General features: G+C 60.6%; 111 protein-coding genes, 1 other RNA gene and 1 pseudogene (1 of these 113 running past the window's edge). 71 read left to right on the top strand and 42 right to left on the bottom strand.

Annotation, left to right across the window (positions count from 1 at the left end; all coding sequences use genetic code 11):
* Positions 1-137: 137 nt before the first annotated feature.
* Positions 138-2,033, top strand: a complete 1,896-nt coding sequence (locus JJN09_RS18845; protein ID WP_249483024.1) for an FTR1 family protein — start codon at positions 138-140, stop codon at positions 2,031-2,033.
* Between the two features lie 109 nt (positions 2,034-2,142).
* Entirely contained in the window at positions 2,143-2,598 is a 456-nt protein-coding gene (locus tag JJN09_RS18840; protein WP_085746828.1) for a YaiI/YqxD family protein, read from the top strand.
* A gap of 48 nt (positions 2,599-2,646) precedes the next feature.
* On the opposite strand, the gene elbB is transcribed toward JJN09_RS18840, so the two are convergent.
* A complete protein-coding gene (gene elbB / locus JJN09_RS18835) occupies positions 2,647-3,315 on the bottom strand; it encodes an isoprenoid biosynthesis glyoxalase ElbB (protein WP_249483023.1) in 669 nt (222 codons plus the stop codon).
* A gap of 116 nt (positions 3,316-3,431) precedes the next feature.
* Between elbB and JJN09_RS18830 the strand changes: the two genes are divergently transcribed.
* The gene (locus tag JJN09_RS18830) at positions 3,432-4,667 is read left to right on the top strand and encodes a sterol desaturase family protein (RefSeq protein ID WP_249483022.1); all 1,236 of its coding nucleotides are present in this window, start codon (positions 3,432-3,434) and stop codon (positions 4,665-4,667) included.
* Here JJN09_RS18830 and JJN09_RS18825 read toward each other — a convergent pair.
* Complete coding sequence (locus tag JJN09_RS18825; RefSeq protein ID WP_179693321.1) at positions 4,648-5,304, bottom strand: DedA family protein; 657 nt, start codon at positions 5,302-5,304, stop codon at positions 4,648-4,650. The genes JJN09_RS18830 and JJN09_RS18825 overlap by 20 nt on opposite strands.
* A 208-nt stretch (positions 5,305-5,512) precedes the next feature.
* On the opposite strand from JJN09_RS18825, the gene hemB reads away from it, so the two are divergent.
* Together hemB and ppk1 are read left to right on the top strand one after the other, a co-directional pair.
* Positions 5,513-6,526: a porphobilinogen synthase gene (hemB, locus tag JJN09_RS18820; protein ID WP_249483021.1), complete on the top strand. Its 1,014-nt coding sequence runs from the start codon at positions 5,513-5,515 to the stop codon at positions 6,524-6,526.
* An 18-nt stretch (positions 6,527-6,544) separates the two neighbouring features.
* The gene (ppk1, locus tag JJN09_RS18815; RefSeq protein ID WP_249483020.1) at positions 6,545-8,770 is read left to right on the top strand and encodes a polyphosphate kinase 1; all 2,226 of its coding nucleotides are present in this window, start codon (positions 6,545-6,547) and stop codon (positions 8,768-8,770) included.
* 265 nt (positions 8,771-9,035) lie between these two features.
* On the opposite strand, the gene ppx is transcribed toward ppk1, so the two are convergent.
* The 5 genes from ppx to JJN09_RS18790 form a co-directional block, all read right to left on the bottom strand.
* Positions 9,036-10,538, bottom strand: coding sequence for an exopolyphosphatase (ppx, locus tag JJN09_RS18810; RefSeq protein WP_249483019.1), 1,503 nt, complete (start codon positions 10,536-10,538; stop codon positions 9,036-9,038).
* A 104-nt stretch (positions 10,539-10,642) separates the two neighbouring features.
* On the bottom strand, positions 10,643-11,380 hold the full coding sequence (locus JJN09_RS18805) for an amino acid ABC transporter ATP-binding protein (RefSeq protein WP_249483018.1): 738 nt from the start codon (positions 11,378-11,380) through the stop codon (positions 10,643-10,645).
* Positions 11,367-12,017 carry an amino acid ABC transporter permease gene (locus tag JJN09_RS18800; RefSeq protein ID WP_249483017.1) on the bottom strand — a complete coding sequence of 217 codons (651 nt, stop codon included), beginning with the start codon at positions 12,015-12,017 and terminating at the stop codon, positions 11,367-11,369. Before JJN09_RS18800 ends, JJN09_RS18805 begins: the two co-directional genes overlap by 14 nt.
* Complete coding sequence (locus tag JJN09_RS18795) at positions 12,014-12,694, bottom strand: amino acid ABC transporter permease (RefSeq protein WP_085606035.1); 681 nt, start codon at positions 12,692-12,694, stop codon at positions 12,014-12,016. The genes JJN09_RS18800 and JJN09_RS18795 overlap by 4 nt, the downstream gene beginning before the upstream one ends.
* A gap of 21 nt (positions 12,695-12,715) precedes the next feature.
* Positions 12,716-13,501: a transporter substrate-binding domain-containing protein gene (locus JJN09_RS18790; protein ID WP_249483016.1), complete on the bottom strand. Its 786-nt coding sequence runs from the start codon at positions 13,499-13,501 to the stop codon at positions 12,716-12,718.
* A gap of 256 nt (positions 13,502-13,757) precedes the next feature.
* Here JJN09_RS18790 and JJN09_RS18785 point away from each other — a divergent pair, with 256 nt between their 5' ends.
* The 6 genes from JJN09_RS18785 to JJN09_RS18760 all read left to right on the top strand — a co-directional run bounded on the left by JJN09_RS18785 (position 13,758) and on the right by JJN09_RS18760 (position 21,100).
* Positions 13,758-14,465: a FadR/GntR family transcriptional regulator gene (locus JJN09_RS18785; RefSeq protein ID WP_096817395.1), complete on the top strand. Its 708-nt coding sequence runs from the start codon at positions 13,758-13,760 to the stop codon at positions 14,463-14,465.
* Between the two features lie 120 nt (positions 14,466-14,585).
* A complete protein-coding gene (gene trxA, locus JJN09_RS18780) occupies positions 14,586-14,915 on the top strand; it encodes a thioredoxin TrxA (RefSeq protein WP_003206727.1) in 330 nt (109 codons plus the stop codon).
* Between the two features lie 250 nt (positions 14,916-15,165).
* The gene (rho, locus tag JJN09_RS18775; protein WP_003229334.1) at positions 15,166-16,425 is read left to right on the top strand and encodes a transcription termination factor Rho; all 1,260 of its coding nucleotides are present in this window, start codon (positions 15,166-15,168) and stop codon (positions 16,423-16,425) included.
* A 173-nt stretch (positions 16,426-16,598) separates the two neighbouring features.
* Positions 16,599-18,596, top strand: coding sequence for an acyltransferase family protein (locus JJN09_RS18770; protein WP_249483015.1), 1,998 nt, complete (start codon positions 16,599-16,601; stop codon positions 18,594-18,596).
* A 69-nt stretch (positions 18,597-18,665) separates the two neighbouring features.
* The gene (gene ubiD / locus JJN09_RS18765) at positions 18,666-20,132 is read left to right on the top strand and encodes a 4-hydroxy-3-polyprenylbenzoate decarboxylase (RefSeq protein WP_249483014.1); all 1,467 of its coding nucleotides are present in this window, start codon (positions 18,666-18,668) and stop codon (positions 20,130-20,132) included.
* Complete coding sequence (locus JJN09_RS18760; RefSeq protein WP_249483013.1) at positions 20,132-21,100, top strand: CDP-6-deoxy-delta-3,4-glucoseen reductase; 969 nt, start codon at positions 20,132-20,134, stop codon at positions 21,098-21,100. Before ubiD ends, JJN09_RS18760 begins: the two co-directional genes overlap by 1 nt.
* A 44-nt stretch (positions 21,101-21,144) precedes the next feature.
* Here the strand turns inward: JJN09_RS18760 and JJN09_RS18755 are convergent, their stop codons facing one another.
* The gene (locus JJN09_RS18755; RefSeq protein ID WP_249483012.1) at positions 21,145-21,621 is read right to left on the bottom strand and encodes a sn-glycerol-3-phosphate transporter; all 477 of its coding nucleotides are present in this window, start codon (positions 21,619-21,621) and stop codon (positions 21,145-21,147) included.
* A 354-nt stretch (positions 21,622-21,975) separates the two neighbouring features.
* Here JJN09_RS18755 and JJN09_RS18750 point away from each other — a divergent pair, with 354 nt between their 5' ends.
* The gene (locus JJN09_RS18750; protein WP_085708964.1) at positions 21,976-22,644 is read left to right on the top strand and encodes a gamma-glutamylcyclotransferase; all 669 of its coding nucleotides are present in this window, start codon (positions 21,976-21,978) and stop codon (positions 22,642-22,644) included.
* Here the strand turns inward: JJN09_RS18750 and glpT are convergent.
* Positions 22,620-23,969 (bottom strand): glycerol-3-phosphate transporter, encoded by a 1,350-nt coding sequence (glpT, locus tag JJN09_RS18745; RefSeq protein ID WP_249483011.1) that lies wholly within the window; start codon positions 23,967-23,969, stop codon positions 22,620-22,622. The two genes, JJN09_RS18750 and glpT, sit on opposite strands and share 25 nt — an antisense overlap.
* Before the next feature lie 225 nt (positions 23,970-24,194).
* Between glpT and JJN09_RS18740 the strand changes: the two genes are divergently transcribed.
* The gene (locus tag JJN09_RS18740) at positions 24,195-24,827 is read left to right on the top strand and encodes a flagellar basal body-associated protein FliL (protein ID WP_249483010.1); all 633 of its coding nucleotides are present in this window, start codon (positions 24,195-24,197) and stop codon (positions 24,825-24,827) included.
* 173 nt (positions 24,828-25,000) lie between these two features.
* Positions 25,001-25,615 (top strand): energy transducer TonB, encoded by a 615-nt coding sequence (locus JJN09_RS18735; RefSeq protein WP_249483009.1) that lies wholly within the window; start codon positions 25,001-25,003, stop codon positions 25,613-25,615.
* 50 nt (positions 25,616-25,665) lie between these two features.
* Here the strand turns inward: JJN09_RS18735 and JJN09_RS18730 are convergent, their stop codons facing one another.
* The 3 genes from JJN09_RS18730 to JJN09_RS18720 all read right to left on the bottom strand — a co-directional run bounded on the left by JJN09_RS18730 (position 25,666) and on the right by JJN09_RS18720 (position 29,269).
* Positions 25,666-25,941 carry a bacteriocin immunity protein gene (locus tag JJN09_RS18730; RefSeq protein ID WP_249483008.1) on the bottom strand — a complete coding sequence of 92 codons (276 nt, stop codon included), beginning with the start codon at positions 25,939-25,941 and terminating at the stop codon, positions 25,666-25,668.
* On the bottom strand, positions 25,938-28,124 hold the full coding sequence (locus JJN09_RS18725) for an S-type pyocin domain-containing protein (protein ID WP_249483007.1): 2,187 nt from the start codon (positions 28,122-28,124) through the stop codon (positions 25,938-25,940). The genes JJN09_RS18730 and JJN09_RS18725 overlap by 4 nt, the downstream gene beginning before the upstream one ends.
* Before the next feature lie 167 nt (positions 28,125-28,291).
* Positions 28,292-29,269, bottom strand: a complete 978-nt coding sequence (locus tag JJN09_RS18720; RefSeq protein WP_249483006.1) for an NADPH:quinone oxidoreductase family protein — start codon at positions 29,267-29,269, stop codon at positions 28,292-28,294.
* Between the two features lie 150 nt (positions 29,270-29,419).
* On the opposite strand from JJN09_RS18720, the gene JJN09_RS18715 reads away from it, so the two are divergent.
* The gene (locus JJN09_RS18715) at positions 29,420-29,827 is read left to right on the top strand and encodes a flagellar basal body-associated protein FliL (protein ID WP_065259922.1); all 408 of its coding nucleotides are present in this window, start codon (positions 29,420-29,422) and stop codon (positions 29,825-29,827) included.
* A gap of 156 nt (positions 29,828-29,983) precedes the next feature.
* Here JJN09_RS18715 and JJN09_RS18710 read toward each other — a convergent pair whose 3' ends face one another.
* Positions 29,984-30,436, bottom strand: coding sequence for an EVE domain-containing protein (locus tag JJN09_RS18710; protein WP_249483005.1), 453 nt, complete (start codon positions 30,434-30,436; stop codon positions 29,984-29,986).
* A 197-nt stretch (positions 30,437-30,633) separates the two neighbouring features.
* Between JJN09_RS18710 and JJN09_RS18705 the strand changes: the two genes are divergently transcribed.
* Positions 30,634-30,789, top strand: coding sequence for a hypothetical protein (locus tag JJN09_RS18705; RefSeq protein WP_007911192.1), 156 nt, complete (start codon positions 30,634-30,636; stop codon positions 30,787-30,789).
* Between the two features lie 37 nt (positions 30,790-30,826).
* Here JJN09_RS18705 and JJN09_RS18700 read toward each other — a convergent pair whose 3' ends face one another.
* From JJN09_RS18700 to JJN09_RS18685, 4 genes are all read right to left on the bottom strand, one after another.
* On the bottom strand, positions 30,827-31,432 hold the full coding sequence (locus JJN09_RS18700) for a 5-formyltetrahydrofolate cyclo-ligase (protein ID WP_249483004.1): 606 nt from the start codon (positions 31,430-31,432) through the stop codon (positions 30,827-30,829).
* Between the two features lie 81 nt (positions 31,433-31,513).
* Positions 31,514-31,692, bottom strand: a non-coding RNA gene (ssrS, locus tag JJN09_RS18695) — 6S RNA.
* Between the two features lie 30 nt (positions 31,693-31,722).
* Positions 31,723-32,040, bottom strand: coding sequence for a cell division protein ZapA (locus JJN09_RS18690; RefSeq protein ID WP_007967943.1), 318 nt, complete (start codon positions 32,038-32,040; stop codon positions 31,723-31,725).
* Positions 32,037-32,246 carry a TIGR02449 family protein gene (locus JJN09_RS18685; RefSeq protein WP_007940359.1) on the bottom strand — a complete coding sequence of 70 codons (210 nt, stop codon included), beginning with the start codon at positions 32,244-32,246 and terminating at the stop codon, positions 32,037-32,039. Before JJN09_RS18685 ends, JJN09_RS18690 begins: the two co-directional genes overlap by 4 nt.
* 125 nt (positions 32,247-32,371) lie before the next feature.
* Between JJN09_RS18685 and JJN09_RS18680 the strand changes: the two genes are divergently transcribed.
* The 9 genes from JJN09_RS18680 (at position 32,372) to gcvH (ending at position 41,742) form a co-directional block, all read left to right on the top strand.
* The gene (locus JJN09_RS18680; protein WP_249483003.1) at positions 32,372-32,932 is read left to right on the top strand and encodes a YecA family protein; all 561 of its coding nucleotides are present in this window, start codon (positions 32,372-32,374) and stop codon (positions 32,930-32,932) included.
* 27 nt (positions 32,933-32,959) lie between these two features.
* Positions 32,960-34,294 carry a Xaa-Pro aminopeptidase gene (pepP, locus tag JJN09_RS18675; RefSeq protein ID WP_249483002.1) on the top strand — a complete coding sequence of 445 codons (1,335 nt, stop codon included), beginning with the start codon at positions 32,960-32,962 and terminating at the stop codon, positions 34,292-34,294.
* The gene (gene ubiH, locus JJN09_RS18670; protein ID WP_007951808.1) at positions 34,291-35,478 is read left to right on the top strand and encodes a 2-octaprenyl-6-methoxyphenyl hydroxylase; all 1,188 of its coding nucleotides are present in this window, start codon (positions 34,291-34,293) and stop codon (positions 35,476-35,478) included. The genes pepP and ubiH overlap by 4 nt, the downstream gene beginning before the upstream one ends.
* Entirely contained in the window at positions 35,471-35,956 is a 486-nt protein-coding gene (locus tag JJN09_RS18665) for a DUF4442 domain-containing protein (RefSeq protein ID WP_249483001.1), read from the top strand. The genes ubiH and JJN09_RS18665 overlap by 8 nt, the downstream gene beginning before the upstream one ends.
* Before the next feature lie 9 nt (positions 35,957-35,965).
* Positions 35,966-37,183, top strand: coding sequence for a 2-octaprenyl-3-methyl-6-methoxy-1,4-benzoquinol hydroxylase (locus tag JJN09_RS18660; protein WP_249490825.1), 1,218 nt, complete (start codon positions 35,966-35,968; stop codon positions 37,181-37,183).
* Between the two features lie 170 nt (positions 37,184-37,353).
* Entirely contained in the window at positions 37,354-38,358 is a 1,005-nt protein-coding gene (locus tag JJN09_RS18655) for an extracellular solute-binding protein (protein ID WP_249483000.1), read from the top strand.
* A 95-nt stretch (positions 38,359-38,453) separates the two neighbouring features.
* Positions 38,454-40,070, top strand: coding sequence for an iron ABC transporter permease (locus tag JJN09_RS18650; RefSeq protein ID WP_249482999.1), 1,617 nt, complete (start codon positions 38,454-38,456; stop codon positions 40,068-40,070).
* 156 nt (positions 40,071-40,226) lie between these two features.
* A complete protein-coding gene (gene gcvT / locus JJN09_RS18645) occupies positions 40,227-41,309 on the top strand; it encodes a glycine cleavage system aminomethyltransferase GcvT (RefSeq protein ID WP_249482998.1) in 1,083 nt (360 codons plus the stop codon).
* 49 nt (positions 41,310-41,358) lie between these two features.
* Positions 41,359-41,742: a glycine cleavage system protein GcvH gene (gene gcvH, locus JJN09_RS18640; RefSeq protein WP_249482997.1), complete on the top strand. Its 384-nt coding sequence runs from the start codon at positions 41,359-41,361 to the stop codon at positions 41,740-41,742.
* 72 nt (positions 41,743-41,814) lie between these two features.
* Here gcvH and JJN09_RS18635 read toward each other — a convergent pair whose 3' ends face one another.
* Positions 41,815-42,957, bottom strand: coding sequence for a DegT/DnrJ/EryC1/StrS aminotransferase family protein (locus tag JJN09_RS18635; RefSeq protein ID WP_249482996.1), 1,143 nt, complete (start codon positions 42,955-42,957; stop codon positions 41,815-41,817).
* A 156-nt stretch (positions 42,958-43,113) separates the two neighbouring features.
* On the opposite strand from JJN09_RS18635, the gene gcvP reads away from it, so the two are divergent.
* On the top strand, positions 43,114-45,987 hold the full coding sequence (gcvP, locus tag JJN09_RS18630) for an aminomethyl-transferring glycine dehydrogenase (RefSeq protein WP_249482995.1): 2,874 nt from the start codon (positions 43,114-43,116) through the stop codon (positions 45,985-45,987).
* Positions 45,988-46,041: 54 nt separating this feature from the next.
* Here the strand turns inward: gcvP and JJN09_RS18625 are convergent, their stop codons facing one another.
* The 3 genes from JJN09_RS18625 to JJN09_RS18615 form a co-directional block, all read right to left on the bottom strand.
* A complete protein-coding gene (locus JJN09_RS18625; RefSeq protein ID WP_169843014.1) occupies positions 46,042-46,362 on the bottom strand; it encodes a DUF2388 domain-containing protein in 321 nt (106 codons plus the stop codon).
* 66 nt (positions 46,363-46,428) lie between these two features.
* Positions 46,429-48,213 carry a GspE/PulE family protein gene (locus tag JJN09_RS18620; protein ID WP_249482994.1) on the bottom strand — a complete coding sequence of 595 codons (1,785 nt, stop codon included), beginning with the start codon at positions 48,211-48,213 and terminating at the stop codon, positions 46,429-46,431.
* Positions 48,214-48,303: 90 nt separating this feature from the next.
* Entirely contained in the window at positions 48,304-48,642 is a 339-nt protein-coding gene (locus JJN09_RS18615) for a hypothetical protein (protein WP_249482993.1), read from the bottom strand.
* Positions 48,643-48,768: 126 nt separating this feature from the next.
* Here JJN09_RS18615 and JJN09_RS18610 point away from each other — a divergent pair, with 126 nt between their 5' ends.
* On the top strand, positions 48,769-49,239 hold the full coding sequence (locus tag JJN09_RS18610) for an Lrp/AsnC family transcriptional regulator (RefSeq protein ID WP_007951785.1): 471 nt from the start codon (positions 48,769-48,771) through the stop codon (positions 49,237-49,239).
* A gap of 39 nt (positions 49,240-49,278) precedes the next feature.
* Here JJN09_RS18610 and JJN09_RS18605 read toward each other — a convergent pair whose 3' ends face one another.
* Positions 49,279-50,649, bottom strand: a complete 1,371-nt coding sequence (locus JJN09_RS18605) for an inorganic triphosphatase (protein WP_249482992.1) — start codon at positions 50,647-50,649, stop codon at positions 49,279-49,281.
* A gap of 156 nt (positions 50,650-50,805) precedes the next feature.
* Here JJN09_RS18605 and argE point away from each other — a divergent pair, with 156 nt between their 5' ends.
* Together argE and argA are read left to right on the top strand one after the other, a co-directional pair.
* On the top strand, positions 50,806-51,954 hold the full coding sequence (gene argE, locus JJN09_RS18600; protein ID WP_249482991.1) for an acetylornithine deacetylase: 1,149 nt from the start codon (positions 50,806-50,808) through the stop codon (positions 51,952-51,954).
* 135 nt (positions 51,955-52,089) lie between these two features.
* Positions 52,090-53,388 carry an amino-acid N-acetyltransferase gene (gene argA, locus JJN09_RS18595; protein WP_249482990.1) on the top strand — a complete coding sequence of 433 codons (1,299 nt, stop codon included), beginning with the start codon at positions 52,090-52,092 and terminating at the stop codon, positions 53,386-53,388.
* Positions 53,389-53,469: 81 nt separating this feature from the next.
* Here argA and tauA read toward each other — a convergent pair whose 3' ends face one another.
* Positions 53,470-54,456 carry a taurine ABC transporter substrate-binding protein gene (gene tauA, locus JJN09_RS18590; protein ID WP_249482989.1) on the bottom strand — a complete coding sequence of 329 codons (987 nt, stop codon included), beginning with the start codon at positions 54,454-54,456 and terminating at the stop codon, positions 53,470-53,472.
* A gap of 368 nt (positions 54,457-54,824) precedes the next feature.
* On the opposite strand from tauA, the gene JJN09_RS18585 reads away from it, so the two are divergent.
* The 9 genes from JJN09_RS18585 to coaA all read left to right on the top strand — a co-directional run bounded on the left by JJN09_RS18585 (position 54,825) and on the right by coaA (position 63,115).
* The gene (locus tag JJN09_RS18585; protein WP_102619649.1) at positions 54,825-56,150 is read left to right on the top strand and encodes an OprD family porin; all 1,326 of its coding nucleotides are present in this window, start codon (positions 54,825-54,827) and stop codon (positions 56,148-56,150) included.
* A gap of 307 nt (positions 56,151-56,457) precedes the next feature.
* Positions 56,458-57,096, top strand: coding sequence for a peroxiredoxin (locus JJN09_RS18580; RefSeq protein WP_249482988.1), 639 nt, complete (start codon positions 56,458-56,460; stop codon positions 57,094-57,096).
* Positions 57,097-57,339: 243 nt separating this feature from the next.
* Positions 57,340-57,933 (top strand): NADPH-dependent FMN reductase, encoded by a 594-nt coding sequence (gene ssuE, locus JJN09_RS18575; RefSeq protein WP_011336454.1) that lies wholly within the window; start codon positions 57,340-57,342, stop codon positions 57,931-57,933.
* Positions 57,934-58,022: 89 nt separating this feature from the next.
* Positions 58,023-58,988, top strand: coding sequence for a sulfonate ABC transporter substrate-binding protein (locus tag JJN09_RS18570; RefSeq protein WP_249482987.1), 966 nt, complete (start codon positions 58,023-58,025; stop codon positions 58,986-58,988).
* A gap of 25 nt (positions 58,989-59,013) precedes the next feature.
* Positions 59,014-60,162: an FMNH2-dependent alkanesulfonate monooxygenase gene (gene ssuD, locus JJN09_RS18565; RefSeq protein ID WP_179693344.1), complete on the top strand. Its 1,149-nt coding sequence runs from the start codon at positions 59,014-59,016 to the stop codon at positions 60,160-60,162.
* 9 nt (positions 60,163-60,171) lie between these two features.
* Complete coding sequence (gene ssuC / locus JJN09_RS18560) at positions 60,172-60,954, top strand: aliphatic sulfonate ABC transporter permease SsuC (protein WP_011336451.1); 783 nt, start codon at positions 60,172-60,174, stop codon at positions 60,952-60,954.
* The gene (ssuB, locus tag JJN09_RS18555) at positions 60,951-61,757 is read left to right on the top strand and encodes an aliphatic sulfonates ABC transporter ATP-binding protein (protein ID WP_249482986.1); all 807 of its coding nucleotides are present in this window, start codon (positions 60,951-60,953) and stop codon (positions 61,755-61,757) included. Before ssuC ends, ssuB begins: the two co-directional genes overlap by 4 nt.
* A gap of 27 nt (positions 61,758-61,784) precedes the next feature.
* Positions 61,785-62,000 (top strand): molybdopterin-binding protein, encoded by a 216-nt coding sequence (locus JJN09_RS18550; protein ID WP_007942473.1) that lies wholly within the window; start codon positions 61,785-61,787, stop codon positions 61,998-62,000.
* 155 nt (positions 62,001-62,155) lie between these two features.
* Complete coding sequence (gene coaA / locus JJN09_RS18545; protein ID WP_368388962.1) at positions 62,156-63,115, top strand: type I pantothenate kinase; 960 nt, start codon at positions 62,156-62,158, stop codon at positions 63,113-63,115.
* An 8-nt stretch (positions 63,116-63,123) separates the two neighbouring features.
* Here coaA and JJN09_RS18540 read toward each other — a convergent pair whose 3' ends face one another.
* Entirely contained in the window at positions 63,124-63,750 is a 627-nt protein-coding gene (locus JJN09_RS18540; RefSeq protein WP_249482984.1) for a TetR/AcrR family transcriptional regulator, read from the bottom strand.
* Positions 63,751-63,867: 117 nt separating this feature from the next.
* Positions 63,868-65,244: a glutamine synthetase family protein gene (locus JJN09_RS18535; protein WP_249482983.1), complete on the bottom strand. Its 1,377-nt coding sequence runs from the start codon at positions 65,242-65,244 to the stop codon at positions 63,868-63,870.
* 278 nt (positions 65,245-65,522) lie between these two features.
* Between JJN09_RS18535 and JJN09_RS29730 the strand changes: the two are divergent.
* The 8 genes and pseudogenes from JJN09_RS29730 to JJN09_RS18495 form a co-directional block, all read left to right on the top strand.
* A pseudogene (locus JJN09_RS29730) lies at positions 65,523-65,744 on the top strand (gamma-glutamyl-gamma-aminobutyrate hydrolase family protein); the annotation flags it as partial.
* A 229-nt stretch (positions 65,745-65,973) separates the two neighbouring features.
* Positions 65,974-67,332 (top strand): glutamine synthetase family protein, encoded by a 1,359-nt coding sequence (locus JJN09_RS18525; protein WP_096817456.1) that lies wholly within the window; start codon positions 65,974-65,976, stop codon positions 67,330-67,332.
* Positions 67,333-67,388: 56 nt separating this feature from the next.
* Positions 67,389-68,753 (top strand): aspartate aminotransferase family protein, encoded by a 1,365-nt coding sequence (locus JJN09_RS18520; protein WP_249482981.1) that lies wholly within the window; start codon positions 67,389-67,391, stop codon positions 68,751-68,753.
* 171 nt (positions 68,754-68,924) lie between these two features.
* On the top strand, positions 68,925-70,034 hold the full coding sequence (locus JJN09_RS18515) for a polyamine ABC transporter substrate-binding protein (protein ID WP_249482980.1): 1,110 nt from the start codon (positions 68,925-68,927) through the stop codon (positions 70,032-70,034).
* A gap of 187 nt (positions 70,035-70,221) precedes the next feature.
* Entirely contained in the window at positions 70,222-71,319 is a 1,098-nt protein-coding gene (locus JJN09_RS18510) for a polyamine ABC transporter substrate-binding protein (RefSeq protein ID WP_302851896.1), read from the top strand.
* A gap of 72 nt (positions 71,320-71,391) precedes the next feature.
* Complete coding sequence (potA, locus tag JJN09_RS18505) at positions 71,392-72,534, top strand: ABC transporter ATP-binding protein (protein ID WP_249482979.1); 1,143 nt, start codon at positions 71,392-71,394, stop codon at positions 72,532-72,534.
* A 35-nt stretch (positions 72,535-72,569) separates the two neighbouring features.
* Positions 72,570-73,451, top strand: coding sequence for an ABC transporter permease subunit (locus JJN09_RS18500; RefSeq protein ID WP_249490823.1), 882 nt, complete (start codon positions 72,570-72,572; stop codon positions 73,449-73,451).
* A complete protein-coding gene (locus JJN09_RS18495) occupies positions 73,448-74,338 on the top strand; it encodes an ABC transporter permease subunit (RefSeq protein ID WP_249482978.1) in 891 nt (296 codons plus the stop codon). Before JJN09_RS18500 ends, JJN09_RS18495 begins: the two co-directional genes overlap by 4 nt.
* A 139-nt stretch (positions 74,339-74,477) precedes the next feature.
* Here JJN09_RS18495 and JJN09_RS18490 read toward each other — a convergent pair whose 3' ends face one another.
* Positions 74,478-75,119 carry an HD domain-containing protein gene (locus JJN09_RS18490; protein ID WP_249482977.1) on the bottom strand — a complete coding sequence of 214 codons (642 nt, stop codon included), beginning with the start codon at positions 75,117-75,119 and terminating at the stop codon, positions 74,478-74,480.
* Positions 75,120-75,309: 190 nt separating this feature from the next.
* On the opposite strand from JJN09_RS18490, the gene JJN09_RS18485 reads away from it, so the two are divergent.
* The 3 genes from JJN09_RS18485 to JJN09_RS18475 all read left to right on the top strand — a co-directional run bounded on the left by JJN09_RS18485 (position 75,310) and on the right by JJN09_RS18475 (position 77,937).
* On the top strand, positions 75,310-76,275 hold the full coding sequence (locus JJN09_RS18485) for a GlxA family transcriptional regulator (protein ID WP_249482976.1): 966 nt from the start codon (positions 75,310-75,312) through the stop codon (positions 76,273-76,275).
* Positions 76,276-76,599: 324 nt separating this feature from the next.
* A complete protein-coding gene (gene rhtA / locus JJN09_RS18480; protein ID WP_249482975.1) occupies positions 76,600-77,487 on the top strand; it encodes a threonine/homoserine exporter RhtA in 888 nt (295 codons plus the stop codon).
* 168 nt (positions 77,488-77,655) lie between these two features.
* Positions 77,656-77,937, top strand: coding sequence for a hypothetical protein (locus tag JJN09_RS18475; protein WP_041069802.1), 282 nt, complete (start codon positions 77,656-77,658; stop codon positions 77,935-77,937).
* 10 nt (positions 77,938-77,947) lie between these two features.
* On the opposite strand, the gene JJN09_RS18470 is transcribed toward JJN09_RS18475, so the two are convergent.
* Entirely contained in the window at positions 77,948-78,517 is a 570-nt protein-coding gene (locus JJN09_RS18470) for a TetR/AcrR family transcriptional regulator (protein ID WP_249490822.1), read from the bottom strand.
* A gap of 92 nt (positions 78,518-78,609) precedes the next feature.
* Between JJN09_RS18470 and JJN09_RS18465 the strand changes: the two genes are divergently transcribed.
* Positions 78,610-79,338: an SDR family oxidoreductase gene (locus JJN09_RS18465; protein WP_249482974.1), complete on the top strand. Its 729-nt coding sequence runs from the start codon at positions 78,610-78,612 to the stop codon at positions 79,336-79,338.
* Between the two features lie 33 nt (positions 79,339-79,371).
* Complete coding sequence (locus JJN09_RS18460) at positions 79,372-79,962, top strand: 2-hydroxychromene-2-carboxylate isomerase (RefSeq protein WP_249482973.1); 591 nt, start codon at positions 79,372-79,374, stop codon at positions 79,960-79,962.
* On the opposite strand, the gene JJN09_RS18455 is transcribed toward JJN09_RS18460, so the two are convergent.
* Positions 79,959-80,957 carry a zinc-dependent alcohol dehydrogenase family protein gene (locus JJN09_RS18455; protein ID WP_249482972.1) on the bottom strand — a complete coding sequence of 333 codons (999 nt, stop codon included), beginning with the start codon at positions 80,955-80,957 and terminating at the stop codon, positions 79,959-79,961. The two genes, JJN09_RS18460 and JJN09_RS18455, sit on opposite strands and share 4 nt — an antisense overlap.
* A gap of 112 nt (positions 80,958-81,069) precedes the next feature.
* On the opposite strand from JJN09_RS18455, the gene JJN09_RS18450 reads away from it, so the two are divergent.
* Positions 81,070-81,978 carry a LysR family transcriptional regulator gene (locus tag JJN09_RS18450; protein ID WP_249482971.1) on the top strand — a complete coding sequence of 303 codons (909 nt, stop codon included), beginning with the start codon at positions 81,070-81,072 and terminating at the stop codon, positions 81,976-81,978.
* Here JJN09_RS18450 and JJN09_RS18445 read toward each other — a convergent pair.
* The 4 genes from JJN09_RS18445 to JJN09_RS18430 form a co-directional block, all read right to left on the bottom strand.
* On the bottom strand, positions 81,971-83,779 hold the full coding sequence (locus JJN09_RS18445) for an aminopeptidase P family protein (protein ID WP_249482970.1): 1,809 nt from the start codon (positions 83,777-83,779) through the stop codon (positions 81,971-81,973). The genes JJN09_RS18450 and JJN09_RS18445 overlap by 8 nt on opposite strands.
* Positions 83,780-83,836: 57 nt before the next feature.
* The gene (locus JJN09_RS18440) at positions 83,837-85,003 is read right to left on the bottom strand and encodes an aminotransferase class V-fold PLP-dependent enzyme (protein WP_249482969.1); all 1,167 of its coding nucleotides are present in this window, start codon (positions 85,001-85,003) and stop codon (positions 83,837-83,839) included.
* 206 nt (positions 85,004-85,209) lie between these two features.
* Positions 85,210-85,824, bottom strand: coding sequence for a LysE family translocator (locus tag JJN09_RS18435; RefSeq protein WP_249482968.1), 615 nt, complete (start codon positions 85,822-85,824; stop codon positions 85,210-85,212).
* 101 nt (positions 85,825-85,925) lie between these two features.
* Complete coding sequence (locus JJN09_RS18430; RefSeq protein ID WP_249482967.1) at positions 85,926-86,195, bottom strand: hypothetical protein; 270 nt, start codon at positions 86,193-86,195, stop codon at positions 85,926-85,928.
* Between the two features lie 388 nt (positions 86,196-86,583).
* Between JJN09_RS18430 and msuE the strand changes: the two genes are divergently transcribed.
* Genes msuE through JJN09_RS18410 form a run of 4 tightly spaced genes read left to right on the top strand, consistent with a single transcriptional unit; the run spans position 86,584 to position 90,628 of the window.
* Positions 86,584-87,147 carry an FMN reductase gene (gene msuE, locus JJN09_RS18425; protein ID WP_119429794.1) on the top strand — a complete coding sequence of 188 codons (564 nt, stop codon included), beginning with the start codon at positions 86,584-86,586 and terminating at the stop codon, positions 87,145-87,147.
* A 10-nt stretch (positions 87,148-87,157) separates the two neighbouring features.
* Positions 87,158-88,303 carry an FMNH2-dependent alkanesulfonate monooxygenase gene (gene ssuD, locus JJN09_RS18420; protein ID WP_007955828.1) on the top strand — a complete coding sequence of 382 codons (1,146 nt, stop codon included), beginning with the start codon at positions 87,158-87,160 and terminating at the stop codon, positions 88,301-88,303.
* Positions 88,304-88,313: 10 nt separating this feature from the next.
* Entirely contained in the window at positions 88,314-89,501 is a 1,188-nt protein-coding gene (locus JJN09_RS18415) for an acyl-CoA dehydrogenase family protein (protein WP_249482966.1), read from the top strand.
* A gap of 23 nt (positions 89,502-89,524) precedes the next feature.
* Entirely contained in the window at positions 89,525-90,628 is a 1,104-nt protein-coding gene (locus tag JJN09_RS18410; RefSeq protein WP_249482965.1) for a sigma-54-dependent Fis family transcriptional regulator, read from the top strand.
* Here JJN09_RS18410 and JJN09_RS18405 read toward each other — a convergent pair.
* On the bottom strand, positions 90,625-90,990 hold the full coding sequence (locus JJN09_RS18405) for an antibiotic biosynthesis monooxygenase (RefSeq protein ID WP_096821135.1): 366 nt from the start codon (positions 90,988-90,990) through the stop codon (positions 90,625-90,627). The genes JJN09_RS18410 and JJN09_RS18405 overlap by 4 nt on opposite strands.
* Before the next feature lie 90 nt (positions 90,991-91,080).
* On the opposite strand from JJN09_RS18405, the gene soxR reads away from it, so the two are divergent.
* On the top strand, positions 91,081-91,539 hold the full coding sequence (gene soxR, locus JJN09_RS18400; RefSeq protein ID WP_249482964.1) for a redox-sensitive transcriptional activator SoxR: 459 nt from the start codon (positions 91,081-91,083) through the stop codon (positions 91,537-91,539).
* A gap of 36 nt (positions 91,540-91,575) precedes the next feature.
* Here soxR and JJN09_RS18395 read toward each other — a convergent pair whose 3' ends face one another.
* The 3 genes from JJN09_RS18395 to JJN09_RS18385 all read right to left on the bottom strand — a co-directional run bounded on the left by JJN09_RS18395 (position 91,576) and on the right by JJN09_RS18385 (position 94,302).
* Positions 91,576-92,346 (bottom strand): MetQ/NlpA family ABC transporter substrate-binding protein, encoded by a 771-nt coding sequence (locus JJN09_RS18395; protein ID WP_085710692.1) that lies wholly within the window; start codon positions 92,344-92,346, stop codon positions 91,576-91,578.
* A 73-nt stretch (positions 92,347-92,419) separates the two neighbouring features.
* Positions 92,420-93,085, bottom strand: a complete 666-nt coding sequence (locus JJN09_RS18390; protein WP_102620407.1) for a methionine ABC transporter permease — start codon at positions 93,083-93,085, stop codon at positions 92,420-92,422.
* A 2-nt stretch (positions 93,086-93,087) separates the two neighbouring features.
* A complete protein-coding gene (locus tag JJN09_RS18385; RefSeq protein ID WP_249482963.1) occupies positions 93,088-94,302 on the bottom strand; it encodes an SfnB family sulfur acquisition oxidoreductase in 1,215 nt (404 codons plus the stop codon).
* A 272-nt stretch (positions 94,303-94,574) separates the two neighbouring features.
* On the opposite strand from JJN09_RS18385, the gene JJN09_RS18380 reads away from it, so the two are divergent.
* The 10 genes from JJN09_RS18380 to JJN09_RS18335 all read left to right on the top strand — a co-directional run bounded on the left by JJN09_RS18380 (position 94,575) and on the right by JJN09_RS18335 (position 102,415).
* Positions 94,575-95,033 (top strand): VOC family protein, encoded by a 459-nt coding sequence (locus JJN09_RS18380; protein ID WP_249482962.1) that lies wholly within the window; start codon positions 94,575-94,577, stop codon positions 95,031-95,033.
* 142 nt (positions 95,034-95,175) lie between these two features.
* Complete coding sequence (locus tag JJN09_RS18375) at positions 95,176-96,051, top strand: alpha/beta fold hydrolase (protein WP_249482961.1); 876 nt, start codon at positions 95,176-95,178, stop codon at positions 96,049-96,051.
* Positions 96,052-96,274: 223 nt separating this feature from the next.
* Positions 96,275-97,477 (top strand): PepSY domain-containing protein, encoded by a 1,203-nt coding sequence (locus tag JJN09_RS18370; protein WP_249482960.1) that lies wholly within the window; start codon positions 96,275-96,277, stop codon positions 97,475-97,477.
* Complete coding sequence (locus JJN09_RS18365; RefSeq protein ID WP_249482959.1) at positions 97,474-98,010, top strand: thiamine pyrophosphate-binding protein; 537 nt, start codon at positions 97,474-97,476, stop codon at positions 98,008-98,010. Before JJN09_RS18370 ends, JJN09_RS18365 begins: the two co-directional genes overlap by 4 nt.
* Positions 98,007-98,339 (top strand): hypothetical protein, encoded by a 333-nt coding sequence (locus tag JJN09_RS18360; protein WP_249482958.1) that lies wholly within the window; start codon positions 98,007-98,009, stop codon positions 98,337-98,339. Before JJN09_RS18365 ends, JJN09_RS18360 begins: the two co-directional genes overlap by 4 nt.
* Positions 98,336-98,911, top strand: a complete 576-nt coding sequence (locus tag JJN09_RS18355) for a DUF6162 family protein (protein WP_249482957.1) — start codon at positions 98,336-98,338, stop codon at positions 98,909-98,911. Before JJN09_RS18360 ends, JJN09_RS18355 begins: the two co-directional genes overlap by 4 nt.
* 35 nt (positions 98,912-98,946) lie before the next feature.
* On the top strand, positions 98,947-99,876 hold the full coding sequence (locus JJN09_RS18350; protein ID WP_102620413.1) for a metal ABC transporter substrate-binding protein: 930 nt from the start codon (positions 98,947-98,949) through the stop codon (positions 99,874-99,876).
* Positions 99,873-100,616 (top strand): metal ABC transporter ATP-binding protein, encoded by a 744-nt coding sequence (locus JJN09_RS18345; protein WP_249482956.1) that lies wholly within the window; start codon positions 99,873-99,875, stop codon positions 100,614-100,616. Before JJN09_RS18350 ends, JJN09_RS18345 begins: the two co-directional genes overlap by 4 nt.
* Positions 100,616-101,515: a metal ABC transporter permease gene (locus tag JJN09_RS18340; protein ID WP_249482955.1), complete on the top strand. Its 900-nt coding sequence runs from the start codon at positions 100,616-100,618 to the stop codon at positions 101,513-101,515. Before JJN09_RS18345 ends, JJN09_RS18340 begins: the two co-directional genes overlap by 1 nt.
* The gene (locus JJN09_RS18335) at positions 101,516-102,415 is read left to right on the top strand and encodes a metal ABC transporter solute-binding protein, Zn/Mn family (protein ID WP_249482954.1); all 900 of its coding nucleotides are present in this window, start codon (positions 101,516-101,518) and stop codon (positions 102,413-102,415) included. It begins immediately after the preceding gene.
* 134 nt (positions 102,416-102,549) lie between these two features.
* On the opposite strand, the gene JJN09_RS18330 is transcribed toward JJN09_RS18335, so the two are convergent.
* The 5 genes from JJN09_RS18330 to JJN09_RS18310 form a co-directional block, all read right to left on the bottom strand.
* Positions 102,550-102,774, bottom strand: coding sequence for an MbtH family protein (locus JJN09_RS18330; RefSeq protein WP_085730638.1), 225 nt, complete (start codon positions 102,772-102,774; stop codon positions 102,550-102,552).
* A gap of 83 nt (positions 102,775-102,857) precedes the next feature.
* The gene (locus JJN09_RS18325; protein WP_249482953.1) at positions 102,858-104,270 is read right to left on the bottom strand and encodes an aspartate aminotransferase family protein; all 1,413 of its coding nucleotides are present in this window, start codon (positions 104,268-104,270) and stop codon (positions 102,858-102,860) included.
* Positions 104,271-104,413: 143 nt separating this feature from the next.
* On the bottom strand, positions 104,414-104,899 hold the full coding sequence (locus tag JJN09_RS18320; RefSeq protein WP_249482952.1) for a GNAT family N-acetyltransferase: 486 nt from the start codon (positions 104,897-104,899) through the stop codon (positions 104,414-104,416).
* 101 nt (positions 104,900-105,000) lie between these two features.
* Positions 105,001-106,323 carry an ATP-binding protein gene (locus JJN09_RS18315; protein WP_249482951.1) on the bottom strand — a complete coding sequence of 441 codons (1,323 nt, stop codon included), beginning with the start codon at positions 106,321-106,323 and terminating at the stop codon, positions 105,001-105,003.
* Positions 106,323-107,003: a response regulator gene (locus JJN09_RS18310; RefSeq protein WP_249482950.1), complete on the bottom strand. Its 681-nt coding sequence runs from the start codon at positions 107,001-107,003 to the stop codon at positions 106,323-106,325. Before JJN09_RS18310 ends, JJN09_RS18315 begins: the two co-directional genes overlap by 1 nt.
* 321 nt (positions 107,004-107,324) lie before the next feature.
* Between JJN09_RS18310 and JJN09_RS18305 the strand changes: the two genes are divergently transcribed.
* The 4 genes from JJN09_RS18305 to dsbG all read left to right on the top strand — a co-directional run bounded on the left by JJN09_RS18305 (position 107,325) and on the right by dsbG (position 111,640).
* Positions 107,325-108,008: a hypothetical protein gene (locus JJN09_RS18305; protein ID WP_249482949.1), complete on the top strand. Its 684-nt coding sequence runs from the start codon at positions 107,325-107,327 to the stop codon at positions 108,006-108,008.
* Positions 108,009-108,285: 277 nt separating this feature from the next.
* Positions 108,286-110,019, top strand: coding sequence for a protein-disulfide reductase DsbD (gene dsbD, locus JJN09_RS18300; RefSeq protein ID WP_249482948.1), 1,734 nt, complete (start codon positions 108,286-108,288; stop codon positions 110,017-110,019).
* The gene (locus tag JJN09_RS18295) at positions 110,019-110,894 is read left to right on the top strand and encodes a TlpA disulfide reductase family protein (protein WP_249482947.1); all 876 of its coding nucleotides are present in this window, start codon (positions 110,019-110,021) and stop codon (positions 110,892-110,894) included. The genes dsbD and JJN09_RS18295 overlap by 1 nt, the downstream gene beginning before the upstream one ends.
* Positions 110,870-111,640, top strand: a complete 771-nt coding sequence (gene dsbG, locus JJN09_RS18290; protein ID WP_249482946.1) for a thiol:disulfide interchange protein DsbG — start codon at positions 110,870-110,872, stop codon at positions 111,638-111,640. Before JJN09_RS18295 ends, dsbG begins: the two co-directional genes overlap by 25 nt.
* 31 nt (positions 111,641-111,671) lie before the next feature.
* Here the strand turns inward: dsbG and JJN09_RS18285 are convergent, their stop codons facing one another.
* Positions 111,672-111,958, bottom strand: partial view of an alpha/beta fold hydrolase gene (locus JJN09_RS18285; RefSeq protein WP_249482945.1) — the 3' portion only. Its footprint extends 526 nt past the window's final position; 287 of the gene's 813 nt are visible here — the last part of the coding sequence; its start codon lies beyond the right edge, outside the window — the gene reads right to left on this strand; it ends in the stop codon at positions 111,672-111,674.

The raw sequence follows: 111,958 nt of genomic DNA, 5'->3' as shown, positions 1-111,958 counted from the left end.
ACGCAGTATAGAGGCGAGTGATGGCTATGTGCTGCAGCACAATGTGCGTAATCCGGGTGCGGCCAACGAGAAAGCTTGAGTCAGGCTTCATCGACGTGAACAATGTGTTACTTCGCATTTCCAATTGAGACCCCTTCATGACTGCCTCGTCCCGATTTCTGGCCTGGCTGGTGTTCCCGTTGTTTGCCCTGAGCAGCTTCAATCTGCTGGCCGATACCGTGGAAGGCGCGCCGCAAGCGCTGCACCTGCTCGATTACATCAGTGCCGATTACCCGCCAACGGTGGAGGCAGGCAAGGTCATCGACGATGCCGAATACCGTGAACAACTGGAATTCACTCAGGCGTTGCAAGGGCTGATTGCCGGCATGCCGGCCAAACCGGAGAAGGCTGCGCTGGAGCAGGGCGTCGAAGCGCTGTTCGCCGCCATCACCGCGAAGCAGGATGGCGCGGACGTCGCCCGTCAGGCCCGGCAACTGGGGGCGAAACTGGCGGTGGCCTATGAAGTCAGCCAGGCGCCGATCATCACCCCGGATCCGACCCGTGGCGCGCCGCTCTACGCTCAACATTGCTCCGTTTGCCACGGTGAAACCGGTGCGGGCGACGGCCCGGCGGGTCTCGGCATGACGCCGGCGCCGGCCAATCTACGCGATGCTGTGCGGATGGATCACCTGAGCCTGTACGCGATCTACAGCACCCTCGGCCAGGGCGTCGAAGGCACCGACATGCCGGCGTTCGCCGATCAACTGGACGATCGTCAGCGCTGGGATCTGGCGACCTACATCGCCCAGTTCAGTGCCGATCCGGCCACGGCCAAAACCGACAAGACTTACAACATCGCCGACCTGGCCCGTCAGACGCCGGCCGAAGTGCAGGCATCCGAAGGCCCTGAAACCGCTGCGATCTTCCGTGCTCAACGGGCGCAACCGCCGCAGGTCAAGCGAGGCCCGGCGCAGTTGCTCGACTATACCGCCGCGACGCTGGACAAGAGTCTTGCGGCTTACCGCGCCGGCGAGCGTGATCAGGCTTATGACTTGTCCGTTGCCGCGTATCTGGAAGGCTTCGAACTGGTCGAAAGCTCGCTGGATAACGTCGACGCCAACGTGCGCAAGGACACCGAAAAATCCCTGATGGCCTACCGGCAATCGCTGCAGGACGGCTTGTCGGTCGAGCAGGTCGAGCAGCGTCTCGACGCGGCCAAGGTCAAACTCAAGGAATCTGCCGGCCTGCTGGGCAGTGACGGACTGAGCTGGTCGCTGAGCTACATCTCCGGACTGCTGATTCTGCTGCGCGAAGGCCTGGAAGCGATTCTGGTGCTGGCAGCGATCCTCGCGTTCCTGCGCAATACCGGCCAGCAATCGGCGGTGCGCAGCGTCAACGTCGGCTGGGGTCTGGCGCTGCTGGCCGGTCTCGGGACCTGGGCGCTGGCGGCGTACGTGATCGATGTCAGTGGCTCCCAGCGGGAATTGCTGGAAGGCGCCACAGCGCTGTTCGCCAGTGTCATGGTGTTGTGGCTCGGGGTGTGGATGCACGACCGTCGCCACGCAGCGGCCTGGCAGGACTACATCAAGCAGAGTCTGGTTGGCGGCGGTGGCCGGTTCGGCTTCGCGATCCTGGCGTTCTTCTCGGTGTATCGCGAGCTGTTCGAAGTGATCCTGTTTTACGAAACCCTGTGGTTGCAGGCCGGCCCTGCCGGGCACAACGCGGTGTTGGCGGGCGGCGCGACAGCGCTGGTGCTGCTGTTCGGTCTGGCGTGGGTGATCCTGCGCGGCTCGGCGAAACTGCCGCTGACGCTGTTCTTCAGCATCAACGCAGCGCTGCTGTGCGCGTTGTCGGTGGTGTTTGCCGGTCATGGTGTGAAGGCATTGCAGGAAGCCGGGATCTTCGGCACGCGTCCGGTGGCGTTCTTCGATTTCGAGTGGCTGGGGATTCATGCTGACGCCTACTCGCTGACCGCACAGGTCGTGGCGATTGCGGCGATCATCGTGCTGTATGGCCGCAGTTGGGTGGCGGAAAAGCGCCGGGTGACTGCTTAAACAGCATTCGCTGCGCTCACTTCGCGGGCAAGCCCGCTCCCACAGGGATTGTGTATAACCTTGTGCGAGCATGGCTTGCCCGCGATGTTTTTGGATTGAGGAAATAATGATGCGCGTATGGATCGATGCCGACGCCTGCCCGAAGATGGCCAAGGAGTTGGTGGTGAAGTTCGCCCTCAAACGCCGCTTCGAGGTGGTGCTGGTGGCGGGGCAGCCGCAAAGCAAACCGGCGCTGGCCATCGTCAAGCTGATCGTGGTGCCGAGCGGCCCCGATGCGGCGGATGATTATCTGGTGGAACATGCGGTGCCGGGCGAACTGGTGATCTGCAGCGACATCCCGCTGGCCGACCGGCTGGTGAAGAAGGGCGTTGCAGCGCTGGACCCGCGAGGCAAGGAGTTCGACGCGCAGAACATGGGGGAGCGGCTGGCGACACGCAATTTGTTCACCGATCTGCGTGAGCAGGGCCAGGTCAGTGGCGGCCCGGCGCCGTTCGGCGACCGGGAGAAACAGGCGTTCGCCAATGCGCTGGACCGGATCCTGACGCGGCTGGCGCGTCAATCCTGAGTCTTTGATCGTTCCCACGCTCTACGTGGGAACGATCACAGTCGCCAATCAGGCGTCGTTTTCGTGGGTCAGTTCAAGCACGCGATCCACTAACTTGTTGATCCCCGAAGCCGCTTCACTGATCGATTGCGCCAGCATGTAAGCCGGGGTGGTCACCAGTTTGCGCGCCTTGTCTTCGATGATGTCGGTCACGGCGCAGTCTTCGTGGGTGGCGCCCATCTTGCCGATCGCCGTGGCGGTGTCGGCATCGTTGCCGATGGTGCAGGTCACGCCCGGGCCGTAGATCTTGGCGGCCAGCGCCGGCGAAATGCACATCAGGCCCACCGGTTTACCCGCTTCGGCAAAAGCCTCGGTCAGCGCCAGTACGTCTGGCTGTACGCAGCAGCCCGCGCCTTCGACGGCAAAGTTCGACAGGTTCTTCGCTGCGCCAAAACCGCCAGGCACGATCAGCGCGTCAAAGTCATCGACATCGGCTTCACGGACGTCCTTGACGTTGCCCCGGGCGATGCGTGCCGACTCCACCAGCACGTTGCGCGACTCGGGCATTTCTTTGCCGGTGAGGTGATTGATCACATGCAATTGCGCGACGTCCGGGGCGAAGCACTGCACCTGGGCGCCACGCTGGTCGAGGCGCAACAGGGTGATGACGCTTTCGTGGATCTCGGCGCCGTCGTACACGCCGCAACCGGACAGGATCACTGCAACTTTTTTGCTCATGGGTTTCTCTCCAGATTCATGGCGCTAAATGTCCACTAATTTGTCGTTCGTTGCCATAGGGTCTAGTCGCGGCTACACCTAGGATCTATGCACACGGATCTCGATCAGGGCGCGTCATGAACTTCATTCTGTATGCGGTGCCGTTTTTCTTCGTATTGATCGTGGCCGAACTCATCGCCGACCGTTGGCGCGGGGTGAGCAACTATCGTCTGGCCGATGCGGTGAACAGCATCAGCACCGGGGTGCTGTCGACCACTACCGGCCTGTTGACCAAGGCTGTGGGTTTGGTGACCTATGCGTTTGCCCTGGAACATCTGGCGCTGCTCAGGTTGCCTGCGGACAGCATCTGGGTCTGGGTGTTTGCCTTTGTCTTCTATGACTTCTGCTACTACTGGCTGCACCGCATGGGCCATGAGCGGAACATTCTCTGGGCCGCTCATTCGGTGCATCACCAGAGTGAGGACTACAACCTTTCCACCGCCTTGCGTCAGACCAGCACCGGGTTTCTGCTGGGCTGGATCTTCTACCTGCCGATGGCCGTGCTCGGCGTACCGCTGCTGGTGTTTGTCAGTGTCGCGGCGTTGAATCTGCTGTACCAGTTCTGGGTTCACACCAAACACATTCCCAAACTCGGCTGGTTCGAGTGGTACTTCGTTACGCCGTCCAATCATCGGGCCCACCATGCACAGAACGCTCTCTACATGGATCGCAACTACGGCGGGGTGTTCATTATTTGGGATCGTCTGTTCGGTTCGTTCCAGGAAGAGGACGACAACGAACCGGTAATTTTCGGCGTGACCACGCCGCTGGCGAGCTGGAATCCGCTGTGGGCCAATATGCAGTTTTACGCGCAGCTGTGGGACGACGCGCGCCGTGCCGAGAGCAAATGGGACAAGCTGCGGATCTGGTTCATGCGCACGGGGTGGCGTCCAGCGGACGTGGCGGCGAAATACCCGATGAGCAAGCCGGACCTGAGCCGGTTCCGCAAATTCGAAGTGCCGCTGGGTGCCCGACAGCAGTGGTACGTGGTGCTGCAATTCGGTGTTTACGTGGCGCTGGGCAGTTATCTGATGAATCTGGAACGCAGCCTGTCGACCGGCGCCCTGGTTCTGGGCTGGAGTGCGGTGGCATTCGGTTTGTTTGTATTGGGCGTGGCCCTGGAGAATCGCCCGTGGGCGCTGAGGCTGGAACTGCTGCGGTTGGCGGCGAACCTGCCGCTGGTGTGGCTGGCGCTGCAGGTCGGGCTATGGCCGGCCGGCCCGCAAGTGTGGGTCGGCCTGCTCAGTTACTGCCTGCTCAGCGGCATCGGGCTGTATTGCTGTCGCCAGCGGTTTACTCGGCTGGCGTCTTAGGGTCGGCAGCCTTGGCCAGTTCGGCTTTATGCCGTTCGGCTTTGGCCAGTTGCTCGGCCTGTTCGTCCTCGTAGACCTTTTTCGCCAGCCGGGCATTCTTGAACCGGCGGCGCAGCCAAAGGCCGACGCCCAGCACCAGCAGTGCGCCGAGTACCCACAGCTCATATTTCTTGATGCTGCCGAGCATGCCTTCCAGGACCGCGCCGAAGTGGTATGCCGCCGCAGCCAAGGCAGTGGCCCAGATCGCTGCGCCAATCCCGTTCAGCAGCAGATAGCGTCCCGGCGGGTAGCCCGACAGGCCGATCGCCACCGGCATCACCGTGCGCAGGCCGTAAACGAAGCGGAAGCTCAGGACCCAGATGTCCGGGTGCTTGCGGATGTGCTCCAGCGCGCGGTCGCCCATCATTTGCCAGCGCGGTTTGCGCGCCAGCAACTTGCGCCCATGCTTGCGGCCCAGGAAGTACCACAGCTGATCGCCGGCATAGCTGCCGAAGAACGCCACGACCACCACCAGATTGATGTCCATGTATCCACGGAACGCGAGGAAGCCCGCGAGCACCAGGATGGTTTCGCCTTCGAAGAACGTGCCGAGAAACAGGGCAAAGTAGCCGAAGTCATGCAGAAATTGTTGGAGCATTGTCTGGGTGCTGGCGAAATGAACGCGCAGCCTAACCCTTCAGACACATTCAGGAAAGTGTCGAAATGTGTCTCGACGTGAACATTTCCTACAACGACAATGGAATGCGACTACCTGCCACAGGGGTGCACATAACTGTAATACGTTGGTCATAATGGCCATCTATAACTGTCACGCTCGCCCGTTTGCGCGGGCTCAGGAGTCTGCCGTGAGCTTTACCCCAGCCAACCGTCTGTTCCCTGCTACCCGCCTGCGTCGCAATCGCCGAGATGATTTTTCCCGGCGGCTGGTGCGTGAGAACGTGTTGACGGTCGATGACCTGATCCTGCCGGTGTTCGTGCTCGACGGTGAAAACCGCCGCGAAGCCGTGGCCTCGATGCCGGGTGTCGAGCGCCTGACCATCGACCTGCTGCTTGAAGAAGCCGCCAAATGGGTCGAGTTGGGGATTCCGGCGCTGGCGCTGTTCCCGGTCACGCCACCTGAACTCAAATCCCTCGATGCCGCCGAAGCGTGGAATCCCGAAGGTATCGCCCAGCGCGCCACCCGCGCCCTGCGTGATCGATTCCCCGAGCTTGGCGTGATCACCGACGTCGCCCTGGACCCGTTCACCACTCACGGTCAGGACGGCATTCTCGACGAAGACGGCTACGTGCAGAACGACATCACTGTCGATGCACTGGTCAAACAGGCGTTGTCTCATGCCGCCGCCGGTGCCCAGGTGGTTGCTCCGTCGGACATGATGGACGGTCGCATCCAGGCGATCCGTGAGGCGCTGGAGCTGGCCGGTCACGTCAACGTGCGGATCATGGCCTACTCGGCCAAGTACGCCAGCGCCTATTACGGCCCGTTCCGCGATGCCGTGGGGTCGGCCGCGAACCTGGGCAAGGCGAACAAGGCTTCCTATCAAATGGACCCGGCCAACAGCGACGAAGCGCTGCACGAAGTGGGCGCGGACTTGTCTGAAGGCGCGGACATGGTCATGGTCAAGCCCGGCATGCCGTACCTGGATATTTTGTTCCGGGTAAAAGATGCCTTCAAAGTGCCGACCTTCGTCTATCAGGTTAGCGGCGAATACGCCATGCACATGGCGGCGATCCAGAATGGCTGGTTGAGCGAAGGCGTGATCCTCGAATCCCTGACCGCCTTTAAACGTGCCGGCGCTGATGGCATCCTGACTTACTTTGCTGTCCGTGCCGCTCAATTGTTACGAGAGCAGAAATAGCCCTCCCAGGAACATTCGATGAATACCGAAGGACTCACTGAAGTTGCCGTAAAAGAAGCTCAACCCGTGGTCGAGCAGATTACCGAAACCCCGCCGGAACTGGAGCCTGCGCCACCCGCGCCGGCCACTGAACCCGCTGCGGCGGCCCCGGCGATCGCGATTCCCGGCCTGGATGACAGCAGCCTGTATATCCACCGGGAATTGTCGCAACTGCAGTTCAACATCCGCGTGCTGGAACAGGCGCTGGACGAGTCCTATCCATTGCTGGAGCGGCTGAAGTTCCTGCTGATCTTCTCCAGCAACCTCGACGAATTCTTCGAAATCCGCGTCGCCGGCCTCAAGAAGCAGATCACCTTCGCCCGTGAACAGGCCGGCGCCGACGGCCTGCAACCGCATCAGGCACTGGCCCGCATCAGCGAGCTGGTGCACGGCCATGTCGACCGCCAGTACGCGATCCTCAACGACATCCTGCTGCCGGAGCTGGAAAAGCATCAGGTCCGTTTCATCCGCCGGCGCAACTGGACGACCAAGCTCAAGACCTGGGTGCGCCGCTATTTCCGCGACGAGATCGCGCCGATCATCACCCCGATCGGCCTCGACCCGACGCACCCGTTCCCGTTGCTGGTGAACAAGAGTCTGAACTTCATCGTCGAGCTCGAAGGCATCGACGCCTTCGGTCGTGACTCCGGTCTGGCGATCATCCCGGCGCCGCGCCTGCTGCCACGGATCATCAAGGTGCCGGAAGAAGTCGGCGGGCCTGGCGACAACTATGTGTTCCTGTCGTCGATGATTCACGCTCACGCCGATGACCTGTTCCAGGGCATGAAGGTAAAAGGCTGCTACCAGTTCCGTCTGACCCGAAACGCTGACCTGGCGCTCGATTCCGAAGACGTCGAAGACCTGGCCCGCGCCCTGCGTGGCGAGTTGTTCTCGCGTCGTTACGGTGACGCCGTGCGCCTGGAAGTCGCCGACACCTGCCCGAAACACCTGTCGGACTACCTGCTCAAGCAGTTCAACCTGAGCGAGACCGAGCTGTATCAGGTCAACGGTCCGGTCAACCTGACGCGTCTGTTCAGCATCACCGGTCTGGACAGCCATCCGGAGCTGCAATACACGCCGTTCACGCCGCAGATCCCGAAACTGCTGCAAAACAGCGAGAACATTTTCAGCGTGATCAGCAAGCAGGACATCCTGCTGCTGCACCCGTTCGAGTCGTTCACCCCGGTGGTCGACCTGCTTCGCCAGGCCGCCAAAGACCCGCATGTTCTGGCCGTGCGCCAGACCCTGTACCGCTCCGGCGCCAACTCGGAAATCGTCGATGCGCTGGTGGACGCCGCGCGTAACGGCAAGGAAGTAACGGCGGTCATCGAGCTGCGTGCGCGCTTCGACGAAGAGTCCAACCTGCAACTGGCCAGCCGCCTGCAAGCGGCCGGTGCGGTAGTGATCTACGGCGTGGTCGGCTTCAAGACCCACGCCAAGATGATGCTGATCCTGCGCCGCGAGGCCGGCGAGATCGTGCGTTACGCGCACCTCGGCACCGGTAACTACCACGCCGGCAACGCCCGTCTGTACACCGACTACAGCCTCCTGACCTCCGACGACGCCTTGTGCGAAGACGTCGGCAAACTGTTCAGCCAGTTGATTGGCATGGGCAAGACGCTGCGCATGAAGAAACTGCTGCACGCGCCGTTCACCCTGAAGAAGGGCATGCTCGACATGATCCTGCGCGAGACGCAGTTCGCGCTCGACGGCAAGCCTGCGCACATCATCGCCAAGTTCAACTCGCTGACCGATCCGAAGATCATCCGCGCGCTGTACAAGGCCAGCCAGTCCGGCGTGCGCATCGATCTGGTGGTGCGCGGCATGTGCTGCCTGCGTCCGGGCATTGCCGGGGTTTCGCACAACATTCACGTGCGCTCGATCATCGGTCGCTTCCTTGAACACACCCGGGTGTTCTACTTCCTCAACGGTGGCGAGGAGCAGATGTTCCTCTCCAGCGCCGACTGGATGGAGCGCAACCTCGACAAACGCGTCGAGACTTGCTTCCCGGTGGAAGGCAAGAAGCTGCTGACCCGGGTCAAGAAAGAGCTGGAGTTGTACCTGACCGACAACACCCACAGCTGGAGCCTGCAGTCGGATGGTCGTTACATCCGCAACACGCCGACCGGCAACCAGAACCCGCGCAGTGCGCAGGCGACGTTGCTGGAGCGGTTGGGTAGCCCGATTTTGCCGGTCAGCAGCTAAGCGCTTAAAAGCACCCCCTCACCCTAACCCTCTCCCGGAGGGAGAGGGGACTGACCGAGGTGTCTCGCGCTATACATCGACCTGAGAAATCGAGTCGAACTCAGGTCTAGAAAAGCATGAAGGTCGGCTCCCTTTCCCCCTCGCCCCCCCTTGGGGGAGAGGGTTGGGGTGAGGGGGATCGATGTAAGTACACCACCTGAATCCAGCCGAGCACCCAATAAAAAGGCGATCCCGAAGGATCGCCTTTTTTGCACCTGCCCGTTACTCAACGCACGGTCAGAACAACCCCCACCCGCGTCAGCCACTCGGCCTCAAGGCCAAAGTCGGCTTGGGTCAGCTGATTCTCATCCAGCCAGTTCTCCGGGAATTCCACATCGAGGTTGTCGCCATTGGCATGCAACGCCACCTGCGGCATGGTCTGGGTGCCGCGAATGTGGTGGAACAGGATCGCAAAGCGCAGCAGCACGCACAGGCGGATCAGCTTGTCGCCGTCGTCGCCGAACTCGGCAAACTTGTCCTTGGGGATGTTGCGGCGGTGGCCGCGCACCAGCAGGGCGAGCATTTGCTGGTCTTCGCGGGAGAACCCGGCGAGGTCCGAGTGCTCGATCAGGTAGGCGCCGTGCTTGTGGTAGTGATAGTGCGCGATGTCGAGCCCGACTTCGTGCACTTTCGCCGCCCAGCCCAGTAGTTCGCGCCAGATGCCGTCGTCCAGTTCCCAGTCCTCGGCGATCTGATCGAAAGCATGCAGGGCTTTGCGCTCCACGCGTGCGGCCTGTTCCAGGTCTACGTGGTAGCGCTCCATCAGCGAGGTCAGGGTGCGTTCGCGCACGTCTTCGTGATGATGGCGGCCGAGCAGGTCGTAGAGCACGCCCTCACGCAGCGCGCCTTCGCAGTGATCCATGCGCTGCAGTTCGAGGGCGTCGAAAATCGCTTCGAGAATCGCCAGACCGGCCGGGAAGATCGCCCGGCGGTCAGGCTTGATGCCTTCGAAATCGATCTTGTCGACATCGCCGAGCTTGAACAGGCGACGCTTGAGCCACGCCAGGCCTTCAGCGTTCACTTCACCGGTGCCGTGTCCGCCGGCCTTCAGCGCCAGGCCGATGGCACGGATGGTGCCCGAGGAGCCGATGGCTTCATCCCAGGTCAGGCGATGCAGGGCGTGTTCGATGCTCATGATTTCCAGCCGCGCCGCCGTGTAGGCCTGGGCGTAGCGGGCCGGGGTGATCTTGCCGTCCTTGAAATAGCGCTGGGTGAAACTCACGCAGCCCATTTGCAGGCTTTCACGCAACAGCGGCTCGAAGCGTTGCCCGATGATGAACTCGGTACTGCCGCCGCCGATGTCGGCGACCAGACGTTTGCCCGGGGTGTCGGCGAGGGTGTGGGACACACCGAGGTAGATCAGTCGCGCTTCTTCACGGCCGGAGATGACTTCCACTGGGTGGCCGAGGATTTCTTCGGCGCGGCGGATGAATTCGCCACGGTTGCGCGCCTCACGCAGAGCGTTGGTGCCGACGATCCGCACGGCGCCCAGCGGCATACCGTTGATCAGTTGGGCAAAACGCTTCAGGCAATCGAGCCCGCGTTGCATGGATTCTTCGTTGAGATGGCGCTCATCGTCGATGCCGGCGGCCAGTTGGACCTTCTCTCCGAGACGTTCGAGAATACGGATTTCGCCGTTCTGGGCCTTGGCCACGACCATGTGGAAGCTGTTGGAGCCCAGGTCGATCGCGGCGATCAGGGACAGATTCTTGGCTTGGGATTGCGGCATGGTCTGGGGGTCTCGGTCGATAACCTCGACATCGTGCCACGATCAAACGCTGCCGCCAACGCGCACGGTTCAAACCCTTGATTTAGCGCACTGACGGCCTGCTTTCAGCCTGCGACTTCCACGGTTCCGATGAAATTCGCCAGCTCCGGCGTCTGCGGATCGGCAAACAGCACCTTCGGATCCCCCACTTCGTGCACCTTGCCCTGGTGCATGAACACCAGTTTGTCCCCGACTTCCCGGGCGAAGCGCATTTCGTGGGTGACCATGATCAGCGTCATGCCTTCTTTGGCCAGTTGCCGGACCACGCTGAGCACTTCGTTGACCAACTCCGGGTCCAGCGCCGAGGTGATCTCGTCGCACAGCAGCACCTTGGGCGACATCGCCAGCGCCCGGGCAATCGCCACGCGTTGCTGCTGGCCGCCCGAGAGGCGCTCCGGGAAGGCGTCGAACTTTTCACCCAGACCCACACGTTCCAGCATCTGCCGCGCCAGTTCTGCAGCCTTGGCCTTGGGCACTTTCTGCACAACCTGCGGCGCGAGCATCACGTTTTCACCGACCGTCAGGTGTGGAAACAGGTTGAATTGCTGGAACACCATCCCGACTTTCTGCCGCAGGCTGCGCAGGTCGGCGCGGGCGGCGTCGAGGTATTCGCCGTCGACTTCAATCACGCCGTCGTTGATCGATTCCAGGCCGTTGAGGGTGCGCAGCAGGGTGGATTTGCCCGAGCCGCTGCGGCCGATGATCGCCACCACCTGGCCTTCCTCGACGCTCAGGTCGATGCCTTTGAGCACGTGGTGATCGCCGTAGTATTTATGCAGGGCGGAAATTCTAAGCAGAGGCATGCAGTCTCCTTTCCAGGTAGCGCGCACTGAGGGACAAAGGGAAACACAGGAGGAAATAGCCGGCGGCGACGAGGCCGTAGACCATGAACGGTTCGAAGGTGGCGTTGGCGAGCATGCCGCCGGTCTTGGTCAGCTCGGTGAAGCCGATGATCGAGGTCACGGCGGTGCCTTTGACCACTTGCACCGAGAAGCCCACGGTCGGCGCCACAGCAATGCGCAGCGCTTGCGGCAGGATCACGTAGCGCAGTTGCTCCAGCGGGTTGAGCGCCAGGCTTGACGAAGCTTCCCACTGACCATTGGGAATCGCCTCGACGCAACCGCGCCAGATCTCCGCCAGATAAGCGCTGGTGAATAGCGTCAGGGCAATCGCCGCCGCCATCCACGGCGAGATTTCGATCCCGGCCAGCGCCACGCCGAAGAACACCAGAAACAGCTGCATCAGCAGCGGTGTGCCCTGGAACAGTTCGATCCAGGTACGGGCGATGCTGCTGGGTAGCGGGTTTTTCGAGATGCGCATGATCAGGATCAGCAACCCGACGATCCCGCCGCCAATGAACGCCACCAGCGACAGCGCCAGTGTCCATTGCAGGCCGGTGAGCAGGTTGCGCAGGATGTCCCAGAAGGAGAAGTCACTCATTGGCTGCTCCTCGCACTGCTTTTCGACAGGTAGCGCCGACCGAGCCAGTTCAATAACTGTCGGATCAGCAGCGCCATGCACAGATAAATGAGGGTGGTCAGGGCGTAGGTTTCAAAGGCGCGGAAGTTGCGCGACTGAATAAAGTTGGCGGCGAAACTCAACTCTTCGGTGGCGATCTGCGAACACACTGCCGACCCGAGCATGACGATGATGATCTGGCTGCTCAGCGCCGGCCAGACCTTGCCCAGCGCCGGCAGCAGCACCACGTGGCGGAACGCTTCGAAGCGGCTCATTGCCAATGCCGCTGCGGCTTCCAGCTGCCCGCGCGGAATCGCCTGGATGCCGGCGCGGATGATCTCGGTCGAGTACGCGCCGAGGTTGATCACCATCGCCAGCACCGCCGCCTGCCATTCGGAAATCTGCACGCCGAGGGACGGCAGGCCGAAGAAGATGAAGAACAGCTGCACCAGAAACGGCGTGTTGCGGATCAACTCCACATAAACGCCGAAGATCGTCGAGAACGGGCGGATGTTCCACGCCCGCACCAGCGCCCCGACGATGCCCACGCCAACCCCGAGCAGCGCGCCGATGGCCGTCAGCTCAAGGGTGAACAGCGCTCCGCGCAGCAGCAGGTCGGTGTTTTCCACCACCGGCAAGAAATCGAACTGATAGGCCATGAAAATCTCCCGCGTCGCCGGTCAGAGATCGGCCGGCAGCGGCTCTTTGAGCCAGGTCTGCGCATTCTTTTCCAGCGCGCCGTCAGCCTTGGCGGTGGCCAGGATCTCGTTGACCTTGCCCAGCAGCGCCGGCTCGTTCTTGTTTACGCCGACGTAGACCGGCGAATCCTTGAGCTTCACCTTCAGCGCCGGCACTCGCTTCGGGCTCTTTTCGCTGATTGCGACCATCACCACGTTGCCGCTGGCGATCAGATCGACTTGGCCTGCGAGGTAGGCGGCGATGGTCGAGTTATTGTCTTCGAAGCGCTTGATGGTCACGCCTTCGGGGGCGACTTTGGTCAGTTCGATATCTTCGATGGCGCCACGGGTGACGCTGATGGTTTTGCCCTTGAGGTCGTCCAAGCTGCTGACGGTCGCGTCTGGCGGGCCGAATACGGCGAGGTAGAACGGTGCGTAGGCACGGGAGAAATCGATGACTTTCTCGCGTTCGGGATTTTTGCCGAGGCTGGAAATCACCAGGTCGACCTTGCCGGTGGTCAGGAACGGGATGCGGTTGGTGCTGTTGACCGGGGTCAGTTCAAGTTTGACCTTGAGCTGGTCGGCCAGCAGTTTCGCAGTGTCGATGTCCAGGCCGCGCGGCTTCATGTCCGGTCCGACCGAGCCAAATGGCGGGAAGTCCTGAGGCACGGCGACTTTCAAGGTGCCGCGTTTGACTACGTCGTCCAGACCGTCGGCATGGGCGGGGGCCTGGCTCAGCATCAGACCGGCAAACAGGGCGGCGAGGAGGGCGCTGTAACGCTTCGTCATGGACAATCTCCGGATCGGCGGGAAATGAATTCTGCGATCGGACAGAGCATGGGCCGTGCCAAGACAGCGGTTTAGCCCTGCAAAGCCACAGGTTTAGCGGGTTTTCTCGGTCTTACTGGTCTGAACAGTCAGGTTGCATTTCGCACTGCGATAGCGCATCGACGCGCGCCGCCGAACCCCGCTGGGGCATGACTTGCCTGACGCCTCGAATAGCTTTACAACTGGCCGCACCTTGGCCTGGTCCGACTGGAAAACCATGAACTCGATCTCCCGCGCCGTACCCGAAGTGGCGCTGCAAGCGATCCGCAAACTGATTACCGAGCAGGGTTTCGGCCCCGGTGATGCGCTGCCCTCGCAGCGGGATCTGGCGGTGCAGCTGGGGGTCAGCCGGGCATCGTTGCGCGAAGCGTTGTCGTCATTGAGTGCGCTGGGGGTGGTCAGCATCCAGCCGGGCAAGGGTGTATTCGTGCAGTCGCCGGTGGAGCTGCCGCGGGGGGAGGGTGCGCCGGCCTGGCCGTTTGCAGCCCAGGCCTCGCCGCTGGAGATCTTTCAGTTGCGCTATGCGCTGGAAGGGTTCGCTGCCGGATTGGCGGCGGTGACGCTGAGCACGTTCGATCTGGACGAACTGGAAGACAACGTCGCCGCCATGCGCGAACAGCTGCGTGCCGGCGACTTCGAGGCCGCGGCGAAACTGGATTTCGAATTCCACCGGCGAATCCTGCGGGCCAGTGGCAATCAGGCGATGCTGAGCATCCTCACCGCCAGCGCCGACATCTTTCTGGAGAGTCAGAAGCTACCGTTCATCCGCGCCGAGCGGGCCATGGAAACCTGGCAGGAACACCGCAAGATCCTCCGCGCCCTGGCGCGCCGGGCCTCCGCTGCCGCCCAGAAAGCCATGCAGGAGCACGTGCGCAACGCGGCGCTGCGCACCGGAATTGCCTTCATCGCCCCCGCCAGCGCGTGACTTGAGCTATACCCAAACTCATCGAGTGCCATAGCAAGACTCAATCATCTGCGGCTTCCTGAACAAGGGAAGGGCGGCTATGATGGGCCACGTTTTTTTGCTTACAACCTGGAGAATTCCATGAGCAGCGATCTGATCAAACACGTTAGCGACGCTAGCTTCGAAGCCGACGTACTCAAGGCCGAAGGCGCTGTCCTGGTCGACTACTGGGCTGAATGGTGCGGCCCTTGCAAAATGATCGCTCCGGTTCTGGACGAGATTGCAGAGACTTACAAAGGCAAGCTGACCGTTGCCAAGCTGAACATCGACGAAAACCAGGAAACCCCGGCCAAGCACGGCGTACGTGGTATCCCGACCCTGATGCTGTTCAAGAACGGCAACGTGGAAGCGACCAAGGTCGGCGCTCTGTCGAAGTCGCAACTGGCTGCTTTCCTCGACGCCAACATCTAAGCGTCGCGGTAAAGACTGTCCTCAAAAAGCCCCGCAAATCGCGGGGCTTTTTGCGTATTCAGGGCTAGACGCTCCGAAACTCAGGTGGTACATTCGGCCCCGCACTGGTTTCTCCACTGCCCCCTGCTAGCCGTCGCCGACGCACTCCTTTTCGAACAAGTACGCGATCCTGTCGCCTTCTCTGCGGCGCGGCCTCATTAAGCCAAAAGCTTAATTTCCCCCCCTCCATAAATGATTACGTCATTCCTATATGAATCTGACTGAACTCAAGCAAAAGCCGATTACCGAACTGCTCGAATTGGCCGAACAGATGGGCATAGAAAATATGGCCCGTTCGCGCAAGCAGGACGTGATTTTCTCCCTGCTGAAAAAGCACGCGAAAAGCGGTGAGGAAATCTCCGGTGATGGCGTGCTGGAGATTCTCCAGGACGGCTTCGGCTTCCTGCGCTCCGCTGACGCTTCCTACCTCGCCGGCCCTGACGACATCTACGTCTCGCCGAGCCAGATCCGCCGTTTCAACCTGCGCACCGGTGACACCATCGTTGGCAAGATCCGGCCACCGAAGGAAGGCGAGCGTTATTTCGCCCTGCTCAAGGTCGACACGATCAACTTCGATCGCCCGGAGAACGCGAAAAACAAGATTCTCTTCGAGAATCTGACCCCGCTGTTCCCGACCGTGCGCATGAAGATGGAAGCCGGCAACGGTTCCACCGAAGACCTGACCGGTCGTGTGATCGACCTGTGCGCCCCGATCGGCAAAGGCCAGCGCGGTCTGATCGTTGCACCGCCGAAAGCCGGTAAAACGATCATGCTGCAGAACATCGCAGCCAACATCGCTCGTAACAACCCTGAAGTTCACCTGATCGTGCTGTTGATCGACGAGCGTCCGGAAGAAGTGACCGAAATGCAGCGCACCGTGCGCGGCGAAGTGGTTGCCTCGACCTTCGACGAGCCGCCGACCCGTCACGTACAAGTGGCTGAAATGGTGATCGAGAAGGCCAAGCGCCTAGTCGAGCACAAGAAGGACGTGGTGATCCTGCTCGACTCCATCACCCGTCTGGCCCGTGCCTACAACACCGTGATCCCGAGCTCCGGCAAGGTGCTGACCGGTGGTGTCGATGCCCACGCCCTGGAGAAACCGAAGCGTTTCTTCGGTGCCGCGCGGAACATCGAAGAAGGCGGCTCGCTGACCATTATCGCCACCGCGCTGGTTGAAACCGGCTCGAAGATGGACGAAGTGATCTACGAAGAGTTCAAGGGTACCGGCAACATGGAACTGCCTCTGGATCGCAAGATCGCCGAGAAGCGTGTGTTCCCGGCCATCAACATCAACCGCTCCGGCACCCGCCGCGAAGAGTTGCTGACCGCCGACGACGAACTGCAGCGCATGTGGATCCTGCGCAAGCTGCTGCACCCGATGGACGAAGTGGCTGCCATCGAGTTCCTGGTCGACAAGCTGAAAACGACCAAGACCAACGACGAGTTCTTCCTGTCGATGAAGCGCAAGTAACATCGTCGGATGAGTCCGAAAAATGGCGTCCCTCAGGGGGCGCCATTTTTTTTGCCTGTTTTTTGTCTGAACGATGGGAGGTTTGCGATCTGGTAAGGTCAGTGAGTTGGCAAAACAATAAGCAGCGATTGAGGCTGTACAAAAAACAACCACATGATTGGCATTAAAGATTTATGAGCACACTCGCTTATCGAAGGGATATCGACGGCTTGCGCGCAGTCGCGGTGATTGCCGTGGTGCTGTTCCATTTCGGCGTCCCGGGGTTCACCGGCGGATTTGTCGGCGTGGACGTGTTTTTCGTGATTTCCGGTTACCTGATCACCTCGATCATCTGGAACCAGCGCCAGGCCGGGCGTTTCAGTTTCATCGATTTCTGGGCCCGACGTGCCCGGCGGATCCTGCCCGCGCTTTTCGCGATGATCGTTGCGGTGCTGGCGGTTGGCTGGTTCCTGCTGGCGCCCAAGGATTACGAAGAGCTGGGACGCTCGGTGCGCTACCAGGTGACCTTTGTCTCGAACATCCTGTTCATGCGCCAGGATGGCTATTTCGACGTCGCCTCTGATCTCAAACCACTGCTGCACACTTGGTCGCTGGCGGTGGAGGAGCAGTTCTACATTCTCTTCCCGCTGGTGCTGACCTTGCTGTCGAGCCGTCTGAAACACTGGCGGCTGGCGTTGTTCGGCGTGTTGCTGCTGTCCTTCGGGCTGAGCGTGTGGGCAGTCAATCATCACCCGGAAAAAGCTTTCTTCCTGTTGCCGATGCGGGCGTGGGAGCTGCTGGCCGGTGCGATGCTCGCCGTGGCGCCCCGGCATTCGTGGCGGCTCAAGCCGACGGCGGCGCAGTGGCTGAGCATTTTCGGCATGGCGCTGATCCTGCTGGCGGTGTTCTGCTATGACAAAAGCACGCCATTCCCCGGTGTTGCTGCGCTGCTGCCGGTGTTGGGTGTGGTGGCGCTGATCCTGGCCAACGGTCATAGAGAGACGCTGATTGGTCAATTCTTGAGCAGTCGGGTGATGGTCGGCCTCGGCCTGATTTCCTATTCCTGGTACTTGTGGCATTGGCCGGTGTTTGTGTTTTCCAGCTATGCCAGTGTCGAAGAGCCGGGGGCGCTGGATATCGCGGGTCTGATCCTGCTGACGCTGGTGCTGGGTTATCTGTCGTGGAAGTTCGTCGAGACGCCATTTCGTGAGCGTCGTGTGCTCGCCGGACGCCGGCAGGTTCTGTTGGCCGGTTTCTGCGGCATTCTGGTGCTCGGTTTGGCGGGCCAATCCCTGCGCTGGACTGACGGGTTGCCGTGGCGCCTGTCCGAGCAGGCGCTGCAATATGCCAAGGGCCGCGAATGGCGCCCGGAACTGATGGCGTGCCTGGCGGATGACAAGACGCCGGACGACAAACTGTTCTGTCATTACGGCGTGGCAAACCTGCCAAGTCAGGCGATGGTCTGGGGTGACAGCCACGCCACAGCGTTGATCCCGGTGTTCGATGATGGCGCGAAAGCGCACAACGTCAGCGTAATCCTCGCCAGCTCTCCCGGTTGCATCCCGGTTGACGGGCTGGAGCATGACGGCGTCTGTGCGCGTTTCAATCGGCGGGTCGAGCAGGGCTTGAATGCGCAGCGCGTCAGCGATGTGGTGCTGGTCGCGCGCTGGAGCCTTTATCTGTATGGCGATGCCAAAGGTGACCTCGGCCATGTGCTTAGAACCCCCGACGGGAAATATGACCGCGCCGAAGCCGAACAGCGTCTATCGGATGGCTTGCGCGCACGGGTTGCACAGTTGCGCGCCGGCGGGCATCGGGTCTGGCTGGTGAAAGAGGCGCCGTTGCAGCCATTCAGTCCGCCGTACCGCCTCACGCGTCTGGCGATGCTCGATCATCCGGTGGAAGGTGTCGGTCTGGCCGTTGGCGAGCATCACAAGCGCCAGGCATTCATCAGCCAGTTGTTCGCTCAATTGGCAAAAGACCCGGCGGTGCGGGTAGTCGACCCGGCGCCACGGCTGTGTGATGAAAGTGGTCTGTGCCGCACGGAGCTTGATGGCTATTCCCTTTACACCGATGACAATCACCTTTCAGAAGTCGGCGCCCGTTTCGTGGCACCGATCCTTGAACCGTTGTTTGTCGGTCTGCAAGCCGGGAAAAAACTCGCGAAAGGTCAGGTGAATGCAGCCAAGTAAGCAGTGACGGGCTGCCAGCGACCGGCATAGCAGGTAGGATGTACGCCTATTTTGAGGGTGCCATCGTCAATGAAATTCAAGGATCTTCGGGATTTCGTGCAGCAGCTTGAGCAGCGCGGAGAGTTGAAACGCATCCAGATTCCCGTCTCGCCGGTGCTGGAAATGACCGAAGTGTGCGACCGCACACTGCGGGCCAAAGGCCCGGCGCTGCTGTTCGAGAAACCGACCGGTTACGACATTCCGGTGCTCGGCAACCTGTTCGGCACGCCCGAGCGGGTGGCCATGGGCATGGGCGCCGAGTCGGTCAGCGAGCTGCGCGAAATCGGCAAGCTGCTGGCGTTCCTCAAGGAGCCGGAGCCGCCGAAGGGCTTGAAAGATGCGTGGTCGAAGCTGCCGATCTTTCGCAAGATCATCGCGATGGCACCGAAAGTCGTCAAAGACGCGCCGTGTCAGGAAGTGGTCATCGAAGGCGATGACGTTGATCTGGCAATGCTGCCGGTGCAGACCTGCTGGCCGGGCGACGTGGCGCCGCTGATCACCTGGGGCCTGACCGTCACCAAAGGCCCGAACAAGGATCGGCAGAACCTCGGCATCTACCGTCAGCAAGTGATCGGCCGCAACAAAGTCATCATGCGCTGGCTCAGTCACCGTGGCGGCGCGCTGGATTTCCGTGAGTGGTGCGAGAAGCATCCGGGCCAGCCGTTCCCGGTGTCCGTGGCCCTCGGTGCGGACCCGGCGACCATTCTCGGCGCTGTCACCCCGGTGCCGGACAGCCTCTCCGAATACGCTTTCGCCGGCCTGCTGCGCGACAGCCGCACGGAGCTGGTGAAGTGCCGTGGCAACGACCTGCAAGTGCCGGCCACGGCCGAAATCATCCTTGAAGGCGTGATTCATCCGGGTGAGATGGCCGACGAAGGCCCGTACGGCGACCACACCGGTTACTACAACGAAGTCGACAGCTTCCCGGTGTTCACCGTCGAACGCATCACCCACCGGATCAAACCGATCTACCACAGCACTTACACTGGTCGTCCACCGGATGAACCGGCGATTCTCGGTGTTGCGTTGAACGAAGTGTTCGTGCCGATCCTGCAGAAGCAGTTCCCGGAGATCACCGACTTCTACCTGCCGCCGGAAGGCTGCTCGTACCGCATGGCCATTGTGACCATGAAGAAGTCGTATCCGGGCCATGCCAAGCGCGTGATGCTGGGTGTCTGGTCGTTTTTGCGACAGTTCATGTACACCAAGTTCGTTATCGTCACCGACGACGATATCAACGCGCGGGACTGGAACGACGTGATCTGGGCCATCACCACGCGCATGGACCCCAAGCGCGACACGGTGATGATCGACAACACGCCGATCGACTACCTCGACTTCGCCTCGCCGGTATCGGGGCTCGGCTCGAAGATGGGCCTGGACGCCACCCACAAGTGGCCGGGCGAAACCACTCGCGAGTGGGGCCGCGTCATCGTCAAGGATGATGCCGTCACCCAACGGATCGATGCCATCTGGAATCAGTTAGGAATAGATTGATGCGTGTAACCCTGCAGCCCTCCGGAGCGGTGCTTGAGATACGGCCCGGAGAGCGGATTCTCGATGGTGCGCGGCGCCTGGGCTACGAATGCCCGCAAAGCTGCCGCAACGGCAATTGTCACGTGTGCGCAGCGCTGCTGGTGGAAGGCCGGGTCGAACAGGCCGGCAAGGTGCATGACCACGGCGAGTTCTACACTTGTATAGCGCAGCCGCTGGAAGACTGCATCCTGCTGTGGGATGGCGTGCTCGCGTTGGGAGAACTGCCGGTGCGCAGCCTGTCGTGTCAGGTCATCGAATGCCGGGACGTCGGTGGCGATACCTGGCGCGTTCGTCTGCGTGCTCCGGCGGGCAAGCCACCGCGTTATCACGCCGGTCAGTACCTGATGATCGAGCGCGAGAGCGGCGAGAAATCAGCCTTTTCCATGGCCTCGGCGCCCCACGGCGGGCGAGACCTGGAAATCCATGTTCTGGCGCGCGAAGCCAGTGCCCTGAGCTTGATCGAACAATTGCAGCGCAATTCGCTGGTACGGGTCGAACTGCCGTTCGGCGACACCCATCTCGCAGAATTGCCGGACGGGCCGCTGGTGCTGATTGCCGCCGGCACCGGCATGGGCCAGATTCACAGCCTGATCGAACATTGCCGGGCCAACGGCTTCAAGCATCCGGTGCATTTGTACTGGGGCGTGCGTCGTCCGGAAGATTTCTACGAAATCGAGCATTGGGACGAATGGCTGAAGCTGCCCAACCTGTTCCTGCACAAAGTCGTCAGCGACCAGTGCGGTTGGGAAGGACGCTGCGGGATGTTGCATGAGGCGGTGTGCGAGGATTTCCCGGATCTGAAACCCTTGCACGTCTATGCCAGTGGTTCGCCGGCGATGGTCTACGGCACGCTGGATGCGCTGGTGGAAGCCGGGATGGATGCCCACCAGATGCGCGCCGATGTGTTTGCATACGCGCCGCGCTCTTGAGCCGCGCGACTGAGTCGAGTGATCGGGCCCTCGGCTGAGCCGTCCTAGAACCGCACGCCCGTCGTGACCATGGCCGCGTTGGCGCCGAGAAAGACCAGCTCGGCGGCCAGCGGGCCATAATGGGTGCCGACCGACGGGATGATCACCGGTGCAACGCCGAAGTGATTGAGCGGAATCTTGTCCTTGTAGTCACCCCGATAACCCTGCAGCAATCCGCCCGTGAGTTTCACATACACCGGATAATCGGCACTGTCGAAGCGTTTGCCGGCATAGGCGTAATTGGAGCGCTGGCGAAACGAGTTACGGAAAGTTGCCCCGCCGAATACCCAGCCGGAAGCCTGATTGCGTTCGATGCCGATCAAGTCCTGATGATTATTGTGTTCGGGGTCGGGTGAGTAATGTTTGGTATAGACACTGGTTTGTGCATACCAGAAACCCTTGTCCTCTTGCGAATCAACGGCGGCCAGTGCCTGGCCGGTCTGAATCAATAACAATGCGGCCAAAAGTCTTGGTGTGTTCATCGTGCAGCCTCGGTTGAACGGGTTGGCTTGCGCCAGAGGAAAGCCGTTGTACGTAGGCGTTCAGCGACGGTAAATATGGAAAGTCCGAAATTTTAGTAGGAAAAATCCCGAGACTTCATGAACGAAACCTGAACGAAGCGAAGGCTTATCGTTATTTCATTCGGGTATTTAAGATATCTGCGCAATGGTATTAGGCTATATAAAACAGATAGGGCTGGCGGATAACCCCGAATTAGCGCTATCGAAGGTGTCATACATCCTTTAGCACTTTTCGTTTTACAGTTACTGCTATATGTTCTATCAAGCGAATAGTGCTTACATCTTGTAATACTTGCGGGGCCGAATACTTCCGTCATGACAGCCATTGAATCTGCTTTTCTGAATCTGGCTTACCCTCCGCGGCTCGACCTGGGGCCGCAGCTGACTCACGAACAACTTCTCGCTTCCATGCAATCGACCATGGCACGCCACAAGGGTGGGCCGGTGTGGTTGTTCGCGTACGGTTCGCTGATCTGGCGGCCGGAATGTTCGGCAGTGGAGCGGGTGCGCGGGCGAGTGCATGGCTACCATCGCGGTTTGTACTTGTGGTCCCACGAACATCGCGGCACACCGGAAATGCCGGGGCTGGTGTTCGGTCTGGATCGCGGCGGCTCGTGCAGCGGCTTCGCCTATCGGTTGCCGGAAGACAACCTCGACAGTGCGCTGTATGCGCTGTGGAAACGCGAGATGCCGTTCCCGTCCTATCGGCCACACTGGCTCAACTGCCGTCTTGAAGATGGCAGTCAGGTACAGGCGCTGGGATTTGTATTGGAGCGACACCTGCCCAGCTATGCCGGCAATCTGCCGGATCATGTGCTGAGCCAGGTGTTCGAAAGCGCTTGCGGGCGTTACGGCACGACTCGCGATTATGTCGAGCAGACCGCTCACGCCCTGCGCAGCCACGCCATGCCAGACCGGAATCTGGAGGCGCGGCTCAAGCGCTGCAAGTCAAAAGCCGATCAGGCGACTGCTTCGCGGCTCTGACTGGCGACTTGCTTGTGCCACAGGGTCGGTGCCAGGAAGGCCATCGACAGCAGGCAAGCGCCCACCAGCAGCACGAAACCGCCATCCCAGCCGAAGTGGTCCACGGTGTAGCCCATCGCAGCACTGGCCGCGACCGAACCACCCAGATAGCCGAACAGGCCGGTGAAGCCCGCAGCAGTGCCGGCGGCTTTCTTCGGCGCCAGCTCCAGCGCCTGCAGACCGATCAGCATCACCGGGCCGTAGATCAGGAAACCGATCGAGAACAGCGCGATCATGTCGACGGTCGGGTTGCCGGCCGGGTTCAGCCAGTAAACCAGCGTTGCGACGGTCACCAATGCCATGAACACCATGCCGGTCAGGCCACGGTTGCCACGGAAGATCTTGTCCGACATCCAGCCGCACAGCAGCGTGCCCGGGATACCCGCCCACTCGTAGAAGAAGTAGGCCCACGAAGTCTTGTCGACGTCGAAGTGCTTGGCTTCCTTGAGGTAAGTCGGCGCCCAGTCCAGCACGCCGTAGCGCAGCAGGTAGACGAAGACGTTGGCCAGGGCGATGTACCAGAGCATTTTGTTGCGCAGCACGTACTTGACGAAGATTTCCTTGGCGCTGAATTCGTCTTCGTGGCTGGCGTCGTAGCCTTCCGGGTAATCGTTCTTGTACTGCTCGATCGGCGGCAGGCCGACCGATTGCGGGGTGTCGCGCATGGTGATGAAGGCAAACGCCGCCACTGCCAGGGCTACCGCCGCCGGCACATAGAATGCCGCGTGCCAGTCATTGAACAGGCCCATGCCGAGCAGGAACAGCGGGCCGATCAGACCTCCGCCGACGTTGTGCGCCACGTTCCACACGGACACCACGCCGCCACGCTCCTTCTGGGACCACCAGTGCACCATGGTCCGTCCGCTCGGCGGCCAGCCCATGCCCTGGGCCCAGCCGTTGATGAACAGCAGGATGAACATCATGGTCACGCTGGACGTTGCCCATGGCGCGAAACCGAAAATGAACATCACCCCCGCCGAGACCAGCAGGCCGAAGGTCAGGAAGTAGCGCGGGTTGGAGCGGTCCGAGACCAGGCCCATGAGGAACTTGGACAAGCCGTAGGCGATTGCGATGGCCGACATCGCCAGACCCAGTTCGCCACGGGTGTAACCCTCGTCGATCAGGTACGGCATGGCCAGGGAGAAGTTTTTGCGCAGCAGGTAGTAACCCGCGTAACCAAAGAAGATACCGGCGAAGATCTGCCAACGCAGGCGTCGGTAGGTACTGTCTATTTTTTCTTCAGGCAATGGAGCCTGATGTGCGGCAGGTCGAAAGAAAGCAAACATTCAAGAGCTCCAAATTTCTTGTTTTGACTGCGGATGCGAATGTTACAGTTTCGTTACCGAAAATAGCACCGGTTCGCATCGGCAAAACAGCGGAAAATGTTGGAAGTCGCACGTTCTTTTACGAACCTGTCGCTCTGCTGTAAGAACAGGGCGTTTTCACCACTTCTGAACATGGGGTGGCTTAGACTCGCGATCCGTCGACCGACTGTTCTGCAGAGATGAATGATGGCTTTGAAGGTTCGCATGCTGATGCGCCGATTATTGGCGGCGGGGGTGATCACCGTTGCGGTGCTGACATTGATATACGCTGATCATCCTGCGCAATCCGGTTTGCGCAATGCCACGGTATTGATCATCCGACATGCGGAAAAGCCGACTGAGGGAACGGTACTCAATGCCCGGGGTGAAGAAAGGGCCCGCGCCTACGTCGATTATTTCAATCCGCTGCAACTGGATGGCCAGACCCTGACCCCCGAACGGCTGATTGCGGCTGGTGACAGCCCGGTGAGCTCCCGCTCGCGTCTGACCCTGACTCCGCTAGCCGAACGTCTGAATTTGTCTGTCGAACAGCCTTACATCAATGGCGATGCCCACGAACTGGTCAAGTTGCTGCGCAAAAGCAATCAGGCGCGGACGATCCTGATCGCCTGGCATCACGGCCATATCAACCACCTGATACAAGCGTTCGGCGGCGACAGCACGGCCCTGATGGGCCAGAAAAAATGGCCGGACGAAGTTTATGACTGGCTGATCGTTCTGCGCTTTGACGACAAGGGCCAGATCATCAAGGCCAGTAGCCGGAAGGTTCAGGAACATCTGTTGCCGGGCGATGCTGTGGACGACAGTCGGAGAGAGTAGTCCGTCAGAAAAGTTACCTGCGAACGTTCACGCAGTGTTTTCGTCCGATTTCCCGTCGTAGCTTAGGCAATGTCCTGCATCCAAAACAGACGTTGCGCCATTCAGTTGAAAGCCATTGCTCCGTAGTCTTTGTGCTGTTGCCGATTCGGCATTTCAGCTTGAAGGGGTGGGTCATGCGGTGGTTTTTTGCTCTGTTTCTACTGGCGTTCGTTGGTGCTGTAGAAGCAGCAGAGGTGTTGTTGATCCCCGACAATAATCCAGGACCTGTTTATCCTCGAGAACTTGCCAAGGCGGGGGTTATGGGTGAGGTGCGCGTCCGCTTCACCGCCAATGCAGATGGCTCGGTGAGTGACATCGGCATTCTGGAAAGTGAGCATCCTGATTTTTCCGCAGCGGTCACTGATGCCCTGCGGCAATGGCGATTCAGGCCATGGACGGTAGAGGACGGCAAGCCCGCAGAACTGGAAGTGATCGCCCCCATGGTTTTTCGACTGGATATTGATTCACCGATCCACGCAAACCAATGGCTGCGCAGAGTGCGATGTGTCGATCTCCACCAATACGCCATTCGCCGTCCGGTTTCTTCTTGGGTTCACTTGCCGGTCTTTCATTACACGCGGGCGTATTTATCCAGCGTGGTTTATACAGCTCAGCTTTCGGACGAGCGTCGACTGGGCTTGATTGCCAAACTCAATGAGCGTGCCCGTTACATTATTGATCGCTGTGGAAAAAGCCCGAATAGTCGGTATGTGAATTTGTTGCCGGAGGATATTCGCGAATTGCTTTAGTAAAAAGCCAGACAGTGTCGCTGTAGGTGTGACACTGTCTGGCTGATGAATTATTCAGCTTTGAACCCAGGCTTGCCGTTTGCTTGGCGCCACTCTTTGATTTCTTCTAAAACTCCTTCTGGACTGTCCTCTCTACCATTGATCGGGCGAGTAAGCACGAGTCGTTTTCGAGGGTGCTCTGTAATCTCTTCAAAGTGTCGCATTAGATTGCTCGTGTAATTTCCTAATGCGTCTCCGGTTAAACCGTTCGTATCCTCAAAAAACTCTGTTATGAATAGTAGAAATTCAGCTTCCGTATAGTCTTCCAGTCGCGCTTTGAGTTTCATTGTTGATTGCCTTTTTTATGTAATTCTATATGCGCTTGGGGAGTCAGAATTGACAGGTTTTCAACATCGTACACAGCGCCCCCGTCCGCTATTCTTTGTTTATGATGAATTTCGTATTTATCTCTTCTACCGACATTGTCACTAGGATCAGAATTAGGGGCTGAACCTCCACGCATTTGCTTTAAGTCAACTCTACCAAACTGTTCGCTTAATAACTCATCAGATGCGACGGCCTTCCAGAATTTTTCGCGAAATCTATCAAAATTTCTGAAGTCCTGATTTCTTAGTTGATCCGCAATCTGTGCAGGGACTGGTGCGCCACTTGATTCTCTCGCGCCACCCAACCAATTTTCGCCGACCTCTTGCCCCTTGCCTTTAGCCGTCCCCGGCTCATACCGAGGGCCGCCACGCGTGGCCATCATGTAAATGGATTCGATTCCCGACTCGATGGGAAACGTCAGGATGTAGTCATCAGGGTCGTCTATTTCACAGGCAGGGTGCTCGTCTAGCCGGCCTTCAATCTGGGTAACGCGGGCTCCGGGATAAATTCTGGTTCCAGAATCGGTTGCGGGCAATTCAGTGGTGTCGGGAATGTCGTCTCCAGGAGGCGTCTTGGGCGTCCAGGTCAACGTGATCGGGAACAATCCCTCGGTCGTGAAGGTGTAGAGATTGTCCGAGCGATTAAACTTTGCTTGCCTGACTCTGACCGTTTGACCTGGATCGGCTGAACGTAAATAGAGCTGCGTGTGCTCTCCCTTAACCGACGATACCGCGCGGGCAGGGAGCCAGTTGGCCTCGGCCGATCCAGGAAGTGCTACATGCTCATCGTTCTGGGCGAGTTGTGATAACGGGATCGTAAGAATCAACGGGCTGCGCTGCAGTTCGCCATTGCCGAGTGTCGGCGTATAAAAAACTGAAGCTAGAAACGTACTGACTGGCCCGGCGGATATTGCGCCGCGTAGGGCGCCGAGAGTGTCGAGCGCCTTGCCTAACGTAAGAGGCGAGCCTTCGAACCCCGCGATTAGTCCGTCAGAACTGACTACCAAGGGCCGAGCGGAGGTCATTACGCCGTCGAGGGTGGGCAGCTCGAGTTTTGTTATCGTGTTTTTCTGGCGTATTAACGTGCTGATTTCGTTTTGTAGGTTTTTTATCGTGCTCCAGCGTTTGCTCCGCCTTCGAAAATTGTAGAAGTCTTTGAATTCGCGCTCGGCTTTGGATGCTTCGACGTGTGCTAGATACAGTTTTCGATGCTTGTTCTTCATCCACCGAATTCTTTCGTCTATCGATTCCAGTTGGTTTGGTGTTAGCTCGCTTAGCAGCGTGTCAAACCGATTCGCAGCGTCAGACGCGGCTGTGTGCTTTCTCTTATGCTCAGCTTGTTTTTCTACTTCTCGTTGTCTCGCGAGCTCAGCTTCCGCTTCTGCTAGAGCGGCTCTATGTGCTGCGTCCCTGGCTGATTGCTCCGCAGCTGCTTTTGCGTGGGCAGCCCTGGCAATAGCCTCGGCTTGTAATTCGGCAAGCCGCTGGGCTGAGGCCTGTGCATAGGCCTGAGCTATTTGGAAGGACAGTGTATGGAGTCTGTCAGTGAGTTGCCTGATCTCCTCTGTATTTCTGTTTAGTGCATAAGCTGATGTGTATGAGTCTCTCCACCTATGCGGCACCTCTGCTGCAGGTACTCGCAAGTAGGCTTCGACAAGGTCCTGCTGAGTTCTTATTAGCGGGTCACCTCCATAAAAGGCATTGGCCCGCGTTTGATGCATGTTCCGCTCGGCAGACTTTTTATGTATCAAATGATTGATGGCAGCCTGTTGCCGAGTCAGTGTTTGTACAGGTGAAAGACCATGTGTACCGCCCATGCTCGAAGTCGCTGAGGTTATTTCCGATTGAAGGGTGTTAGGAAGTTGACCAAGCTTTACTTGGTGGTCATGTGCAATCTCTTGTTTACTCGCTTCGATATTTTGTACCGTATCTGAAATGAAGAGAGCTTCGTTGATTTCGGCAATGTCTTGCCGAGATAATTGAGTGAATAAGTCTGTGCCGGTTCGGCTTCTGTTTCTTGTTCTGCCAGTGCGGTCGTATCCACCACCTTCGGAGATTGGTGAGGAGGTAGGTGTCTTGTATGGATTAACTTCGGTTAAGCCTAAAGGTAATGGCTGGCCGGGGCGCCAGTCTTGATTGCTCATACAGTTACTCCTTGTGTCTGTATGGCAGAAAACTATCGTAGTTTTATAGAGTGATTGCGGTACATGTTTACCGCCGAGTTATCCAATATATGTGCGGCTACTTTTCGTTGATATAAAAAAGGCCAGAGCCGCTAAGTCTGCGGTTCTGGCCTTGGGAGGCTTCAGGCTCAGCGAACCTGCACCACAACCTTACCCACAGCCTTGCGCTGCCCAAGATCATTGATTGCCTGCGCCGCCTCGCTCAGTGGATACACCTGCGACACCAGCGGTTTCAACTTACCCTCGGCAAACCAGCCGAACAGTTGCTGGAAGTTCGCCGCGTTGTCCTGTGGCTGGCGTTGGGCGAAGGAGCCCCAGAACACGCCGAGCACGGCTGCGCCCTTGAGTAGCGCAAGGTTGACCGGCAGTTCGGGAATGCGGCCGCTGGCGAAACCGACCACCAGCAGGCGGCCGTTCCAGGCGATGGCACGGATGGCCTGGTCGAACAGGTCGCCGCCGACCGGGTCGTAGATCACGTCGGCGCCCTGGCCGTCGGTCAGGCGTTTGATTTCGTCCTTGAGGCTGGTTTCGCTGTAGTTGATCAGTTCGTCGGCACCGGCAGCCTTGGCCACGGCGAGTTTTTCGGCGCTGCTGGCGGCGGCGATCACCCGGGCGCCCAGGGCTTTGCCGATCTCCACGGCGGCCAGGCCAACGCCGCCGGAAGCACCGAGCACCAGCAGGGTTTCGCCCGGTTGCAGGTTGCCGCGCTGCTTGAGCGCGTGCATCGACGTGCCGTAAGTCATGCTGAAGGCGGCGGCGGTGTTGAAGTCCATCGACGGTGGAATCGGCAGCACGTTATAGCCCGGCACCGCCACCTGCTCGGCGAAGCTGCCCCAGCCGGTCAGAGCCATGACCCGGTCGCCGACTTTCAGGTGGCTGACCTTTTCACCTACCGCGCTGACTACGCCGGAGGCTTCGCCACCGGGCGAGAACGGGAAGGGCGGCTTGAATTGGTATTTGCCCTCGATGATCAGCGTGTCCGGGAAGTTGACCCCGGCGGCGTGCACGTCCAGCAGGATTTCATTCTTCTTGGCGACAGGACTGGCGACGTCTTCCAGCACCAGCGATTCGGCAGGGCCGAAGGCTTTGCACAGCACGGCTTTCATCAGGGCTATTCCTTTGGGAGTGATGGCCGATAAGTGTAGGTGTGGCAGTCAACGGGTCAACGAGCATGCCCGACCCTGATAGTCCGCCATAAGCTTGTGCTTGCGCGGCGGGTCGTTATGCTAGGCCGCAAACCGGATAAGGAGCGAATTGTGAAAGCGTGGATCATGTTGTTGCTGGCCCTGTCTCTGCCTGTGGCAGCGCTGGCCGAAGAAGCCAAAGAAGGCGAGGCGCCAAAGGTCAACTACATCACCCTGAGCCCGCCGTTCGTGGGCAACTATGGGCTGGACGGCACGCCGAAGCTCAAGGTCTACAAGGCCGACGTGGCGTTGCGGGTGACCGGTGACGAGGCGACCAAACTGGTCAAGGCCAACGAGCCGCTGATCCGCAATCAGCTGGTGGCGCTGTTCACCCAGCAGACCACCGATGCGATGGGCAGCATCGAAGGCAAGGAAAAACTGCGTCAGGAAGCCTTGAAGCAGACTCAACAAGTGATGAATGACGAGACCGGCAAGCCGGTGGTCGAGGATCTGTTGTTCAACAACCTGATCATTCAGTAAGGCATTCGTTGTCCGGGCGGCCCCCATCGCTGGCAAGTCGAATCGTCGCAACGCAGCTCCCACAGGGATTTTTAGTGAACACATAATTTGTGACCACCAGAAATACCTGTGGGAGCTGGCTTGCCAGCGAAGGCATTTTGTCAGGCGAAGGATGATTCAGGGTTTTAGCGCGATCACCGCCGCCCACTGCTCGGCCGTCACCGGCATCACCGACAGCCGCGAGCCTTTCTGTACCAGTGGCATTTCGGCCAGCGCGGTCTGCTGCTTCAGGTAATCCAGCTTCAACACCCGGGCAAACGTCTCGACATGGGCGACATCGATCGCACTCCAGGCGTTTTTCTCCGGTGTGGCTTTCGGATCGTAGTAGTGGCTCTCGGGCTCGAGTGCCGTCGGGTCGGGGTAGGCCGCCTCGATAATTTTGCCGATTCCGGCAATGCCCGGCTCCGGGCAGCTGGAGTGATAGAAAAAGAACTCATCCACCACCGCCATGGCCCGCAGGAAATTGCGCGCCTGATAGTTGCGCACCCCGTCCCAGCGCGCTTTGCCGAGTTTTTCCAGGCCTTTGATCGAAAGTTCGTCGGGCTCGGATTTCATCAGCCAATAGGCCATGGTGTGTGCTCCTGAAACGGTCATTGGGCAGGTTGTCGGGCAATTTTATGACAAACCGACAGTCGGTTGACGCCAGCATTTGCGCAGAGGTTCACGTTGTCGCAAAATGCCGGCCTTTAAAGCTTGACGCTGCTGCACGGCCTACGAATGGAAACCGCTGCTGTCATCGTGATGATGTGCCTTGAGGGGGGCAATCGATGAAACGCAAACCGGATTTGCTGTGGACTTTGGTGATTTTGTTCGGCCTGGGCGTCGTGACCACGGGTTATGCGCAAAGTCTGTGGGCCAACAAGGCCGATGCTCCGATTGAAGTGGCGCAACAAGTACAGCAGTCGACAGCGTTCAAGCGCTGACACCGTCTTCCCGACGCCGCTGAATCCCTCGCGGCGTCTACCCTGCGAAATACCACGCCTTGTCGGTCACCGTTCCCTGCAACGGTACATCCCAGCTGGCCTGCGCCAGTCGTTCGACTTTCTGACATTCATGGGCCAGGCCCAACAGCGTCGGCTTGCGCCAGTTCTGGCGTCGGGCCAGGTACGCCAGGCTGCGATCATAGAATCCGCCGCCCATCCCCAGACGTCCGCCGACATCGTCAAACCCCACCAATGGCAACAACACCAGATCCAGTGCCCAGATCTTGCGCTGGCGGGCCACGTTGACCCGGGGCTCAAGGATGCGGAAGCGGTTGGGCCGCAGCTTTTCGCCGGGCCGAATCTGTTGAAAGACCATTTTCGTCCGCGGCCAGGCGCTCAGCACCGGCAGGTAGGTTTTCTTGCCTCGACGCTGGGCGGCGCGCAGCAACAGACGCGGGTCGATTTCACCGTCGGTGGGCAAGTACAGGGAAATGTGTTTCGCCCGGCGAAATTGCGGGTCCTGCGCGAGTTGCTTATACAGGCCTTCGGCGGCCTGGCGTTGCTGGCTCGGCGTCAGTGAACGACGGGCCTTGCGCAGGAGGCGGCGCAGTTGGGGGCGGGGCAGCGGCGCGGAATCGGTCATGGTTCGGCTTCGGCAGGATGAGGACGAAAACGTACGCATAAAAAATCCGATGTCGGCATGCACCGACATCGGATTCGAATAAGGCTCCCCGGATGAACCGCTGTCAACTTAGCCCTTGAACCCGAAAGTTCAAGGTGGAGGAAGCAGTAGACTTTAAGGCTTTCCGTCTGGCGGACATGCACACCAGCCCAACGTGCAACCTCCAGGGTATAGCAAATCGGCTCAGGGACATCGTCAACTGGCAAGCACCCCAGGGAGTGCGGCGAGTATACCTCAAGCCGTCTGGCGAATCAGCCCTTGCTGATGTCCGGATCGTCGGCCAGTACCAGATCGACACGATCGAGCAAGTCACGCACCTGTTCACGGGTCGAACCGCTGGCCTGGATGTCCGGGCGCTCTTCTTTGTGCAAGAGGTCGTGAGTGATGTTCAGCGCGGCCATCACGGCGATGCGGTCGGCGCCGATGACTTTGCCGCTGCTGCGAATCTCGCGCATCTTGCCGTCCAGGTAACGCGCGGCACTGACCAGATTGCTGCGTTCTTCCTGCGGGCAGATGATCGAATACTCTTTGTCGAGGATCTGCACGGTAACGCTATTGCTTGAACTCATGAGTCTTGCTCCAGGGCCTTGAGGCGCGAAATCATCGATTCGACCTTACGCCGGGCGATTTCGTTTTTTTCAATGAGGTGAGCGCGTTCCTCGCGCCAAGTCTTTTCCTGAGCTAGTAAGAGTGCGTTTTGACTCTTTAGTTGCTCGACCCGAGTAATCAGCAGTTCGAGTCTGGCCATCAGCGCTTGCAGGTCGGTGTCTTCCATTGTGTCCACTGATTCGGTCTGATGGGTTTGGCTGGCGGACAGCCTTTAATGGTCTTGGCGAGTCTGTCGATGTAGGATACAAGGCCTTCATTCTAGACATAGCGCCGTCTGGCGCCTAGCTGCCCATGCCCATTCAGAATTCCCCGTACCAAGGCTTTGCCACCCTGCTGAATTCCAGCGGTCACTCCGTTTCGCCTGCTGAACTGCACGGCCTGTTGCTTGGCCGCAGTTGCGCCGGCGCCGGCTTCAATGCAGACGAATGGCTGATCGATGCCGCCGAGCTGCTCGAAAGCGAGCCGCAGGACAACGTCCGCAACGCGCTGATCGGCCTGCAGGAAATGGTCAAGAGCGAACTCACCGGCGACGACGTCACCGTGGTTCTGCTGCTTCCGAACGATGACGCGCCACTGGCCGAGCGCGCTGCCGCGCTGGGTGAATGGTGCCAGGGCTTCCTCACCGGTTTCGGCCTGAACTGCCGCGACAGCAGCATGCTGAGCACCGAGGCCACCGAAGTGTTGCAGGATCTGGCGGCAATCTCTCAGGTGCAAGATGCACTGGAAGAGTCCGAAGACGGCGAAAGCGATTACATGGAAGTCATGGAGTACCTGCGTGTAGCGCCGCTGCTGCTGTTCTCCGAAACCAAGAAAGCCGACGTGCCGCCAGCCGCCAAGCCGTCGCTGCACTGATCGCGTGCCAGGGAAAGCCATCTGCCCATGATCCATATCCCGAAAGCGGAATACAGCCGTCGCCGCAAGGCGCTAATGGCGCAGATGGAACCCAACAGCATCGCCATCCTGCCCGCCGCCGCGGTTGCCATTCGCAACCGTGACGTCGAGCACGTCTACCGCCAGGACAGCGACTTCCAGTACCTGAGTGGTTTCCCCGAGCCACAGGCGGTCATCGTCCTGATGCCCGGCCGCGAACATGGCGAATACGTGCTGTTCTGCCGTGAACGCAATGCCGAACGGGAACTCTGGGATGGCCTGCGCGCCGGCCAGGAAGGCGCGATTCGCGATTTTGGCGCCGACGACGCCTTCCCCATCACTGACATCGACGACATCCTGCCGGGCCTGATCGAAGGCCGCGACCGGGTGTATTCGGCCATGGGCAGCAACCCGGAATTCGACCGCCACCTGATGGACTGGATCAACGTGATCCGTTCCAAGGCGCACCTCGGTGCCCAGCCGCCGAACGAATTCGTTGCCCTGGATCACCTGCTGCACGACATGCGTCTGTATAAATCGGCGGCAGAAGTGAAGGTGATGCGCGAAGCGGCGCGGATTTCCGCCCAGGCCCACATCCGGGCGATGCAGGCCAGCCGTGCCGGGCTGTACGAGTACAGCCTCGAAGCCGAACTCGATTACGAGTTCCGCAAGGGCGGGGCGAAAATGCCCGCCTACGGCTCGATCGTCGCCGCCGGGCGCAACAGCTGCATCCTGCATTACCAGCAGAATGACGCGTTGCTCAAGGACGGTGATCTGGTGCTGATCGACGCTGGTTGCGAAATCGACTGCTACGCCAGCGACATCACGCGGACGTGGCCGGTCAACGGCAAATTCTCGGCCGAGCAGAAAGCGATCTACGAATTGGTGTTGGCCTCACAGGAAGCCGCGTTCGCCGAAATCGCCCCGAACAAGCACTGGAACCAGGCACACGAAGCTACAGTTCGGGTGATCACCGCGGGGCTGGTGAAGCTGGGATTGTTGCAGGGCGAAGTGGACGAGTTGATCGGCAGCGAGGCCTACAAGGCGTTTTACATGCACCGCGCCGGCCACTGGCTGGGCATGGATGTACATGACGTCGGCGAATACAAGGTCGGCGGCGAATGGCGGGTGCTGGAAGTCGGCATGGCGCTGACCGTGGAGCCGGGCATCTACATCGCCCCGGACAATCAGAACGTAGCGAAGAAATGGCGCGGCATTGGCGTGCGCATCGAGGATGACGTGGTAGTGACCAAGAGCGGTTGTGAAATTTTGACCCACGGCGTGCCGAAAACCGTCGCCGAGATCGAAGCCCTGATGGCACAAGCACGGACATGCGCGGCATGAGTCGGGTCAATCTGGCAATCATCGGTGGCGGTCTGGTCGGCGCCAGTCTGGCGTTGGCCTTGCAGGCCGGGGCCAAGGCCCGTGGCTGGAAGATCGTGCTGATCGAACCGTTCGCTCCCGGTGACACCTGGCAGCCAAGCTACGACGCGCGTTCCTCGGCGCTATCCTTCGGTTCGCGGCAGATTTATCAGCGGCTGGGCGTGTGGCAGGAAATCTCCCGCCGCGCCGAGCCGATCAAACAAATTCATGTGTCCGACCGTGGACGTTTTTCCACCGCCCGACTGTCAGCGATGGAAGAGGGCGTCCCGGCGCTCGGCTATGTGGTGGAAAACGCCTGGCTCGGCCAGTGCCTGTGGCAGCACCTCGACAAAGAGGTGATCAGTTGGCGTTGCCCGGCCGAAGTCACCCGCATGGAGCCGCTGCCCGACGGCTATCGCCTGACCCTCAACGATGAAACCACGGTCGAGTGCGATCTGGCGGTGCTCGCCGATGGCGGCCGTTCCGGTCTGCGCGAGCAACTGGGCATCAACGTGCGTAAGCGCCCGTACAACCAGAGCGCGTTGATCGCCAACATTACCCCGAGCGAAGCGCACAACGGTATGGCCTTCGAGCGTTTCACCGACGAAGGCCCGATGGCGCTGCTGCCACTGCCGGAAAACCGCTGCGCGCTGGTCTGGACCCGTCTGGGCATGGACGCGCAACGTCTGGCAGACCTGAGCGAACGGGATTTCCTCAGCGAACTGCAAGGCGTGTTCGGTTACCGCCTCGGCACTTTGAAACAGGTCGGTGCGCGGCATCTGTATCCGCTGTCGCTGGTGGAAGCCGAAGAGCAGGTGCGTTCGCATCTGGCCGTACTCGGCAACGCCGCCCACAGCCTGCACCCCATTGCCGGGCAGGGTTTCAACCTGTCCCTGCGCGATGCCGATGCCTTGGCCGCCGCACTGCTGGCCAGCGACAAACCGCTGGGGGACTTCGCTACGTTGCAGGCTTATCGCGAACGTCAGCGCCTCGATCAGGACCTCACCGTGGGCTTCTCCGATCAGGTCACGCGCCTGTTCGGCAGCACCCAGCCACTGGTGTCGCTGGGGCGCAACATCGGCCTGCTCGGCCTCGATCTGCTGCCGCCGGCCAAACGCTGGTTCGCCCGTCAGGCCATGGGGCTGGGGACGCGGCCGGATGCGTGAGTGGCTGATCAAACAGTTTGGCAAGGCGCGGTTGATGCGCTGGATCATGACGTTCTACCCGCCATACCTCGGCGCCGGTGTCCGGGTGAAGTACATCAGCGATGACTTTCGTGACATCCAGGTTTCGATGGGTCTGGGCTGGTACAACCGCAATTACGTCGGCACCCAGTTCGGCGGCAGTCTGTATTCGATGGTCGACCCGTTCTTCATGTTGATGCTCATGGAGAACCTCGGCTCGCGGTACATCGTCTGGGACAAGGCCGCTGACATTGATTTCATATCGCCGGGCAAAGGCCCGGTGTTCGCCCGGTTCAACATCGACGACACCCTGCTCGACGAGATCCGTCGGCAGACCGCCAGTGGCGAGAAATACCTGCCGCAGTTGCAGGTCGACATTCATGACGGCGCCGGCAACCTGGTGGCGCGGGTCGGTAAAACCCTTTACGTGCGGCTCAAGCCGCAAGCGAGACAGGCTTAAAGCATGGAAATGCGCGCAGATCTGCTGATTGTCGGAGCCGGAATGGTCGGCAGCGCCCTGGCGCTGGCGTTGCAGGACAGTGGGCTGGAAGTCCTGCTGCTCGATGGCAGTCCGTTGAGCGTCAAACCCTTCAATGGCGACGCCCCGTTCGAGCCACGGGTGAGCGCGTTGTCGGCAGCCAGCCAGCGCATTCTCGATCGCCTCGGCGTGTGGGACGGCATCGTCAACCGACGCAGCAGTCCGTACACCGACATGCATGTCTGGGACGGCAGCGGCACCGGGCAGATTCACTTCTCGGCCAGTAGCGTGCATGCCGATGTGCTCGGCCACATTGTCGAAAACCGCGTGGTGCAGGATGCCTTGCTCGACCGTTTGCACGATTGCGATCTGGGCCTGCTGCCCAATGCGCGGCTGGAGCAGATGCGCCGCTCCGGTGACGACTGGCTGCTGACCCTGGCCGACGGCCGCACCCTGCGCGCGCCGCTGGTGATCGCGGCGGATGGTGCCAACTCCGCCGTGCGCCGTCTGACCGGTGTCGCCACTCGCGAGTGGGATTATCTGCATCACGCCATCGTCACCAGCGTGCGCAGCAGCAAACCGCACCGCATGACCGCGTGGCAGCGCTTCACCGATCACGGGCCGCTGGCGTTTCTGCCGCTGGAGCGAGATGGTCAGCAGGACTGGTGCTCGATCGTCTGGTCGACCACGCCAAGCGAAGCCGAGCGGTTGATGGCGCTGGATGAAGCGGATTTCTGCCGTGAGCTGGAGCGCGCCTTCGAAGGCTGCCTCGGCGAAGTCATCAATGCCGACCCGCGTCTGTGCGTGCCGCTGCGTCAACGCCATGCCAAGCGCTACGTGGCCGAAGGCCTGGCAATGATCGGTGATGCCGCGCACACCATTCACCCGTTGGCGGGGCAGGGCGTGAACCTCGGTTTCCTCGACGCCGCTGTACTGGCCGAAGTGCTGTTGCAAGCCCACGAACGCGGCGAACGCCTTGCGGATGTGAAAGTGCTGAGCCGCTACGAGCGTCGGCGCATGCCGCATAACCTGGCGCTGATGGCCGCAATGGAGGGCTTCGAGCGGTTGTTCCAGGCCGATCCGCTGCCGCTGCGCTGGTTGCGCAACACCGGACTGAAAATCGTCGAGCAGATGCCAGAGGCCAAGGCGTTGTTCGTGCGTGAAGCGTTGGGGCTGACCGGGGACCTTCCCGTCCTGGCTAAACCTTAATTCTCCGTTGAGACTGAGGGCCCTTTCGCGGGCTTGCCCGCGAAGGCGTCAGATCAGGCACCGCCTATGTCGTGCAACATCTGGTAACTCCTTGGGAAAGTGATCGATTGAGCTGGTAAATGTGAGTCCTTATCATTTGGGCCACTTTTCCCGACCGAGAGATCACTCCCATGTTGGCATCCAAGCGTGTTCTGACCGCACTGGCCCTGACCCTGATTGGCAGCACCGCCGCCCAGGCCGCCGATGAGGTGGTGGTCTACTCGTCGCGTATCGATGAACTGATCAAACCGGTGTTCGACGCCTACACCGCCAAGACCGGGGTGAAGATCAAGTTCATCACCGACAAGGAAGCGCCGCTGATGCAGCGGATCAAGGCCGAAGGCGAGAACGCCACCGCCGACCTGCTGCTGACCGTCGATGCCGGCAACCTCTGGCAGGCCGAACAGATGGGCATTCTCCAGCCGTTCACCTCGAAAACCATCGACGCCAACATTCCCCTGCAATACCGCTCGTCCACCCACGCCTGGACAGGTCTGAGCCTGCGCGCGCGGACCATCGCCTATTCCACCGCACGGGTAAAGCCGGGTGAGCTGACCACCTACGAAGCGCTGGCCGACAAGAACTGGGAAGGCCGCCTGTGCCTGCGCACGGCGAAGAAGGTCTACAACCAGTCGCTGACCGCCACCATGATCGAAGTCCACGGCGCCGAGAAAACCGAGAAGATCCTCAAGGGCTGGGTCAACAACCTGTCCACCGACGTGTTCTCCGATGACGTCGCGGTGCTGGAAGCGATCAACGCCGGCCAGTGCGACGTCGGCATCGTCAACACCTACTACTACGGTCGCCTGCACAAGCAGAAGCCGGATCTGCCGGTGAAACTGTTCTGGCCGAACCAGGCGGATCGCGGAGTGCACGTCAACCTGTCGGGCATCGGCCTGACCAAACATGCACCGCACCCGGAAGCGGCCAAGGCGCTGGTCGAGTGGATGACCACGCCTGAGGCGCAGAAGATCTTTGCCGACGTGAACCAGGAGTTCCCGGCGAATCCGGCGGTGAAGCCTTCGGAAGAAGTGGCGGCGTGGGGGCAGTTTGTGGCTGATACGTTGCCGGTTGAAGTGGCGGGCAAGCGTCAGGCTGAAGCGATTCGGATGATGGATCGGGCGGGTTGGAACTGACGCTGCGCGTCGAATCGCCGCAAGCGTGACGCGCAGCGTCACAGGATGTGTGCCCACGCAGAGCGTGGGCACATTCATTTAACGAGAGTCTTTCCTTGGCCCACCCCGCCCAACGCCGCTGGTACCCCATCGTCTTCACCATCGCCGCGTTGGTGCTGCTCCCCCTCAGCGTCCTCCTGCTGTCGTGGCAGACCATCGACCAACAGATCTGGTCGCACCTGTGGGAAACCCAGATGCCGCGTCTGCTGGGCAACACCCTGACGCTGGTGCTCGGTGTCGGCATCGGCGTGACCCTGCTGGGCGTAAGCCTTGCGTGGCTCACCAGCCTCTGCGAATTCCCCGGTCGGCGCTGGCTCGACTGGGCGTTGATGCTGCCCTTCGCGATCCCGGCCTATGTGCTGGCATTCGTGTTCGTCGGCCTGCTGGACTTCGCCGGTCCCGTGCAAAGCCTGCTGCGGGAGTGGTTCGGAACCGGTCTGCGTCTGCCACGGGTGCGTTCCACCGGCGGAGTGATTCTGGTGCTGGTGCTGGTGTTCTATCCCTACGTTTACTTGCTGGCGCGCACCGCGTTTCTCGCTCAGGGCAAAGGCCTGATGGAAGCGGCGCGGGTGCTAGGGCAGTCGCCGTGGCAGGCGTTCTGGCGGGTGGCATTGCCGATGGCGCGGCCGGCCATCGGCGCTGGCGTGGCGCTGGCACTGATGGAAACCCTGGCAGATTTCGGCGCGGTGTCGGTGTTCAACTTCGACACCTTCACCACGGCGATCTACAAGACCTGGTATGGCTTCTTCAGCCTGTCGAGCGCTGCGCAACTGGCCAGTCTGTTGCTGCTGGTAGTGATGCTGGTGTTGTACGGCGAGCGTCGCGCCCGTGGCGCGAACCGGGCAAGCAACGAACGACCACGGGTAAAAGCGCTGTATCACCTGCGCGGGCCGAAGGCCTGGGCGGCGACTGGCTGGTGTGGTCTGGTGTTCGCCTGTGCGTTTGTCATCCCGGTGCTGCAACTGGTGGTGTGGTTCTGGCAGCGCGGGCGTTTTGATCTGGATGAGCGTTACGCCGGGCTGATTCTGCACACCCTGTATCTGGGCGGCATGGCGGCGTTGATCACGGTCAGCGTGGCGATGTTGCTGGCGTTCGCCCGACGTCTGGCACCGACCCGGGCGATCCGTTCCGGGGTCAGTCTGGCCAACCTCGGCTACGCGTTGCCGGGTTCGGTGCTGGCGGTGTCGATCATGCTGGCGTTCAGTTATCTGGATCGTGAGCTGGTGATTCCGCTGTCCGGCTGGCTCGGCGGTGCGGGCAAACCGTTGTTGCTGGGCAGTCTGGCGGCGTTGCTGATGGCCTATCTGGTGCGGTTCGTGGCGGTGGCCTACGGGCCGCTGGAAAGCAGTCTGGCGCGTATACGGCCCTCTTTGCCTGAAGCGGCACGTAGCCTGGGTGTCAGTGGGCCGCGACTGTTTTTCAAAGTGTATCTGCCGTTGTTGCTCCCCGGCACGCTCAGCGCCGCGCTGCTGGTGTTCGTCGATGTGCTCAAGGAAATGCCCGCCACCCTGCTGATGCGCCCGTTTGGCTGGGACACGCTGGCCGTGCGCATCTTTGAAATGACCAGTGAAGGCGAATGGGCGAGGGCGTCGTTGCCGGCGCTGACCCTCGTGCTGGTCGGTTTGTTGCCGGTCATCGGACTTATTCGCCGCTCGGCGCATCGAAACACTTAGTCGTCAGTCCTGAATCATGCGGCTACAATGCGCGGCATTCGGTGCGGTCCGTCTGACAGACCCTGTCGCTGAAATCGGCTGAAAGCCTTCTTCCACGGGGCTTTCAAACCGTGCAGCAGCGCTCCGCACCTTCGCCACGCCCGGAAGGAGAAACCCATGGGACAGCGTACGCCTCTGTATGACCTGCATCTCGCCCTCGGCGCGAAGATGGTCGATTTTGGCGGTTGGGACATGCCACTGCATTACGGCTCGCAGGTCGAGGAGCACCACGAGGTGCGTCGCGATTGCGGGGTCTTCGATGTATCCCACATGACCGTGATCGATGTCGCCGGCCAGCAGGCCAAGGCCTGGCTCCAGCATCTGCTGGCCAACGACGTCGAACGTCTGCACAGCCCCGGCCGTGCGTTGTACAGCACCATGCTCAACGAGCGCGGCGGCATCGTCGACGACATGATCGTCTACCGCCTCGAAGACGGTTACCGACTGGTGGTCAACGCTTCGACCCGCGATCAGGACCTGGCGTGGATGCAGGCGCAACTCGCCGGCTTCGACGTGCAGCTGCATGAGCGCACGGATCTGGCGATGCTCGCCATTCAAGGCCCCCATGCCCGGCACAAGATTGCCGAACTGGTGACCCAGTCCCGCGCCAACCTGATCCAGATGCTCAAGCCTTTCGAAGGCCACGTCGACGGCGACTGGTTCATTGCGCGGACCGGCTACACCGGTGAGGACGGTCTGGAAATCGCCCTGCCGGCCGATCAGGCCCCCGGATTCTTCAACGATCTGGTGGGCGCCGGCATTTCTCCCATTGGCCTCGGCGCTCGCGACACCTTGCGGGTGGAGGCCGGGATGAACCTCTACGGTCAGGACATCCATCAGGACGTTTCGCCACTGGCCTCGAACATGGCCTGGAGCATCGCCTGGGAGCCGGCCACGCGTCGGTTCATCGGTCGCGATGCGCTGGAAGCGGAAAAAAACGCCGGCGTGCAGCACAAACTGGTGGGTCTGGTGCTCGAGGAACGCGGGGTTTTGCGTGCGCATCAGGTGGTTCGTATCGCTGATGTTGGCGAAGGGGAGATCACCAGTGGTAGTTTCTCTCCTACGCTTAGCAAGTCGATTGCCCTGGCGCGTGTACCGATGGCGACTGCCGACCGCGCCGAAGTGGAAATCCGTGGCAAGTGGTATCCGGTACGAGTGGTCAAACCGACCTTCGTCCGTCACGGCAAAACCTTGATCTAACCTTTTCCGGCGGGCACGACCGCTGACCTATTTCCTGAGGACACAGAACATGAGCAATATCCCCGCCGACCTGCGTTTTGCCGAAAGTCATGAATGGGCACGCCTGGAAGCCGACGGCACCGTCACCGTGGGCATCAGCGATCACGCCCAGGAAGCGTTGGGTGATGTGGTGTTCGTTGAACTGGCCGAAGTCGGCAAGGTGTTTGCTGCCGGTGATGCTGCCGGTGTTGTCGAGTCGGTGAAGGCCGCTTCCGACATCTACTCCCCGGTCGGCGGCGAAGTGATAGCGGTCAACGAAGAGCTGGCCGACTCGCCGGAAGAACTGAACAACGATCCGTACGCCGCGTGGATCTTCAAGCTCAAGCCAAGCGACAAGGCCGAGCTGGACAAGCTGCTCGACGCTGCCGCCTACAAGGCCGCCATCGGCGAATAAGCTTCACGCAACACCGCAAAGCCCCGATCCGTCGGGGCTTTTTTGTGCGTGCAGCTTTTTATCGGGGATGGGTCAGGCGTTGCCCAACACTGCTTTGACCGCTGCCACCGAGCGCTCGACATCTGCTTTGGTCATGGTCGTGAACATCGGCAACGACACAATCAGTCGTCCGACGCGCTCGGCCACCGGCAACATCCCTTCCTTGAAGCCGCGCTCGCGGTACAGGCTCAGCAGGTGGATCGGCGGGTAGTGATAACCGATGCCGATGCCCAGCGCCTGCATCTGTTCCATGAACGTGGCCCGCGCCGGCAAGCCGTCCTGGCGCTCCGGTAACACCAGCTGGAACAGGTGCCAGTTGCTGTTGGTGAAGTCCGCTGGCGGCAGTTGCGCACCGTACGTGGCTTCGAAGTCGTCGCCAAAGCATTTGAAGTAATGGCGAGCCAGTTCCTGACGATGGGCGGTCAGGGTTTCGATGTGAGCGAACTGGCCGAGGCCGATGGTCGCTGCGACGTCGGTCATGTTGAACTTGCCGCCCAGCACATCGACATCCAGCCCGTCGAACCCGGTACGGGTGACGCCTTGCAGGCGATATTTCTCTGCCAGACGCGCCTCCTCGGGCGTGTTCAGCACCAGGCATCCGCCTTCGGAACAGGTCACGTTTTTGTTGGCCTGGAAGCTGAACGACACGAAATCGCCGGTGGCGCCGATGCGCTGGCCGTTCCAGCTCGAACCGAGTGCTTGGGCGGCATCTTCGACGATGCGCAGGTTGTGTTTTTTGGCGATGGCGTACAGGCGCTCCATGTCCACCGGCAGCCCGGCGAGGTAGACCGGAATGACGGCTTTGGTGCGCGGGGTGATGGCCGCTTCCAGTCGGTCCAGGTCGATGTTGCGGGTGACCGGATCGATGTCGGCGAACACCGGAGTGGCCCCCACCTCAAGAATCACGTTGGCCGTGGCCACCCAGGAAATCGGCGTGGTGATCACTTCTTCCCCCGGGCCGATGCCGGCGATGCGCAGGGCGATTTCCATGGTGCAGGTGCCGGAGTTGAACGTGCGTACCGGGCGCCCGCCGAAATATTCCGACAGTTGCGCCTCGAAGGCCTGGACCTTCGGCCCGCTGGTGATCCAGCCGGAACGCAGGACATCACCGACGGCGGCAATGGTGGCTTCATCGATGACAGGTTTGGAAAACGGTAGAAACGGCAGTTGGCTCATGAGGATTCGATCATCCGAGGGTTGGGCGCGTGTTGCAGGTGCCACAGCATGCCCCGTCTGGCCACCCGCCGCCAAGCCGTCCGCGATGGTATCCACTGCTATGCTGGTTTGACCGTGTTGCATTGACGCCGAGCGCCAGCCAAGAGAGAGCCCGTCATGTCCCAGTTGCCATCCTTGAGCCAGTTACGCGACCCCCATGCCTTCCTGCGCCGTCACCTCGGGCCCGATGCCGCCGAGCAGCAGGCGATGCTCGACAGCCTGGGTCTGGGCAGCCGGATCGAACTGATCGAGCAGACCGTCCCGCCCGCCATCCGCCTCAACCGCGAACTGGACCTGCCGCCCGCGCTGGACGAGCAGGCGGCCTTGGCGAAACTGCGCGGGTACGCCGCACAGAACCAGGTCTGGACCAGCCTGATCGGCATGGGTTACCACGGCACCCTCACACCGACGGTCATTTTGCGCAACGTGCTGGAAAATCCCGGCTGGTACACCGCTTACACGCCGTATCAACCGGAGATCGCACAGGGCCGGCTCGAAGCGTTGCTCAACTTTCAGCAACTGACAATCGACCTGACCGGTCTTGAGCTGGCCAACGCCTCGTTGCTCGACGAAGCCACTGCGGCCGCCGAGGCCATGGCGCTGGCCAAACGCGTGGCGAAGTCAAAGAGCAATCTGTTTTTCGTCGACGAAAACTGTCATCCCCAGACTATTTCCGTGGTGCAGACCCGCGCCGAAGGCTTCGGCTTCGAGCTGATCATCGACGCTGTGGATAACTTGAAGCAGCACCAGGTGTTCGGCGCATTGCTGCAATACCCCGACACCCACGGCGAGGTCCGCGACCTGCGTCCGTTGATCGATCACCTGCATGCGCAACAGGCGCTGGCCTGTGTGGCGGCTGATCTGCTGAGTCTGTTGTTGCTGACGCCACCGGGTGAACTGGGCGCCGATGTGGTGTTCGGCTCTTCACAGCGCTTCGGTGTGCCGATGGGTTACGGCGGGCCGCACGCGGCGTTTTTCGCCAGTCGCGAAGAGTACAAACGGGCGATTCCCGGGCGGATCATCGGCGTCTCGAAAGACGCGCGCGGCAATGTTGCGCTGCGCATGGCCCTGCAAACCCGCGAGCAGCACATTCGCCGGGAGAAGGCCAATTCGAACATCTGCACCGCCCAGGTGTTGTTGGCCAACATTGCCAGTTTTTATGCGGTCTATCATGGGCCGCAAGGGCTGAAACGAATTGCCCAGCGAGTCCATCGGCTGACCTGCATCCTCGCTGCCGGCCTCGAGCGTCACGGTATCAAGCGCATCAACCAGCACTTTTTCGACACGCTGACCCTGGACGTGGGCGGCGCACAAACGGCGATCATCGAAAGCGCTCAGGCTGCGCAGATCAACCTGCGCATTCTCGGTCGCGGCCACTTGGGCCTGAGCCTCGATGAAACCTGTGACGAGAGCACCGTCGGCAAACTGTTCGACGTGTTGCTGGGCGTCGATCATGGACTGAACGTCGAAGAACTCGACGCTGAAGCGCTTGCATCCGGAATCCCGGACACGCTGCTGCGCAGCTCACCCTATCTGCGACACCCGGTGTTCAACGCCCATCACAGCGAAACCGAGATGCTGCGCTACCTCAAGCAGCTGGAGAACAAGGATCTGGCGCTCAACCAGTCGATGATTCCGCTGGGTTCCTGCACCATGAAACTTAATGCCACCAGCGAAATGATCCCGATTACCTGGCCGCAATTCGCCAACCTGCACCCCTTCGTGCCTCGGGAACAGGCCGTTGGTTACACGCTGATGATCGAAGAGCTGGAACGCTGGCTGTGCGCGATCACCGGATTCGATGCGATCTGCATGCAGCCCAATTCAGGTGCCCAGGGCGAATACGCTGGGTTGCTGGCGATCCGCAAATATCACGAGAGTCGCCATCAGGGCGGGCGCGACATCTGCCTGATCCCGTCCTCGGCTCACGGCACCAACCCGGCCTCGGCGCAGATGGCCGGGATGCGAGTGGTGATCGTCGGGTGCGACGAAGCGGGCAACGTCGATCTGGAGGATTTGAAAACCAAGGCGTCCGAGGCCGGGGACAAGCTGTCGTGCCTGATGGCGACGTATCCGTCGACCCACGGCGTGTACGAGGAGGGCATCAGCGAAATCTGCGAAGTGATCCACAAGCACGGCGGTCAGGTGTACATGGATGGCGCCAACCTCAATGCCCAGGTCGGGCTGGCGCGGCCGGCGGACATCGGCGCTGACGTGTCGCACATGAACCTGCACAAGACCTTCTGCATTCCCCACGGCGGAGGCGGGCCGGGTATGGGGCCGATCGGCATTCGCGCGCATCTGGCGCCGTTCGTCGCCAATCACCCGGTGGTGCCGATCGACGGGCCGCAACCGCAGAACGGTGCAGTGAGCGCAGCGCCCTGGGGCAGTGCGAGCATTTTGCCGATCAGTTGGATGTACATCGCCATGATGGGGCCGCAACTGGCGGACGCCAGCGAAGTGGCGATCCTCGCGGCGAATTACCTGGCGCAGCATCTGTCCGGCGCCTTTCCCGTGCTCTACACCGGGCGCAATGATCGGGTGGCCCACGAGTGCATTCTGGATCTGCGGCCGCTGAAAGCGCAGACCGGTATCAGTGAGGAAGACATCGCCAAACGCCTGGTGGATTACGGTTTCCATGCACCGACCATGTCGTTCCCGGTGCCGGGGACGTTGATGGTCGAGCCGACCGAGAGTGAGTCCAAGGCTGAGCTGGACCGCTTCATCGGCGCCATGTTGAGCATCCGTGCGGAAATCACCGAAGTGCAGAACGGCAACTGGCCGGCCGAGGACAACCCGCTCAAGCGCGCGCCGCATACGCTGGCCGATATCACCGGCGTCTGGGAACGGCCTTACAGTATCGAGCAGGGCATTACCCCGGATGCGCACACCAAGGCGCACAAGTACTGGCCGGCGGTGAACCGGGTGGACAACGTCTACGGCGACCGCAACCTGTTCTGCGCATGTGTGCCGGTAGACGATTACCGCTGATTGGCGGGCAAAAAAATGCCGCTCGAATGAGCGGCATTTTTGTGGGCGATAGGTTTATTCCGATGCCACGGCGTTCTTCGCCAGGATCGCGTTCGCCAGTTCCATGTCCGTGGCCTGCAGGCCCGGGTTGTCGGCGCGGACTTTTTGCATGGCCGCTTCCAGGTACGGGCCACGGATGCCGCCATCGCTGGCGACGAAGCTACCGGCGTCATCCTGGGCGGCGACGATCAGCTTGTGATCCTTGAAGGTCAGGTACGTCGAGCCAGTGGTGGCGCCGGACGAAATGACGTTACGCCAAAAGCTGTCGGCCATCGCTGAACCAACGGGAAGGGACAGCAAGGCGAGGGTGGCGACAGCAAGTTTGAGACGCATGATGGGTGACTCCACTGGTGTTGAATAACGGGTTGGATCGCCATTTCGTCGATCCGGTTCCGTGATGGGCTATTTCTGCTCGCTCTGTGGCGTCACCCGCAGCACTTCCTCAATGGTCGTCAGTCCCGCTGCGACTTTCTGCGCCCCGGACAGCCGCAGGCTGCGCATGCCTTCCTTGAAAGCCTGACGACGGATCGCCGTCAGATCGGTGTCGGGGCTGATCAACGTCTTGAGGCTGTCGGTCAGTTGCATGATTTCGTAGACCCCGGCGCGCCCGCGGTAGCCGGTGTCGCGGCATTCCAGGCAACCGATGGCCCGTTGTGCGTTGCCCGGCAACGGCGCCTGCCATGGCCGGGTCAGGGTTTGCCAGTCTTCTTCGCCAATGGGCAATGGCGCCTTGCAGTGCGGGCACAGCGTGCGCACCAATCGCTGGGCCATGACCCCGAGCACCGTGGCCTTGATCAGGTAATGCGGCACGCCGAGTTCCAGCAGTCGGCTGATGGCGCTCGGTGCGTCGTTGGTGTGCAGGGTCGATAGCACCAGGTGCCCGGTCAACGCGGCCTGGATCGCCATTTCGGCGGTCTCCAGATCGCGGATCTCGCCGATCATGATGATGTCCGGGTCCTGCCGCATCAGCGCCCGCACCCCGGCGGCGAAGGTCAGGTCGATATTGTGCTGCACCTGCATCTGGTTGAAGGCAGGTTCGACCATCTCGATCGGGTCTTCGATGGTGCAGAGGTTGATTTCCGGAGTCGCCAGTTTTTTCAGGGTGGTATAGAGCGTGGTGGTCTTGCCGGAACCGGTCGGCCCGGTGACCAGAATGATGCCGTTGGGCTGGCGGGTCATGTCCTGCCAGCGGCGCAGGTCGTCGGCGGAAAACCCGAGCTGATCGAAATCCTTGAGCAGTACTTCCGGGTCGAAGATCCGCATCACCATTTTTTCGCCGAACGCGGTGGGCAGCGTCGACAACCGTAGCTCGACTTCGCCGCCGTCCGGGGTCTTGGTCTTGACCCGGCCGTCCTGGGGTTTGCGTTTCTCGGCAACGTTCATTCTGCCGAGGCTCTTCAGGCGACTGACGATAGCCATCGTCACCTGTGGCGGAAACTGATAGACGTTGTGCAGCACGCCGTCGATGCGAAAGCGCACGGTGCCTTGCTCGCGGCGTGGCTCGATGTGGATATCGCTGGCCCGTTGCTGAAAGGCGTACTGGAACAGCCAGTCGACGATGTTGACGATGTGCGCGTCGTTGGCGTCCGGCTCCTGATCGCTGGCGCCGAGATTGAGCAGTTGTTCGAAGTTGCCGAGGTTGCTGCCCGGCTGGTCGGCGTTGCTGGCGCCACTGACCGATTTGGCGAGGCGAAAGAACTCGACGCTGAATCGCTGGATGTCCACCGGATTGGCGACGACTCGTTTGATCGGTAGTTTCAGGACGTGGGTCAGGTCGGCCTCCCAGCCGTTGACGTAAGGCTGGGCGCTGGCCACGGTTACCGCATCGCGATCGACCGACACCGCGAGGATCTTGTGACGCTGGGCGAAGGCATAGGACATCAGCGGGATGATGGCGGCGACATTGATCTTCAGCGGATCGATCCGCAGGTACGGCTGGCCGGCCTGCTGCGCCAGCCACAGGGTCAGGCTTTCCAGGTCCAGGTGTTTGCCCGGACGGCTGAGGTCGTCCAGTTGCTGGCCGGCGATGAACTCCAGCGGGTGCACCTGCCCCTGGGTCGCATGGCGGCGGCGCGCATTCACCGCGTGCTCGGCCGAATCCTGGCTGATGAAGCCCTGGGCGACCAGTTCACGCAATACATCATTGAGATCCAGCCAGCGGTCCTGAGTGGCGAGTTGAACGGACATGCGGGCTCCTTTTGAACGACAGTTCGCAAAGGATAGTCGTGGCCCCGCAGTCCGTTGGGCCACTACCCGACAAAGGCGTTTCCGCTTTTGTCAGCCTGCCGCCTGAGTGGGCGCATCCCACGCCGCATCAGGGTTTTGCAGATTCACCGAGCAGACGCTGATCAGGTTACGAAGTTTTTCCGCGATCACCTGGGCGCGGTGCCAGCTCAGGCCACTCATGACGATGTCGATGGAAAGCAGGTCGTCCAGACGCTGGACATTCACCTGTTCCGGTGTGAGGAACTGCAAGGCGAACAGGTTCAGCACCCGCACCAGCAAATCCGGCTCGGCCTCGGCCAGTATCTGGTACTGCGCAAGGCAATGGGCGTTGCTGGCGTTCCACACATCGGCACGGGGTGCCGGGGTGTTGACGGCTTCGAGGTGTGGCATGGCAGGTCTCCGGAATCAGTGGAGGAATTTTTACATTCGATGCCGGGCATTTCTTGTCTAAGATGAGCTGATCAGGCGGTTGATCAGGAAGATCAATTCGCTGTTGGCTTTTTTCGAGGATTATTTATGCATAGTGAGCTGGACAGCTATGACCGGCGCATTCTCGCTCTGTTGCAAGAGGACGCTTCCTTGTCCAGCGCACAGATCGCCGAACAGGTGGGCCTGTCGCAGTCGCCCTGCTGGCGGCGGATTCAGCGGATGAAGGAGGAGGGGATCATTCGTGGTCAGGTGACGTTGCTCGATCGCAAGAAAATCGGCCTGAACACGCAGATCTTTGCCGAAATCAAACTCAACGCCCACGGCCGTTCGAACTTCACCGAATTCACCGAGGCGATTCGTGGCTTTCCCGAAGTGCTGGAGTGTTATGTGCTGATGGGGGCGGTGGACTTTCTGTTGCGGATTGTCGCGGCGGACATCGAGGCGTATGAGCGATTCTTCTTCGAGAAACTTTCGCTGGTGCCGGGGATTCAGGAAGTGAACTCGATTGTGGCGCTGTCGGAAATCAAGTCCACGACGAGCCTGCCGGTACTGCGCTGATGATCGTTCCCTCGCGAGGGAACGATCATCAGCCGAGGATTACATACGCAGCAGCATTTTCCAGGCGCGGTTCTGGTAAACCGCGATTGCCTGATGCTTGCGCGCATCGAGCAGTTCATCCGTGATGGTCGGCTCGTTGGCCAGTTGCGCCAGCTTGTTCAGCTCGCCGTACAGACGATCCATTTCCGGGATCTCCAGCACGTTGCGCGCGTGGTGCAACCAGACCTGGATGCGCTCGATGCGCGGCAGTTGCTCAGCCAGATCTTCCGGCTGCTGCTGATAACGCTGCAATTGCAGCGAGGTGGCTTCTTCACCCAGCAGGCGCGGCAACCAGCTGCCCAACTGCGCCGCACCCTGGCGATTGCCACGGGTGTTGCGGTCGGCCGCCCAGGTGCGGGCCAGCAGCCAGCGCGACGAGTTCAGCGAGAACAGGCCCCAGCGCGGGTCTTCCAGTTCTTCGAGGAACTGCTCCGGCGCGGCTTTGCGCACGTCTTCGTCTTCGATGCCGACCTGTACAAGTGGACGCCAGTCTTCCAGCAAAGCATCCAGCGCAACGCGCAGGTCGTGGGTCGACTGACGCGGTGCGGCCTGGCCGAGGCTGCTGAGCAGGGCGCGCATTTCCGCGAGGTTCTCGACCCAGTCCTGCAGCAGGCGCCAGTGGCCGTTGAAGCGATACTGTTCGGCCAGGCGCTGGCTGCTGCCGAGCAGGTGCCAGCTCAGGGCGGCGAAAGCATCGTCCAGCGGGGTTTCAGCGGTGATGGCCGGCGCCGGCAGGCTCAGCGAGTAGCTGTTGGCGTCGTACAGGCGATAGCCGCGCTCGGCTTTGCTGATATCGCACGGCATCAGGGCCAGGGTTTCGGCCAGTTCGGCGGCCAGTTCCAGCAGCGCGGCAGGCTCGCCTTCGCGCAGTTCCAGTTCCAGCTCGCAGATTTCTTCTTTTTGTTTGCCGACCACCACGTGGCCCAGGTCCAGCGCGGCTTCGATGACCACCTTGGTCTTGCCACGGCCCCAGGCAATCTCGGCGCGCTCGCGGACGAAATCGGTGGTGAAGATCGGCTTCAGGGTTTTCTTGTCCAGCTCGGCGAGGGACTCTGGCCAGCATTCGCCGTCGAGTTTCTTCACGTCGAGCTTGGCTTTGGGCAGATTCCAGTCGTACTCGTTACGTTCGGACAGACCGGCAACGCTCTGGCCACGGGTCTTGAGGGTCTGAATCACTTCCTCGCCGTCCTTGCGCAGGCGCAGGGCAACCTTGGCTCGGGCCAGGTCACGCTCGGGCGTGTCGAAGTACTGATTCATCAACTCACGGCGTTCCCAGCCACTTTTGTTGCGTTTTTTCAGGAGAGGGTGCTCGCGCAGGGCGGCGAGGGTTTCGCGGCTGACGCGGAGTTTGATTTCGGTTTCTTTCTGCATGGCCGGAAAATCCAGGATCGGGAGCGCAGCCGGGGGAATGTGTGGCTGCCAAGGCCGTGCAGTGTACAGGACTCAAACTTCCTACGCCTTGCGGCGGTTTATTCTCGGCGCCGGATGGTTCTATGATGGACTTCAATCCGGGAGTTGGAGTCAGCGATGCCTTTGCCGTCCATGCAAGACCAGTTCGCTGCACTGATCGCCGTGCCGTCGGTCAGTTGCACCCAGCCGAGCCTCGATCAGTCCAACCGGGCGGTGATCGATCTGCTCGCGGGTTGGCTTGGTGATCTGGGCTTCAGCTGCGATATCCAGCAGGTCAGTCCCGGCAAATTCAACCTGCTCGCCAGTTTCGGCAGCGGCCCCGGCGGGCTGGTGCTGGCCGGGCACAGCGACACGGTGCCCTACGACGATGCGTTGTGGAAAACCGATCCGCTGAAACTCACCGAAGTCGACGGCCGCTGGGTCGGCCTGGGCAGTTGTGACATGAAGGGCTTCTTCGCCCTGATCATCGAAGCCGTGCAACCGCTACTCGACCAGCCGTTCAAGCAACCGCTGTTGATCCTCGCTACCTGCGATGAAGAAAGTTCGATGTCCGGCGCCCGGGCGCTGGCCGAAGCGGGGCGACCGCTGGGCCGGGCGGCGGTGATCGGCGAGCCGACCGGGCTCAAGCCAATCCGCATGCACAAGGGCATCATGATGGAGCGCATCGACATCCTCGGGCAGAGTGGCCATTCGTCGGATCCGCGTCTGGGGCACAGTGCCCTCGAAGCGATGCACGACGCGATCGGCGAACTTCGCGGCCTGCGCCTGCTGTGGCAGCGTGAATTCAACAATCCGCAGTTCAGTGTGCCGCAGCCGACCATGAACTTTGGCTGCATCCACGGTGGTGATAACCCCAACCGCATCTGCGGCCAGTGTTCGCTTGAATTCGATCTGCGGCCGTTGCCGGGAATGGACCCGAAGGTTCTGCGGGCCGAGATTCTGCGCAAGCTCAACCCGGTCGCCGAACGACATCAGGTGAAGATCGACTATGCACCGCTGTTCCCCGAAGTACCGCCGTTCGAGCAGGCCGAGGACGCCGAACTGGTGCGAATTGCCGAAAAACTCACCGGCCACACGGCCGAAGCGGTAGCGTTCGGCACCGAAGCGCCTTATCTTCAGCGCCTTGGCTGCGAAACCATTGTGCTCGGCCCCGGCGACATCGCCTGCGCCCACCAGCCGGACGAGTACCTTGAAATGTCACGTTTGCAGCCTACCGTGCATCTATTGCGGCAGTTGATCGAACATTACTGTCTCAAAGCTGTATAAATTGCCGTCCGGCCAACCCGTATTCATGAGGAGAGCGCGCGTGTCGCCAAGCCTGTTCCGACGATAACCATCAGCCCGCTGTGCGTTTTCCGTTTCGCCCTTTTTCCGGCTGCTATTTATTACAGGCCCAGGTTCATGCCCGAATACGTCAATTGGCTTCGTCACGCGTCTCCTTATATCAATGCCCACCGCGACTGCACCTTCGTCGTCATGCTGCCCGGCGACGGCGTTGAGCATCCGAATTTCGGCAACATCGTCCATGACATCGTGCTGCTGCACAGTCTCGGCGTGCGCCTGGTGCTGGTCCACGGATCCCGCCCGCAGATCGAAACCCGTCTCGCGGCTCGCGGCCTGACTCCGCATTACCACCACGGCATGCGCATCACCGATGCCGCGACGCTGGAGTGTGTGATCGACGCGGTCGGCCAGTTGCGCATCGCCATCGAAGCGCGGTTGTCCATGGACATGGCCTCCTCGCCGATGCAGGGCTCTCGCCTGCGGGTGGCCAGCGGTAATCTGGTGACCGCTCGGCCGATCGGCGTGCTGGAAGGTGTCGACTATCACCACACCGGCGAAGTACGCCGGGTTGACCGCAAGGGCATCAACCGTCTGCTCGACGAGCGCTCGATCGTACTGCTCTCGCCACTGGGTTATTCGCCGACCGGTGAAATCTTCAACCTGGCCTGCGAAGATGTCGCGACCCGCGCCGCCATCGACCTGGGTGCCGACAAGCTGCTGCTGTTCGGCGCTGACCTCGGTCTGATCGACGAAAACGGCAAACTGGTGCGCGAACTTCGCCCGCAACAGGTGCCGGCGCATTTGCAGCGTCTGGGTAGCAACTATCAGGCGGAATTGCTGGATGCCGCCGCCGAAGCCTGCCGTGGCGGTGTAGCGCGCAGCCATATCGTCAGTTATGCCGAGGATGGCGCGCTGCTGACCGAACTGTTCACCCGTGACGGTGGCGGTACGCTGGTGGCCCAGGAACAATTCGAACGAGTGCGCGAGGCGGCGATTGAAGACGTCGGCGGCTTGCTCGACCTGATCAGTCCGTTGGAAGAACAGGGGATTCTGGTGCGACGTTCACGCGAAGTGCTGGAGCGTGAAATCGAGCAGTTCAGCGTGGTCGAGCGTGAAGGGATGATCATCGCCTGTGCGGCGCTGTATCAGATTGCCGATTCTGATGCCGGTGAACTGGCGTGCCTGGCGGTGAATCCTGAGTACCGCCATGGCGGTCGCGGTGACGAATTGCTGGAGCGCATCGAAACCCGTGCCCGCGCGCAGGGCCTGAAAACCCTGTTCGTTCTCACGACTCGCACCGCCCACTGGTTCCGCGAGCGCGGCTTCGAGCCGAGCAGTGTCGAGCGCCTGCCGGCAGCGCGGGCTTCTCTCTATAACTATCAGCGCAATTCGAAGATCTTCGAAAAGTCTTTGTAACGTGACGCCTCATCGCGAGCAGGCTCGCTCTCACACTGGCTCAATGAACCTTTGTGAGAGCGAGCTTGCTCGCGATAGCGTTTATTCGGTTACGAACTTCGCACTGACATAGGGCGAGTAGTCGGGCAGTACGCTCTCGACCTTGCCCTGTTCCTTCAAGAATTTCGCCGTTTCACCAATCGCCTTCGCCGTGCCGCCGTCCAGCAGCGCAGTGGTCTGTTGCGCCTTGGCGTCGGGGAATGCCGATCCTGCGAGTAGCTCCGGGACATCGGCGGCATTGGCACCAGTCAGTTTGGCGATTTTCTGCACCGGTACCGAGTCGGCCGTCCAGCTGTCTTTATGGGCGGCGTAGTCGGCGAACGAGTCCAGGGTCACCTTGGCGAATTTGGCCACGACTTCAGGATGCTTCTCGGCGAAGTCCTTGCGCGCGACCCAGACTTCGAAGGTCGGCGCGCCCCACTGGCCGACCTGCGCGGCATCGGTCAGGGTCTTGCCAGTTTTGCGGATTTCGCCCAACGCAGGTGACCAGACAAAGGCGCCGTCGATGTCCCCGCGTTTCCAGGCCGCCGCGATTTCTGCGGGTTGCAGGTTCACCACTTTGACTTTCGAAGTGTCCAGGCCCCAATGCTTGAGCGCACCGAGCAGGCTGTAGTGGGAAGTGGAGACGAACGGGGTGGCGATGGTCTTGCCGATCAGGTCTTCGGGCTTGTTGATACCGCTGCCGTTGCGAACGACCAGGGCTTCGGCGGCATTGATCTGTGCCGAGACGATGAACGCGACAATCGGCAGGTTGCGCGAAGCGGCGGCAGCCAACGGGCTGGAACCAAGGTTGCCGATCTGTACATCACCGGAGGCGATGGCTGTCACAACTTCCGGGCCACTGTTGAAACGGCGCCAGTCGATTTTTTCGCCTATGGTCTTCTCGTAAACGCCATCGGCCTGAGGGACTTTGCTTGGGTCGATGCCGGTCTGGTAGCCGACAGTGAGATTGGCGGCGTGGGCCGAGAAAGAAATCAATGCCGATACAAAAACTGTAACAAATTGACTAGATAGTGCGCGTTTGGCCATGATGGCGTCGCCTTTTCGATAGGGTTTGACGAATCGGGGTTTCGCCAAAGCTAAACGATCTAAAAAAAGGCTAATAAATACCATTTAGGAATGAGCTTAGTCGCCGATACGCTGTATCCCGGTGCAGATGGCCATTACAGAGCCATATACCCGAATGGTATGAAAAAGAATGAATAAATTCTTTTTGGGTTTATCAGGAAGTCTTTACCCTGCAAGGACCAAATAACTGCGATTAGACCTTGGTCGTAGACACACAAGGTTACGATTGACTTGTCAGTCACGGTCTGGCGCTAATCGCGCATCTTAGGATCCAGGGGCATCAGACTCCGGACCAGGAACACAAGAATTAGAAACGAGAGGAGCGATACATGAACAAGTCCACCTTGGCCCTGGCCGTGGCCGTAGGGGTTATTGCGCAGCAGGCAGGCGCAGCCGGTTTCATCGAAGACAGCAAGGCCACCTTGGGGCTGCGTAACTTCTACATCAACACCGACAACCGCGATGGCACTGGTCCGAACAAGAACGAAGAGTGGGGCCAAGGCTTCGATCTGCGTTTCACCTCGGGTTACACCCAAGGTACCGTTCAGTTCGGCGTTGACGCTATCGGCCTGTACGGCGTGCGTCTGGACTCCAGCCCGGCGACCAGCGGCAACTCCGCAGGTACCGCTTCGGGTGGCACTGTTTTCCCAAGTGACGGCAACCGTGCTGTGCATGACTTCGCCAGCCTGGGCGTGACCGGCAAGGTCAAGATCTCCCAGACCGAACTGAAGGTCGGTACTCTGCTGCCGAACAACCCGGTCATCAAATACAACGATGGTCGTCTGCTGCCACAGACCTTCCAGGGCGAAGCGATCACTTCGAACGAGATCAAGGACCTGACTCTGACTGCCGGTCAGGTTGAGGCCGTGAAGGGTCGTAACTCCAGCAACAACGAAAACATGTCAATTGCTGGTGCGAACGCCGGTTCGAACTACGACAAGGGCGTGTTCAGCAACAAGTTCTACTACGCTGGTGCTGACTACAAGCTGACCAAAGACCTGACCGCTTCGTACTACTACGGCGAGCTGAAGGAGTTCTACTCGCAGAACTTCCTGGGTCTGGTACACAACTGGGCAATCGGTCCAGGCGTACTGAAAAGCGACCTGCGTTACTACCGCAGCCGTGACAACGGCAACAACGGCGACACTCCTGCCTACTACACCAGCGGTTTCTACGGCGGCAAAACCGTCAAGGGCAAGGTCGACAACGATCTGTACAGCTACCTGGCCCTGTACTCGGTTCAAGGTCACACTTTTGGTGCTGGCTATCAGTACACCAAGGGTGACAGCGACTTCCCTTGGCTGAACCAAGGTGACGGTTCGTCCAACAGCACCATCACCGACATGCAGATCCAGAAGTTTGCCCGTGCTGGCGAACGTACCTGGCAAGCTCGCTACGCCTATGACTTCGCCAAGGTCGGCGTGCCTGGCCTGACCGCCGGTGTGATCTACCTGCGTGGCGATAACATCGACACTCCGGTCGGCGAAAAAACCGAGTGGGAACGTGACATCACCGTTGGCTACGTGATTCCGGAAGGCCCGCTGAAGAACCTCGGTGTTGCCTGGAAGAACGCCATGTGGCGTACCGATCTGGCGAGCACTCGCTCCCAGGACGAAAACCGCCTGATCGTCAGCTACTCGATCCCGCTGCTGTAATAGCGCGCTCCTGCACTGATGTAAAAAACCGATGTAAAAAAGCCCCGTCCGGCATCGCGCCGGACGGGGCTTTTGCGTTTTCGGGACAGGCCCACCCCCGTAGACCTTTCCCGACATTTCCCTCTTTACAGCAACTCAAGGCCTTCTCGAACCTTGGGGTCGATGTTCGGCGCGTTGCCGACAGGCGTCCAGTGAACAGATGTTTAATATTCTTAAATGATATAAATATCTCGTTATTTATTCTTTTTCAGGTGAGCAAATCCCGAGCTACAGTTGAGGTCTCCAACAACTCATAAGGAGCAGCACCATGAGCCTCAGACTCGGCGATATCGCCCCCGATTTCGAACAGGATTCCAGCGCCGGCAAGATTCGTTTTCACGAGTGGCTGGGCGATAGCTGGGGCGTGCTGTTCTCCCACCCGGCAGACTTCACCCCGGTGTGCACCACCGAGCTGGGTTTCACCGCCAAGCTCAAGGATGAGTTCACCAAACGCGGCGTGAAGGCCATCGCACTGTCGGTTGACCCGGTGGACTCGCACCACAAGTGGATCGAAGACATCAACGAAACCCAGAACACTATCGTCAACTTCCCGATCCTGGCTGATGCCGATCGCAAGGTGTCCGATCTCTACGACCTGATCCATCCGAACGCCAGCGACACTCTGACCGTGCGTTCGCTGTTCGTGATCGATCCGAACAAGAAGATCCGCCTGACCATCACCTACCCGGCGAGCACCGGGCGCAACTTCCACGAGATCCTGCGGGTGATCGATTCGCTGCAACTCACCGACAACTACAAGGTGGCCACCCCGGCCAACTGGCAGGACGGTGACGAGGTGGTGATCGTGCCGTCACTCAAGGATGAAGAGGAAATCAAGAAACGCTTTCCGAAGGGCTACCGCGCAGTAAAACCGTACCTGCGCCTGACTCCACAGCCAAACAAATAACCGTCTTCGGATCGCTCCCACATTCTGCATGGGGAGCGATCAGTTCGAACCACGATGCAGGGTTTCAGGCCGTTTTCACGGCCTGTTTTTTTTGCCCGGAAAACAGAGAAACGCATATCTCCATAAAGAATAACCAAATGAATAAATATGATTTATGGATATATAAATCAGCTGGTAAGGTCAGTGTCATTGAAGCGAGATCGCAACCCGCGAATCGCCTGTAACGCTCAAGGAATTGTCTGAATGCTGGTCGTCTCACTCGGTGGCAGTCCCAGTCAACGCTCCCGTTCCGGTGTGTTGCTGGAGCGCTCGCAACGCTGGTTGCAGCAGCAAGGGGTGGAAGTGGTGAGTTATCAGGTGCGGGACTTCCCGGCCGAAGACCTGCTTCACGCCCGCTTCGACAGCCCGAAGGTGCTCGACCTGCTGCAACAGATTGAAAACGCCGATGGTTTGCTGATCGCGACTCCGGTCTACAAGGCGTCGTTCTCCGGCGCACTGAAGACCGTGCTGGATCTGCTGCCCGAACGCGCCCTGAACCACAAGATTGTCTTGCCGATGGCCACGGGCGGCAGCATTGCCCACATGCTGGTGGTCGACTACGCACTCAAACCGGTGCTGTCGGCCTTGAAGGCCCAGGAAATGCTGCAAGGGATTTTTGCCGAGGACAGCCAGATCGCCTATGGCGAAGGCAGCGCCCAGGCGCAGTTGGCGCCGGCCCTGGAACAGCGGCTGCATGAAGCGCTGGACCAGTTTGTCAGCGCCATGGCCCGTCGGCCGAAGCCGCTGGAGCCGGGGCTGTTGAACGAACGTTTGTTGAGTGCTCGCTGGAGCATTTGAGCCACATCGAAACTTGAAGTACTGGCCTTACTCGCCCGCCAACGGGCAAGCAGGTGCAGCCAAAACCCAACAGCAAAAAGGAGAGCGCTATGCGCACTGTATTTTTGCGTCGTGGTCTGGTCGCTCTGTTTGCTGCGGCTGTGTCCTTCGGCGCCATCACTCAAGCTCAGGCCGAAACGCTTCGAATCGGTTATCAGAAATACGGCACGCTGGTGCTGCTCAAAGCCAAAGGCACCCTGGAAAAACGCCTCGCCGCCCAAGGCGTCGACGTGCAATGGACCGAATTCCCCGGCGGCCCGCAATTGCTGGAAGGCCTGAACGTCGGCTCGATCGACTTCGGCGTCACCGGCGAGACCCCGCCCGTCTTTGCCCAGGCTGCCGGTGCCGATCTGCTCTACGTGGCCTACGAGCCGCCTGCGCCGAACAGCGAAGCGATCCTCGTGCCGAAAGACTCGCCGATCAAATCGGTGGCAGATCTCAAGGGCAAGAAAGTCGCCCTGAACAAAGGCTCCAACGTCCACTACCTGCTGGTGCGTGCGCTGGAAGACGCCGGCCTCAAATACACCGACATTCAAACCGTATTCCTGCCACCGGCCGATGCCCGCGCTGCGTTCGAGCGTGGCAGCGTCGACGCCTGGGTCATCTGGGACCCGTACCAGGCCGCCGCCGAGAAGCAACTGCAAGCGCACACCCTGCGTGACGGCAAAGGCATCGTCGACAACCACCAGTTCTACCTGGCGACCAAACCTTACGCACAGAAAAATCCCGAGGTGATCAAGACCCTTGTGGAAGAAGTGCGCGCAGTGGGCGAGTGGTCCAAGGCCAATCCTGAAGACGTGACCCAACAGGTCGCGCCACTGCTCGGCCTGCCGGCGGACATCACCCTGACCTCGGTGAAACGCCAGGGCTACGGCGCGCTGTTCCTGACCCCGGAAGTGGTCGCCGCACAACAGAAAATCGCCGACACCTTCTTCCAGCTCAAGCTGATTCCCAAGCCGCTGAGTATCAAGGACGTGATCTGGACCCCACCGGCCGCTGTGGCTAAAGCGCAGTAATTTGAATCCCCAAGGAGACCACTCCATGAGCCTCAACATCTTCTGGTTCCTGCCTACCCACGGCGACGGCCATTACCTTGGCACCGCCGAAGGCGCCCGCGCCGTCGACCACGGCTATCTGCAACAGGTCGCGCAAGCGGCGGATCGACTGGGTTTCGGCGGCGTGCTGATTCCCACTGGCCGTTCCTGCGAGGATTCGTGGCTGGTGGCGGCATCGCTGATTCCAGTGACCCAGCGCCTGAAGTTTCTGGTCGCCCTGCGCCCGGGGATCATTTCCCCGACGGTGGCAGCGCGTCAGGCAGCGACTCTGGATCGTCTGTCCGGTGGTCGTGCGCTGTTCAACCTGGTGACGGGTGGCGATCCGGAAGAGTTGGCCGGTGACGGTTTGTTTCTCAACCACGAAGAGCGCTATCAGGCCTCGGTGGAATTCACCCGCATCTGGCGCCGGGTGCTGGAAGGCGAAACCGTGGATTACGACGGTGAGCACATCAGCGTGAAGGGCGCCAAGTTGCTCTATCCGCCGATCCAGCAACCGCGTCCGCCGCTGTACTTCGGCGGTTCCTCGGAAGCAGCGCAGGATCTGGCCGCCGAACAAGTGGAAATGGTCCTGACCTGGGGCGAGCCGCCAGCAGCGGTGGCCGAGAAGATCGAACAGGTTCGCGCCAAGGCTGCCAAGCTCGGTCGCACCGTGCGCTTCGGCATCCGTCTGCATGTGATTGTGCGAGAAACCAACGCTGAAGCCTGGCAGGCAGCGGACCGTCTGATCTCGCATCTGGACGACGACACCATCAAGCGCGCCCAGGCTTCGCTGGCACGCTTCGATTCGGTCGGCCAGCAACGCATGGCCGCGCTGCACGGTGGCAGTCGTGACAACCTCGAAGTCAGCCCGAACCTGTGGGCCGGCGTCGGTCTGGTGCGCGGCGGTGCCGGTACGGCGCTGGTTGGCGACGGTCCGACCGTAGCTGCAAGGGTGAAGGAATACGCGGATCTGGGCATCGATACCTTCATCTTCTCCGGTTACCCGCACCTCGAAGAGTCGTATCGGGTCGCGGAGCTGCTGTTCCCGCACCTCGACGTCGAGCGCCCGGAGCTGCCGAAAAGCGCCGGTTACGTCAGCCCGTTCGGCGAGATGGTGGCCAACGACATTCTTCCCAAAGCCGCGTCCCAGAGCTGAGGCGCCGCCATGAAGAAATTTATCCACAGCCTCGCGCCCTGGGCGTTGCCGGTGTTGTTGCTGGCGGTGTGGCAGTTGTCGGTGTCGGCCGGTTGGCTGTCGACGCGGATTCTGCCGGCGCCGGTGGCGGTGATCGAAGCCGGCGTGAGCCTGGTGCGCAGCGGTGAAATCTGGACGCACCTGGCAATCAGCGGCTGGCGCGCCGCGCTGGGCTTCACCATCGGTGGCAGCATTGGCCTGGTGCTGGGTTTCATCACCGGCCTGTCGAAGTGGGGCGAACGTCTCCTCGACAGTTCGGTGCAGATGATCCGCAACGTGCCGCACCTGGCGCTGATTCCGCTGGTGATCCTGTGGTTCGGCATCGACGAGTCGGCGAAGATTTTCCTGGTGGCATTGGGCACGCTGTTCCCGATCTACCTCAACACCTATCACGGCATCCGCAACGTCGACCCGGCGCTGGTGGAGATGGCCCGTAGTTATGGCCTGTCCGGTTTCAGCCTGTTCTGGCAGGTGATCCTGCCGGGTGCGCTGCCTTCGATTCTGGTCGGCGTGCGCTTCGCCCTGGGCTTCATGTGGTTGACGCTGATCGTGGCGGAAACCATCTCCGCCAGCTCGGGCATCGGTTACCTGGCGATGAATGCCCGGGAGTTCCTGCAGACCGATGTGGTGGTGCTGGCGATTCTGCTCTACGCGGTGCTCGGCAAATTGGCCGATCTCGCGGCCCGTGGACTTGAGCGTGTGTGGCTGCGCTGGCACCCGGCGTACCAAGTGGCGAAGGGAGGTGCGGCATGACCGCTCAACAACCTCCACGCCTGCTGCGCGGGATTCCGCTGGCGGTGCGCAATCTGCAAAAGACCTTCGGTTCTCGGCAGGTGCTGCGGGGCATCGACTTGCACATTCCGGCGGGGCAGTTCGTCGCGGTGGTCGGGCGTAGTGGATGTGGCAAAAGCACTTTGCTGCGCTTGCTCGCCGGTCTCGATCAACCCACCGGCGGCGACCTGTTGGCCGGTGCTGCACCGCTCAGCGATGCGCGGGAAGACACCCGGCTGATGTTTCAGGAAGCACGGCTGCTGCCGTGGAAAAAGATCATCGACAACGTCGGTCTCGGCCTCAAGGGCAACTGGCGTCCGCAAGCCCTGGAAGCGCTGGATGCGGTCGGCCTCGCTGATCGCGCCAATGAATGGCCGGCAGCCCTGTCCGGTGGGCAGAAGCAGCGTGTAGCGCTGGCGCGGGCCTTGATCCATCAACCGCGCCTGTTGCTGCTCGACGAGCCGCTGGGCGCACTGGATGCGCTGACCCGGATCGAGATGCAGCAACTGATCGAACGTCTCTGGCAACAGCATGGTTTCACCGTGTTGCTGGTGACCCACGACGTCAGCGAAGCGGTGGCGATTGCCGACCGGGTGATTCTGATCGAGGACGGCGAAGTCGGCCTCGACCTGCAAGTGGAACTGCCGCGCCCTCGGGTTCGTGGCTCCCATCGGCTGGCAGCGCTGGAAACCGAAGTACTCAACCGTGTGTTGTCCCTGCCCGGCGAGCCGCCGGCGCCGGAACCCGTTTCACCCTTGCCTACGCAATTGCGTTGGGCTCAATAACTCAAGCAAACGACAGGAATCAATGCCATGACTATCAAAGCCATCAACGTACGCAACCAGTTCAAAGGCGCGATCAAAGAGATCGTTCTCGGCGACGTACTGTCGGAAATCGACGTGCAAACTGCTTCCGGCATCGTTACTTCGGTGATCACCACCCGTTCGGTCAAGGAACTGGAACTGGTGGTTGGCAGTGAAGTGATTGCTTTCGTGAAGTCCACCGAAGTGTCCATCGCCAAGTTGTAAGCCTGTGAGTAAAAAACAACCCCGAAGGGTGTGAGCCCTTCGGGGTTTTTTGTTGCCCGTTTTCAGCGGACGAGAACTGACCGGTCAGGGCCGATCAATTACAAGCCGGGAGAGCGATCTGCTATGTTTCTGCTTTTGGCAGGCGCAGACACAGGATGGATATGACGATAGAGCTGAATGCGATACCCGTTCCGCCAGCGGATCGCGGGTATTTTGTGTTCAATCGTCAACAATGGTCGCACTTGCAAGGCGAAGGGCCGATGAGCCTCCCGCCTGCGCAAATGGAGGCGTTGAACAGTCATGCCCAGCCCATGACGACGGAGGAGGTAGTCGACATCCTGTTGCCTCTGTCGCGTCTGCTCTATCTGCGTTTTTCGGCGACGCAGGCGCTGAGAAAGAGTCAGTCGGACTTTCTCGCCATGCCTGGCTTCAAACCACCCTTCGTGATCGGAGTCTCGGGCAGTGTTGCGGTGGGTAAAAGCAGTTTTGCCAGGGTGTTGTCGGCACTTTTGTCGTTGTGGTCCGGTTCGCCGAATGTGCAACTGGTGACCACTGACTCGTTTCTCTATCCCCTGGCAACGCTCCAGGAAAAAGCGCTTTTGCATCGAAAGGGCTTCCCTGAATCCTACGATACGCCACGGTTTCTGGATTTCCTGCACGCGGTGCGCAACGATGCCAAAGCGGTCGAGATCCCGATTTACTCTCATGCCCGATACGACATTCTTGTCGATGAAACCCAGCAGGTTCGTGCGCCGGACATCATTGTCCTGGAAGGCCTGAATGTGTTGCAGGGCGGGCACAGTCCAGGACTGAACGTTCTGGACTTCATCGATTTCTCGATTTACATCGATGCCACCACCGACAACATCAAAAAGTGGTATCTCGAGCGGTTTGTCTACTTGAAGAACACGGCGTTCCAGTCTTCCGAGTCCTACTTCCACAAGTACAAACAGTTGTCTGACGAGGAAGCGCTGTTGGTGGCGTCCGAGACCTGGGATCGGGTGAATTTGAAGAACCTTGCCGAGAACATTCTGCCGACGCGTGACAGGGCCAATCTGATCATCAACAAATCCGCCGATCACTCCGTCGACAAGTTATTGCTCCGGGCTGTTTGACGAGTTGCTCAGCGCTTGTGCAGATAGGGCGGTAGATACAGGCCCAGATAGGCATCGAAGACACGCATCCCTTCCTCGGCCATGCGCGGTGTGATCTGCCCGTGCTGCTGCACCGAGCGGGCGTAGACGCGGTCGCCCAGTTCCATCGCCAGTGCGAATACATCCACGTCATCCGGCAGCTTGGGCAATTCGAAGTGATGGTCGAACAGCTTGTGCATCAGGTCGCCGAGTTCGAGGTCGTGCTGGCGGTCGGCCTGAGTGACTTCGGTAAGGCCGTGTTGCGCCAGGATCAGTTGGCGGGCGGCGGCGTCTTCGTCGTAGATCTCCAGCATGCGTTGTTCGACCAGGCGGGACAGGTCGCGCCAGTCGCGCAGGGCGTCGTGATCGATCGGCGCTTGCAGGCAGGCGCGGAAGGCCGCGTGGACATCCGCCGTCAGACCTTCCAGCAGGGCCGGTACGCTGGCGAAAAAATGGTAGACCGAGGAGGGCGGGATCTGCGCGCGCTCGGCGACGCTGTAGATCGACAGGCTCGCCACGCCCTCGGCGGCCAGCAGCGTGCGCGCGGCATCGAGTATCGAATCGATCCGCGCCTGACTGCGGGCACGGGGTTTGCGGACGGGGGCGGGACGCGTCATGAAAGTCTCCTGCGGGGCAGCGGGCATTGTACGCAGAGCTTGGGCATGTGCCACAGGGGCCAATAAAAAACGCCGCGGGCTGAGAAGCCAACGGCGTTTTCTGTTGCTGCAATCCGCTTAAACGGTATGCAGGTACCAGTTGTACTCAAGGTCGGAGATGGAGTGTTCGAACTCCTCCAGCTCGCTTTCCTTACAGGCGACGAAGATATCGATGTATTTAGGATCGATGTACTTGGCCATCACCTCGCTGTCGTCCAGCTCGCGCAGGGCATCGCGCAAGTTGTTCGGCAGGCTCTGCTCGTTCTGCTCGTAGCTGTTGCCTTCGACCGGAGCCCCCGGTTCGATCTTGTTGACCAGACCGTGGTGCACGCCCGCCAGGACCGAAGCCATCAGCAGGTACGGGTTGGCGTCGGCGCCGGCCACGCGGTGTTCCAGACGGACCGCGTCGGCGGAGCCGGTCGGTACGCGCAGGGCCACGGTGCGGTTGTCCAGGCCCCAGCTCGGCGAGTTCGGCACGTAGAACTGCGCACCGAAACGACGGTAGGAGTTGACGTTCGGGCAGAGGAAAGCCATCTGCGCGGGCAGGGTCTCGAGCACACCGCCGATCGCGTGACGCAGCGCGGCGTTCTGCTCGGGATCCTCGCTGGCAAAAATGTTTTTGCCTTGCTTGTCCAGAATCGAAATGTGGACGTGCAGACCGTTGCCTGCCTGACCCGGGTACGGCTTGGCCATGAAGGTGGTGTCCATTTCATGGTCGTAGGCGATGTTCTTGATCAGACGCTTGAGCAGGACCGCGTAGTCGCACGCCTTGATCGGGTCGGCGACATGATGCAGGTTCACTTCGAACTGCGCCGGGGCACTTTCCTTGACGATGGCGTCGGCCGGAATACCTTGCTCTTTCGCACCTTCCAGAATGTCCTGAAGGCAGTCGACGTATTCGTCGAGGTCGTCGATCAGGTAGACCTGAGTCGAGTGCGGACGTTTACCGGAAACCGGCGAGCGTGGCGGTTGCGGACGACCGTTCACGTTCTCCTGGTCAATCAGGTAGAACTCGAGTTCGAACGCGGCGCAGATGGTCAGGCCCAACTCGTCGAACTTGCGCACCACGTTAGCCAACACTTCTCGCGGGTCGGCGAAGAACGGCTGGCCTTCGAGTTCGTGCATGGTCATCAACAGTTGCGCGGTAGGGCGCTTCTGCCATGGCTCGTTGCACAGGGTGTCGGGGATTGGATAGCAGATACGATCGGCGTCGCCGATGTCCAGGCCCAGGCCGGTGCTTTCCACCGTCGAACCATTGATATCCAGAGCAAATAGAGAGGCCGGCAGGTTGATGCCTTTCTCGTAAACCTTGTGGAGGCTGGTGCGTTCGATGCGCTTGCCGCGCACCACACCATTCATATCCGCAATCAGAAGGTCAACGTACAGAACCTCAGGATGTTCCTTAAGGAACGCGTTCGCTTCGTTAAGCTGAACGGCACGCGGGGGTACCGACATGATGCAACACCTTTGTTGTTAAAAATATCAATCATTGATCTTTTCTGGTTTCAGTCAACCCGAACGGCCTGCCGAAGTCAAGCGAGGCCTTTTTTGCCCTGAAAAAGCGCCACGAGGGCATTTATGGGGCACTTTGGGGCATTTTTTTATCCGTGGAGGACGCGCCACCCGCAGGCTTGAGCAGGCCGTGTTGTATTTTTTACGGGGGTGTTGTGTAAAAAAATGAACAAGGCTAAGCTCGGGTCAAACCCATAACAGCAATAATACCGGGGTGCTTCATGTCTCGCCTGCCGTTAATCGGCGTCACCGACTGCTCCTTGCAGTCCGGTCTGCATGCTTATCACATCAGTGGCGACACGTCCGTCCGCAGCGCAGCCAGCAAGGCTCGCAGCCTGCCAGCGTTGTCTCTGTCCACGGCAGATCAGGCGGCAACGTCCGATATTCTGGACGCACGCGAAGGCATCCTCTTTAGCGGTTCTCCTCTCAATATAGATCTCTTTCCTCGTTCCGGCCTGCACCGCGCCCGTCGCTGTGCCCGTGATTCTGCGCGTCCGGGATGTGCACAGGAAATGCAACGCCAGCGTAAAGGGCAGGTAAGCTCCTCCTTCATTGTCTATGCGCGGTGCCTGGCGTAAGCCGGTACTGCGCGCAAGCAAGCCCCCTTAACGCGACGCCCCCGTGCGTCAAACTTGCCTGACACACGTCAGGAGACTCAGCCCAGAGGCATTTATGAGTAACAACCTCGACCAGCTCACCGATTGGTTGAAAGACCACAAGATCACAGAAGTCGAATGCATGATCGGCGACTTGACCGGTATCACCCGGGGCAAGATCTCGCCGACCAACAAGTTCATCGCCGAAAAAGGCATGCGCCTGCCAGAGAGCGTTCTGTTGCAGACCGTGACCGGCGACTACGTCGAAGACGACATCTATTACGAACTGCTCGACCCGGCCGACATCGACATGATCTGCCGCCCCGACCAGAACGCGGTGTACCTGGTGCCATGGGCCATCGAGCCGACCGCCCAGGTGATCCACGACACCTACGACAAGCAAGGCAACCCGATCGAGCTGTCGCCGCGCAACGTCCTCAAGAAAGTCCTGAAACTCTATGCCGACAAAGGCTGGCAGCCGATCGTGGCGCCGGAAATGGAGTTCTACCTGACCAAGCGCAGCGACGACCCTGACTATCCGTTGCAGCCGCCAGTCGGCCGTTCCGGGCGTCCGGAAATCGGTCGTCAGTCGTTCTCCATCGAAGCGGCGAACGAATTCGATCCGCTGTTCGAAGACGTCTACGACTGGTGCGAATTGCAGGAGCTGGACCTCGACACGCTGATCCACGAGGACGGCACCGCGCAGATGGAAATCAACTTCCGTCACGGCGACGCCTTGTCCCTGGCCGACCAGATCCTGGTGTTCAAGCGCACCATGCGTGAGGCCGCCCTCAAGCACAACGTGGCCGCGACCTTCATGGCCAAGCCGATGACCGGTGAGCCGGGCAGTGCGATGCACCTGCACCAGAGCATCATCGACATCGAGACCGGCAAGAACGTGTTCTCCAACGAAGACGGGACCATGAGCCAACTGTTTCTGCACCACATCGGTGGCCTGCAGAAACTGATCCCGGAATTGCTGCCGCTGTTCGCACCGAACGTCAACTCGTTCCGCCGCTTCCTGCCGGACACCTCCGCGCCGGTGAACGTGGAGTGGGGCGAAGAAAACCGCACCGTGGGCCTGCGCGTACCGGATGCCGGCCCGCAGAACCGTCGGGTGGAGAACCGCCTGCCGGGCGCCGACGCCAACCCGTACCTGGCGATTGCCGCGAGCCTGCTCTGCGGCTACATCGGCATGGTCGAGGGCCTGAACCCGAGCGCGCCGGTCGTGGGCCGTGGTTACGAGCGCCGCAACCTGCGCCTGCCGCTGACCATCGAAGACGCGCTGGAGCGTATGGAAAACAGCGCAACCATCGAGAAATACCTGGGCAAGACTTTCATCACCGGCTACGTCGCGGTCAAGCGGGCCGAGCATGAAAACTTCAAGCGCGTGATCAGTTCCTGGGAGCGTGAGTACCTGCTCTTCGCCGTCTGATACGCCGGGCGCGGTGGCCAGCCGCCGCGCCTTCACCGATAACAAGGAGAATTGGCATGACCAGCAACAACCCGCAAACCCGTGAGTGGCAAGCCCTCAGCAGCGATCACCACCTGGCCCCGTTCAGCGACTTCAAGCAGTTGAAAGAAAAGGGTCCACGGATCATCACCAACGCCAAGGGCGTGTACCTGTGGGACAGCGAGGGCAACAAGATCCTCGATGGCATGGCGGGTCTGTGGTGTGTGGCGATCGGTTATGGGCGCGATGAGCTGGCCGATGCGGCCGCCAAGCAAATGCGCGAGCTGCCTTACTACAACCTGTTCTTCCAGACCGCGCACCCGCCGGCGCTGGAACTGGCCAAGGCCATCGCCGACGTGGCGCCGGAAGGCATGAACCATGTGTTCTTCACCGGTTCCGGCTCCGAAGGCAACGACACCATGCTGCGCATGGTTCGCCACTACTGGGCGATCAAGGGCCAGCCGAACAAGAAAGTCATCATCAGCCGCAAGAACGGCTACCACGGCTCCACCGTGGCCGGCGCCAGCCTGGGCGGCATGACCTATATGCACGAGCAGGGCGACTTGCCGATTCCGGGCATCGTCCACATCGCCCAGCCGTACTGGTTCGCCGAAGGCGGCGACATGACCCCGGAAGAATTCGGGATCTGGGCCGCCAATCAGCTGGAAGAAAAGATTCTCGAAGTCGGCGTCGACAACGTCGGTGCCTTCATTGCCGAGCCGATCCAGGGCGCCGGCGGCGTGATCATTCCGCCAGACACCTACTGGCCGCGCATCAAGGAAATCCTCGCCAAGTACGACATCCTGTTCGTGGCGGATGAAGTGATCTGCGGTTTTGGCCGCACCGGTCAATGGTTCGGCAGCGATTTCTACGACCTCAAGCCCGACATGATGACCATCGCCAAAGGCCTGACGTCCGGCTACATCCCGATGGGTGGCCTGATCGTGCGTGACGAAGTGGTGGCGGTGCTCAACGAGGGTGGCGATTTCAACCACGGCTTCACCTACTCCGGTCACCCGGTGGCGGCGGCGGTGGGTCTGGAAAACATCCGGATTCTGCGCGACGAAAAAATTATCGAAAACGCACACAACGAAACGGCACCGTATTTGCAGAAACGTCTGCGCGAGCTGAACGATCACCCGTTGGTGGGGGAAGTGCGCGGAGTCGGTCTGCTGGGGGCGATCGAGCTGGTGCAGGACAAGGCCACTCGCAAGCGCTACGAAGGCAAGGGTGTGGGCATGATCTGCCGTCAGTTCTGCTTCGACAACGGGCTGATCATGCGCGCTGTGGGCGACACCATGATCATTGCGCCGCCGCTGGTGATCAGCAAGGCGGAGATCGATGAGCTGGTGACCAAGGCGCGCAAGTGCCTGGATCTGACCCTCAGTGCATTGCAGGGCTAAGTGCTAGGCTCTGAGCGATGGAGCTGTTGCGCTGTCGCTCGGAGCTGTCAGAAAGGCTGGTCTTTTCTTGAAAGACCGCCTCGTATCTTGCCAGACTAGCCGCGGTTCCAGTTGTCCGGGTTCGGCCGCTGAACAAAGTGGTTCAAAAAAGAAAAATTTGGAGCATGACGCATGAAGGCATTAGGTAAAAAGCTTGCTGGCAAGACTCTTCTGGCCCTGTCCGTCGCGGGCATGATGGCGGGCGCGGTTCACGCGGACGACAAAGTGCTGCACGTCTACAACTGGTCCGACTACATCGCTCCGGACACCATCGCGAACTTCGAGAAAGAGTCGGGGATCAAGGTCGTCTACGACGTGTTCGACTCCAACGAAACCCTGGAAGCCAAGCTGCTGGCGGGCAAGTCCGGCTACGACGTGGTCGTGCCGTCGAACAACTTCCTGGCCAAGCAGATCAAGGCCGGCGTTTACCAGGAGCTGGACACCTCCAAGCTGCCTAACTGGAAGAACCTGAACCAGGACCTGCTCAAGGCCGTGTCGGTCAGCGACCCGGGCAACAAGCACGCCTTCCCGTACATGTGGGGCTCGATCGGCATCGGCTACAACCCTGAGAAGGTCAAGGCTGCGCTGGGCGTCGACACCATCGATTCCTGGGACGTTCTGCTCAAGCCTGAAAACATCGCCAAGCTCAAGGGCTGCGGCGTGAGCTTCCTCGATTCGCCGACCGAAATGCTCCCGGTCGCGCTGCACTACCTGGGCCTGCCAACCGACACCCAGAAGAAAGAAGACATCAAGAAAGCCGAGGACCTGTTCCTCAAGATTCGTCCATCGATCACCTACTTCCACTCCTCCAAGTACATCTCGGACCTGGCCAACGGCAACATCTGCGTAGCGGTCGGCTACTCGGGTGACGTGCAGCAGGCCAAGTCCCGTGCCGCCGAGGCCGGTGACAAGGTGAAAGTCAGCTACGCGATTCCGAAGGAAGGCGCAGGCAGCTTCTTCGACATGGTCGCCATTCCGAAGGATGCCGAAAACGTTGAAGGCGCCTACAAGTTCATGACCTTCCTGCAGAAGCCTGAAGTCATGGCCGGCATCACCAACGCCGTACGTTTCCCGAACGGTAACGCTGCTGCAACGCCGCTGGTGAATAAAGACATCACCAGCGACCCGGGCATCTACCCGCCAGCCGATGTACAGGCCAAGCTGTATGCGATCGCCGATTTGCCGGCCGCTACCCAGCGCGATATGACCCGCAGCTGGACCAAGATCAAATCCGGTAAATAAGCCGGTTTGAAGCCGCAACCGCTGGCCGTCGCGTTCGCAAGGACGGCCAGCGGTGCAATTAAATGACAGAAAGTTTTGCTGCAACGGTTTTTCGAAGGTAAGTTGCGCGCCGGTTTTGTTGCCGGGCAACCGTGACTGTCATGCAGCGCGGGGCAACTTGGGCCCAACTAAATTAGAGGACCTCCACTTGCCTATTTTTTCTTCTTTGCGCAATGCCCTGCTGGCCGCTGCCGGCCTGACGTTCGCTGTCGGTGCCCAAGCCGCCGGTACTGTGCATATTTATAACTGGTCGGATTACATCGGCGAGACCACCCTGGCCGATTTCCAGAAAGAAACCGGGATCAAACCGGTCTACGACGTATTCGACTCCAACGAAACCCTGGAGGGCAAACTGCTCGCCGGGCGTACCGGTTACGACGTGGTCGTGCCGTCGAACCACTTCCTTGGCAAGCAGATCAAGGCGGGCGCGTTCCAGAAACTCGACAAGGCGCAGCTGCCGAACTATTCCAACCTCGACCCGGTGCTGCTCAAACGCCTGGAACAGAACGATCCGGGCAACCTGTACGCGGTGCCGTACCTGTGGGGCACCAACGGCATCGGCTACAACGTCGATAAAGTGAAAGCCGTACTCGGCGTCGACAAGATCGACTCCTGGAGCGTGCTGTTCGAGCCCGAGAACATCAAGAAGCTGCACAGCTGCGGCGTGGCGTTCCTCGATTCGGCCGATGAAATGATGCCGACCGTGCTCAACTACATGGGCCTGAACGCCAACAGCACCGATCCCAAGGATTACGAGAAGGCCACGGCCAAGTTGCTGGCAGTGCGTCCGTACGTGACCTACTTCCACTCCTCGAAATACATCGGCGATCTGGCCAACGGCGATATCTGCGTGGCCATCGGTTTCTCCGGCGACATCTTCCAGGCCAAGCACCGTGCCGAAGAAGCCAAGAAAGGCGTGAACATCGCCTACGCCATCCCGAAAGAGGGCGGCGCGCTCTGGTTCGACATGCTGGCGATTCCGAAGGACTCGTCCAACGTCAAAGAGGCCCACGCCTTCATCAACTATTTGCTGAAACCTGAGGTGATCGCCCAGGTCAGTGATTACGTCGGTTACGCCAACCCCAACCCGGGTTCGGACAAGCTGATGGAGCAGTCCATTCGCACCGACGAAGCGGTTTATCCACCGCAGGCCGTCCTCGACAAGACTTACGTGTCGGTCGAGTTGCCACCCAATATTCAGCGTTTGATGACCCGCAGCTGGACCAAGGTCAAGTCGGGTAAATAGCTTCAACGTACAAACTATCCTGGGTTCGTCTTGCGTGGGCGAACTGCACTCTTTTTTCTGGGAGTTTCGTAAATGGCAGTTGCCTCCGGCGCCTATAAGAAAGCCCTCGAGGGCGACCAGACACCTAAGCAGGTGCTGGTTAAAATCGACCGGGTCACGAAGAAGTTCGACGAGACGGTTGCCGTGGACGATGTGTCCCTGGAAATCAAGAAGGGCGAGATCTTCGCCCTGCTCGGCGGTTCGGGATCGGGCAAATCCACTCTGCTGCGGATGCTGGCAGGGTTTGAAAGGCCCACGGAGGGGCGCATTTTCCTCGACGGCGTCGACATCACCGACATGCCGCCGTACGAGCGACCGATCAACATGATGTTCCAGTCGTACGCTCTGTTCCCGCACATGACCGTGGCACAGAACATCGCGTTCGGCCTGCAACAGGACAAGATTCCCAAGGCCGAGATCGACGCCCGCGTGGCCGAGATGCTCAAGCTGGTGCAGATGAGCCAGTACGCCAAGCGCAAGCCGCATCAGTTGTCCGGCGGCCAGCGTCAGCGTGTGGCACTGGCGCGTTCGCTGGCCAAGCGGCCGAAGCTGTTGCTGCTCGACGAGCCGATGGGCGCACTGGACAAGAAACTGCGTTCACAGATGCAGCTTGAGCTGGTTGAGATCATCGAGCGCGTGGGTGTGACCTGCGTGATGGTGACCCACGACCAGGAAGAGGCCATGACCATGGCCGAGCGCATCGCGATCATGCACCTGGGCTGGATCGCCCAGATCGGCAGCCCGATCGACATCTACGAAACCCCGACCAGCCGCCTGGTCTGCGAATTCATCGGCAACGTGAACATCTTCGAAGGCGAAGTGATCGACGACGCCGAAGGCCACGCGACCATCGTCTGCAAGGACCTCGACCGGCAGATCTACGTCGGCCACGGCATCAGCACTTCGGTGCAGGACAAGTCCGTGACCTACGCGATCCGTCCGGAAAAACTGCTGGTCACCGCCGAAATGCCGACCTGCGAGTACAACTGGTCCAGCGGCAAGGTGCACGACATCGCCTACCTCGGCGGGCACTCGGTGTTCTACGTCGAATTGCCGAGCGGCAAACTGGTGCAGTCGTTCGTGGCCAACGCCGAACGCCGTGGCGCACGTCCGACCTGGGGTGATCAGGTCTACGTGTACTGGGAAGATGACAGCGGCGTGGTACTTCGCTCATGAACATGCGCAAATTCAAACGCCGGCTCAATCGAATAATTCCCGGTGGCCGCCAACTGGTCATCGGGGTTCCGTTCATCTGGCTGTTCCTGTTCTTCATGCTGCCGTTCTTCATCGTTCTGAAGATCAGCTTCGCCGAAGCCGACGTGGCCATCCCGCCGTACACCGAGATCTACAGCTTCGTTGACCAGAAGCTGCAAGTGCTGCTGAACCTGGGCAACTACGCGATGCTCGGCGACGACGAGTTATACATCGCCGCGTACCTCGGCTCGTTGAAGATGGCGTTTTTCAGCACCATCCTCTGCCTGCTGATCGGCTACCCGATGGCCTACGCCATCGCCAGCGCCCGCAAAGAGCTGCAAACGGTGCTGGTGCTGCTGATCATGATGCCGACCTGGACCGCGATCCTGATCCGCGTTTACGCGTGGATGGGCATCCTCAGCAACAACGGCCTGCTCAACGGTTTCCTGATGAGCATGGGCTTCATCGACGAGCCGCTGCAGATCCTCAACACCAACCTCGCGGTGTACATCGGCGTCGTCTATTCGTACCTGCCGTTCATGATCCTGCCGCTGTACGCCAACCTGGTGAAGCACGATCAAAGCCTGCTGGAAGCGGCTTCCGACCTGGGTTCGAGCACCTTCAACAGCTTCTGGAAAATCACTATTCCGCTGTCCAAGAACGGGATCATCGCCGGCTGCATGCTGGTGTTCATCCCGGTGGTGGGCGAGTTCGTGATCCCGGAACTGCTCGGCGGTCCGGAAACCCTGATGATCGGTAAAGTGCTCTGGCAAGAGTTCTTCAACAACCGTGACTGGCCGGTGGCGTCCGCCCTGGCGGTGGTGATGTTGGCGATCCTGATCGTGCCGATCATCCTGTTCAACCGCAGTCAGGCCAAGGAAATGGAGGGTAAAGAATGAAGCGCTTCCGTTTCTCCAGCCTGATGCTGGTGCTCGGCCTGTTGTTCATCTACCTGCCGATGCTGATCCTGGTGATCTACTCGTTCAACGCCTCGAAGCTGGTGACGGTGTGGGGCGGCTGGTCGATCAAGTGGTACGTCGGCCTGCTCGACAACACCCAACTGATGGGCTCGGTGGTGCGCTCGCTGGAAATCGCCTGCTACACCGCCGTCGCGGCAGTGGCGCTGGGTACGCTGGCGGCATTCGTCTTGACCCGCATCACCCGCTTCAAGGGCCGTACGCTGTTCGGCGGTCTGGTGACTGCGCCGCTGGTCATGCCTGAGGTGATTACCGGTCTGTCGCTGTTGCTGCTGTTCGTGGCCATGGCGCAGATGATCGGCTGGCCGCAGGAGCGTGGCATCGTCACCATCTGGATCGCCCACACCACGTTCTGTGCGGCGTATGTGGCGGTGGTGGTGTCGGCGCGTCTGCGTGAGCTGGACCTGTCGATTGAAGAGGCCGCGATGGACCTCGGCGCACGGCCGTGGAAGGTGTTCTTCCTGATCACCATCCCGATGATCGCGCCGTCGCTGGCGGCGGGCGGCATGATGTCGTTCGCCCTGTCGCTGGACGACCTGGTGCTGGCGAGCTTCGTGTCCGGCCCGGGTTCGACGACCTTGCCGATGGAAGTGTTCTCGGCGGTGCGTCTGGGCGTGAAACCCGAGATCAACGCCGTGGCCAGCCTGATTCTGTTGGCGGTGTCGCTGGTGACCTTCATGGTCTGGTTCTTCAGCCGCCGCGCCGAAGAAGCGCGTCGCAAGGCGATCCAGCAAGCCATCGAAGAAAGCGCTGCCGATTCGTGGAAGCAACCGGACGTGCGCCGGGCGCAGACGCCGGAAGCGGCGTAAGCCAGTGGGGTTGATCACAGCTCTGTGATTAACCTCAAATCCTGTGGGAGCGGGCTTGCCCGCGATGACGTCATCACAGTCAACTGCAATGTTGAATGTCAGACCGCCATCGCGGGCAAGCCCGCTCCCACATTTGGTTTTACGCAGTCCAGGGAGAACTGCGGATGACTTCAACGAAGTTCATCGGCTTGAACCCCGGCGCCTGATCTTTCAGCACATCGGTCTTCACATTGCCGAACGTCGTCTGCGGGCGATGACGCAAGCCATCGGCAAACGCGCAGATGATGCACTCCTTGAAACCCTCGCCCCGCGGGTGCGCATGCACCACCGCCTCACGCTGCACAGTGGTGAACGCGGCGTAATCCATGCCCAGCACATCCATCTCGACGCCTGCCGTCACCAGCGCCACGGTCGGACGCAGATGCTTCGGCACACCCGGCGTGGTGTGCAGGGCGATCGACAACCAGACTTGTTCGATGTCGTCGTCGCTCAGCCCGTAAGGCTTGAGAAACGTCGCTGCCGCGTTGGCGCCATCGACTTCGAAACGTTCGTCATCGCTGCGGTGACCTTCGACCAGACCCAGGTCGTGGAACATCGCGCCGACGTACAACAGCTCCGGATCGTAGGCCAGTTGCTGGCGTTCGCCGCTCAAGGCCCCGAACAGAAATACCCGGCGCGAGTGGTGGTAAAGAAGGTCGGATTCGATGTCGCGGATGTACTCGGTGGTGGCCCGGGCGAGGGCGCTGTCGGGGATCTGGATACCGGCGATGGTCGTGGTCATGTTGAGCTTCCTCGTCGAAAACGCCGTCGCGGCGCTGATGGGGAAAGTCTGTTCCCGGGGGCAAAACCGGACAATCGATCCATGGCTGCGATCCTTGCCATTCCACCTGCAAATCGTGCCAGCTCGCTTCTGCGACGAGGATTGGCTAGGGTTGGCGCTGATCCGCCATTCCCCGGGAGCCGACATCGCCATGAACAAAACCGTCGCCATTGTGGTGTTCCCCGGCGTGCAGTCGCTGGACGTCAGCGGGCCCATGGACGTGTTCGCCGAGGCCAACCGCTTCCTGGCGCCGGAAGATCATTACCGACTCGAAGTGATCGGCGTCGAGCGTGGGTTGATGCCGTGTTCCAACGGGTTGACCCTGAGTGCTCATCGGCATTTCAGCGAAGTGTCGCAGGGTTACGATTTGTTGCTGGTGGCCGGTGGGCCGCAGTTGCCGTTCCTGGATTTCGGCGAGGCGTTCGATGCGTGGTTGCGTGAGGCCTGCGGGCGGGCGCGGCGATTCGGCTCGATCTGCAACGGTGCGTTTATGCTGGCCCGTGCGGGGTTGCTGGACGGGCATACGGTCACCACCCACTGGAATGACGCCGAGGCGCTGGCGCAGTTGTGCCCGTCGAGCCGGGTCGAGGCCGATCGGTTGTATGTCGAGGACGGTCAGCTCTACACCTCGGCGGGGGTGACGGCGGGGATCGATCTGTCGCTCTATCTGCTGGCGCGTGATCACGGTTCCGAGGTCGCGTTGAGCGTGGCCAAGCGGCTGGTGGTGTTTACCCAGCGCTCGGGCGGGCAGTCGCAGTTCAGCCCGTTCCTCACACCGCATGCAGAACCGACGTCGGCGGTGGCGATGGTGCAGCTGTATGTGCTGGCCAATCTTACCGGCGACCTGACCATCGCCGATCTGGCGAATGCGGCGAACATGAGCGCGCGGAATTTCTCCCGGGTGTTTGCTCGCGAAGCGAAAGTCACCCCGGCGGAATTCGTCGAGCGTGCGCGGGTGGATGCGGCGCGGGTGATGCTCGAAAGCACCACGGCGCCGCTCAAGACCGTGGCATATCAGTGTGGGTTTCGTGATGCGCAGCATATGCGCGGTGTGTTTAACCGGCGGTTGGGGGTGACGGCGCAGCAGTTTCGGTTGAATTTTGCGGCGATGGTTTGAGTGGTGATCGGCTTTGGATCGCTACCCCTCACCCCAGCCCTCTCCCCCTGGGAGAGGGAGCCGATAGGGGGATATTGGGGAGATACGCCGACCTGAACGAACTTGGCTGAATCCATAATCGACTCCGATCATTCAGGTCGATGTATGACGCAAGACACCTCGGTCGGCTCCCAGAATCTGCCGTCAACCCCTAATTTGATTTTTCTATCAGTCGATATCAAAAAGCCCGCTTATATATAGACGCAACACCAGCGAATGCGCAGTATATTGCCCATCACTCAGTTAATGCCTTCTACTGCCTTTACTATCGGACGATGCCGCGCAATGAACGACCAACCCCGCAGTCTTGTATCCATCCTGTTTCCGGTTGGCCTGATATTGATTGCCATGGCATCAATCCAGTCAGGCGCCTCTCTGGCCAAAAGCATGTTCCCCATCGTGGGCGCCCAAGGTACAACCACGCTACGCCTGATGTTCGCCAGCGTGATCATGGTGCTACTGCTGAGACCCTGGAAGGCAAAGCTGACGGCCAAATCGCTGCGCACCGTGATCGTGTATGGGATGGCGCTGGGCGGCATGAACTTTCTCTTCTATATGTCCTTACGCACTGTGCCGCTCGGCATTGCGGTTGCGCTGGAGTTCACCGGGCCGCTGGCCGTAGCCATCTACGCATCCCGTCGTGCAATCGACTTTCTCTGGATTGCCCTCGCCGCAGTCGGATTGCTGCTATTGATACCAACAGGTGCGACGACAGCGGGCCTCGACCTTACCGGTGTGGCCTATGCGCTTGGCGCTGGTGTTTGCTGGGCGCTTTACATTCTCTTCGGCCAGAAGGCCGGCGCTGACAACGGCGTGACGACCGCAGCACTGGGCGTGATGATCGCAGCACTGTTCGTTGCCCCCATTGGCATCGTCCACGCAGGTGCCGCGTTGCTGACGCCTTCGCTGATCCCGATAGCCATCGGTGTCGCCATTCTCTCCACGGCCCTGCCTTATACCCTGGAAATGATCGCCCTCACCCGCATGCCAGCCCGCACCTTCGGCACGCTGATGAGTATCGAGCCGGCATTTGGTGCTCTATCAGGGCTGCTATTCCTGCAGGAATACCTTTCTTTGTCACAATGGATGGCGATCCTGTGCATTATCCTGGCTTCCGTCGGTGCAACCATGACCATGGGCAGCCATGCCAAGCCCGTGATTGCGGCGGATTGAAAGCGGTTGTAACGAAGGTCTGGTATTTGCCGCTCATTTAGGCCATGTTTAGCTTCGCAACTCAGTGCCAGATATGGACTTTTTCGGATAGGGACATCGGAACGCATCAAGCGAGAGCGAATGCAGGCAGACCCGAGCGTCAGACTCGAGGCCGCCATAAGGACGGTAATGAAACGAATTTTGATACTGATCGCCGTGCTCGCCGTTGCGGGATGCGCGGCAACCTCCAAGACTCAGGTAAAGCACGGCAAAAAAGGGCTGCATATCAACTGTTCAGGACTCTCATCTTCCTGGGACAAGTGTTACACCAGTGCCGCCAACTCCTGTGCGCCGAAGGGTTATAAAGTCATCGCCAAATCCGGGGATGCGGTGGAGGAGCCGGGTGATTATCCCTTTGGTCTCAACCCCGCCGGCTATACCAGCCGAAGCATGATCGTCATCTGCAAATAAACCGCCGCCGCTATTGTGCTCGCTGAACGGCGAGCTGGCGGCCGATCTCTTCGTGACTGGATTCCAGCACCCGCTGCTGAACTTGTGGGGACGCCAGCATTCGCGCAACCACCAACGCCCCGACACATTGCGACAGAATGGCCCAGGCCAGGCTGTCGCTCTCCAGAATTTGCGCCCAACTTTCCTGAAGCCGACAAATCCATAGCTCAGCCTGTTCCCGCACAACGACATCCGACCGCGCAATCTCGGCACCTAACGCAGGTAATGCGCAACCCAGCTCAGGTTGCTCGACATGCGCCATGTTCAGATACAGCTTCAGGCATCGCTCCAACCGCTCACGATCCTGCTCCCCCCGCCCACCAAGCCGATCCAGGCTCTGACACAACTCGCGCTCGACGATAGCGGCGAACAAAGCGTCCTTGGACGAGAAATGACTGTAGAACGCCGCACCGCTCAGGCCGATCGTCTTCATCAGGCCATCAACACCCATCGTTGAAAAACCGCTTTTTTTCGCGGACAGCGAGCTGCTTTGCAGCAGCTTTTCTTTGGTTTCAAGCTTGTGACCGGCGGAGTACCGCATGCATTCATCCTCGCAATTGACTGCCTTGACGCTGAGCAAATCCTAGCATAACGTTCGTTCACTTAACGATCGTTTACTAAAGGGATCCACCCATGAATAACAAGAAGGTCGTATTGGTTGTCGGTGCAGGTGATGCCACGGGTGGCGCCATCGCCAGGCGGTTCGCCAAAGAAGGTTTCATCGCTTGCGTCACACGGCGCAGCGCCGACAAATTGCAGCCGTTGGTGGAAGCCATTCAGGCGGACGGCGGCGAAGCCCACGGTTTTGCCTGCGATGCGCGGAAGGAAGAAGACGTCATTGCACTGATCGAAGATATCGAAACCCGTCTCGGGCCGATTGAAGCGTTTGTTTTCAACATCGGGGCCAACGTGCCTTGCAGCATTCTCGAAGAAACTGCACGCAAGTATTTCAAGATCTGGGAAATGGCTTGTTTCTCAGGGTTCCTCAATGCTCGCGAAGTGGCCAAGCGAATGGTCACCCGCCAGCGCGGCACCATTCTGTTCACCGGAGCTACCGCCGGGCTACGAGGCGCCTCCGGTTTTGCCGCATTTGCCGGGGCCAAGCACGGCATCCGCGCACTGGCGCAAAGCATGGCCAGAGAACTCGGCCCGATGAACATTCACGTTGCCCACATCGTGGTCGACGGTGCCATCGATACCGACTTTATCCGCAGCAATTTCCCCGACAAATACGCAACCAAGGATCAGGACGGTATTCTCAATCCCGAGCACATCGCCGAGAACTATTGGTACCTGCACAGCCAGCCAAGGGACGCCTGGTCTTTCGAGCTGGATCTGCGCCCCTGGAACGAACGCTGGTAATCCCTTCCAATAACAACAATGAGTGCAGCGAACATGAGCAAAACCGTGGAGTTCTACTTCGACCTCGGCAGCCCCGCCACCTATCTCGCGTACACCCAACTGCCAGGAATCTGCGCCGAAACCGGCAGCCAGTTGATCTATATCCCGATGCTGCTGGGCGGCGTATTCAAGGCCACAGGCAATGCGTCACCGGCGATGATCCCGGCCAAGGGCCGCTACATGTTTCAGGATCTGGACCGCTACGCCAAACGCTACGACGTGCCCCTGAAATTCAATCCCCATTTTCCGATCAATACCCTGATGTTGATGCGAGCGGTGACCGGCATTCAATTGCGGCACCCGGAGCGCTTCCTCGCGTTCATCGACTGCCTGTTCAAAGCGCTTTGGGTTGATGGCCGCGGTCTCGATGAACCGACAACGGTCGCAGCGGTGCTGACCGAACACGGTTTCAATCCTGAGCAGGTACTGGCACTGACCAATGATGAAGCGGTCAAGACTACCCTCAAGGACAACACCGAGACAGCCGTCAAGCGTGGAGTCTTCGGCGCGCCGAGCATGTTCATCGGCAACCAGTTGTTCTTCGGTCAGGATCGTCTCGACTTCGTTGAAGAAGCCCTGCGCTAGATCTCTACCACCAGGCGCCCATGAACTGCTTTCGATGAAAGCAGCTCATGGGCCTCGCCAGCGGACTCCAGCGTGAACCGACGCGCATCGAGCAGTGGCTTCACCTCTCCAGCTTCGATCAACAAGGCTACCTGGCGCAGGATCTCACCATGGTGCTCGCCACCCTTTCCCGTCAGCAGCGGCAACAAGGTAAACACGCCAGAGTAGGTCGCCCCCCGGAAGGACAGCGGCGCCAGACTATGCTCCCCCCACCCGAGGCAACTCAACACATGTCCGTGGTATATCCGCGCAGCCTTGAACGACGCATCCAGCGTTTCACCGCCCACCGTGTCATAAACAATATCGAAACCCTCCCCGGCCGCGTACTCACGGACATAGTCCTCGACCGACATCTCACGGTAATCAATGAACGTCGCGCCATAACCTTCAATAATTCCGCGTTGCCCTGCGGACCCCGTCGCAAAAACCTCGGCACCGAGCGCCCGGGCGATTTGCACTGCCACATGTCCGACACCGCCCGCACCACCGTGAATCAATACCTTTTGCCCAGCCCTTACCCGAGCCCGATCCACCAGGCCTTCCCAGGCAGTAATCAGCACCAACGGTAAACCTGCGGCTTCGCGCATGCTCAGATTGACCGGTTTACGCGCCAAAAGCCGCGCATCAACCGCCGCAAAATCGGCCAGCGAACCCTGCACACCTCCAATGCCGGTTGCCAACGCATAAACTTCATCGCCCGGCGCCCAGCCCTGCACGCCCTCACCTACCGCTTCGATCACCCCCGCCAGATCCAGCCCCAACACCGCCGGCAGCGGTTGTCGCGCATGAGCGGCCTGCCCCGCACGGATTTTCAGGTCCAGCGGATTCACACCGCTGGCCTTGATCCGCACCAACACCTGTCCGGCACCCGCCACGGGGCGTTCAAGGGAAACCAAGCGTAGCGGAGCGTTGGCGGTGTCCACTATCAGCGCGCGCATGTGCATTGAGTCAGTCATTTCGGTCAATCCTGTGGGAGAAAGTGAAGCCATGTTCCCGCAACAGATCCATGCCGATAAGACGCCAAATGACTATAGTGATCATGCCAAAACGGCATGAATGAGGCGTTTCATGGACAAGCTCAACGCAATGGCCATCTTCGTCCGGGTGGTCGAACGCGGCAGTTTCTCCGCCGTTGCCCGGGAACTGCACACCACCCAGCCGACCATCAGCAAAGTCCTGCGTGCCCTTGAGAGCCAACTGGGCGGTAAGCTGATTGCCCGCAGCACACGCAAGTTGTCACTGACAGATGAGGGTCAGCGGTACTACAACGAATGCCGAAATATCCTCGCGGCCGTGGATGCAGCCGAACACAGCTTCCAGTCTGGCAGGGAAGCGGTTGCCGGATCGTTGCGAATTGGCTCCTCAGTGAGCTTCGGTCGGCTACAGATCGCCTCGCGCCTGCCCGGTTTTCTTGAGCGCTACCCGCAAGTGCAGATTGACCTGCATCTGAACGACCAGAACCTGGATCTTGTCAACGAAGGCCTGGATGTCAGCCTGCGCATTGGCGAGTTGAACGACAGCGGCATGATCGCCCGTCGAGTCGGCACCACCCATCGCGTCAGCGTCGCAGCACCTGCTTATCTGCAACGCTATGAACATCCGCAATCACCGCAGGATCTTGCGCAGCACAACTGCCTGCAATTCAACCTGCTCGAATCGCAAAACCTGTGGACTTACGAAAAGGACGGCCAACGCCACGAGGTACGCATCACAGGCAATGCCCAGAGCAACAACTCCGAGGCCATCCGCGAAATGGTATTGGGAGGATTGGGGATTTCGCTGTCACCTGTCTGGCTGTTCAGTGACGATTTGAAGGCCGGTCGAGTGGTTGCCCTGTTGCAGGATTACCAGACCCGATCACTGCCGATACACGCCGTGTCCCCGGCGAACCGTCGCCAGTCCGCCAGGGTCAACGCGTTTGTCGATTACATGACCCAGGCGCTGGCTGCAGCGCCCGAGCTTCAACCTTTTAAATAGCGGCAGTACGCGTGTTCAGCCATTCCAGGGCCGCGCCATCCAGCAACGGGCTCAAACGCTCGCGCACCTCGGCGTGATAGGCATTGAACCACTCCTTCTCTTCCTGCGTCAGCAACGACGGCTCCAGGCAGCGAGTGTCGATTGGGCACAGGGTCAGAGTTTCGAACTTGAGGAATTCGCCGAACTCGCTGCTTCCAGCCAGGACGTTCATCGCCAGGTTCTCGATGCGCACACCCCAGCGACCTGGACGATAAGTACCCGGCTCGATGGAAGTGATCATTCCCAGCTGCATGGCGGTTTGCGGCGCCGGCGCAGCCTGATAGGCGATCACCTGCGGACCTTCGTGAACATTGAGGAAATAACCCACACCGTGACCGGTGCCATGGCCGTAATCCACGTTTTCAGCCCAGATCGGCGCACGGGCAATCGCGTCCAGCAACGGCGACAGAATGCCTTTCGGGAATTGCGCACGGGACAAGGCAATCACGCCTTTCAAGACGCGGGTGCAGTCACGTTTCTGTTCTTCGCTCGGCGTACCAACGGCCACCATGCGGGTGATGTCAGTGGTACCGCCCAGGTATTGGCCACCAGAGTCGATCAGCAGCAAGCCGTCGCCCTCGATCACCGCGTGTTCTTCCGGGGTGGCGTGGTAGTGCGGCATCGCGCCGTTGGCGTTGTACGCAGCGATGGTGTTGAAACTCAGCGATACATAATCCGGGCGACGCTCACGGGCCGCCGTGAGTTTCTCGTCGATGGTCAGCTCGGTAATGCGCTCGCGCCCCCAGGCCGATTCCAGCCAGGTGAAGAACTCGCACAGCGCCGCGCCGTCCTGCTCCATCGCCTGACGGATGTGCTCGGCATCCGCCGGGCTTTTTTGTGATTTGGCCAACGTAGTCGGGTTCAGGCCTTCGACCAGTTTCACGCCACTGTCGAGGTTGCCCAGCAGACCGCTGGTCACCCGCGCCGGATCCACAAGCAGGCTTACGCCGTTCGGGATCGCAGCCAAAGCGTCAGCGACTTCGCTGTAGTCGCGCAAGGTCACGCCATCTTTTTCCAGCACCGCACGCAGCTGCGCGTCGACCTTGCTCAAGGCCACAAACAGCATGGCTTGTTGCTGGCTGATCAACGCAAAGGAAACGAACACCGGGTTGAACGACACATCGCCGCCACGCAGGTTGAACAGCCAGGCGATGTCGTCGAGGGTGGCGATGAAGTGCCAATCGGCGCCGCGTTCCTGCAGGGTTTCACGCAGCTGGGCGAGTTTCTCGCCACGGCTGACGGTCGCCTGCGGCGGCAAATGTTGATAGATCGGCGCTTTCGGCAGGCCCGGACGGTCGCTCCAGACTTCGTTCAACAAGTCGAGGTCGGTACGCAGGCTAGCGCCCCGCGCTTCGAGCTTGCTACCCAGGGTCCGCGCCGACGCCACGGCCATTACTGCGCCGTCGACCGCGACCACGCCACCTTCCGGCGTCTGCTCGGCCAGCCAGTCCAGCGGGCTCGGTTGACCCGGTTGCAACTTGACCAGCTCGATGCCGCTGCCCTTGAGCTCCTTGGTCGCCTGTTCCCAGTAACGACTGTCGGCCCAGACCCCGGCGAAATCAGTGGTGACAATCAATGTCCCCACCGAGCCATGAAAACCCGACAACCATTGCCGCCCCTGCCAATAACCCGGCAGGTATTCCGACAAGTGCGGGTCCGCGGACGGCACCAGCAGTGCGTGGATGCCTTCGCGACGCATCAGTTCGCGGGTGTGCGCCAGGCGCTGGGGAACCGTTCCTTCGGTCAAAGTCTGGGTACTCATCGTGTCTCCTGCCAATCACTTCATCGTTATTGTTCGGTGCCGTTCGAAGCCGGCTCGTTAAAGCCCTGTCGCCCAGAATGCCGGAGCACTGGCGCAGGCGGTCTTGATCAGATCTACAGCGTTGTCGATGTCTTCGGCGGTAGTGAAACGGCCGAGGCTCAGACGAATGGTGCGGCCGGCCAAATGCGCATCGTGCCCCAATGCCAGTAGCACGTGAGACGGTGTGTTGCTGGCGGAGTTGCAGGCCGAGGTCGCGGAAAACGCGATCGAATGGCTCAGCGCAGCCGGGTTGAACTCGCCTTCACTGAAGGTCAGGCTCAGGGTGTGCGGAATACGTTGAGTGCTGCTGCCATTGAGGCGCACGCCGGGCAGGCTCAACAGTTGTCCGAGCAGTCGATCGCGCAACGCGACGATGGTTTTCTTCTCGCCTTCAAAGGCTTCAGCGGCCAGGGCAAATGCCGAGCCCATGGCAGCGATCTGATGCGTCGCCAGCGTACCGGAACGCAAGCCGCCCTCGTGGCCGCCACCGTGAATCTGCGCCTGCAAGCGCTGTTGCGCACGTGGGCCGACGTACAGCGCGCCGATCCCTTTGGGGCCATAGAGCTTGTGTGCCGAGAACGACATCAGGTCCACCGGCCATTGCGCCAGATCGATCGCGACCTTGCCGGCGCCCTGGGCCGCATCGACGTGGAATAGCGCCCCGCGTCCACGCACCACTTCGCCGATGGCCGGGATGTCGTTGACGGTGCCGAGTTCGTTGTTGACCAGCATCAGCGACACCAGAAAGGTGTCGTCGCGCATCGCTTCGCTGACTGCTTGCGGCGTGATCAGGCCCTCGGCGTCCGGCACCAGATAGGTCACGGCGACACCGGCGTCCTGCAATTGCCGGGCGGTGTCGAGGATGGCTTTGTGTTCAATCTGACTGGTGATGATGTGCCCGCCGGACACACCACGGGCCTGCGCCACGCCTTTGAGGGCGAGGTTGTTGGACTCAGTCGCACCGGAAGTCCAGACAATCTGTTGCGCCTGGGCGCCGACCAGGTCGGCCACTTGCTGCCGGGCGTTCTCGACGGTTTTTCGTGCCTGCTGGCCGAAGGCGTGGGAACTGGAAGCCGGGTTGCCGAAGTTACCGTTGAACCCCAGACACTCGACCATCACCTTGATGACCCGCTCGTCCACCGGGGTGGTGGCGGCGTAATCGAAATACAGCGGACGTTCATTCATAAAAAGACTCGCAGAGCGTGTTCCGGGATCAGGAAGCTCGTGTCTACAAACGGCACGGCGCAGCCTTGTGAGCTGCGCCCGGGTTCGAGAGCGTCATCAATACCTGATCGGATGCCGTTAAAGAAGTAGGGCTTCATTTAAAAGTGCGTAGGAACGCTCCTGAACGCGACTTTAACAGGCATCGGGCCGGCGGTTGTAGCACTGCGTCAGCTAAAGCTTTCAAGGAGTAACGGATACAGCGAAATCACCAGCAGCGCCGCCATGCCCCAGTTGAACACCCGCAACCAGCGACGATCCTTGAGCACATTGCGCAGCAAGGTGCCGCACGCCGCCCAGACGCCGACACTCGGCAGGTTGATGACGGCGAACACTGCCGCGATCACGATCACATTGGTGAAGTAACCCTGCATCGGCGTGTAGGTGCTGATGGCACCAATGGCCATGATCCACGCCTTGGGATTGACCCACTGAAAAGCTGCCGCGCCGAGGTAGCTGATCGGCTTCGCCTCGCCTGACTCACTTTCGCCGACCGGGCCGGAGTGAGCGATTTTCCACGCCAGGTACAGCAAGTACGCCGCGCCGACGTAACGCAGAACCGTATAAAGCAGCGGATAAGTCTGAAACACCGCGCCCAGCCCGAAACCCACTGCCACCACCAGCACGAAGAAACCGCAGGTAATGCCAAGCATATGGGGAATGGTGCGGTGAAAGCCGAAATTCACGCCCGATGCCAGCAACATGGTGTTGTTCGGCCCCGGTGTAATCGAGGTGACAAGCGCAAACAGGGCAAAGCCCAGCAACAGGTCGATCGAGAGGGTCATGGCAGGCAGTCCGTCAGGGTCATTCAGGTGTTGACCCTATCCCACGGCGCCGTGCAAACCCACGGACAGTTGGGTAAAACTTCAAGCAGTACAGTTGCGGATCAGCTAGGACGACCGTGCAGCTGTATGGTCCGCTCCGCACTCATTTCACCCTTGTTATCAAACCCGAAAGTCTTCTGCGGCTGGCCGAGCAGTAGGGCTTTCTTCGCGTGGTATTCCTCGAACGACAAGCCGCTGCGGTTCAGGCTTTCCAGCGCCAGTTCGCGGGTTTCTTCCACCGTGTAAGGACGCAGTTCCGGGGATACGTGGCTCGCGCAACCGGCGAGAACAGAGACAGCGAGCATCAGGGAAACAGTCAGTAAACGATTCATGGGAGCGTCCTGGCGAGCAGTGTGGGTCGATGGAGAAAGGCTACGCCCGGGCACGCTTCGGCAGAAATCAACGCTCTCAATAGTGGCTATCAGGATTCGAGCGGGTCAGGCGCCAATATTCACAAAAGATCTATCAATATCAATTAACAATCTTTTACGGAATAACAGTCAGCCTTTATAAATCCTTCATCGCGTTCGGCACTGTTGCTCCAGCAACTGTTTCCCAGGCAACAGCGGTTCAACAAACCGGCCTGAAAGTCACATGAGCACAGCCCCCGACAACGCTAAAAACCCCGGAATACGGGCCTTACAGGAATTGGTACAGCGCTTGCTCTACTCCGGTGACTACTCACTGCTCGCCGAGCAACTGTTGAAAAAGGAACTGACCATGTCGCGTCCACTGAAAGTCGTCGCCCTGTCCGGCGGAACCTGGCGTCCGTCCCGCACCCTGGTGCTGACCCAGGCCCTGCTGACCGAATTGTCCGGGCACTTGCCGGTCGAGAGTCATCTGATCGAACTCGGTGACATCGCCCGCCCGCTCGGCGCCGCGTTGTCCCGTCAGGAACTTCCGGCCGAGATCGAAGCCGAGTTGCAAGCCATCGAACAGGCTGACCTGTTGATCGTCGCGGCGCCGGTATATCGCGGTTCCTATCCGGGGCTGCTAAAGCACTTGTTCGACCTGATCGATCTCAATGCGCTGATCGACACCCCTGTACTGCTTGCCGCCACCGGTGGCAGTGAACGTCATGCGCTGGTCCTCGATCATCAGTTGCGCCCGCTGTTCAGTTTCTTCCAGGCCGTGACCCTGCCGATCGGTGTGTACGCCACCGAAGCCGATTTCGCCGACTACCAGATCACCAGCGAACCGCTCAAGGCGCGCATCCGTCTGGCCGCCGAACGCGCCGCGCCGCTGTTCGGCACACACATCAAACCTTTGCTGAAAATCGCCTGAGGAGCTGTTCATGGATGTTTTCTGGTTCCTCCCGACCCACGGCGACGGTCACTATCTGGGCACCACCCAAGGCGCGCGCCCGGTCACCCTCAACTACCTGAAACAAGTGGCGCAAGCCGCTGACAGCCTCGGTTACCACGGCGTGCTGATTCCCACCGGGCGTTCCTGCGAAGATTCGTGGGTGATCGCCTCGGCGCTGGTGCCGCTGACCGAACGCCTGCGTTATCTGGTGGCGATCCGTCCGGGGATCATCTCGCCGACCGTTTCGGCGCGCATGGCCGCAACCCTTGATCGACTGTCCAATGGCCGCTTGCTGATCAACGTCGTGACCGGCGGTGACCCGGACGAGAACCGTGGCGACGGCAGTTTCCTCAGCCACAGCGAACGCTACGAAGTCACCGACGAATTCCTCAAGATCTGGCGCCGCGTGTTGCAAGGCGAGGCGGTGGATTTCGAAGGCAAACACCTGAAGGTGCAGAACGCCAAGGCACTCTATCCGCCGGTGCAGAAACCTTATCCGCCGCTGTACTTCGGCGGTTCCTCCGACGCGGCCCACGATCTGGCCGCCGAGCAGGTCGACGTGTACCTGACCTGGGGCGAACCACCGGCCGCCGTCGCCGAGAAACTCGCCGATGTACGTGAGCGCGCAGCCCGTCACGGACGCAAGGTGAAGTTCGGCATTCGCCTGCATGTGATCGTGCGCGAGACCGCCGAAGAAGCCTGGAAAGCCGCCGACAAACTGATCGAGCACATCAGCGACGAAACCATCGAGGCCGCGCAGAAATCCTTCTCGCGCTTCGACTCCGAAGGCCAGCGGCGCATGGCTGCTTTGCACGACGGGCGCCGCGACAACCTGGAAATCGCCCCCAACCTGTGGGCCGGCGTCGGCCTGGTGCGCGGCGGTGCCGGCACCGCACTGGTCGGCGATCCGCAACAAGTGGCGGCGCGAATCAAGGAATACGCAGATCTCGGCATCGAGAGCTTCATCTTCTCCGGTTACCCGCATCTCGAAGAGGCCTACCGCTTTGCCGAGCTGGTGTTCCCGCTGTTGCCCGAACCGTATGCAAGTCTGGCCGGACGCGGCGTGACCAACCTCACCGGGCCGTTCGGCGAAATGATCGCCAACGATGTACTGCCCGCCAAAGCCAACGCCTGAGGAAGACCGAGTGACCGCCAAACCGCAAAGCACCCTGATCTCTCCCTTGCAGACCGCCCGCCAACTGGCCGCCGAATTTGCCCTGACCGCCGTCGAGCGCGACGAGCGCGGCGGCACACCAAAAGCTGAACGCGACGCCTTGCGCGACAGCGGTCTGCTGGCCCTGAGCATTCCCACCCGTTACGGCGGCCTCGGCGCGCGCTGGAGCGAAACCCTGGAAGTCGTGCGCGAGTTCGCCAAGGTCGACAGCTCGATCGCCCACGTCTTCGGTTTTCATCATTTGATGCTCGCCACCGTACGGCTGTTTTCCCGTCCCGAACAATGGCAACCGTGGTTCGAACAGACCGCGCGGCAGAACTGGTTCTGGGGCAACGCGCTCAATCCGCTGGACACCCGCACCGTGGTCAAGGACCTGGGTGGCTGGCGCGAGTTTTCCGGCAAGAAAAGCTTCTGCTCCGGCGCCAGCGATTCGCAAATGCTGATTGCCTCGGCGGTGGACGAAAGCAGCGGCGGCAAACTGCTGATCGCGGCGATCCCCAGCGGCCGCAGCGGCATCACCCTGCACAACGACTGGAACAACATCGGCCAGCGCCAGACTGACAGCGGCAGCGCCACGTTCGAACGGGTACGGGTGGAGGAATCGGAACTGCTACTGGATCCGGGTCCGCTGAGTACCCCGTTCGCTTGCTTGCGCCCATTGATCGCGCAACTGACGTTCACCCACATGTTTCTCGGCATCGCCGAGGGTGCTTTTGAAGAGGCACGGCAATACACCCTCAGCGAAACCCGCGTCTGGCACAAATCCTCGGTGCGCGAGGTGCGCGAAGATCCTTATGTGCTGGCCCATTACGGCGAGTTCTGGGTCGCCCTCGAAGGCATCCGTCTGCTGGTGGAACGCGCGGCCTCGTTGCTCGACGAGGCCTGGGCCAAAGGCCCGAACCTCAGCGTCGAAGAGCGCGGTCACCTGGCCACAGCGATTGCCACGGCCAAGGTTGCCGCCAGCCGTCAGGGCCTGGAGATCTGCAGCCGACTGTTCGAAGTCACCGGCGCCCGTTCGACCCACGCGTCGCTGCGTCTCGACCGACACTGGCGCAACCTGCGCACGCAAACCCTGCACGACCCGCTGGATTACAAACTCCACGAGCTGGGCGACTGGGCGCTGAACCAGGCCCGGCCGGTGCCGACGTTCTATTCCTGATTTCCTTTCGTGGAGCGAGACCCATGCAACTGCTGACCCTACCGCCCTCACCCGCCCTGGCCACGTCGATCCGCGCCACCGCCCAGGTCTTCGAAGACCCGAAATCCCAAGCCTTGCTCGCGCATCTGCAACAGGTCGCACCGAGCGAAGCCAGCGTGCTGATCATCGGCGAGACCGGCACCGGCAAGGAGCTGGTGGCGCGGCACATCCACAATCTGAGCAATCGACGCAACCGGCCGTTCATTGCGGTGAACTGCGGCGCGTTTTCCGAATCGCTGGTGGAAGCCGAACTGTTCGGCCATGAAAAAGGCGCCTTCACCGGCGCCCTCAGCGCCAAGGCCGGGTGGTTCGAAGAGGCGGATGGCGGCACTTTGTTCCTCGATGAAATCGGCGATCTGCCGATGGCCATTCAGGTCAAATTGCTGCGGGTGTTGCAGGAACGCGAAGTGGTCCGCCTGGGTTCGCGCAAGAGCATTCCCATCGATGTGCGGGTGCTGGCGGCGACCAACGTGCAACTGGAGAAAGCCATCAATGCCGGGCATTTCCGCGAGGATCTGTATTACCGGCTGAACGTGGTCAATCTGGAACTGAGCCCGTTGCGCGAGCGGCCCGGCGACATCCTGCCGCTGACCCGGCATTTCATCGAAGCCTACAGTCAGCGCCTGGGTTACGGACGCATCACCATCAGCCCCGGCGCCGAACACAAGCTGCGCGGCTACAGTTGGCCGGGCAACATCCGCGAACTGGAAAACGTCATCCATCACACGCTGTTGATCTGCCGTAACGGCGTGATCGAGCGCGATGATCTGAGGCTGTCGAACCTGCGCATCGACCGCCCGGACGATCAGCATTCCAATGTCGACGACTCACCGGAAGCGTTGCTGGAACGCGCCTTCCAGAAACTCTTCGAACAACAGGCCGGCGCGCTGCATGAGAAGGTCGAAGACGCGTTGCTACGTTCGGCCTATCGCTTCTGCCATTACAACCAAGTGCACACCGCCGCACTGCTCGGCCTGAGCCGCAACGTGACTCGCACGCGGCTGATCAAGATCGGCGAGCTGGCCGTGAACAAGCGGCGTCCTACGGAAAACCTGCAAGGCGAACGCTTGATCCAGCTGTCGATCTAGCCCACCAACTGGCAGTGCAAACCATCGTCGTGACTGCGGGCGATGCTGCTCAGCACCTGGAATGAACCGAAGGTCACGGTTCGCGCCTGATGGGTGCGGATCAACTGCCAGAAGTCCTGTTCGCCGGTTTCGAAACTCTGGAACGCCGCCTCCCCTGCTTCGCGGGACTGCCACTGCAGGAAACCCAGCACACGCCGGCCATCGTCGCTGGCCTGGACGCTGGCGCTGACGAAACCGGCATAGCGCTGGGCCAGACGCTCGGTCTGTACGGTCAACGCCGAGACCAGCGCCGGTTGTTGGCCCGGCTCGATTTCAAATTCGATCAATTGGGTAAAGCTGCGGTTTTTCGCTGGTGCTTGCATGACATCCCCACTCTGTCAGACGAATCTTGCGATTCGAAGGCCTGCAGGGTAAAACCTCGACTTAACTAGAGGTCAAGGGGCAATTGGCAAATGATCACTGCAGAAAATGTGCACAAGCAACTCACCGTCGGCGAAGTCGCGGCCCGCAGCGGCGTGGCCGTCACTGCCCTGCATTTCTATGAATCCAAAGGCTTGATCAAGAGCCAGCGCAATGCCGGCAACCAGCGGCGCTATCCACGGGAAGTGCTACGGCGGGTGGCGTTGATCAAGGTTGCGCAACGGCTGGGGATTCCGCTGGCGGAAATCGGCCAGGCGTTGAAACAGTTGCCGGACAACCGCGCGCCGACGGCGGCGGACTGGAAAGTACTATCGGAACAGTGGCGGCGGGAGCTGGACGAGCGGATCAATCAATTGATGCTGCTGCGTGATCGACTGACCGGTTGCATCGGTTGCGGCTGTCTGTCGATGGAAGCCTGCCCGCTGCGCAATCAGGGGGATGTGCTGGGTGAACAGGGGCCGGGAGCGCACTTTCTCGACGTTCCCAAGTGAGGGCTCCCATGTCATGGAAACCCTCAGTTCAATCCATCAGAAGCCCGGCGCAATCTGCCCTTTGTAGCGAGTCAAAATGAACTGACGCACTTCATCGGAGTTCAATGCCTTGGCCAGTTTCTGCAGGCCCGGGTCGTTGATGTTGTCGGGACGCGCGACCAGGAACTCGATGTACAGGCTCTTGCCCTTCTCGACGATCAGCGCGCTGTTGGTGTCGATCCCGGCTTCCAGCGCGTAGTTGGCGAAAACGAATGCCAGATCCACCTGACTCACCGAACGAGCCAGCAATGCGCCTTCCAGCTCGCGGATTTTCAGGTGCTTGGGATTTTCAACGATGTCGCGTTGGGTGGCCAGGGTGTTGCTCGGATCCTTGAGCTTGATCAGCCCCGCCTCATGCAGCAGCACCAGGGCCCGACCGGTGTTCACCGGGTCGTTGGGGATCGACACGCTGGCGCCATCCTTCAGCTCCGAGATGTTCTTGATCTTGGTCGAGTAGGCACCGAACGGTTCGATGTGCACACCGACTACCGGCACCAGATTGGTGTGGCGTGTCTTGTTGAAGTCATCGAGAAACGGCCGGTACTGGTAGTAGTTGGCGTCGAGGTTTTTCAGCGCCAGTTGCTGGTTGGGCTGGATGAAGTCGGTGAAGACCTTGATGTCCAGATCCACGCCTTCTTTGGCCAAGGTCGGTTTGACGAACTCGAGGATTTCCGCGTGCGGCACCGGGGTGGCACCGACAATCAGTTTTTCGTTGGCGTGAGCGCCGAACGACAGAACGGCAGCCAGAACGGCCAGGGTCTTTTTCATGTTGTGCTCCAAGGCAGATTTGAGTGGCCGTCGTGGGGTGAACGTGGGGCCTTTTATGGGTTGAACTTCTCTGTCAGCGTCGGCTGAAGTGCGCCACCAGTCGGTCGCCGGTCATTTGCAGGGCCTGCACCAGAATCAGCAGCAACACCACCGTGACCACCATCACGTCAGTCTGAAACCGTTGATAGCCGTAGCGGATCGCCAGATCGCCGAGCCCGCCGCCACCGATCACGCCGGCCATCGCCGTGTAATCCACCAGCACGATGGCGGTGACCGTCACCGCTGCGAGCAATCCACCGCGGGCTTCAGGCAACAGCGTGTGGCGAATGATCTGCCAGGTGTTGGCGCCCATGGCCTGGGTTGCCTCGACCACGCCGCGATCGACTTCGCGCAACGCGGTTTCCACCAGCCGCGCAAAGAACGGTGTGCAGCCGACGACCAGCGGCGGAATGGTCCCGGGCACGCCCAGCGAAGTGCCCACCAGCAGCGTGGTCAGCGGAATCAGCACGATCAGCAAAATGATGAACGGCAACGAACGCAGCATGTTCACGATCACCGACAGCACTCGATACACGCCGACCGTTTCATGCAACTGGCGCTTGCCGGTGAGAAACAGCAGCAGCCCCAGCGGCAATCCCAGCAACACCGTGAACAGCAGCGCCGCGCCAAGCATGCTCAAGGTGTCGAGACAGGCCTGGGCGATGTCGGCCCAGTAAAGGTGTTTGAACCACTCGGCCATGGTCAGGACCAGTCGTGACGCGGTGGCTTGACGCCGTTGAGCAGCCAGTTGCCGACCACGTGGTACTTCCAGCGCACCGGGTCATGCAGGGTGTGGACCCGGGCGTTGCGCCAGTGGCGGTCGAAGTTGTGCTTCTTCAGGGTCGAGCGGGTGCCGCCCAGTTCGAACAACTTGTTGCTGGCCTCGATGGCGATTTCGGTGGTCAGCACTTTGGCCCTGGCCACGGCCAGGGACGCCAGCGCGACGTTGTCTTCGTCCGGTGCCAGGCGTGCAGCGTCGAGCGCCCAACCGGCGCGTTCGAGGAGGGCTTCGGCGGCTTCCAGACGAATTTCCAGTGCGCCGATCTGAATGATGGTCAGCGGATCTTCGCTGGCCTTGTCCACACCGGCGTCGATCCATGGCCGGGCAAACTGACGGACGAACTCAACGGTGTCGCGTAGCGCCGCCCGGGCAATGCCGGCGTCGATGGCAGCGGTGGTCAACTGGGCGAAAGGCCCGGCCAGGGTCGGGCTTTCGTAGGAACGGTACGTCGGGAACAGATTGAACGGTGCCACCTGAAGATCTTCCGCCAGCACGGTGCCACTGGAGGTGGTGCGCTGGCCGATGCTGTCCCAATCGTCGACGATCACCAGCCCTTTCGTGCCGCGCTCGACAAAGGCCAACTGGCCCTTCTGTTCTTCATCCAGCGCCAGCACCGCCAGCCAGTGGGCGTAGAGCGAACCGGTGCAATAACCCTTGCGGCCGTTGATCACGAAGCCGTCGCCATAACGACGGATGGTTGCCTGAATATCCTGCACGTTCTTGCCGCCGGTTTCCGACAGCGCGTTGGCGAAGCGATGACCTTGCAGCGCCAGTTCAAAGAAGTGCGCCTGCTGCGCCGGGGTGCCTTGCAGGCGGATGTCTTCGAGCAGGCAGTAATGGTTTTGCGGGATCTGTCCGAGGGAGGGATCGGCGGCGGAAATGATCGCGATCACCTGCGCCAGCACGGCGTAGGACACCTGCGCGCCACCGTACTCCTTCGGCACGCTGATGCCCCACAGGCCACTGTTGGAATACAGATCGACGATTTCGGCGGGCACTTCGCGGTTGCGGTCACGCTCGGCGGCGTGTTCCTGCAAGACGGCAGCGACCTGTGCCGCCACGCGCAAGGCTTCGGCGTCGTCGGCGATCCGGTGGGCGGCCGGCGGGTTGATCGGATAAACGGCAGATTCAGACATGGATGACTCTCGGTATCGGTGTTGTACCGGGTCATTGCAGCTTCTGTGCCTGACTGACAGCCCTTGTTTTTCGGGGCTTTCAGAGGCTTTTTGCAGTGTTTGAAGATGAAAAGCCGCGCATTCTGTTGCTTCACTGTCGATGGCTGAACACTGCTCGTCGGGTACTCGGTCGGGGCGGCCACACACGCCTATAGTTGAGCGACCGGTCACTCCGGCGAAGGCACACCTTCAACTCCCCATAAAAACAGGGCGACAAAAACAAGGAGTACGCCATGAGCGTTCAACCTATTCCCGAGGGGTATCACAGCATTACCCCGTATCTCGGCATTCACAAAGCTGCCGAAGCCATCGACTTCTATAAAAAGGCGTTCGGTGCCACCGAAGTCATGCGCCTGAGCATGCCCGACGGCGGCATTGGCCACGCCGAACTGCGGATCGGTGACAGCGCGATCATGCTCGGTTCTCCCTGCGACCAAGGTCCGTTGAGCAATCCGGACAACGCTGTGTCCGTCGGTTTGCATCTGTACGTGACCGATGTCGACAAGTCGTTCCAGCGCGCACTGGAGGCCGGGGCGACAACGGTGTCCGAGGTCAAGGATCAGTTCTACGGGGATCGCAGCGGTACGTTGAAGGATCCCTACGGTCATCTGTGGTTTCTGGCCACGCGCAAGGAGGACCTGACGCAGGAGCAGATCGAGCAGCGGGCGAAAGAGCTGTTCCGGCAGGGTTAGCCACGACGAGTGTTCATTCCCGCGCAGCGCGCGGGGATGGGCGAACACGATTCATGAACCGTCGAACCACGCTTCACGCCTTGTCATGAACGCCCGGTGATTTCAGGATGCAGTCAACTAGCCTGAATAAAGGATCACCCCGATGTTTGCCGGATTCGTCAAAGACCAGCGCCACGTCAACGGCGTGGACATCACTTACCGCCTCGGCGGCAGCGGACCGGGCCTGCTTTTGTTGCACGGGCACCCGCAGACCCACGTCATCTGGCACAAGATCGCCGAGCAATTGGCCGAGCACTTCACCGTGGTCGCCGCCGATCTGCGCGGTTACGGCGACAGCAGCCGGCCGCCGGCCGATGAGCGGCACGAAAGCTATTCCAAGCGCGAAATGGCCCGCGACGGCGTAGAGCTGATGCAAGCGCTGGGCTTCACGCAGTTCTCGATCCTTGCCCACGACCGTGGCGCGCGGGTCGCCCATCGTCTGGCCCTCGATCATCCCGCCGCCGTGCAACGCATGGTGCTGCTGGACATCGCACCGACGCTGGCGATGTACAGCCAGACCAACGAAGCCTTCGCTCGGGCCTACTGGCACTGGTTTTTCCTGATCCGCCCGGCGCCGCTGCCGGAAACCCTGATCGAAGCCGATCCCGAAGGCTATCTGCGCAGTGTCATGGGCAGCCGCAGCGCCGGGCTCAAGCCGTTCACTGACGAAGCGTTTGCTGAATACCTGCGTTGCCTGAGCCTGCCCGGCAGTGCCCGTGGGATCTGCGAGGACTACCGGGCCAGTGCCGATATCGATCTGGAACATGACCGCGCCGACCTCGAGGCCGGCCATCATCTGAGCTTGCCGCTGCTGGTGCTGTGGGGCGCCGAAGGTACGGTCGGTCGTTGCTTCGATCCGCTCGGGGAATGGCAACAGGTGGCCACCGACGTACGCGGAAAGCCTCTGCCCGCCGGTCACTACCTCGCTGAAGAAGTCCCGGAACTGTTGCTCGACGAAGCGCTGGCGTTCCTGCGCTGAGCCATCCACCCCTCCCGCTCACCATAACGTCGACCGGCGTCGTGGCGAGATTGCGGTCGCGAAACATTTACTTTCACATCCTCCATCGGGATTTGCTTCGGTCATCCGTCTTATAGAGATGCGGGCCAGTCGCGTAGGCAACAGCCACGACCGGCCCTTCAGGAACTCCCGCGCTGCGAAGCCCGTAGGGTGGAGTCCCCTCACCGAATCAAGACCCGTCATCATGTCGAAGAAATCCCGCTCGAAACTGTGGTTCCTGGTACACAGCTGGCTGGCGTTGCCGATCTGGTTTTTTGTCCTGATTGTCTGCGTCACCGGTACTCTGGCAGTGGTCAGCCAGGAAATCGTCTGGCTGGCCAACCCGCAAATGCGCGCCAGCGCGCCGTCAGACGATGCACCGCGCCTGAGTTACGATCAAATCCTCGCCGAAATCAAAAAGGCCGAACCGCAGACTCTGGTGCAAAGCATCAGCCGACCGGACGAATCGCACTTTGCCCTCGACGTCGACGTCAGTTACCCCGACGGCCGTTCGCTGACGGTCTACGTCAACCCGTACACCGGGGTCATCCAGGGCACCGCACCGACTTTCAATTTCAAGGCCTTCACCCGCGCACTACACGGCTGGTGGCTGGTGCCGTTCACCAACGGATTCAGCTGGGGCTGGTATCTGGTGTCGTTCCTAGGTCTGCCGTTGCTGGCCTCGCTGGTGACCGGGCTGGTGGTGTACAAGCGTTTCTGGAAAGGTTTTTTCCGCCCGACCCTGCGCATCCGCCATGGCGCGCGGATTTTCTGGGGCGACTTTCACCGCCTCAGCGGCATCTGGTCGATCTGGTTCATCGCGGTGATTTCCGTTACCGGGGTCTGGTTCCTGATCCGCGCCCTGCTGTTCGATTTCCAGATTTCCATTTCCAGCGAGCCGATCATTCCGGCGATGCCCCGGGAAAGTGTGCCGATCTCCGCCGACGGCACACCGCCGCCCTCCATCAGCCTGGACGCGGCCATCGAGATCGCCCAACAAAAGATTCCGGGGCTGGAAGCCAGTTTCGTCAGCCTGCCCGGCAACGCCTACAGCCACATGAGTGTGGGTGGTCGTGGCTGGTATCCGTTGATGTTCCAGACCGCAACGATCAACCCTTACAACGGTGACATTGCCACTTCACGCCTGCTGTCGGACCGCTCCGCCCTCGAATTCGTCACCGAATCGATGCGCCCGTTGCATACCGGTGATTTCGGCGGGATATGGATCAAACTGGTCTGGTTCTTCTTCGGTCTGCTGCTGAGCATGATGGTTCTCAGCGGCCTGCTGATCTGGACCAAGCGCACCGCCCTGGCCACGCTCAACGCACTCAAGCGCGAAGACAAGAAAAACCGCAAGACCGCGCCGCGATCGACGCCCCGACATGAACCGTCGGAGGTCCACCCGTGAACCAGACCTTGACGACACCCTCGCGCCTGAGCCGGCTCTGGCACAAATGGCGATTCCACCTCAATGTCCTGCTGCTGCTGATCCCGCTCGGCTTCATGCCCAAATACTTTGCCGACGCCTCCCTGTTTCGCGGGGACAGCGGACTGGGTGAGCGGGAGATCGGCGAAATCCAGGTCGGCCCCTGGAGCCTGCGACTGGCCGAACTGCGTAATCAGGCACCGATCCTGACGGGGCCCGCCGGCTATATGAAGGACTTCAGCGCCGCGCTCTGCGACGCCTGCGTCGATCACGTCAAGGCGACTTACCTGCGCATCGGCAAACCTCGCAGCCTGCGTGCCGCCGGCGTGATCTTCTTCGGTACGCCGTACCGCATGGGCACCCAGTTGCCGGTGCCGGAAAAGACCGCCGCCGACGCCGAACTGTGGATCACCATGGAAGGCTGGGACGGCAGCATGCATCAAGCCTCGATTCCGCTGAGCCAGGCCTCACCCGCCACCGTTGCCTGGCTGAACAAACAAGGAGCCAAACCATGAGCCGCCCTTCCCGCCTGAGCATGAGCGCTGCATTGCTGGCGCTGTGTGCCGGTTTCAGCGCCAGCACCCTGGCCCACAACCCGATGTGCGAATGCAAGGCCATCGATGCCGATCAAATCAAATGTACTGGCGGTTTTTCCGACGGCAGCGGCGCGCCTGGGGTGACCCTCGATGTGATCGGCTACGACGAAACCATCCTGGTGCCGGGCAAGCTCGGCGCCGATTCGACCCTGACCTTCAAGAAACCCGGCGCCGAGTTCTACGTGCTGTTCGACGCTGGCCCCGGTCATGTGGTCGAAATCGACCAAGCGGATATCGAAACGCCATGACCACGCCGACCACTCAAGTTGTTCGCCCCGCCGGCGCCGGCCATGAAACCCTCTATGTGCTGTTGATGTGCCTGCTGATCCTCGCGGTCGCCGGTTCCGTGGTGGCTTGGCGCGGGGTGTCCCACGAACCCGAGCCGGTTTCCAGCCATCAGCTCGATGCCCGTCGCGACCTCGGCGCCAGCGAGCAAGGCATCTACGCCGACCTGCGAGTAACCCTCGACGAAATCCACCTGTTGCGTGAAGAACAACAAGCGCTGCCAACCCCACAGAACCTGGCGGATGAAGGTTTCGCGCCGTTCGCCCAGGACGCCAGCTCCGTGAGCCGTGGCGGCCATGCCTGGCAATTGCTGGCCAACAACGCCTACTTCGGCCACAGCCAGGCACCGGCGGTGGCCGGCTCGTTTCTGATGCGCCTGAACGCTGCGAACGACGCCGCTCCGGACATCTGGCTCAACCGCGCCGCCGATCTGCAAGCGCCGACGGACCTGTCAGACGCGGCACTGACCGCTGCCGGATGGAAACAGATCGTCGCGCAATTCGATGCCGGGGTGACCCGCGAGCATCGTCATTGAACCCTCGCCTTCATTCGAGAGAAGACCGTTTGCCCATGCCTAGTTCATCTCAACGCCGCCCCTTCCTGCGCCTGCTGCTGATCGGCCTGTGCGCCTGCCTGCTGAGTCCATTGGCCAGTGCCGATCCGGCCAAGCGCCTGCGCATCGGCATCACTCTGCATCCTTATTACAGCTATGTGGCGAACATCGTCGGCGACAAGGCCGATGTCGTGCCGTTGATTCCCGCCGGCTTCAACCCGCACGCCTACGAGCCGCGCGCCGAAGACATCAAACGCATCAGCGGGCTGGACGTGATCGTGCTCAACGGCGTCGGCCATGACGACTTCGCCGACCGCATGATCGCCGCCAGCGAAACACCGAACATCAAGACCATCGAAGCCAACGAAAACGTGCCGCTGCTGGCCGCCACCGGAGTCGCCGCGCGCGGTGCCGGCAAAGTGGTGAACCCGCACACTTTCCTGTCGATCAGCGCCTCGATTGCCCAGGTCAACAACATTGCCCGGGAGCTGGGCAAGCTCGATCCGGACAACGCCAAGACCTACACCCAGAACGCCCGCGCCTACGGCAAACGCCTGCGACAGATGCGCGCCGACGCACTGGCCAAACTGACCCAGGCGCCGAACGCCGAGTTGCGGGTCGCTACGGTGCACGCCGCTTATGACTACCTGCTGCGCGAGTTTGGTCTGGAAGTGACGGCGGTGGTCGAGCCGGCCCACGGCATCGAGCCAAGCCCGAGCCAGTTGAAGAAAACCATCGATCAACTGCGTGAGCTGGACGTGAAAGTAATCTTCTCGGAGATGGATTTCCCTTCCACTTACGTCGAGACCATCCAGCGCGAATCCGGCGTGAAGCTGTACCCGCTGTCGCACATTTCCTACGGCGAATACACCGCCGACAAGTACGAAAAAGAAATGACCGGCAACCTCAACACCGTCGTTCGGGCAATTCAGGAGTCCGGCGCATGACGGCTCAGGAAAACCTCTCAATCATCAGCAGTGGCCCGACGCTGGATTTCGCCGAGGTCAGCCTGACGCTGGGTCGCACGACGATTCTGGACAAGGTGACCTTCCAGGTGCAGCCCGGCAGCGTGCATGCACTGGTGGGCCCCAATGGCGGCGGCAAGAGCTCGCTGATCAAGACCCTGCTCGGGCAGATGCCGCACCAGGGCCGGCTCAGCCTGCAATGGTCCGGCGAGCCCGGCACCATCGGCTACGTGCCGCAGGCGCTGGAGTTTGATCGAGGTCTGCCAATGACCGTCGATGATTTCATGGCCGCCATGTGTCAGCGCCGCCCGGCGTTTCTCGGCCTGAGCAAACGCTACGCCGGCGCCATCGGTGATGCGCTGGAACGGGTCGGCATGCAGGACAAACGCAAGCGCCGGATGGGTGCGCTGTCCGGCGGTGAACGCCAGCGAGTGCTACTCGCCCAAGGTCTGATTCCCGCCCCGCAATTGTTGGTGCTGGATGAGCCGATGTCGGCCCTCGACGAAGCGGGGATCCAGGTGTTCGAGCGTTTGCTGGGTGACTGGCGCGCGGCGGGCATCACCGTGCTGTGGATCGAACACGATCTGGAAGCCGTCGGACGTCTGGCCAATCGCGTCACCGGCCTAAACCGCCGGGTGCTGTTCGACGCCACACCACAACAGGCCCTGACCCCGGAACGCCTGCTGACCCTGTTTTCGACCCATCCACGGAGCGCTGCCTGATGAGTTACGAAGCCTTTCGTTTGATGATTCAGGGCTGGGCCACGTCCGGCTACCTGCCGGAAGCGCTGGCCTATGGCTTTGTGGTCAACGCGCTGCTCGCCGGGCTGTTGATCGGCCCGGTGCTGGGCGGTCTCGGCACGCTGGTGGTGGTCAAGCGCTTTGCGTTTTTCTCCGAAGCGGTCGGCCACGCGGCACTGACCGGTGTGGCCATCGGCATTTTGCTCGGCGAGCCCTACACCGGGCCGTACGGCAGCCTGTTCGGCTACTGCCTGCTGTTCGGCATTCTGCTCAATTACCTGCGCAACCGCACCGGCCTGGCCCCGGACACGCTGATCGGCGTGTTCCTGTCGGTGTCCCTGGCGCTGGGGGCCAGCCTGCTGCTGATTCTGGCGGGCAAGATCAACGTGCACATTCTGGAAAACGTGCTGTTCGGCTCGGTGCTGACGGTCAACGGCAATGACCTGGCGGTGCTGGCGATCGTCGGTTCGCTGGTGATGGCGCTGGCATTGCCGCTGTACAACCGCATCATGCTCGCCAGTTTCAACCCGCAACTGGCGGCGGTGCGCGGCGTCGCCGTGAAGACCCTGGATTATCTGTTCGTGATTCTGGTGACGCTGATCACCGTCGCGGCGGTAAAAGTCATTGGCGCGATTCTGGTCGGTGCCCTACTGGTAATTCCTGCAGCCGCCGCGCGATTGCTCAGCCAGTCGCTGAAAGGCTTCTTCTGGTGCTCGGTGCTGATCGCCACAGTCAGCACGCTGTGCGGGATTCTCGCGCCCATCGTGTTCGACCTGCCGATTCCGTCCGGTGCCGCGATCATCCTCGTTGCCGGTATCGGGTTCGCCCTCGCCGCCATCGCCCGGGGCGTCGTCCCCAGTCTGAAAGGGAACCTTGGATAAATGTCTTTTTCACTGCGACAACTTGCTGTGGCCATCGCCCTCACCGGCGCCGTCTCAAGCCCTTTGCTGGCTGCCGAAAAAAACGTGCGCGTGCTGGCTTCGTTGCCGATCACCTTTGGCCTGGGCGAAGTGCTGCTCAAGGGCACCGACATCAGCCTCGAACGCGCAGCGCCGGCGAGTCTGCCGGGCAGCCGCCAGACCGCGTATTTCACCGGTCGCGGCGCCCCGAAGCTGAGCAAACTGGCCACCGGCGCCGACGCGGTAATCGGCGTGCGCTCGCTGTGGGCCGATGATCCGCTGTACCCGATTGCCCGACGCAGCAACATCCGCATCGTTGAAGTCGACGCCGCCCGCCCGGTGGACGGTGCCCTGCCCGGCATCGCCGTGCAACCGGGTCTGAAGGTCGATGGTTTGAACAGCCAGCCGTGGCTGGCCAGCAACAACATGGGACGCATGGCTGACGTGATGGCAGCGGATCTGGTGCGCTTGGCGCCGAAGGACAAGCCGAAGATCGAAGCCAACCTCGCCGCACTGAAACAACGCCTGCTGAAACTCAGTGCCGACAGCGAGGCACGCCTGGCCAGTGCCGACAATCTGAGCGTGATGAGCCTGAGCGATCACTTCGGCTATCTGATCGGCAGCCTGAATCTGGAGTTGATCGGACAGGATCCTCGACCGGATGCCGAATGGACGCCGGAAGACTTGAAGAAGTTGACCGCAACGCTCAAGGACAACGACGTGGCGGTGGTGCTGCACCATCGGCAACCGTCAGACGCCGTGAAAGCGGCAATTGCCGAGTCGGGCAGTCATCTGCTGGTGCTGAGCACCGATGCGGCGGATCCGGTAGCAGAACTGGAAGGGAATGTGGATGCGTTGCTCAAGGGTTTGAGCGGCGCCTGAGGAGAAGTGATCGCTCCCACGCTCTGCGTCCGCTTTGGGACGCAGAGCGTGGGAACGATCAAACGCCAATCCTCCGGACATGAAAAAACCCGCTGACTGTTTCCAGTCCAGCGGGTTTCTTTTTGGCTCAAGACTTACTGTGCAGCCGCTTGCGCTTCCATCTTCTGGCGCAGGCTCAGCGGGCGCATGTCAGTCCAGGTTTCTTCGATGTAGGCCAGGCATTCCTTTTTCAGGCCGCTCTTGCCCACGGTGCGCCAGCCTTCCGGGATGGCCTTGTAATCAGGCCAGATCGAGTACTGCTCCTCGTGGTTGACCACGACCTGAAAGAGGATGTCCTCGCGGTCGAATACTGACGTCATGCTGTGTCTCCATCGTTGTAGGGGTGGGCTGCACGGCGGGTGCAGCCGGGTATGTAGAAGGAACGTTCGGCGCGGCGAAAAATTTACAGGGCAGCGGTCGCGGCGCTCAGCGCACGACCGAAGATCTCGGCGACGCGGTCGATTTCAGCGGCGGTGATCACCAGCGGCGGCAGGAACCGCACCACTGCGCCATGTCGTCCGCCCAGCTCCAGGATCAGGCCACGCTTGAGGCATTCGCGCTGAACCAGCGGCGCCAGACGGGCGAAGGCCGGTGGATGGCCCAGCGCGTCCGGCGCACCGTTCGGATCGACCAGCTCGACACCGAGCATCAGGCCACGACCACGAATGTCACCCAGTTGCGGGAAGTCACGCTGCAGGATGTGCAGGTGCTCGCTCAGGCGTTCACCCATGGCCCCCGCGTGTTCGCAGACCTTGTGCTCGACCAGGTAGCGCATCACCGCAGAACCGGCGGCCATCGCCATCTGGTTGCCACGGAAGGTGCCGGCGTGGGCGCCCGGCTGCCAGGTGTCGAGCCAGTCGCGGTAAACCACCACCGCCAGCGGCAGGCTGCCGCCGATGGCTTTGGACAGCACGACCACGTCCGGGGTGATGCCGGCGTGCTCGAAGGCGAACATCTTGCCGGTGCGGGCGAAACCGCTCTGGATCTCGTCGACAATCAGCGCCACGCCAGCCTTTTCAGTGATGCTACGCAGACCGCGCAGCCACTCGATGTCGGCCGGAATCACACCGCCCTCGCCCTGCACCGCCTCGACGATCACCGCCGCCGGCAATTGCACACCGGCCTCCGGGTCGTTGAGCAGGTTTTCCAGGTAACTCAGGTTGGCCTTCACACCCGCCGCGCCACCGATGCCGAACGGGCAACGGTAGTCATACGGGAACGGCATGAATTGCACGCCATTGCTGAGCAACGCACCCAGCGGCTTTTTCGGCCCCAGGCTGCCCATCAGACTCAACGCACCCTGGCTCATGCCGTGGTAGCCGCCGGAGAACGACAGCACGGTGCTGCGTCCCGTGGCGGTGCGCACCAGTTTCAGTGCAGCTTCTACCGCGTCGGTGCCGGTCGGGCCGCAGAACTGGATTTTCGCTTCCTTGGCCAATGCTGGAGGCAGCAAGCCGAACAGGTCCTGAACGAATTGATCCTTCACCGGTGTGGTCAGGTCGAGGGTGTGCAGCGGCAGCTCATCGGCCAGCACTTGCTGGATGGCCTCGATCACCACCGGGTGGTTGTGCCCCAGCGCCAGGGTGCCGGCACCGGCCAGGCAATCGATGAAGGTGCGGCCTTCAACGTCTTCGACATACAGGCCCTTGGCACGCTTCAGCGCCAGGGGAATGCGCCGCGGGTAGCTGCGGGCATTGGATTCCTGCTGGCTCTGGCGGGCCAGCAGCGGCGATTCATTGAACTGGTACAGCGTTTCCGCCGGCACGGAGGCGACCCGGGCCGACGACTCTTCGATAAGGCTGGTGGCGACTGACATCTCTCGACCCCTCAATTCGCTATGGATAGTGACCAAAACTGCACACCGCACAGGTGCGCGTTCCGGTCGCGGGGCGCACATGCAGGTTTTCCTGTTCTGGAAACGCACCAGCACGTCGAGGATTTACACCCTTGATCGAGTTCTCATGCCGACAGCGGCAACGGCTTGTGCATCGGCAGGCTGCGCATGCCGTGGCGAATGAGCGGCGGCGCCGACTCGCGATACCCCAGACGCCGATAAAAGGCTTCCCCGGTGCGGGTGCTGGTGAGCACGGAACGGGCGCTGCCGCGAGTCAGCAGCCAGCCTTCAAGGTCCGTCATCAGCGCCCGGCCAACGCCTCGGCGAAACCATTCCGGCTGCACATGACAAAGGGTGACATCGCCGTCGGCCAGCGCCATGCCGACGCCCACCGGTCGGCCCTGCATCAGAGCAATGTTCAGATAGCGCTGCGGATCGGCGAGCCAGGTGCTGATGTGTTCCGGCGATTGCTGGCGGATCCAGAGATCCACGAGGTGGGGGTCGTTACGATGGTCGAGTGCACAACCGACGCGGATCGAACGCTCGATGATGCGGCTGATGATGCCGACATCGGCCGAGGTAGCCGGGCAAATGTAGATGGATGCATCCATGGCGCTGTTTCCCTCAATCCATTGAGTCAAAGGCTGGGGCGACAATAGCGTCGTGACCGGCGGATGACCAATGGAGAGAGGTTACATTTGATGTGCCGGGCTCAGGCCGGTTGCAGCGGCATGGTCAACTCGACCCGCAAACCATCCGAACGACTGTCGAAATGCAGGGTGCAGGCACAGCGCTGGACAATCGCCTGGACAATCGCCAGCCCGAGTCCGCAGCCGGTGCTCTGGCCGTTGCGCCAGAAGCGCTGGGTCAGGTGTTGCAGATCGTCCGGCGCAATCCCCGGCCCATGATCGCGCACCACGAAGCGCACGCGGTTGCCGGTGGTTTCCAGGCTCAGTTCCACGGCGCCTTCCGTCGGGGTATGGCGCAGGGCGTTATCGAGCAGATTGCGCAGTGCCGCAATCGACAACACCGCCGGCATTTGCAGCGGTGCGCTGGACAGTTTTTCGGGCAGATGCAGCCTGATCCGTTGACGCTCGCCGCTGGCGGAGTCCTGAATCGCCAGTTTCGCCACTTGCTCGGCGCTGCACTGCACGCCGTCATCGAACGACAGACTGCCCTCGACCCGCGCCAGCAACAGCAATTGCTCAAGGGTCCGGTGCAGGCGGTCGGCGCCCTCCTCGGCCCGGGCCAGGGACTGATCGCGGGCGCTGCCTTCGGTCATGCGCGCCACTTGCAGGTGGGTCTTGATCGCCGTCAACGGGCTGCGCAGCTCATGAGCGGCGTCACCGGTCAGGCGACGTTCGCGCTCGATGGTCTTGCCGATGCGCTGGAACAGTTGGTTCTGAGTTTCAAGCAGCGGTTTCAGTTCGCTGGGGAACGATTGCAACTGCAACGGTTCGAGCGAGTCGGCATTGCGGCGCATCAAGGCTTCGCGCAAGCGATTGAGCGGTGCCAGCCCCTGGCCGATCCCCAGCCACAGCAGGCACAGACAGCCGAGCAGCGCCACACCCACCGGCACCGAGGCCGCCAGCAAGATCGACATGTTCAGGGCTTCGCGCTCGATCACCCGGTCGGCGGTGGTGATGCGCACATCGCCCCGGGCCAGGGTGAAGGTGCGCCACGGAGCACCGTCGATCATCTGATCGTGGAAGCCCATTTTCTGCGCTTCGAGTGCCTGTTCCGGGTTGTTGTGGCTGCGGGCGAGGATTTCGCCGCGCAACGAACTGACCTGACAGGCCATGCCGCCGGGAATGTTCAGTTGTTCGGCGCTGAAGTGAGTGCCCTCGCCCTTGCTCGGAATCGCCGGCAACTGCTCCAGCAACCCGGCGACCATTCGCGCCGATGCCACCAGCCGCTGGTCGAGGGAAAACATCATCTGGTTGCGCAGGTCGCTGAGCATCCAGGCCGCCGCCAAGGCCCAGATCAGCGCGAACGCGGCGCCGAGGGTCAGGCTCAGACGCAGGCGCAGGCTCATCACTTGTCAGGTTCTCCACCATCGGCCGGGCCCAGGCGATAGCCCAGACCACGCACGGTTTCGACGATGCCCTTGCCGAGTTTGCTGCGCAGGTGATGGATGTGCACGTTGAGCGCGTTGCTTTCCAGTTCATCGTTGAAACCGTAGACGCTGTCCTTCAATTGCTCGGTGGACAGCACCCGGCCACGGTTATGCAGCAAGGCTTGCAGCAGGGATTGTTCGCGACGGGACAAGTCCACCGAACGGCCCGCCAGGGTGGTTTCACGGCTGCTTGGGTCGTAGGTCAGCGCGCCGTGCTCGATCAGGTTGACGCTGCGCCCGGCCACCCGACGCAACAGGGTTTGCAGACGGGCAAACAGTTCGCGCAAATCGAAAGGCTTGAGCAGGTAATCGTCGGCGCCGGACTGCAAACCGTCGACCCGGTCGGTGACTGAATCCCGAGCAGTGAGGATCAGCACCGGAATTTCCAGGCCCTGCTGACGCAGTTGCTGCAACAGTTTGAGGCCATCTTCGTCCGGCAGGCCGAGGTCGAGCACCATCACGTCAAATTCGGCAACCTTGAGGATCGCCCGCGCCTTGGAGGCGGTGTTGACGTGTTCGACCGTCAAGCCCTGGGCCGTCAGCCCGGCGACGATGCCACTGGCGATCAGGTCATCGTCTTCGCAGACAAGCACATGCATGGGGAGCTCCCTGAGCAAAAACATGAGTCAAACAGGTGAGGATTAAGCTCAAATTATGACAAGTGATTCAACGCACGAGAAGTGTATTCGCCCAAGCCCCTCACCTGCAAAACTTTCGACAACATGGATAAGACTGGCAACTTTAACAGTTAATAAAGCAAGGATACTCCAGTCTCAACTCGAAACACACAACCCCACCCACACGCCTTTAAAACTTAAATATCACAAGTTAATCTGAACCCAGCAAACGACAAACAACCCGTTGAAAGCCTCTTTAATTTCTTTAAGTATTTCCCAACCAAAACAAAAGAGAACCACCCCATGAAAAACTTCGTAACCACCGACTGGCGCCATGGAGCCGATCGTATTTTCTTTTTCTTCAAAGAGACTAACACTTACGCACGCTTCAACTTTGGTGACAACCGTATCGAAAAAACCCACCCTACTTCTGTCATCGGTCACTGGGACGACTTCGAGCAACACGTGAAGGACCTGAAGTTCGGTTTCAACACTAGAAGCCCTGATTGGCACCAAAACGGCGGCGGGAACATTTCCTGGTTCTTCTACTATGAGGAACAAACGCCGATGGTCTGCAAGTATTCCCAAATCAATGACAAAGTCGTGTTCAAAAAGAAACTGTCAGATACTGATTGGTGGCCACTGGGAAATTACTTCGACAAAATCGTCGGTGTCATGCTGGACACTACGGCAAGTTCCGCCCACGATTATTGGGTTCTACTGAACGACGGACGTTATTTCACCTACACTCCCCGAGTGCCGAGACCGCCTAAAGCCAAGCCACTCGCAAACTCCGCATGGAGCGGACTGGAACAATACAAAGGTCGCATGATCACCGCCGCCTCGAATGATCACCCCATCATCAGCACTTACTTCTATATCTTTTTATCCAACAACGAATATCTAAGGTTTGATATTAAAAAAAGAACACTGACTGCCCCTCGCCCGGTCGATGATGGAACATGGCCAGGACTGATTGCAGAATAAACACGCCATGCACAGATGGCCTGGAGGGGGGGGCGTCTTGATGTGAGAATCAATTGAGGAAGCGATATCCGATCCAGCTTTCTCGATGACCACGTTTGAGGTAGGCACAAACCGGAAGGTACAGGGTGAGTCCCGTAGAAAAACGCCGATTAGGCGGTTGGCCGATTAAGCTGACATTATGCCCCGAACGCCACAGCGACAAGGGTGCCGCGGTTAATCATCGGTTAATCGCCGCCGCCCATTGTGCTCATCACTTGCACAGGGACAAGGCTCCTCCATGCGTCATATTTTTTTATTGTTTGCACTGTTGATTTCGGGTCTGGCCCAGGCAGGGAACGATCCCTTTGCGACAAAACCGGAATTTCTCCCGGTCGACAAGGCCTTCGTGCTGACGTCCGAACGCCTGGATTCCGGCGAAACCCAACTGTTCTGGCAGATCACCGACGGTTACTACCTGTATCAGAAACGCCTGAAATTCGACGGGCTGGCGACGGAAAACGCCCCTGCGCTGCCCGAAGGTGAATCCCACAGTGACGAGTATTTCGGTGAGCAACCGGTTTACCGCCAAGGCCTTGAACTGAAGATTCCGGCGGCAGCCAAAGGCCAGATCAAGGTCAGTTATCAGGGCTGCGCCGATGCCGGCCTGTGTTATCCACCGCAGACCCGCGTGATCGATCTCGGTGGCAAAGCTGCCGCTGCAGCAACGGATGAGGCACAGGATCAAGCGCTGGCCAGCGGCCTGCAACAGCACTCGCTGGGCTGGAGCCTGCTGGTGTTCTTCGGTCTCGGTCTGCTGCTGGCCTTTGCACCGTGTTCGTTGCCGATGCTGCCGATTCTGGCGGGCATGGTGGTTGGCAGCGGTGCCACGCCACGTCGTGGTTTCGCGCTGGCCAGCAGTTATGTGATTTGCATGGCGCTGGTGTATGCAGCAATGGGCGTCATCGCCGCGTTGCTGGGGGCGAATCTACAGGCGTGGCTGCAAAACCCATGGCTGCTGGGCACTTTCGCAGTCGTATTTGTGATCCTCGCGCTGCCGATGTTCGGCTTCTTTGAACTGCAATTGCCGGTCGCTCTGCGTGATCGACTGGAGCACGCCTCGCGCAGTCGCAGCGGCGGCAGCCTGGTCGGTGCTGGTGTGTTGGGCGCGTTGTCCGGTCTGCTGGTCGGGCCGTGCATGACCGCCCCGCTGGCCGGTGCTCTGCTCTACATCGCGCAAAGCGGCAATGCGCTGCACGGTGGCTTGATCCTTTTTACCTTGGGTATCGGCATCGGCATCCCGCTGTTGGTGCTGGTGACGGTCGGCAATCGGTTCCTGCCGAAACCCGGCGCATGGATGAACCTGCTCAAAGGCATATTCGGTTTCCTGTTCCTTGGCACGGCGGTGTTGATGCTGCGTCCGGTACTGGATTCGTCACTGTGGCTCGCGCTGTGCGGCGCGCTGCTGCTGATCGCGGCCTACAGCGCCTGGAAACAGTCCGAAGGCTTCGGCCGCGTCGCCCAGTTGTTCGGTGCCAGCTCGCTGTTACTGGGGTTGTGGGGCAGTTTGCTGGTGGTGGGTGCAGCGGGCGGCAGCGATGATCCGTTTCAACCGTTGCAGGTTTACAGCACCGGGCGCACCGGCACGGCTGCACCCAACGGTCACGAAGCGTTCATTACGATCAAGGATCCAGCGGCCCTGCAACACGAACTCGATACCGCCAAGGCTCAGGGCCAATGGGTGCTGCTCGATTACTACGCCGACTGGTGCACATCGTGCAAAGTCATGGAGAAAAAGGTATTTGGCCAGGCGCGGGTGATGCAGGCCCTGAGTGATGTGCGCTTGCTGCGCCTCGACGTCACTGCCGACAATACCGCCAGCCGCGAACTGCTCGGCCGCTACAAAGTGCCGGGGCCACCGAGTTTTGTGTGGATCGGTGCCGACGGTGAAGAGCGCCGCAGCCAGCGGATCACCGGCGAGGTCGATGCCGACACCTTTCTGCAACACTGGACCACCACCCGAGACGCCCGTTAATGCTGACCTTCACCCTCGGCACCTTTGCCATTGCGCTTAACCACCTGCTGCTGATCAGCGCCTTGGCGCTGGCGACCTTCGTCGGCTGGCGGATGGCCAAGCGCGGTGGCGATAACCCCGAGTCGGCGCTGTTCAGCCTGTTTCTGCTGGGCATGCTCGCGGCGCGCATTGCCTTTGTCGCTGTGTACTGGGGACATTACCGCAACGATCCGTGGCAGATCATCGACCTGCGCGACGGCGGTTTTCTCGCCTGGCCGGGAGTGATCGTGCTGTTGCTGGCCGCGCTTTTTCGCGGCTGGCGCCGGCCGGGTTTGCGTCGACCGTTGGGGTTCGGCGTGGTCAGTGGCGTGGCATTCTGGTTGCTGGCCACCCTGTCGCTGAGCATCTACGAGCAAGGCACACGTCTGCCGGACATCACCCTGCGTAACGCCGCCGGGGAAACCGTGAAACTCGCCGACTATCAGGGCGGTCCGCTGGTGATCAACTTGTGGGCGACCTGGTGTCCGCCGTGCCGGCGGGAAATGCCGGTGCTGGAAAACGCCCAGCAGCAACGCCCGGACCTGACGTTCCTGTTCGTCAATCAGGCCGAAAGCATGCAAAGCGTCGCGACCTTTCTCGAAACCCAGGGCCTGAGCCTGAACAACGTGCTGTTCGACCGCAGCGGTCATCTGGGCCAGGCCGTGGGTTCGATGGCATTGCCGACTACGCTGTTCTACAGCCCTGACGGTCAATTGCTGGCCAGCCACCTGGGCGAATTGTCGAACGCCAGTCTGGCCCGGGCCCTGGAAAACTTCGACGTACCGAATCCAAATACGAACGCCGCACCGGCCACCTCTGCAAGGAAACTGCCATGCCCCGCCTCCGCCACCTGCTGACGCTGACTCTGGGCGCCGCCCTGCTGCACTTGCCGTCGGTACAGGCTGCTGAAGAATTGCCTGACGCGATCAAGAAGATCGAAGCCAAGGGCGCAAAAATCGTCGGCCAGTTCGACGCGCCCGACGGCCTGCGTGGTTACGCCGCGCAATACCAGAACCGTGGCATGGCGCTGTACCTGACACCGGACGGCAAGCACGTGCTGCTGGGCAACCTGTACGACGCCGACGGCAATGACCTGAGCAGTGCGCCGCTGCAAAAACTGGTCTACGCGCCGCTGGCCAAGGAAGTCTGGGCCAAGTTCGAAGCGAGCAACTGGATTCAGGACGGCAACAAGGATGCACCGCGCACGGTGTACCTGTTCAGCGACCCGAACTGCCCGTACTGCAACATGTTCTGGGAACAGGCCCGCCCATGGGTCAAGGCCGGCAAGGTGCAGTTGCGCCACATCATGGTCGGCATCATCCGCGAAGACAGCCCGGCAAAATCCGCCGCGTTGCTGGCCGCCAAAGACCCGGCCAAGGCCCTGGAAGAACACGAGAAGGCCGGCAAGGCCAGCACACTCAAGGCCTTGAAGGACATTCCGGCCGCCGTGCAGACCAAACTCGCGGCGAACATGCAGTTGATGGAAGACCTGGAATTACAGGCCACCCCGGCAATCTTCTACATGGACGACAAGGGCGAACTGCAACAACAGCAAGGCGCGCCGACGCCGGACAAGCTGGCGAAGATTCTCGGCCCGAAATAAAAAACACCCACGCAATGCGTGGGCGTTTTCGTTACTTCAGCTCAGCCAGAAACTTCAGCAGCGTGTCGGTCACGAACGGCGGATTCTCCAGGTTAGAGATATGCCCCGCCTCTGGCACCAGCACACACGGACAGCCAATCAAATCAGCCATTTCCCGCGCTTCCGACGGCGGGCGTGGTTTGTCCTGATCGCCACACATCACCAGCGTGGTGGCCGCATTCAGCTCGCCCAGACGCGGCAACAGATCATCTCGGCCAAACGTGATGCGCCCCATCGGCACGATGCTTTGACGCAGGTGATCGGCGGAATAACCCGCGA

It is taken from the genome of Pseudomonas sp. HS6 (assembly GCF_023375815.1).
Lineage (GTDB): Bacteria > Pseudomonadota > Gammaproteobacteria > Pseudomonadales > Pseudomonadaceae > Aquipseudomonas.
The sequence above is the reverse complement of the archived record's forward strand: the minus strand, read 5'-3'. Positions and strand labels throughout refer to the sequence as shown.

Coding starts and splice junctions, on each gene's coding strand:
- ssuB (WP_249482986.1), top strand. CDS start 60,951: ATGACCGCTCAACAACCTCCACGCCTGCTGCGCGGGATTCCGCTGGCG.
- gcvT (WP_249482998.1), top strand. CDS start 40,227: ATGGGACAGCGTACGCCTCTGTATGACCTGCATCTCGCCCTCGGCGCG.
- JJN09_RS18700 (WP_249483004.1), bottom strand. CDS start 31,432: ATGACCGATTCCGCGCCGCTGCCCCGCCCCCAACTGCGCCGCCTCCTG.
- JJN09_RS18490 (WP_249482977.1), bottom strand. CDS start 75,119: ATGACCACGACCATCGCCGGTATCCAGATCCCCGACAGCGCCCTCGCC.
- JJN09_RS18395 (WP_085710692.1), bottom strand. CDS start 92,346: ATGAAAAAGACCCTGGCCGTTCTGGCTGCCGTTCTGTCGTTCGGCGCT.
- JJN09_RS18750 (WP_085708964.1), top strand. CDS start 21,976: ATGACAGCCATTGAATCTGCTTTTCTGAATCTGGCTTACCCTCCGCGG.
- JJN09_RS18790 (WP_249483016.1), bottom strand. CDS start 13,501: ATGACGAAGCGTTACAGCGCCCTCCTCGCCGCCCTGTTTGCCGGTCTG.
- JJN09_RS18610 (WP_007951785.1), top strand. CDS start 48,769: ATGCATAGTGAGCTGGACAGCTATGACCGGCGCATTCTCGCTCTGTTG.
- ssuC (WP_011336451.1), top strand. CDS start 60,172: ATGAAGAAATTTATCCACAGCCTCGCGCCCTGGGCGTTGCCGGTGTTG.
- JJN09_RS18770 (WP_249483015.1), top strand. CDS start 16,599: ATGAGCACACTCGCTTATCGAAGGGATATCGACGGCTTGCGCGCAGTC.
- ubiD (WP_249483014.1), top strand. CDS start 18,666: ATGAAATTCAAGGATCTTCGGGATTTCGTGCAGCAGCTTGAGCAGCGC.
- JJN09_RS18635 (WP_249482996.1), bottom strand. CDS start 42,957: ATGAGCCAACTGCCGTTTCTACCGTTTTCCAAACCTGTCATCGATGAA.
- coaA (WP_368388962.1), top strand. CDS start 62,156: ATGGATATGACGATAGAGCTGAATGCGATACCCGTTCCGCCAGCGGAT.
- ppx (WP_249483019.1), bottom strand. CDS start 10,538: ATGCCGCAATCCCAAGCCAAGAATCTGTCCCTGATCGCCGCGATCGAC.
- JJN09_RS18350 (WP_102620413.1), top strand. CDS start 98,947: ATGCCTAGTTCATCTCAACGCCGCCCCTTCCTGCGCCTGCTGCTGATC.
- ssuD (WP_179693344.1), top strand. CDS start 59,014: ATGAGCCTCAACATCTTCTGGTTCCTGCCTACCCACGGCGACGGCCAT.
- JJN09_RS18680 (WP_249483003.1), top strand. CDS start 32,372: ATGCCCATTCAGAATTCCCCGTACCAAGGCTTTGCCACCCTGCTGAAT.
- tauA (WP_249482989.1), bottom strand. CDS start 54,456: ATGGCCAAACGCGCACTATCTAGTCAATTTGTTACAGTTTTTGTATCG.
- JJN09_RS18580 (WP_249482988.1), top strand. CDS start 56,458: ATGAGCCTCAGACTCGGCGATATCGCCCCCGATTTCGAACAGGATTCC.
- JJN09_RS18550 (WP_007942473.1), top strand. CDS start 61,785: ATGACTATCAAAGCCATCAACGTACGCAACCAGTTCAAAGGCGCGATC.
- JJN09_RS18405 (WP_096821135.1), bottom strand. CDS start 90,990: ATGCAAGCACCAGCGAAAAACCGCAGCTTTACCCAATTGATCGAATTT.
- JJN09_RS18455 (WP_249482972.1), bottom strand. CDS start 80,957: ATGACTGACTCAATGCACATGCGCGCGCTGATAGTGGACACCGCCAAC.
- rho (WP_003229334.1), top strand. CDS start 15,166: ATGAATCTGACTGAACTCAAGCAAAAGCCGATTACCGAACTGCTCGAA.
- JJN09_RS18720 (WP_249483006.1), bottom strand. CDS start 29,269: ATGAAAGCCGTGCTGTGCAAAGCCTTCGGCCCTGCCGAATCGCTGGTG.
- JJN09_RS18440 (WP_249482969.1), bottom strand. CDS start 85,003: ATGAATGAACGTCCGCTGTATTTCGATTACGCCGCCACCACCCCGGTG.
- JJN09_RS18460 (WP_249482973.1), top strand. CDS start 79,372: ATGAGCAAAACCGTGGAGTTCTACTTCGACCTCGGCAGCCCCGCCACC.
- soxR (WP_249482964.1), top strand. CDS start 91,081: ATGATCACTGCAGAAAATGTGCACAAGCAACTCACCGTCGGCGAAGTC.
- JJN09_RS18515 (WP_249482980.1), top strand. CDS start 68,925: ATGAAGGCATTAGGTAAAAAGCTTGCTGGCAAGACTCTTCTGGCCCTG.
- JJN09_RS18845 (WP_249483024.1), top strand. CDS start 138: ATGACTGCCTCGTCCCGATTTCTGGCCTGGCTGGTGTTCCCGTTGTTT.
- argE (WP_249482991.1), top strand. CDS start 50,806: ATGCCTTTGCCGTCCATGCAAGACCAGTTCGCTGCACTGATCGCCGTG.
- JJN09_RS18325 (WP_249482953.1), bottom strand. CDS start 104,270: ATGTCAGTCGCCACCAGCCTTATCGAAGAGTCGTCGGCCCGGGTCGCC.
- JJN09_RS18330 (WP_085730638.1), bottom strand. CDS start 102,774: ATGACGTCAGTATTCGACCGCGAGGACATCCTCTTTCAGGTCGTGGTC.
- gcvH (WP_249482997.1), top strand. CDS start 41,359: ATGAGCAATATCCCCGCCGACCTGCGTTTTGCCGAAAGTCATGAATGG.
- msuE (WP_119429794.1), top strand. CDS start 86,584: ATGTCGCGTCCACTGAAAGTCGTCGCCCTGTCCGGCGGAACCTGGCGT.
- JJN09_RS18605 (WP_249482992.1), bottom strand. CDS start 50,649: ATGCAGAAAGAAACCGAAATCAAACTCCGCGTCAGCCGCGAAACCCTC.
- JJN09_RS18660 (WP_249490825.1), top strand. CDS start 35,966: ATGCGCGCAGATCTGCTGATTGTCGGAGCCGGAATGGTCGGCAGCGCC.
- JJN09_RS18340 (WP_249482955.1), top strand. CDS start 100,616: ATGAGTTACGAAGCCTTTCGTTTGATGATTCAGGGCTGGGCCACGTCC.
- JJN09_RS18445 (WP_249482970.1), bottom strand. CDS start 83,779: ATGAGTACCCAGACTTTGACCGAAGGAACGGTTCCCCAGCGCCTGGCG.
- JJN09_RS18755 (WP_249483012.1), bottom strand. CDS start 21,621: ATGAACACACCAAGACTTTTGGCCGCATTGTTATTGATTCAGACCGGC.
- JJN09_RS18830 (WP_249483022.1), top strand. CDS start 3,432: ATGAACTTCATTCTGTATGCGGTGCCGTTTTTCTTCGTATTGATCGTG.
- JJN09_RS18305 (WP_249482949.1), top strand. CDS start 107,325: ATGAAAAACTTCGTAACCACCGACTGGCGCCATGGAGCCGATCGTATT.
- JJN09_RS18615 (WP_249482993.1), bottom strand. CDS start 48,642: ATGCCACACCTCGAAGCCGTCAACACCCCGGCACCCCGTGCCGATGTG.
- JJN09_RS18335 (WP_249482954.1), top strand. CDS start 101,516: ATGTCTTTTTCACTGCGACAACTTGCTGTGGCCATCGCCCTCACCGGC.
- JJN09_RS18705 (WP_007911192.1), top strand. CDS start 30,634: ATGAAACGCAAACCGGATTTGCTGTGGACTTTGGTGATTTTGTTCGGC.
- JJN09_RS18540 (WP_249482984.1), bottom strand. CDS start 63,750: ATGACGCGTCCCGCCCCCGTCCGCAAACCCCGTGCCCGCAGTCAGGCG.
- ppk1 (WP_249483020.1), top strand. CDS start 6,545: ATGAATACCGAAGGACTCACTGAAGTTGCCGTAAAAGAAGCTCAACCC.
- JJN09_RS18355 (WP_249482957.1), top strand. CDS start 98,336: ATGACCACGCCGACCACTCAAGTTGTTCGCCCCGCCGGCGCCGGCCAT.
- JJN09_RS18375 (WP_249482961.1), top strand. CDS start 95,176: ATGTTTGCCGGATTCGTCAAAGACCAGCGCCACGTCAACGGCGTGGAC.
- JJN09_RS18450 (WP_249482971.1), top strand. CDS start 81,070: ATGGACAAGCTCAACGCAATGGCCATCTTCGTCCGGGTGGTCGAACGC.
- JJN09_RS18390 (WP_102620407.1), bottom strand. CDS start 93,085: ATGGCCGAGTGGTTCAAACACCTTTACTGGGCCGACATCGCCCAGGCC.
- pepP (WP_249483002.1), top strand. CDS start 32,960: ATGATCCATATCCCGAAAGCGGAATACAGCCGTCGCCGCAAGGCGCTA.
- glpT (WP_249483011.1), bottom strand. CDS start 23,969: ATGTTTGCTTTCTTTCGACCTGCCGCACATCAGGCTCCATTGCCTGAA.
- dsbD (WP_249482948.1), top strand. CDS start 108,286: ATGCGTCATATTTTTTTATTGTTTGCACTGTTGATTTCGGGTCTGGCC.
- JJN09_RS18760 (WP_249483013.1), top strand. CDS start 20,132: ATGCGTGTAACCCTGCAGCCCTCCGGAGCGGTGCTTGAGATACGGCCC.
- JJN09_RS18725 (WP_249483007.1), bottom strand. CDS start 28,124: ATGAGCAATCAAGACTGGCGCCCCGGCCAGCCATTACCTTTAGGCTTA.
- JJN09_RS18315 (WP_249482951.1), bottom strand. CDS start 106,323: ATGAGCCTGCGCCTGCGTCTGAGCCTGACCCTCGGCGCCGCGTTCGCG.
- JJN09_RS18295 (WP_249482947.1), top strand. CDS start 110,019: ATGCTGACCTTCACCCTCGGCACCTTTGCCATTGCGCTTAACCACCTG.
- JJN09_RS18585 (WP_102619649.1), top strand. CDS start 54,825: ATGAACAAGTCCACCTTGGCCCTGGCCGTGGCCGTAGGGGTTATTGCG.
- gcvP (WP_249482995.1), top strand. CDS start 43,114: ATGTCCCAGTTGCCATCCTTGAGCCAGTTACGCGACCCCCATGCCTTC.
- JJN09_RS18800 (WP_249483017.1), bottom strand. CDS start 12,017: ATGAGTGACTTCTCCTTCTGGGACATCCTGCGCAACCTGCTCACCGGC.
- ssuE (WP_011336454.1), top strand. CDS start 57,340: ATGCTGGTCGTCTCACTCGGTGGCAGTCCCAGTCAACGCTCCCGTTCC.
- JJN09_RS18465 (WP_249482974.1), top strand. CDS start 78,610: ATGAATAACAAGAAGGTCGTATTGGTTGTCGGTGCAGGTGATGCCACG.
- argA (WP_249482990.1), top strand. CDS start 52,090: ATGCCCGAATACGTCAATTGGCTTCGTCACGCGTCTCCTTATATCAAT.
- ubiH (WP_007951808.1), top strand. CDS start 34,291: ATGAGTCGGGTCAATCTGGCAATCATCGGTGGCGGTCTGGTCGGCGCC.
- JJN09_RS18805 (WP_249483018.1), bottom strand. CDS start 11,380: ATGCCTCTGCTTAGAATTTCCGCCCTGCATAAATACTACGGCGATCAC.
- JJN09_RS18435 (WP_249482968.1), bottom strand. CDS start 85,824: ATGACCCTCTCGATCGACCTGTTGCTGGGCTTTGCCCTGTTTGCGCTT.
- JJN09_RS18370 (WP_249482960.1), top strand. CDS start 96,275: ATGTCGAAGAAATCCCGCTCGAAACTGTGGTTCCTGGTACACAGCTGG.
- dsbG (WP_249482946.1), top strand. CDS start 110,870: ATGCCCCGCCTCCGCCACCTGCTGACGCTGACTCTGGGCGCCGCCCTG.
- JJN09_RS18360 (WP_249482958.1), top strand. CDS start 98,007: ATGAGCCGCCCTTCCCGCCTGAGCATGAGCGCTGCATTGCTGGCGCTG.
- JJN09_RS18665 (WP_249483001.1), top strand. CDS start 35,471: ATGCGTGAGTGGCTGATCAAACAGTTTGGCAAGGCGCGGTTGATGCGC.
- JJN09_RS18320 (WP_249482952.1), bottom strand. CDS start 104,899: ATGGATGCATCCATCTACATTTGCCCGGCTACCTCGGCCGATGTCGGC.
- JJN09_RS18730 (WP_249483008.1), bottom strand. CDS start 25,941: ATGAAACTCAAAGCGCGACTGGAAGACTATACGGAAGCTGAATTTCTA.
- JJN09_RS18485 (WP_249482976.1), top strand. CDS start 75,310: ATGAACAAAACCGTCGCCATTGTGGTGTTCCCCGGCGTGCAGTCGCTG.
- JJN09_RS18685 (WP_007940359.1), bottom strand. CDS start 32,246: ATGGAAGACACCGACCTGCAAGCGCTGATGGCCAGACTCGAACTGCTG.
- JJN09_RS18795 (WP_085606035.1), bottom strand. CDS start 12,694: ATGGCCTATCAGTTCGATTTCTTGCCGGTGGTGGAAAACACCGACCTG.
- JJN09_RS18430 (WP_249482967.1), bottom strand. CDS start 86,195: ATGAATCGTTTACTGACTGTTTCCCTGATGCTCGCTGTCTCTGTTCTC.
- JJN09_RS18310 (WP_249482950.1), bottom strand. CDS start 107,003: ATGCATGTGCTTGTCTGCGAAGACGATGACCTGATCGCCAGTGGCATC.
- JJN09_RS18520 (WP_249482981.1), top strand. CDS start 67,389: ATGACCAGCAACAACCCGCAAACCCGTGAGTGGCAAGCCCTCAGCAGC.
- JJN09_RS18690 (WP_007967943.1), bottom strand. CDS start 32,040: ATGAGTTCAAGCAATAGCGTTACCGTGCAGATCCTCGACAAAGAGTAT.
- JJN09_RS18385 (WP_249482963.1), bottom strand. CDS start 94,302: ATGTCTGAATCTGCCGTTTATCCGATCAACCCGCCGGCCGCCCACCGG.
- elbB (WP_249483023.1), bottom strand. CDS start 3,315: ATGAGCAAAAAAGTTGCAGTGATCCTGTCCGGTTGCGGCGTGTACGAC.
- potA (WP_249482979.1), top strand. CDS start 71,392: ATGGCAGTTGCCTCCGGCGCCTATAAGAAAGCCCTCGAGGGCGACCAG.
- JJN09_RS18495 (WP_249482978.1), top strand. CDS start 73,448: ATGAAGCGCTTCCGTTTCTCCAGCCTGATGCTGGTGCTCGGCCTGTTG.
- JJN09_RS18535 (WP_249482983.1), bottom strand. CDS start 65,244: ATGTCGGTACCCCCGCGTGCCGTTCAGCTTAACGAAGCGAACGCGTTC.
- JJN09_RS18710 (WP_249483005.1), bottom strand. CDS start 30,436: ATGGCCTATTGGCTGATGAAATCCGAGCCCGACGAACTTTCGATCAAA.
- JJN09_RS18570 (WP_249482987.1), top strand. CDS start 58,023: ATGCGCACTGTATTTTTGCGTCGTGGTCTGGTCGCTCTGTTTGCTGCG.
- JJN09_RS18825 (WP_179693321.1), bottom strand. CDS start 5,304: ATGCTCCAACAATTTCTGCATGACTTCGGCTACTTTGCCCTGTTTCTC.
- trxA (WP_003206727.1), top strand. CDS start 14,586: ATGAGCAGCGATCTGATCAAACACGTTAGCGACGCTAGCTTCGAAGCC.
- JJN09_RS18620 (WP_249482994.1), bottom strand. CDS start 48,213: ATGTCCGTTCAACTCGCCACTCAGGACCGCTGGCTGGATCTCAATGAT.
- JJN09_RS18470 (WP_249490822.1), bottom strand. CDS start 78,517: ATGCGGTACTCCGCCGGTCACAAGCTTGAAACCAAAGAAAAGCTGCTG.
- JJN09_RS18410 (WP_249482965.1), top strand. CDS start 89,525: ATGCAACTGCTGACCCTACCGCCCTCACCCGCCCTGGCCACGTCGATC.
- JJN09_RS18735 (WP_249483009.1), top strand. CDS start 25,001: ATGCGGTGGTTTTTTGCTCTGTTTCTACTGGCGTTCGTTGGTGCTGTA.
- ssuD (WP_007955828.1), top strand. CDS start 87,158: ATGGATGTTTTCTGGTTCCTCCCGACCCACGGCGACGGTCACTATCTG.
- JJN09_RS18740 (WP_249483010.1), top strand. CDS start 24,195: ATGGCTTTGAAGGTTCGCATGCTGATGCGCCGATTATTGGCGGCGGGG.
- JJN09_RS18380 (WP_249482962.1), top strand. CDS start 94,575: ATGAGCGTTCAACCTATTCCCGAGGGGTATCACAGCATTACCCCGTAT.
- JJN09_RS18840 (WP_085746828.1), top strand. CDS start 2,143: ATGCGCGTATGGATCGATGCCGACGCCTGCCCGAAGATGGCCAAGGAG.
- JJN09_RS18525 (WP_096817456.1), top strand. CDS start 65,974: ATGAGTAACAACCTCGACCAGCTCACCGATTGGTTGAAAGACCACAAG.
- JJN09_RS18655 (WP_249483000.1), top strand. CDS start 37,354: ATGTTGGCATCCAAGCGTGTTCTGACCGCACTGGCCCTGACCCTGATT.
- JJN09_RS18475 (WP_041069802.1), top strand. CDS start 77,656: ATGAAACGAATTTTGATACTGATCGCCGTGCTCGCCGTTGCGGGATGC.
- JJN09_RS18345 (WP_249482956.1), top strand. CDS start 99,873: ATGACGGCTCAGGAAAACCTCTCAATCATCAGCAGTGGCCCGACGCTG.
- JJN09_RS18785 (WP_096817395.1), top strand. CDS start 13,758: ATGAACTCGATCTCCCGCGCCGTACCCGAAGTGGCGCTGCAAGCGATC.
- rhtA (WP_249482975.1), top strand. CDS start 76,600: ATGAACGACCAACCCCGCAGTCTTGTATCCATCCTGTTTCCGGTTGGC.